The organism is Pseudodesulfovibrio profundus, from assembly GCF_900217235.1.
Taxonomy (GTDB): Bacteria; Desulfobacterota; Desulfovibrionia; order Desulfovibrionales; family Desulfovibrionaceae; genus Pseudodesulfovibrio; species Pseudodesulfovibrio profundus.
In genome coordinates this window covers 1,097,501-1,212,843 of the sequence record NZ_LT907975.1, presented here as the reverse complement: position 1 = coordinate 1,212,843, position 115,343 = coordinate 1,097,501, and the positions used below count along the sequence as shown (strand labels likewise).

The window sequence follows — 115,343 nt, the reverse complement described above, 5'->3', positions numbered from 1 at the left end:
GAAGAAGGTGGTAACCATGAGGCGTAAGGCGCTCAGGGGTGCTCGTTTATACGACATATTGTTTTTCGGCGTGATTTTCATTGTTCTGGCTGTGGGCGCTTTGGCGTTCTGGGGCGTGCGGGAAATCCGTCAGGACGCGGCTGTTGTAGCCGTGGAAAATTCGGCCAAGGGAATGGCCGGAGCCGTGACCGTTCTGGTCAATGCGATCACCACCTCCAATCAGGAGATGGAAGAAAAGACGCTGACCAGCCTGGAGCCGGATCGGTTGCGTGATATTCTGGCAAACAGGCTGAAAAACAACTCCAATCTTTTGTCGATCATGCTCTCTGATGCCAACGGGTTACGGTATATGTTGACCCGCAAGCCCGACGGTATGCTGGAAGGTGTGCCCTCGTCGGATGTTCCCGATAAGCTCCAGTGGGTCTTCATCGATGGCGATGGAGAGGTTCACGACAAGGGCCTCGATGCCACATTCGACCGACGGGCGGCTGACAAAGCCCTGACCGATGAGTTTCACCACCTTCAACCGGGCCAGATCAACTGGCGCAGCGCCTATCGTTTCCATGAGTTGGGAGAATCCCGGATAACTGCTTCAACATTGATTGATAAGGGTGGGGAGCAGTATATGCTCTCGTACGTTCTTCCAGTAAACGCACTGCTCAACCATCTGGAGGGAGCTGACCCCGGAGGGGCCGAGAAAGTCTTTTTGTATTGGGATTCCGGCAAGGTGCTCCCGGTGGGGGGCGAAGTGGCCAGCCTCAATGGGCAGGACCCTTCCCGAGCACAATCTGCCGGACAGGTTGTTGATCCCGTGGTGGCCGAAACGTTGGAACGCCTTGATGATTTGCGGGAAAAACTTGGGGATCCATTCCCGTTTAAAGTCGGAGAGGAAGTCTGGTGGGCGTATGTCCATCCGTTGTCTATCTTTGGCGATACCATGGCTCTTGGCGTAGCAGTTCCCAAGCGCAATATCGATTCGAGCCTGACCAGCGATACGTTTCTGCAAGTGGCAGGAGGGGTGTTGGTCCTGTGTGCCTTTGTTGCCTTGTACTTCATTCACCGCAATCGCGCCCGTATCATTGCCATGGGAAGTCGCCAGAAGGCGCCTGTCAATGAGTTGGAAGTGCTACAGCTTATTGCCGTGGGAGAAGGGCGGGAACTTGAGTTCAAGCAGACCCTTCGTTTCAATCTCAAGTCGGGAAAGAACGGCAAGGAAATCGAGCACGCGTGCATGAAATCCGTAGCAGGGTTCATGAATTCAGGTGGAGGCACACTGCTGGTCGGTGTGAATGATGAAGGTGATATCACCGGTTTTGAAGAAGATAACTTCAAGAGCGAAGACAAAGCGCTTCTTCATTTCAATAATCTGGTAAATCAGTATATTGGGACAGAATTTTCGCGATTTCTGGATACCGTGATCATTGAGGTGAACCAGAAGAAGATCCTGCGTGCGTACTGCCTGCCTGCCAACACCCCGGCTATCCTCAAGAATGGCAACAGCGAGGAAGTATATGTGCGCAGTGGGCCGGCCAGTCGGCAGCTTTCGTTCAGCCAGTTTTACGAGTGGCTGCAGGAGCGTTGATTTCGCAGTGGCGCGAACCCTGTGGTACGAGGTGTTCTCAGCTTGGGCATCGTCGTAAAAATCTTTACTTTCATATGATATTGGGACAAACTTCTCCTCTTTCGTAAGATATTGGCACTCGAAAAATGGAGAAACGCACGATGCTCAAACATTTTCTGACCATTCTGGACATCCCTAGGGATGAGGCTCGGCAGGTTCTCCTGCGCGCCAAGGAGATGAAGGACAACAATGTCCGCACTGATCTCCTGGACGGCAAGGTCCTGCTCATGATTTTCGACAAGGCTTCCACACGTACCCGTGTATCCTTTGAAGTTGGCGTGCGCCAGCTCGGTGGCGAACCGGTATTCATCGCCTCCAAGGATTCCCAGCTCGGCCGAAGCGAACCCCTCAAGGATGCTGCGCGCGTGCTAACGCGATATGCAGATGGTCTCATCGTGCGAACTTTCGGCCAGGACAAGCTCGAAACCCTGGTCGAATACGGTAATATCCCGGTGGTCAACGCGCTGACCGATGAATACCACCCCTGTCAGATCATGGCCGACGTACTGACCATGTACGAGCGGACTCCCAACCTCGAAGAGATCAAGGTCGCCTGGGTTGGTGATGGGAACAACATGGCCCATTCGTTCATCAACGGTGCTGCCACTTTCGGCTACGAGCTCGCTCTGGCGTGCCCCGAAGGGTATAAGCCCGACAATGCCATCCTCGAAAACGCCCGTTCCCTCGGCGCCAAGATCACGCTGACGGAAGATCCGGCCGAGGCCGTTGCCGGTGCTCACTATGTTCACACGGACGTGTGGGCATCCATGGGACAGGAGGAAGAGCAGAAGAAGCGTGAGGCCGCATTTGCCGGTTTCATGGTGGATGACGCGCTGATGGGCAAAGCTGCCCCTGATGCCAAATTCATGCACTGCCTCCCCGCACATCGTGGGGAAGAAGTTTCAGAATCCGTGTTTGAAGGTCCGGCTTCCATTGTCTGGGATCAGGCCGAGAACCGTCTGCACATGCAAAAAACCATTCTCGAATGGATATATAAAGATTAATTGAGAATTGAGGAATAGAGAGATGAGTAAGATAGATAAAGTCGTTCTCGCCTACTCCGGCGGGCTGGATACCTCCATTATTCTGAAGTGGCTCAAGAACCACTATGATTGTGAAGTCGTCTGCATGACCGCTGACCTTGGTCAGGGTGAAGAAATGGACGGCATTGAAGACAAGGCCCTCGCGACCGGCGCGGTCAAGGCGTATGTCGAAGACATGCGTGAGGAATTTGTTCGCGATTACGTTTTTCCGATGTTTCGTGCCAATGCCCTGTACGAGGGCCGTTACCTGCTCGGCACCGCAATCGCCCGTCCGCTGATCTCCAAGCGCATGGTTGAAATTGCGGAAATGGAAGGGGCGCAGGCTGTTTCCCACGGCGCAACCGGCAAGGGAAATGATCAGGTCCGTTTTGAGCTGGCCACCATGGCTCTCAATCCGAAGCTCAAGACCATTGCTCCCTGGCGTGAGTGGGAACTCAAGTCCCGCACCGATCTCATCAATTTTGCCAAGGATAACGGCATCCCCATTCCGGTTTCCCGCAAGAAGCCGTGGTCCATCGATGCCAACCTGCTGCACACCTCGTTCGAGGGCGGTGAGCTGGAAGATCCGTGGAACTCGCCGGGACCGGACTGCTACCGCAACATCACTCCGCCGGAAATGTGCCCGGACGAGGCTGAGGAAATCACCATCGATTTCGAAGCCGGTGATCCCATTGCCGTCAACTCCGTCAAGTATTCTCCGGCAGCACTGCTCGCCAAGCTGAATGAACTGGGCGGCAAGCACGGCATCGGCCGTGTCGACATGGTCGAGAACCGCTTTGTCGGCATGAAGTCCCGCGGCGTGTACGAAACTCCCGGCGGCACCATCCTGGCCCAGGCCCATCGCGACCTTGAAGGCGTCTGTATGGACCGCGAGATGATGCACCTGCGTGATTCCCTGATTCCCCGCTATGCCAAAATGGTGTACAATGGATACTGGTTCTCGCCGGAGCGCGAAGCTCTTCAGGCACTTATTGACAAATCTCAGGAGAAGGTCACCGGTACCGTCCGCGTGAAGCTCTACAAGGGCAACTGCACGCCGCTGGGCCGTAAGTCACCTTTCTCCATGTACAATCCGGAACTTGCCACGTTCGAAGAGGACTACATTTACGATCAGGCTGATGCCGAAGGGTTCATCAAGCTGGTCGGCCTGCGTCTTAAGGGGCGCATGCAGCAGTCCAAGTGGGGTGGCAAGGATACCGAAGACAGCTGCGAGTAATCAATGGCTGAAAAAAAAATGTGGGGCGGGCGGTTCTCTGAGGGAACCGCCGCGTCCATGGAAGCATATTCCGAGTCCGTGTCTTATGATTGGCAGCTTTATGCCGAGGACATCCGTGGTTCGCAGGCTCATGCCCGCGTACTGGCCAAACAGGGTTTCCTGACCGAAGAAGAAGCTCAGCGCATCTGCGACGGGTTGGATACGGTCAAAGCCGAAATAGAGGGCGGTGATTTCCGTTGGAAGACGGAGATGGAAGATGTTCACATGAACGTTGAGTCTCGTCTGACCGAGATCATCGGTCCCCTGGGTGGCAAGCTGCATACAGCGCGTAGCCGCAATGATCAGGTGGCCCTGGATTTCCGCCTGCACGTCGCAGCCCGTCTGGCAGCATGGCAGGAGTACCTTGCCACGCTCATCGATGTTTTCGTGGCCCGTGCCGAAGAGCACAAAGAGACTCTGTTGCCCGGTTGCACGCACTTTCAACCGGCCCAGCCCGTCAGTCTTGCCCATCATCTGCTGGCATACTGCCAGATGTTCAAGCGTGATTTCGAGCGCGTGACCGACTGCCTCAAACGTGTGCGCGTCATGCCCCTTGGAGCGGCTGCTCTGGCTGGAACCACGCACCCCGTCAATCCGCAGGCTGTAGCCGAGGACCTCGGGATCGAAGCCATTTTCGCAAACTCCATGGATGCGGTGTCCGACCGGGATTTTGCCCTTGAATCCGTTTTCGCGGGTAGCCTCATTATGACCCATCTCTCTCGTATGTGCGAAGAGATCATTATCTGGGCCAATCCCAATTTCGGGTACGTCAAGCTGCCGGATCAGTATGCTACCGGCTCTTCGATCATGCCGCAGAAAAAGAATCCCGACGCCTGTGAACTGATGCGCGGCAAAACCGGTCGTGTGGTCGGCTCGCTCATGAGCCTGCTTGTGGTCCTCAAGGGACTGCCGATGACCTACAACAGGGATTTGCAGGAAGATAAAGAGCCGTTTTTCGATGCGGACAAGACTGTTTCGGCATCCGTAAGTATCATGGCCGACATGATGCGTCAGATGGTATTCGTACCGGAAAAGATGCTTGGTACTGTCGAGCGTGGCTTCCTGAATGCCACGGAACTGGCCGATTACCTTGCTGCCAAGGGTGTACCTTTCAGGGAAGCGCACCACATAACGGGTGCGGCTGTCGCCTATGCCGAGGACAAGTCTGTCGGTCTCGAAGACCTGACCCTCGATGAATTGCGACAGTTCTCCGACAATATTGAAGAAGATGTTTTTTCTGTTCTGGACTACAGAGCCTGTGTGGAGCGTCGGACGTCGTCCGGTGGCACGGGACCCGAATCTGTCAAGCAGCAGATCAGTGACCTCAAGGCCTGGCTTGCTTCAGTGAAATAGAACTGTCCAAGCTGGAAAAGAATGAAATACAGGTTTTTTTCCTCGTATCTCTTGATTTTTCGTGCAAGGGCATTAATCTACAAACTCAACAAATCGATAAACAGCGGCCGTCAATATGTTGAGCGGCCCATTCAAGTTGGGCAGTGAATTGACCCTTCATGCGCCCGGAGGAAAGTCATTTGAATAACCATATGAAAAACCTGGTTATCTGGGCAGTCATCTTTATTTTGATGGTTGTCCTGTTCAATCTTTTCAACCAACCTCCCGTACCCAAGGACAATCCGTCCTACAGCCAGTTCCTGGCCATGGTTGACAGCGGCGGTGTCGCCGAAGTCAAAATCCAGGGACAGCGCATCAGCGGTACCAAGAGTTCTGGCGAAAAGTTCCAGGTGTTTGCACCGAATGATCCCAAACTGATTGATACGCTCATTCAAAAGGGTGTGGAAGTGAAGGCGGAGCCGCCGGATGAGTCCCCCTGGTACATGACGTTACTTCTCTCCTGGTTCCCCATGTTGCTCCTCATCGGCGTCTGGATTTTCTTCATGCGCCAGATGCAGGGAGGCGGCAGCGGTGGGCGTGGAGCCATGAGCTTTGGGCGTTCCAAGGCACGGCTTATCAATGAGGAGACCGCCAAAGTCACCTTTGAAGATGTGGCCGGTGTGGACGAAGCCAAGGAAGAACTTTCCGAGGTCGTCGACTTCCTGCGCGAACCCCGCAAGTTCACCCGTTTGGGTGGCCGCATCCCCAAGGGTGTGCTGCTCGTCGGTGGTCCCGGTACCGGTAAGACCCTGCTGGCCCGTGCCGTTGCAGGTGAAGCTGGTGTGCCATTTTACACCATCTCGGGCTCCGACTTTGTTGAAATGTTTGTTGGTGTGGGTGCTTCTCGTGTTCGTGACCTGTTCGCTCAGGGCAAGAAGAACGCTCCCTGCCTGATCTTTATTGACGAAATCGATGCCGTCGGCCGTCAGCGTGGTGCTGGCCTTGGCGGCGGTCATGATGAGCGCGAACAGACCTTGAACCAGTTGCTGGTCGAGATGGATGGCTTCGAGTCCAACGAAGGTGTTATCCTTGTTGCGGCGACAAACCGTCCCGATGTTCTTGATCCGGCTCTGCTGCGTCCCGGTCGATTTGACCGTCAGGTCGTCGTGCCTGCTCCTGATCTTCGTGGCCGTGAGCGTATCCTGAAGGTTCACAGTCGCAGAACGCCGCTGGCGTCCGAGGTTGATCTGGAAACCATTGCTCGCGGTACTCCCGGTTTTTCCGGTGCTGACCTGGAAAACCTCGTCAACGAAGCGGCTCTTCAGGCTGCCAAGATGGGCAAGGATCAGGTCTCCATGGAAGACTTCGAGGAAGCCAAGGACAAGCTGATGATGGGTGGACGTGAGCGTCGCTCGTTGATCCTTTCCGAGGATGAAAAGCGCACCACTGCCTACCACGAAGCCGGTCACGCACTGGTTGCCAAGCTGCTCAAGGGAACCGACCCTGTGCACAAGGTATCCATTATCCCTCGCGGACGGGCTCTTGGTGTGACCATGCAGCTTCCGGGTGAGGATCGTCACAACTACTCCAAGGAATTCCTTGTCAACAACATGGCTGTTCTCATGGGTGGTCGTGCTGCTGAAGAAATCGTCCTTGATCAAATGACGACCGGTGCTTCCAACGATATCGAACGTGCCACCAAGACCGCTCATTCCATGGTCTGCATGTGGGGTATGTCCGAAAAGCTGGGCCCCCTGAGCTTCGGCGATAATCAGGGAGAGGTCTTCCTTGGCAAGGAACTGATTCATAATAAGAATTATGGCGAAGAAACCGCCAAGATGATCGATAGCGAAGTCCGTCGATTCGTTGAAGAGGCCTATGACAAGGCTGTTCAACTGCTCAAGGACAACCGTGAGGCATTGGAAGCCATATCCATGGCCCTGCTTGATCGCGAAACCATTACTGGTGCGGATATCGATCTGCTGATGGATGGCAAGGAATTGCCTCCCATGGACAAGACTGGCGGGAATGGATCAAACTCCGGTTCTGGTGGCACTGCGCCTTCCGGTTACACTGCCGAAGGCAAGACAGCCTCTGGGCCTGGTTACAAGCCAGTATCTGAATCCAATGATGATGACGAGTTCATCATCGAGGAAGAAGAGAAGCCTGGTTCCGATGAAGGCAATGATCCCAAGGTACAGTAGTCTCTTGGTATTCAGAATAGAACCACAATGAAAAGCATAACGTGGACTTTAAAGGGGGGTACGGTTCTCGGACCGGCCCCCTTTTTTATAGCCGGAATCGTCAACGTGACGCCGGATTCCTTCTATGATGGTGGCAAGCACGAGAAGCCGGAATCGGGATTTGAACATGGCCTTGCGCTCTCGCGCCAGGGAGCGCACATCCTCGATATCGGAGGAGAGTCGACCCGCCCCTATGCCGAGAAGGTTTCCGTGGATCAGGAGATGGAGCGTGTCGTCCCTGTGATTCGTGCGCTCATGGCGCACGGTGTCCCCAGTGTCATCTCCGTTGATACGTACAAGGCCCCTGTCGCTGCTGCAGCAATGGATGCCGGAGCTGTTATTCTCAACGATGTTTCCGCTTTCGAATTTGATTCGGACATGCTGGACGTGATCGGGCAATACAAGCCGGGGTATGTTCTGATGCACAACAAGGGGCGTCCTGAAACCATGCAGGATGCACCAGAGTATGCAGACGTCATTGACGAGATGCTGGCATTCTTCGAGTCCAAACTGGAAGCGTTGGACAAGGTTGGATTGCCCAAGGAACATATTGTTCTTGACCCGGGGATCGGATTCGGGAAAACCCTTGATCACAATTTGACCATCCTCAGGGAAATTAAACGATTCGAGACTTTTGGACTGCCATTGTACATGGGGTTGTCCAATAAATCGATTTGGCAGGGGCTGTTGGGGCTTGAGGTAGGAGAACGACAGAATGCCACACAGGCGGCTACCGCGATACTGGCGGCCAAGGGTGTACCCATTCATCGCGTGCATGAAGTAAAAACTACCTGCCAAACATTGACCATTGTTCAGGAAATAGCATAGTCTAAAATATGTTTGAACTTTTCGGGATACAGATCACCTGGCGGGTCGTGCTTGATATCGGCCTCGTCGCATTCTTGTATTACAATATAATTTTACTGGTCAGAGGGACTCGGGCAGCCGCTGTTCTGTACGGAATGGTTGTTGTTCTGGTGATCTATTACATCTCGGATTTATTCAATCTTTATACACTCAACGCTCTTCTTGGCGAATTCCTGGCATCCATTTTTCTTGTCGTCATCATCTTGTTCAAGAACGATATCCGCATGGCCCTTGCCAGTGTGGGGACGAAGCGATTCTGGGCCAAATCAGTGGTCCGTGACGACACGCTTGATCAGTTGACCCAGGCTGTCATGAACATGTCGTACAGCCGTACCGGTGCGATCATCGTCATCGAAAAAAATATGCCCCTTGGCGATATTGTTGAACGTGGCATCGAGTTGGACGCCAAGGTCATAGAGCAGTTGATCGAGACAATTTTTGTCACTGACACGCCGCTCCATGATGGGGCGATCATCATTCGTCGAAACCGTATCGTCGCAGCAGCGTGCATACTTCCGCTTTCCAGCAAGTTGCGCGGGCAACCCAAGTACGGCACACGCCACCGGGCAGCCCTTGGGATCAGCGAAGGATCGGACGCCATTACAGTGGTTGTTTCCGAAGAGCGTGGCGAAGTGTCTGTGGCCATGAATGGCCGGTTGACAACCAGCCTGGATGAAACGCGGTTGCGCCGCGTGTTGAAGAATGCTCTGGGGCGCTGATATGTTCAAAAACTGGTCAACAATGGTACTGGCGATCGCCCTGGCGATATTCACCTGGTTTCTCGTCACTGGGCGGGAAGTTGTTGAAGCATGGCTCGAAATGCCGGTTGTCATGACCAATCCGCCAGAGGGAATGATCATTGAAGATGGCCTAGTGGACAAGATTCAGGTTCGTCTTCGTGGCCCCAAAGGGTTGGTTGATTCCTTGTCTTCCCAGCATCTCACATACTCCTTGGATGTCAGCAAACTCAAGATCGGCCAACAGGTCCTTGATATTGACGTTGATAGCCTTCCGCTGACAGCTTCCTATGAAATTATTGAGGTCAAGCCCAACCGTCTTAAGCTCATGGTCGACCGACGGGTGGCGAAGAAAATCCCACTCGAAGCTGCGTGGGCGGGAACATTGCCTCCTGACTACAAGTTGCTGGAGGTGTTGGCGTCACCGCCAATTGTAGAGTTGAAAGGGCCTGAAACCAAACTGCGAAAAATCAATAAAGCCCGCGTTGTGCTTGAAGAGAGCTTTGAAGAAGATGTCCCGGCAAGCTGGGCGGCCGATGTCGGCATAGATTTGGATGAAGACATTACCGCTTCCCCTGCACAGGTTCATGTTGAAGCCTTTTTCGGACCCAAAACTCGTGATATATGGGTTAAGCTGCCGCTCAAGGTCTCCGCTCCCAAAGGCGTTGATGCGTCCGTTGAGCAGAGTTTTGTGAGACTGCACATCGAAGGGCCGGTTTTCCTTTTCAGAAATAATGAATTTCGGAAAAGTATGGAGGCGATGCTCACGGTGGGTCCCAATGTCAAACCCGGTACATTTGAACTGGATTACGGCGTTGTGTTGCCCGAAGGGTGTCGTTTATTGAAGAAAAATCCTGAGATGGTTAGAACCATCATCAAAAAATAATTATTTGATTTCATCCCATTGTGGAGGGTGCAATGACACAACGACTGTTCGGTACCGACGGCTTGCGGGGGCAGGGAAATATCTACCCCATGACCCCGGAAATCGCCTTGAAGCTTGGTCTTGCCGCAGGGCAGTATTTCCGTAATGGAAGTAAAAAACACCGCGTGGTTATCGGTAAGGATACCCGTTTGTCCGGGTATGTTTTCGAGACCGCGCTGACCTCCGGGCTTTGCGCAAACGGTATGGACGTCTTTCTTGTGGGCCCCATGCCCACCCCTGCCATTTCATTTCTGACCCAATCCATGCGGGCTGATTTGGGCGTGGTTATTTCCGCTTCGCACAATCCGTTCATGGATAATGGTATCAAGTTCTTTGATCGAAACGGCTTCAAACTGCCCGATGCTGTCGAGGACGAAATCAGCGAACTCGTACTGGCTCAAGACCCACAGTGGGACTATCCGGCCCATGAATCCATCGGTCGCGCACATCGTATCGAGGATGCCCGTGGGCGATATATCGTCTACCTCAAGAACAGTTTTTCCAAGGATCTTACCCTGGATGGGGTCAAGATCGTGCTGGATTGTGCCAACGGAGCCGCATACGGTTGCGCTCCCTACGTTTTTGAAGAGTTGGGAGCTGAAGTCATCAAAGTGGGCATGAATCCCAACGGCTTGAATATCAATGAGAAATGCGGTTCGCTGTACCCGGAAGTCATTTCCAATATTGTTGTCGAGGAAGGTGCCGACATCGGTATCGCCCTGGATGGCGACGCCGACCGTTTGATCGTTTGTGACGAGAAAGGAAAGGTGCTCGACGGCGACCAGATCATGGCACTCTCCGCCCTGGAGCTGATGGAAAAGAATGCGCTGCCCAAGAACATGCTTGTGGCCACCGTCATGTCGAACATGGCGCTGGAAATTTTCATGAAAGAGCAGGGCGGGCAACTGCTGCGTACGGCTGTTGGCGATCGATATGTTGTAGAAGCCATGCGCCAGCATGGAGCCACCCTCGGCGGTGAACAGTCCGGTCATCTTATTTTCATGGACCACTCCACAACGGGTGATGGTCTGCTCGCGGCTTTGCAGTTGTTGCGTATCATGCGCGAAAAGGAGCGTCCGCTTTCCGAGTTGGCCGGTCTTTTGGAGCCGTTCCCGCAGGTGCTCAAGAATGTTCACGTCAAACGCAAAATCCCGTTTGAAGATGCGCCTGCCGTTCAGGATGCAGTGAGAAAAGTCGAGGAAGCCATGGCCGGAAAAGGGCGTGTTCTGCTTCGATACTCTGGTACTGAAGCCGTTTGTCGTGTTATGGTCGAAGGACCTGATCTCGATAAGGTTGAAATGTATACCAATGATATTGTTGAAGTGTGTGAAGAATATTTGAAATAAAAAGCGAAGGATAGGTTCATGCAAGTCAAGAAAGCTGTCATTCCCGTTGCCGGATGGGGTACTCGATCTTTACCGGCCACCAAGAACGTTCCCAAGGAAATGCTTCCCATCTTCCGCAAGCCCATTGTTCAGTACATTGTGGAAGAAGGCATCAAGGCCGGTTTGACTGATGTGGTGTTCGTCACCAACCAGAACAAGACTATCATCGAAGATCACTTCGACCGAAATTTCCTGCTTGAACAGCTTCTGGATAGAGCGGGCAAGGAGCAGATGCTCGAAGAAGTCCGCCGCGTAGCGGACATGGTCAATGTCATCGCTGTTCGTCAGAAAGAGCAGCTCGGACTCGGACATGCCGTGCTTACTGCCCGTGAAGTGTGTAAGAACGATCCGTTCGCCGTTATGCTTGGTGATGATCTGATGTTCGGCATTGATACGGGTATCGGCGCGTTGATCAAGGCTGCCGAAGAATCCGGCAAGGCCGTTGTCGGCGTTATTGAAGTCCCGGAAGAGAAGGTCTCGAAATACGGTGTGATCAAGGGCGAAGAGCTGGAAAACGGCACCTTCCGCGTTACCGATCTGGTGGAAAAGCCTGCGGTGGAAGATGCTCCTTCAAACCTCGCTATCATTGGTCGATATGTTCTGTTGCCGGAAATATTTGATATCCTTGATGGACAGAAGGCTGGTGTCGGCGGCGAAATTCAGTTGACTGACGCGCTCCAGGGCCTTGCCGATCAGGATAAGCTGATCGCGGTCAAGCTTGGTGGTCAGCGTTTCGATGCCGGTGATTGGGTCGAGTACCTGACAGCCAACATCTACTTTGCCCTTCAGGATGAAGAGTTGCGTGACGAATTGGTCAAGCGACTGCAAGAACTTCTGTCCTGTTCCGATTAATGGCTCATACGCGGTACGATAATACGAACATGGTTATGCGATCCTTCAGCGCTGTAGCGCTCTGTCTGGTCATTTGCTTAATGGCCCTTCCCGCTCTGGCTTTTTCTCCCGATGAGGAAACACTGGCGGAAGTTGTACGTCACAATTACGGCCCCTTTTCCTCCTGGGAAGTCGAGCTGACCTATCCTGAGTATCCCGACGTTTCCACGAGGCTGTGGTATGCCCGTGGGAAATGGAGGCAGGAATGGCGATATGGCGAGCAGGCCAAGGGTCTCGGTGTGGGCGGTTCCGTGGTTGCATCGTGTGCAACAGAAGGTTTCCCGCTGTCACCCATGTTGCTTTGGATGGTCCCGAATCCCGTTGAGGCGTGGCGGTCATGGGGCGTTGATATGGAAACGCGCAACTTTGGTTTCTGTAATGGGCAGCCCTGCTTGATGCTTGGAGCTGAACCTGGCGATGAAACCTCCCCGGCAGTCCGGTTAAACAATGAGTCCATGGCGCCGATACTTATTCGGTATACGGTCGACGAAACCTTGTACTCCGTCCATTTTGATGAATATAAGACCTTTGCCGGATATGAAGTGCCGCAATCCGTATCTGTGACCATTGGTGGTGATCAGGTGCTGCAGATGCAGGTGAAATGGATCGCAGCGAACAAGGCAGATGATCCTTCTCTTTATGCAATGGATGCTTTTGATGCGACGCCGTGTCTCTCCCCACCGCTGCCTTTTGTCCTGTTGCGGGATCATTTCCATTACCCGACAGCCCCGTAATCGCTTATGGCCGATCTTTGGCAGGTAACGCTCGTAAGTCCTCCGTATCAATCGTGGACCTACGAGCGACCTTCATTTTTCCCGGAGTTAAAACCCGGGCAGCGGGTCATCATTCCCTTTGGCAAGTCCCATCGAATGGGAGTTGTTACCGGCCGCGCCGAACAGGTGCCGGAAGGGGTGGAGATCAAATCCCTTATCTGGCCCCTTGAGGTTGAGCCGCTTCTGAATGCCGACTTTATCGAGATGGCAGACAGTCTTGCTGCACGCCAGATGACCAGCGTCGGCCGAATCCTCGAAGCCATTCTGCCCCGTGGACTGCGGACGGCAGCCGTGACTTTCCGTATCGACAAACATGTCGCCCGCCAGAAACTCCCCGGATCAATCCGACCATCCAAGCTCACAAAATGTTCACCGGATGAACTGACCGAACTCATGGAGTTGTGGCTGGCAGGGCGGATGCGTGTTCGCATCAATGCACAGCGTGAGGCCGAAGAGCGCTTCGTGTCATTGGTTTCTGATCCGCCGTGGGCCGTGCGTCCCAATGCAAAGCGACAGATACGCATTCTGGAATATCTCTTGGATAACGGGCCCCAATCCCTCTATTCCCTGCGACATGTGCTTGGTGACTGGGCACCGGATACTGCCGCCAAGATGGAAGGGCGTGATCTGGTCACGGTTGGCGAACTCACAGCCGATGCGCTGGACGAAGTTGATGGTACTGCTGCGTGCGGTGAAACTGAGCCTCTGCAGTATGAGCTTACCGAGGAACAGCAGAATGCCATGGATGACATGCGTGCTTCTCTTGCCAAAGGTGGCGGCGCGCATTTGGTGCATGGGGTGACAGGAAGCGGCAAGACCGTTCTGTATCTGGAGATGGCGCGATACTGCCTTGAGCAGGGGCGATCAGTCATCCTGCTGGCACCGGAAGTCGCACTGGCCTGTAAGCTTTATCGTAATGTCAAAGAGCATTTTTCGAATCTTAAGCCCGTGCTGTACCATGGCTATCAGTCCCCCAAGAAACGGGAAGCCATATTCACTGATCTGGTTCGTAACGCAGAGCCGAGGTTAGTGGTCGGAACCCGTTCAGCGCTGTTTTTGCCAGTGCATGATTTGGGAATGGTCGTCATGGATGAGGAGCATGACGAGTCCTTCAAGCAGGAGGAACGGCTGGCGTATCAGGCCAAAGAGGTCGGTTGGTATCGCGTGGAGCGGACCGGTGGCCTGTTGGTGCTCGGCTCGGCTACACCTGACATTAAAACTTTTCACGCCGCACAAAATGGGGCGATTCCTGTTTCAACGCTTAAGAAGCGGGTGGGAAAGAGCGTTCTGCCTGAAGTTGAACTTGTCGACATCGCGGACTTGTCCAACTCGAAACAGGTGTTTTCGCCAACGACCATCGATGCCTTGAAGGAGACCGTCAAGGAAGGGCGGCAGGCCATTGTCATGCTTAACCGCCGAGGGTACGCGCCCTTGATGTACTGCCTTGATTGCAGTGAGACCGTGCGATGCCCAGAGTGTGAAGTCGGCATGACGTATCACAAGGGCCGCGAGCGTGTGGTCTGCCACTATTGCGGGTTGTCCTATTCGTACCCGTTGCTGTGCTCCAAGTGTGGCGGCGGTAACTTCATTCCCATGGGCGAAGGTACGGAGCGGTTGGAAGAACATCTGGAAGAAATCCTTCCCGAAGGCACCAACGTGTTGCGACTAGACCGCGACGCCACCCGACGACAGGAGCGCATGGAAGAGATTCTTGGTGCGTTCAGCCGTGGCGAGGCGCAGGTGCTGGTCGGTACGCAAATGATCTCCAAGGGACACCATTTCCCCAAGGTCACGTTGGTTGTGGTTGCCGATGGCGACCTCGGGCTCAATCTTCCCGACTATCGATCTTCCGAGCGTACCTTTCAGTTGCTCGTCCAGGTGGCAGGTCGTGCCGGAAGAGGAGACATGCCGGGAAAAGTCCTTATCCAGACCCGCAATCCGCAGCATCCTTTATGGAATGAAGTGCTGAATAGCGACTATGAAGCGTTTTTCCAGCGGGAGATAGGGCGACGAAAGATGTTTGGCTATCCGCCATTTTCCAAACTGGCTCTGGTTCGCATCAGCTACCCTGCCGATTTCAAGCAGGGGGGGGCAGCCATTTCCCTGTTTGCCAAAACCCTCAAGCAGTACTCGCAGCCATTGGGCGTCAGTGTGCTGGGACCGGCACCCGCGCCGCTCTCCATGCTTCGCGGGCGGTTGCGCTTCAACTGTCTGTTCAAGGGGGCTGATTGGAAGAATCTGCGGATGCTGTTCGGACATATGGCACAGGCCAACCCAGACCCTTCGAAAGTTCGCATTTCCCTTGATCTCGACCCGCTGACAACGCTGTAGCTTTCTCGACAAGCGCGTGTTTTGCGTCTAGAGTACACAGCTATATTTCACCTAAAGAGAGTTATCTATATGAAAAAGATACATATTTCATTGGTATTTGCGATCTCGTGCCTGTTGTTCGCGGGTTCTGCTGCCGCCCAAACCTCCAAAGTCGGCTTCATCAATCCGCAACGAATTGTCAGTGAGTCCAAAGTAGGACGTGTTGCACAGGAAGATCTTGCCCGGCTGGGAGAGGAAAAGGACCGGCGTGTTCGAGAACAGCTCGCTGTGGTGCAGGCCCTCCAGGAACAGCTCGATAGCGGGCAGTTGCCCCTTGCCGAACAGCAGAGTGTAGAAAAGACGCTCCGCGTTGAAGTTCGCGAATACGAGGATCTGGTTCAGAACTCCAATTTGGATATTCAAGGGGAAGAACGGCGTCTGATCCAGTTTGTCATGCGCCAGGCCGACTCCATCCTGCAGCGCATTGCGCAGGAAGGGGGCTTCACCATGATCCTTACCGACCCTGAAATCATCGGCTTTGTTGTCGATTCCATGGATATTACGGATCGAGTCATCCGAGAACTCGATGCGTTGAACTAGGCGGTGTTCACATGAAAAGACTCGAACTGATTATACTTTCGTCTGTCTGTCTCATCCTGCTGGCTGCAAGTTCAGCCATGGCTTTTGGTGAAATCCGCTATCCGGATCGCCCTCTCAATCTTCGCGCCGGTCGTACGGCAAGTGATGCGTGGGTCGGTAGTCTCTATCCGGGCCAGAAGGTCCGTGTCGGATTTCTTCAGGATGGCTGGTACGCCATCTTTGAACCGGGAGAGACCAAGAACACCGAAGCCGCTGCCGTGGGATACTCCAACGCCAAGTTCCTCAAGAAGCAGCGAGAGCGTCATGAACCCAAAAAATGGGGTGAGCTCGTTCAGGCGACACAGAATCTGAATATCCGTTCCAAGCCTTCTCGCGGTGGTGCCAAGATCGGTATGCTGAGTGCCGGTGAGAAGTTGGTCATGGATTTTGTCAGTGATGAATGGGCCATGATCTTTTCCACTGATGCCACCATCCGCTCCAAGCTCAACCGTCGCGGATATGCCAACGTACAGTTCCTTGTCCCAACAGGATCAGTGCCGGTTCAGGCTGCCGCTCCAAAGGCCAAGGTTGCCCCTGCACCGGCTTCCACAACACAGCCCAAGCTCGGGACCACTGCCTGGGGCAAGGTCATTACGGTTCCCGGCAAGATCAATCTTCGCCAAAAGCGTACCTCGGGTTCAAAATTGGTCAGGACTCTGCAACCGGGTGAGACCGTGCGTGTGGATTTCCTGGAAAACGGTTGGTACGCAGTGTTTCAGGAGAATGAACCCCTTCGCAGAGAAAAACGTGCCATGGGGTATGCCCTGAAAACCTTGCTTGACAAGAAGTCTGCTCAAAATGTGAATTCCATTCGCGAGGTTGCGACTTCTGGCACAGGTGACGTCGCAGTGAAAGAGGGACCGCGTACAATCGTCATACCCAAGAAACATGCAAAGCCTGCATCGCGCCCGGACCCCCGAGCCGATAAAATTGCCCACGGCTATCAGTACAAGCTGCTTGAAACTGCCGAGACAAAAAAGTTCGGTGAGTCGTGGATAAGCCTTAAAGTCTTTCTCTCCACCAGCAAGCTTCCCTCCAGGGAAGCGTTGGAGGATTTCGCGACCACATTGTGGGAAGAGCATCGCCGAGCCAACAGAAATCTGGCTGTGCTGATCTATCTTCCGGGTATGAATACGGAAGACCTCGCCTATGGCGTAGTGCAGTTCTCGGATGAAGGCTTGCTGGAGACCTGGGTACGGCGGGTGACGCTGTTCGGAACCCCGTTTCAGCATTAATCAACGGACAAATCGATGGAGTGATGTTTCGCTATTGTCGAGACTTTCCCTGTTTGACAGTAGGGATCTGAATAAAATGAAAAACGCGGCTTTGGGCCGCGTTTTTTTGTCTATCCCATTTCTCGCTCAAGGAAGAGCGGGATGGTCTTTTTGAGCGTTGATCGAACGTTGCTCTTGGGCTTGCGCATGGGGTCCGCCTCCTGAGTTCTCAGGTAGAGTCCATGACAACTCTGGCATTCCCAGTGATTGTCGTGTTCCTGCAGGTGGACGAGCAAGCCATCTCTGTCATAGCAAACCTGGCAGAATGGCCCCTTCTGCTCCCCAGCGTCCATAAGCCAGTACTTCTGGCCATCAAATTGTACCTTCTCCGCCAGATCCAGTACGTCGGCCACTTCGGAAAGCTGATTTTTGAGTGCTTCATTTTCCTCGCAGACCGCCAGGAATTCATCCTGAAGGCTTTTGAGCAGGGCCTCGGCTTCTTCTACCTTTCCTTCCTGGCAAAGAATGATCGCACGTTTGAAACCGGTTGCTTGGTACATTGATGAAAACATGAAGCTTCCCCCGTTTATTTTCAGTTGCTACCTCACTATCGGTTCATATTGCAGATAACTTTAGGATTTACTGAATGTTGCATGTTAAAAAAGATATCACATCAATGGTTTTATCAGTAAAAAGTCCATTTTTTTAGTCGGTTATTGTTTAGAAAAAATATGTCGTTATTTGTCCTGTTTTCCGTTTCCACGACTTTACACGCACTTCGGATTAACATAGGGTCATCTCAGCTAGGGGTGCCCGAACGGGCTGAGATGGCAATGGCTGCCTGACCCTTTGAACCTGATGCGGGTAATCCTGCCGGAGGGAAGCTGCATAATACTGTGTATGTATTTTTTGCGCTTACCTGTCTGGTGAGCGTTTTTTTTTGCCTGTGCACCGAGGAGATACTGATGAAAATCGTATTGAATGGAAAGGAAACAGAGATCGGGGACGGCTTGACCGTTGCCGCATTCCTGAAATCCAGAGAGATCGCTGCAGAGAGTGTCGTGGTCGAGTTGAACAGGGAGATCGTTCCTTCCGAATCATTCGACAAGGTTACGTTGAATGACGGCGATCATCTCGAAGTGCTCAGATTCGTGGGCGGAGGATAAGGGGGACCAATGAGTGAAGATATTTTTGAAATTGGCGGCTTGAAACTTGAGAGTCGACTGTTCACCGGTACGGGAAAATATGCAGATGATGCAGTCATTCCCGGTGTGTGTGAAGCGTCGGGATCACAAGTGATAACCGTTGCCCTGCGGCGTGTTGATTTCCAGTCCTATACAGGCAATGTCATGGACTGTATTCCCAAGCACATGCAATTGCTGCCCAATACCTCGGGCGCACGAACTGCTGATGAAGCCGTCCGTATCGCCCGTCTTGCACGTGCCATGGGCTGCGGTGACTGGATCAAGATCGAAGTCATTTCGGACAACAAGTACCTGCTGCCCGATGGGTATGAGACAGCCAAGGCCACGGAGATACTGGCCGAAGAAGGGTTTGTCGTGCTGCCATACGTCAATGCCGATCTGTACGTGGCCCGCTCGCTGGTCGATGCCGGTGCTGCCGCGGTCATGCCGCTTGGCGCACCCATCGGTACCAATCGCGGCCTCAAGACCAAGGAGATGGTTCGTATTCTCATTGACGAGATCGACCTGCCGATCATCGTGGATGCCGGAATCGGTCGTCCATCCGAAGCGTGCGAGGCCATGGAGATGGGCGCGGACGCCGTGCTGGTCAATACGGCCATCGCCACAGCCAGCGATCCCGTGATGATGGCCCGGGCTTTTGGGCGAGCCGTCAAAGCTGGTCGTGAAGCATATCTTTCCGGGCCAGGAGCGCGGCATCGCCAGGCGTCGGCTTCTTCTCCATTAACCGGCTTTTTGAGCGAGGGATAACGTGAGTTTTTATCCCACATGCGAAGCGTACAGTAATATGGCGCTTGATGAACGCTTTGATGCGGTCACGCCCGATGACGTGCGAAGAGTGCTGGATGGCACAAGCTGCAACGAGGATGATTTCATCACTCTTATGAGCCCAGCGGCCAAGCCTCTGCTCGAAGAGATGGCGCAGAAGGCCAGCCAATTGACATTGCAGCACTTCGGACGGACCATTCACCTGTTCACTCCGCTGTATCTCTCGAACTACTGTGCCAACCATTGCGTCTATTGCGGCTTCAATGCCCGCAACAAGATTCCCCGCTCCCAGCTCGACTATGAGCAGTTGGAGGTCGAAGCCAAGGCCATTGCCAAAACAGGGTTGAAGCATCTGCTCATCCTCACTGGTGAATCACGAGCCAAGGCATCCCCCGACTATCTGGAAGGGTGTATGGATGTCCTGCGTAAATATTTCCCCTCTGTATCCATAGAGATATACGCCATGGAAGAGGCGGAGTATGCGCGAATGGTCGAGGCAGGTGCTGACGGCCTGACCATCTATCAGGAAACCTACGATGAAGCGCTCTATGAAACGCTGCACCCGCGTGGGCCGAAGAAGGACTTTCGGTTCCGTCTGGATGCGCCGGAGCGTGGATGCAAGGCCGGGATGCGCGTGGTCAATATCGGCGCACTTCTCGGGCTGGGTGACTGGCGCCGGGATGCCGTGATTACCGCCATGCATGCGGCCTACCTGATGAAGAAGTATCCGGAAACGGATATCTCCGCCTCCTTGCCGCGCATGCGTCCGCATGCCGGGGAGTTCCAGCCGACGACCATCGTGTCGGATAGCGACATGGTTCAGTTCATGGTGGCCCTGCGCATTTTTCTGCCTCGACTGGGGATCACGGTTTCCACTCGGGAGTCGGCAGAATTTCGCGATAATATCCTGCCGCTTGGCGTCACCAAGATGTCGGCTGGCGTGACCACGGAAGTCGGCGGCCATACGCAGGACGGCGACAAAGTCGGCCAGTTCGATATCAGTGATGATCGCACGGTCGAGCAAATGAGCACGGCCCTTCGCATGCGCGGCTATCAGCCGGTCTTCAAGGACTGGGAGCCGATCGCCCTGACGGAGGACGGTCAATGAACCGGACCGAGCAAGGCATAGCTCACTATCTAGGGGAAGAGCGTCTGCGCTATCTCCAGACGGTTACCGTCGGCATTGCCGGATGTGGCGGGCTGGGTTCCAACTGTGCCATGCACCTCGTGCGCAGCGGTTTCAGGCGCTTTGTACTTGTCGATGATGACAGTATCGAGCCGTCCAACCTGAATCGTCAGGCGTATGCAGCAGAACAGGTCGGTCGCCTCAAGGCCGAAGCCCTGCGCGACAACATGCGCTCCGTGAATCCTGACGTCGATATCAAGGTCCGCATCGAGCATGCGACAGGTGATTCCATGGTTGAGTTGTTCATCCAGTGCGACGTTATTGTCGAGGCGTTTGATGGAGTCGAAAGTAAAAAGGCTCTCGTGGAACAGTTTATCTCAACGGACAAGGTCATTGTGACTGCATCCGGCATCGGTGGATATGGAGATACTGACGCTTTGTGCTCGCGTCAGGTACGCGAGAATCTCTATATGATCGGGGACATGCAGACCGTCTGCAATGCGGAGCAGCCTCCGCTTTCTCCTCGGGTCGGCATCGCGGCGGCCAAGCAGGCTGATGCTGTGTTGAGTCACTATCTGCAACAATATGAGAATCAGGGAGGCGTGAAATGAGCGCTCGCGAAATAACCCGTCAGAACATTCTCGATACGGATATCTATTGCCTGACTGCGGAGAAGTTCTCTTTGGGACGGTCCAATGTCGATGTCGTCCGCACCATGCTCGAAAACGGCATCAAGCTGGTTCAGTACAGGGAAAAAGAGAAAAAGACCGGGATCATGTACGAGGAATGTCTGGCTATTCGGAAGATGACCCGAGAGGCCGGAGCAGCATTTATCGTCAACGATGACATCGACCTCGCCATGATGGTGGAAGCCGACGGCGTGCATATCGGGCAGGAGGATTATCCTGTCTCTGCCGTGCGTCGTTTGGTCGGTGAAAAAATGGCCATCGGGCTTTCCACCCATGCCCCGGAAGAGGCCAGAAAAGCCGTTGCAGATGGTGCCGATTACATTGGTGTCGGGCCGATCTTCAAGACCTTCACCAAGGAAGACGTCGTTGATCCGGTGGGATTTGAATATCTTGAGTATGTTGTCGGCAATCTCGATATCCCCTTTGTCGCCATCGGCGGTATCAAGGAACACAATGTGGCCGATGTTGTCTCTCGTGGAGCCAGGTGTGTGGCGCTGGTTACGGAAATAGTCGGAGCCGAGGACATCGGCGCCACCATTCGTCAAGTGCGCAATGCCATGGGCACGGCCAAATAACATAATAAATACCGGGCTGATCCGAGTCGAAGTGTTCAGCCCTCAAGGAGAAATCATGGAATATACCACTCAGATGGACGCGGCCCGCAAAGGCATCGTCACCCCGCAGATGGAAACCGTTGCCCGCAAGGAAAATATCCGTGTGGAAGACCTCATGGAACGTATGGCAAAAGGGACTGTCATTATCCCGGCCAACAAAAAGCATACGAGCCTCGATGCCGAAGCTGTGGGCGAAGGCATGCGTACCAAGCTCAACGTCAACCTTGGCATTTCCAAGGATTGTTGCAGCATTGAACCGGAAATGGCAAAAGTCCAGGCCGCTCTTGATCTCAAGGCCGAAGCCATCATGGACTTGAGCTGCTACGGAAAGACGCAGGAATTTCGCCAGCGTTTGGTGGAGATGTCTCCGGCCATGATCGGCACGGTACCCATTTACGATGCTGTAGGTTTTTACGACAAGAATCTGCAGGATATCACCGTGGATGAATTTTTCGACGTGGTTCAGAAGCATGTTGAAGACGGCGTCGACTTCCTGACCATTCACTGCGGCCTGAACAGGCACACCGCCGAGAAGGTCAAGCAGGGCGGACGTCTGACCAACATCGTTTCCCGTGGCGGTTCGCTGCTGTTCACCTGGATGGAAATCAACAATGCCGAGAATCCGTTCTACGAGCATTTCGATCGTCTGCTCGACATCTGCGAAGAGTACGATGTCACCCTCAGCCTCGGTGACGGCTGCCGTCCCGGTTGCCTGCACGACGCCACTGATGCGTGTCAAGTGGAAGAGCTGATCACCCTGGGCGAGCTGACCAAGCGCGCTTGGGAGCGCAACGTGCAGGTCATGATCGAAGGTCCGGGCCACATGGCCATGAACGAGATCGCCGGTAACATGATGATGGAAAAACGTCTGTGCCACGGCGCACCGTTCTACGTGCTCGGTCCGTTGGTCACTGATGTGGCTCCCGGTTACGATCACATCACTTCTGCCATTGGTGGCGCCATTGCGGCCATGAATGGGGCGGACTTCCTGTGCTACGTCACTCCGGCTGAACATCTTCGTCTGCCGACGCTGGAAGACATGAAGGAAGGCATCATCGCGACCCGTATCGCCGCTCATGCCGCCGATGTCGCTAAGGGCCTTCCCGGCGCTCGTGACTGGGATGACAAGATGTCCAAAGCCCGTGCCGCTCTCGACTGGGAAGAGATGTTTAATCTGGCCATGGATCCGGTCAAGCCCCGCGAGTACCGTGAATCCTCCAAGCCTGAGCATGAAGATTCCTGCACCATGTGCGGTAAAATGTGTGCTGTGCGCAACATGAACCGCGTTCTGGAAGGAAAGGATATCCAGCTGGACGATTAGTCCTCGCTGTTTATTGATAAAAAAAGCCCCGACGCTCTGTGCGCCGGGGCTTTTCTTTTTGGGGTTTTATTCTGGCTAATCCTTGTAACCACTGCCGATTGCTGAAAAGGGGAGATCAAGGTTCAACTCCGGTACCTGCTTGATAACCCACGCCGTGAATGTGTTGCTGTTTGGCCCGGGGAAGGCCTTGTACTTCATGGCCCACGGGTAGGAGCGTGCCGCAGCGTCGATCTTTGCAATCATTGAGTCCACCCCGGGACCGCGATGGTCTGCCAGAAGCTCAGGGGCCTCACCAAACCAGTAGCGGTCAGGAGCATCCCGCTCAATACGGACCAGAGGCAAGCCCTGTCGCTGACGCCAGCCGACCACTTCATAGACGGTGTAGCTGTCCTCGCCGGTCTCCTTGGCCGCTATCCATGTGTGCACGGCAAATATCCCACGCCAGCCCCAAGTAGACGCGGCATAGACTTGAACCACCGCTTCCGGCGTCGAGGCAGGGTCCGGTGCGATTCCGGCCGGCTCCCTGCTGGCCGTACGCCAGTCCCCGTTCGAGCACCCAGCCACGGCAAAAAAAGATGCCATTATCAGGCATAGTGCTTTTATAAATCTGTTTCTCATGATTGCTGTCTCTTGGAAAAATATTAAAGTGAATGAGACTCGTCCCAACATCCTGTCATGCGATGCTGCGATGGTATTTCTAAGACGATTTCGATCATATCGTAATTGTCTTTGCAGTGCCAGACACAGCACTTTGCTTACTGCTGAAATCAAAGAGGTCGTAACTATGGAGATGATGCTCTCTATGATTTTCTGGCAGGAAGAGCTTTCGATGAATAATATAAGTCGCGTTTTTTACCGAGGGAAGAGAGGCCAAAGTGATTTTCTGCGGCATAGACTCGGTTGTGCAAACTGATCTGATGGAGAGTGGGGGGAAAGGATAAAAGGGTGTGTTTGATCGGATGGAGGCAGACTGATCAGGTTGATGAGCCTACAAGCATCAAAAAAAAGGCTTACAGATTTATTCTGTAAGCCTTTGATTTTCTTGGTAGCGGGGATAGGACTTGAACCTATGGCCTTCGGGTTATGAGCCCGAAAGGTTCAAGTTGCATCACGTATTATTGAGTTGCTTTGTGCCTTATTTTGTTTGACAATTTTACATTGCTTGTTATTCTGTGTTTCGTCAAGTTGTACTGATTTAGCTCTCTGGTGAGTATCCGGTGAGTATCCATTTTTGAACTGCGAGAATCAGAGTGGCGAAAGAGAAGATAACAAAGCGAATGCTGACCAGTATCGAGCTTGGGAAGCGTAGGTATATTTATGACACTGAGCTTTCAGGCTTTGGTGTTCATGTTGGCGTAAAGGCCATTTCGTTTTTCATTCAGTACCGACATGGCTATGGCCGAAAGAGTAAGGTCAGGCGCACCAATATTGGGCGCTTTGGTCCTCTGACTGTTGAGCAAGCGAGGGATAAGGCGCAGCAGCTTTTAGCGAAGGTTGTCCAGGGTGAAGACGTTGCTCAAAAGCGGCAGAAGGAATTGCCAGTCCCTACATTCTCTTTACTGTGGAAAGCATATGTTGCAGCCCGCCCAGGGTTGAAAGGCCTTACCACTGATGAGAATAGGTTTAAAAAGCATCTCAAGCCTCGATTCGGTGAAATACTTCCCACTGAGCTCAAGCCAGTGCATGTTGATCGCTTATGTCTCTCAATGCAGGAAACTCATAAGCCTGGAACCGTAAAGAATGCCCTTGAGCTCCTGCGGCGACTCGTCAACTTCGGCGTTAAGCAACAGCTATTCCCTCCGCTTGGCTTCGTGATCCAGTTGCCACAGGTGGATAACGTCAAAACGGAAGATCTTACCTCAGCACAATTGAAGCGGCTGTGGAAGGCCATTGAAGAGTCGGAAGACATTCAGGCCGCAAATATGATGCGTTTGGTCTTGTATACTGGAATGCGGCGTGGTGAGCTCTTCCGGTTGAAGTGGGATCATATTGATGAAGATCGGGGCTTTATTCGCCTTGTTGATCCCAAGGGGGGGATTGAGAGCAAAATCCCTCTTAACAGTGCGGCAAGAGATTTGCTGGAGAACCATCCAAAGTTGGGGGATAGCGAGTACGTTTTTCCTGGGCGTGGTGGTAGGCAACGAGTTGATGTTACGAAACAGGTAAATAAGATCAAGAAAACGGCGAAGCTGCCCAAAGGTTTTAGGGCGTTGCACGGGTTGCGACATGTGTATGCTTCAATGTTGGCTTCATCTGGTTCTGTGGACATGTATACATTACAAAAACTGTTGACCCATAAGAGTCCTAACATGACTCAAAGGTATGCTCATTTACGGGATGATGCTCTTAAGGCGGCGTCTGAGGTTGCTAGTAATCTTGTCCAGAAAAGTAAAAGGTCGTAGTGGTTGGTGCTTTTAGATATGTGGTTGTTTGTTTTTTTAACATCGAGTATCAACTTTCATTGCGTTGTCAGTTTTTAGCTTGTTTTTGATTTTCAAGGATGCCTGATGATATCTCACCTTAAAAGCGGATTTAGAAATGCGATAGACGATGTTCAGTACCTGTGTGCTAACGAACAAACGACAGTCTATGGGTTAGGTCTTGCTGTTGCTGCTGTTGCTCTTGGAGGGCCAGTCGATTTTACTCCTCTCTTTGCTGGCGCTGGAGTTTCTACAGTTTTTAATCGTTTAGTCTGTCTTCAGTCTGGAAAAACAACCAGTGAAGAATTTGCTGCTAGTATTGACCGTGATTTTAACAATTTGGCCATAAAGAATGATTTCCTTTTTTTACTAGAAGCAATTAGCGGAGTAAAAGGTGCCCCTTTTACGCGAGGAGAACTGGCAAAACTTGTTAATGAGTATCTGGACAGTGCAGTTATTGAGGTTGAGCGGGCTGGGGATAGGGATCTGATTCTGAAGATAGCAGGCGAGGTTGCAGAGTTAAGGGTGGTCAATAATCAGTTGTTATTTGAGCTAAGCCTTTCCGAACAAACTGAAAAATATGGTAAGTTGGTTAATGACCTTATAGAGTATAATGGTCTTCCTCGTAGGCCGGGCTCTGGTCAAGTCATTCGAAATTTCGTTCAATCGTCAAATCTTTTAGAGAATCTTAGGAGCCTTTGAGGTGTAGCATGGGAAAAGACATTCGGACTATAACGAATCCATATGAGTACAATTCTCATAAGCTTGATAAGAATTCTTTTGTTGGTAGAAGTCAGAATATTAGAGATTTTTATGGATTGATTGATGATTTTAATGAAAACGGCAAAATCCCAAATGTAATCGTTACTGGTGAAAAGTCTATCGGAAAATCATCTCTTATTCACCAGTTCTCAAAATATATACAAAGCGCAAGATTTTTTGTTTTTAATAGAGAGTTGTCTGGAAATATATCAGAATATCAACTGGTAAAAGAAATTTTTGACAAAGTATATACTGAGGTGGCCCCTGTAGATAAAACGTGTCTCAGTTCTTATCAGCAAGAAATATGGTTTACATTAACAGAAGCGTTTGAGAACCATAAGTCATCTTTTATGGATCGGGAAATACGTTTCGCTACTAGTTATTGGAAGCATGCTGAAGGAAAGGGAGGGGATTTAGATTATAACACGCTCTTGGCAGATTTTCGTAAAATTGTTGGAGCGTTAAAAGAGGTGGGGTACAAAGGAGTAGCGATTTTTATTGATGAATTTCAAGAGTTGGCAAGTAATCCCCGTTTAATATCATTACTGCGTCAATTGACTGAAGATATGGATGATTTTTTAGTCGTGGGTGCGGGGCTTCCAGTTGTACTCTCAAATAATCATTTCGATAAGTTTCGTCGAACATCAAAAGTACAAAGTCTTGTAGGGCTTTCCCGAGAAGTGGCCTCGGAAAACTGGACCACTCGATAAGGTGGACATAAACTGCCCGAAGGAGGCAATTCATGTCCAAGACGAGAAAACGTTTCAGCGCGGAATTCAAAGCCCGAGTCGCCCTGGATGCCCTGTCCGGGGAACACACCCTGTCGGAACTCGCCAGCAAGTACGGCGTACACCCCAATCAGGTTTCCCAGTGGAAGAAGCAGGCCAAGGAAGGGATCGTGGCGTCCTTTTCAGGCAAGGCCGTCGGCCGTCAGGATAACGGGGCCCAGATCAAGGAGCTTCACGCCAAGATTGGCCAGCTCACGGTGGAGAAGGATTTTTTGCAACAAGCCTTCGCCAAAATTTGAGCTGTGAGCGAAGGCGAGAGGTGGTCGACAAGACTCACCCCGAGCTCAGTATCCGGCGGCAATGCCGAATTCTCAAGCTGTACCGATCGACGTACTACTACGAACCGATCGGCGAATCTCCGGCCAACCTGGCCCTTATGCGCCGAATCGATGAGTTGTTTATGGAGCTGCCGTTTTTCGGTTCCAGACAGATGCGTAATACCCTACGAGACGAAGGGCAAAGGGTCGGTCGTGAACGGGTACGACGTCTGATGCGTAAAATGGGCCTGATGGCGATTTACCAAAAGCCAAAGACAAGCCATCCGCATCCGCAACATAAGACGTATCCGTATTTGCTGCGGCACAAGGCGATTACGAAGCCCAATCAGGTTTGGTGTGCCGACATCACGTATATCCCCATGACACGCGGCTTCTTATACCTTGTGGCGGTCATGGACTGGCACAGTCGGGCCGTCCTGTCGTGGAGGCTCTCAAACACGATGGATGCTGATTTCTGCGTGTCTGCCTTGGAAGAAGCCCTGAATCGTTATGGGGTGCCGGAAATCTTCAACACCGACCAGGGATCACAGTTCACCAGCTACGAGTTCACACGGACGCTCAGAGAGGCTGGAATTCGTATCTCCATGGACGGTCGAGGCCGATGGATGGATAATGTGATGATCGAGCGTCTGTGGCGTTCGTTGAAATATGAATGTGCTTACCTGCGTGAGATGGGAACCGGAAGCGAACTGCGGCAAGCCTTGGCTTGGTGGTTCGATTTCTACAACAATCGACGTCCGCATTTTGCTTTTGACGGCAAGAAGCCGATGGAGATATATCAGAACCGTTCCAGGCCAGAGGGGGTACCCCCTCTGGCCTGGAACGAAAGAGCGGCGTAGCTCGTAAACGTGTCCACCTTAAAATCGTCGCTCAGTGGTCCGAAGAACCGAGGCCACTTCTAAGAACGTATTCGCCGTGCAGGTAAAAAAATCAAAAAAGAAAAAGGAGTTACCGCCACAGACCTAGACATCGGATTCCGTGTTCTCAAAATTGATTCAAGCAACATGGCGGACATTTACTACCGCCCAGATAAATTCACCCAAGATATGGTTGCCCAAATGCAGGGCAACATCAAAACTGACAGGTCACCCGAAGACCTCCTCTTCCAAGTCCTCCTTGATTGGGGCGTCGACCTAACCCTGCCTGTCGGCAGAGAGACCATCAAAGGCAACGAGGTCTTCTTCGTGGATGGGAATGCCCTTGCCGCTTGTTTCGCCAAGAATGGAGAAGTCACCGAAGATTTCTGCAAGGAGTTGGCAAAGCGTGAACCGCTCCGGATAGTCTTCCGTGATGCCGGGTTCAAAGATGACAGCGTCAAGATTAATATCCAACAGATATTCAAGCTCATGAGCCCGCACACCGAAGTGAAGACCATTTAAGGACGGCTCAAATGAAACTCCAATTCAAAAAACAGGCCTACCAAACCAGGGCCGTCGATGCAGTCGTGGACTGCTTCAAAGGACAGCCAGACACCTCGGGCATCCAATACCGCATTGATCCCGGATATTCGAAGAAAAAGGCGCCCCAACTTGAAAGTGCCGGTTTCAAGAACGCTGACATAGCCCTCACAGACGCACAAATTCTTAAAAATATCCAAGAGGTCCAGCGGCTCCAAAATCTTCCCCAGTCCAGTGCATTGATCCAAAATGCCATTTCCCCCCTGAACCTGGACATCGAGATGGAAACGGGTACTGGCAAGACCTACTGCTACATCAAAACAATCTTCGAGATGAACAAGCTGTACAGCTGGACAAAGTTCATCATCGTGGTGCCGAGCATCGCCATCCGTGAAGGTGTCGATAAATCCTTTGAAATCACAGCTGATCACTTCCAGGAAATATACGGGAAAAAGATCAAGTCTTTCATCTACAACTCCAAACAACTCCACAACCTGGAGAGCTTTTCATCTGACGCCGGTATCAACGTCATGATCATCAACGTCCAGGCCTTCAATGCCAGGGGCAAGGACAACCGTCGCATCTATGAAGAGCTGGACGATTTCCAGAGCCGCCGCCCCATCGACGTCATCAAGGCGAACAGGCCTATCCTGATTCTTGACGAGCCTCAAAAAATGGAAGGGAGAAACACCCTGAATTCCCTCAAGGAGTTCAACCCGCTTTTCATCCTCCGCTATTCGGCGACCCACAAGACCCAGCACAACAAGGTACATCGCCTGGACGCACTGGATGCCTACAACCAAAAGCTAGTTAAAAAAATAGCCGTCCGTGGAATTTCCGTAAAAGGGCTGACCGGGACTAACGCTTACCTGTATCTGGAAAGCATTGAAGTTTCTCGTCAGGCACCGGTGGCCCGAATCGAAATCGAGATACAGGAAACCAGTGGCATCAAGCGCAAAATCAAGAAGTTTGGTAAAGGCGATAACCTTTACGACCTATCCGGGGGACTGGACCAGTACAGAGGGTTCGTCATCGCTGATATCAACGCCATCACGGACACGGTGGAATTCACCAACGGCCATCAACTGACCGCAGGAGAAGCCACCGGCGACGTGAACGAAATGGCCTTGCGAAGAATCCAAATCCGGGAAGCCATCAAGGCCCACTTCGAAAAGGAACAACGACTTTTCCAGCAAGGCATCAAGGTCCTGACGCTCTTCTTCATCGACGAGGTGGCCAAGTACCGCCTCTACACCGAATTAGGTGAAGAGCGAGGTGAATACGCCATGATTTTCGAGGAGGAATACGAAGCCACTCTTGCCGAGTTGAAACGGGACCTCCTTCTGAACGAGAAATACAGAAAACACCTGGATAGCATCCCTGTCAGCAGAACGCACAACGGCTACTTCTCCATCGACAAGAAGGGAAGGATGGTCGACGCCCTTTCTACTACGCAAAGTGAGCGAATTGAAAGCACAGACCAAAGCGCCTACGACCTGATCCTCAAGGCCAAGGAACAACTCCTTTCATTCCAGGAACCGACCCGTTTTATCTTCTCGCACTCCGCACTGCGTGAAGGCTGGGACAACCCCAACGTCTTCGTCATCTGCACACTGAAACACAGCGACAACACCATATCCAGACGCCAGGAAGTCGGCCGTGGACTCCGCATCGCCGTCAACCAGCTTGGGGAACGCCAGGACAATCCGGCGACCGTCCATCAGACTAACGTCCTCACCGTTGTTGCCAGCGAGAGCTACAAGGACTTCGTAACCGCCCTGCAACGAGATATCAGCGAATCTCTTTCCGAACGCCCAAGGGTGGCGAATGCAGATTACTTCGAAGGCAAGATCCTGCCTGGTGATGGCGGAAACATCGAAGTTACGCCTAAAATGGCCAAGCAGATATACCGCTACCTAGTCAAAAATGATTACACCGATGACAATGACAACATCGCCCAGCCCTATTTCGAGGCTGTGAAGGATGGGACTTTGGCACCTCTCCCTGATGAGCTACAGCCATACAAGGGCCAAGTCTTTCAGCTGATCGACAGCGTATACAGTGATGCGAAACTGCCGCAGGTTGAGAACGACCGAGGCAACAAGTGCAACCCCCTGAATTCCAACTTCGAAAAGAAGGAATTCAAGGAACTCTGGAATCGAATTAATCGCAAAGCGGCATACACGGTACACTTCGACAGTGCGGAGTTGATCGAAAAGTGTGTGGCCACCCTCAACGCCGAGTTAAACGTCACCCCACTTCAATACACCATCCAGCACGGCATCCAGGCAGATGAAATCAACCACGATCAGATGAAATCCGGAGAAAGTTTCAAGGTTGTCGAAACATCGACGGAAAACAGCACCATATCTGTCCACTCCGCCGTGAAGTACGACCTGATAGGAAAAATCGTCGATAATGTTCAGCTGACCAGAAGGACGGTGGCCACCATCCTGGCCGACCTGAAGAAACCCGTTTTCGCCCTGTTTAGAACGAACCCTGAAAGCTTCATTTCCGAAGTCTCACGTCACATCCAGGAGCAAAAAGCCACAGTCATCATCGAGCACTTGAGCTACGATGCAACGGCAGAAACTCACGACATCGACATCTTCACTGATGCTCAATCCAAGCAGGACTTCAGCAAGGCCGGCCATCCGCTGAAGCGCCATATCTACGATTACGTCATCACCGACTCAAAGGTTGAACGAACCTTTGTCGGAGAACTCGACACCAGCTCCGAAGTTGTTGTCTACGCCAAGCTTCCGAAGGGCTTTTCCATCCCTACCCCCGTAGGCAACTACAACCCAGACTGGGCAATTTCCTTCAAGGAAGGCGTGGTCAAGCATGTATACTTCGTCGCCGAGACCAAAGGATCGATGTCCAGCATGGAATTGCGAGAAGTTGAAGCAGTCAAAATCAAATGCGCCCGTAAATTCTTCGATGAGATCAACAGCAAAATCAATTCTGACAACGTCAAGTTTGACGTGGTCAATAGCTACAGCAAGCTTATGGAGGTCGTTGGAGGGCCTCCCAGGACTGGATAATCTCATTTAATCGAGGCCTCGACATCTTTCAGCACGACGAGATGAACGATGCCTTCACTTTCACCAATCGCGTGCAGCAAGACCTCTCACGCAAGGCGTTCGAGGTGACATTTATTAAAACCACGGGAACTGACAATGGCCATTGAACTGATAAGCAAAATCAACAGCCAGTTACAACCTCGAAAAGCATAAAACGCACGAACAAGGATAGTGTCCAAATGAAAATATCACAGGTTAAAATTGCAAACTTTCGAGGCTACAAAGAAGAGATATCCATTGATTTGAACAACTTGACTGTGTTTGTTGGAAAAAATGATGTTGGTAAATCAACTGTCCTTGAGGTGCTTGATGTGTTCTTCAATGAAGGCAAGGGGGTCATAAAACTGGATAAGGAAGACATCAACAAACAGGGTCTTGCTGAGGGGAATAGTGCTATCTGCATTGCTGTTGTTTTTGAGGAATTGCCGACCAGTTTGGTAATTGACAGTACAAATGCAACAACGCTTCAAGATGAGTATTTGCTAAATAGACAAGGCAAACTGGAGATCCTAAAAACCTACCCTAATGCTGGAAAGGAAAAGGTATCTGTAAAGGCTTATCATCCCTCGAACCCAGATTGTGCTGATTTGCTACTCAAAAAGCAAAAAGATTTGCAAGCGATCATTAGGAAAGAATCGATTCCCTGTGATGATGAAAAGAAAAATGCCGTCATGCGCAAAGCCATTTGGTCGCATTATTCGGATGAACTCCAACTTAGCGATGTTGAAATAGATGTAACCAAAGAAGACGCAAAGAACATTTGGGATCAGCTAAAAAATTATATGCCTCTGTATTCTCTCTTTCAGTCTGATCGAAAGAATAGTGATGGCGACAGCGAAATTCAAGACCCCATGAAACTGGCTGTTCAAGAAATATTGAAGGGCACATCTATTCAAGATTCGCTCAATCAAATTGCAATGGAAGTTGACTCCAAACTTAAAGAAGTCGCTGGTCGAACGCTGGAAAAACTGAAAGAGATGAACCCAGAAATTGCAAACAGCCTGAATCCGGTCTTCCCTCCTGCGGAGGCTCTGAAATGGGCTGATGTTTTTAAAAATGTCTCTATTTCAGGCGATGAAGATATCCCTATCAACAAGCGTGGAAGCGGTGTGAAAAGGCTTATTTTACTAAATTTTTTCAGAGCTGAAGCCGAGAGAAGAAAAACTGAAAAAAATGTTCCTGACATCATATACGCAATTGAGGAACCAGAAACATCACAGCACCCTGATCATCAGAAAAAACTCATTGATGCTTTTATTGAGATGTCTAAAGGCCAATACACCCAGCTCATTTTGACGACTCATAGCCCTGCGATTGTCAAAATGTTGGATTTTGAACATTTGAAGTTAATCAAAGGTGAACAGATCAAAGAGGTTATCACTGTTGAAAGACATAATTTGCCTTACCCGTCACTCAACGAAGTAAACTTTCTTGCCTTCAATGAATCAGACGAAGGCTATCACAATGAGCTATATGGATACATTGAGAGCGAAGGATGGCTTTCTGATTTCAAAGATGGCAAGCTAACAAGGTCATATACACGACTTATGCGGACTGGGCAGACACAGCAAGAGCAAAAAATTCTCAGCGAGTATATCCGCCATCAGATCCATCACCCTGAAAACGCCCATAATCAGAGATTCACAACCGAAGAACTACGGCAATCCATAAGTGAAATGCGAACATTTATCGTTGGGAAACAAAATGCTTAGCATCTTTCTTCCGTGCAATTCCGTGTTTGCCTTGGTTCAAAACTCTGTGTCCATTGGTATGGATTCGTGGTTCCAAAATATTTTGTGTCTTTGGAGACCTCTGCACGGCAAATCCCACACTTTTACTCTTTAACTATTTGATTTATTATGCTATTATTTCTCCATCCAAAGGAGGAAGGCATGGCTATTCGGCAGAAAGGACCTCGGTTGGGTGATTACTTCCTGGGGCACCGCAGAACCAAGACCACATTTCTGGATGAGATCAACGAACTCATCGACTGGCAGCCCATCAACGCCTTTCTGTGCAAGAAGATCAGGCGCAAGGCCAACGCCGTGGGCAATCCCGCCTATCCGCCTCTGGCGATGTTCAAGATTCTGCTCTTGCAGCGTTGGTACAACCTGAGTGATCCGGGCGTGGAGCAGGCGCTGCTCGACCGGCTCTCCTTTGTCAGATTTACCGGTTTTTCCATCGAGGACGACGTGCCGGACGAGACCACCATATGCCGTTTCCGTAACGGTTTGATCCGCCTGAAGGTGCTGGACTCCTTGCTCGACATGCTTAACCGCCAGCTTGAAGGACAAGGGCTTCTTGTCCGTGAGGGAGCCGTGGTGGACGCCTCGGTAGTCGAGTCGCAGCGGCGGCCGCGCAAGGTTATCGACGTGATGCCTGAGGACCGTTCCGAGGACGCCGAAGAACAGGATGGGCCGGTGGACTGCCGGGTCAGCTATTCGGATGACGAGGAGGCGGCCTGGCTCCGCAAGAGAAATCGGGCCTATTACGGCTACAAGCTCCATGCCGCGACGGACAGTCGAGACGGGTTTCTGCTCTGTGGTCACATCACTCCCGCGAACCATTCGGACACGGGCGAATTCGAGCGGCTCGTGAATGGCGTCGGCCTTGATCCCGGCGCACGGGTTTATGCGGACAAGGGCTATTGCAGCGGGAAGAACCGGGACATTCTGTTTGATCGCGATTTGGAGGACGGAACCATGGACAAGACGCCTCGTGGCGGCAGGCTGACAGACTTCGAAAAGACCCGCAACCGTGACATCAGCAGCATTCGGCAAATAGTCGAGCGGGCCTTCGGCACACTCAAACGTGGCTACGCATTCTTTCGGTCCCGATACGTGGGTCGTGAGAAGGTGGAGGGAGAGTTCCACATCCTCGCCATGGCGTTCAATTTGAAAAAAGCTGTTCGACTGGCGCGAGCCTGAAGGGAGAGGTGCGTCCAAAATCCGGCATTTCGGCCAGAAATGGCAGGAAAAGGCCGGGAATGAGCCCAAGCTGGGGTGCGGTCAGAACATCAAATTGGGTGCGGAGCGCAAGGCACGGACGCGAAAAGGGGATGCGCAGAGGTCTCCTTTGGTGTTTTCCTGGCTAGAAAAGGAAGCTCAATGAAAATCCTCCACACATCCGATTGGCATATCGGCCGCACCCTTTACGGCAGAAAACGCTACGAGGAGTTCGAGGCTTTTCTAACCTGGCTGGCTGAGACCATTCAGCAGAATGAAATTGATGCCTTGCTGGTGGCAGGTGATGTCTTTGACACCAGCGCTCCGAGCAATCGCGCCCAGGAGCTCTATTACCGGTTCCTGTGCCGGGTGGCCGCCTCATCCTGTCGGCATGTTGTCGTCGTCGCGGGCAACCACGATTCCCCATCCTTCCTCAATGCTCCCAAGGAGCTGCTCAAGGCCCTTGATGTCCACGTGGTCGGTAATAGCACCGCATCCCCGGAAGACGAAGTGCTGGTGCTCTGTAATGAGCAGGACGCTCCGGAATTGATTGTCTGCGCCGTGCCCTACCTCCGCGACAGGGATATCCGCGTGGCGGAAGCGGGTGAGAGCGTCGAGGACAAGGAGCGAAAATTGATTGACGGCATCCGCACTCATTACGCCACCGTCGGCACCTTGGCCGAACAGAAGCGCGAGGAACTCGGGGCCGATATTCCCATCGTTAGCACGGGGCATCTGTTCACCGCTGGTGGACAAACCATCGATGGTGATGGCGTGCGCGAACTCTATGTCGGCTCTCTGGCTCACGTGACAGCCGGGATTTTTCCAGCCTGCGTCAACTACCTGGCGCTTGGGCACCTCCATGTCCCGCAAAAGGTAAACGGCTACGAAACCATTCGGTACAGCGGCTCTCCTCTACCCTTGGGGTTCGGAGAGGCAAAACAGCAGAAGAGCGTTTGCCAGGTTGAGTTCCACAGCACGGCTGCATCGGTCCAGCTGATCGACGTACCGGTGTTTCAAAAGCTCGAGCGCATCAAGGGAGACTGGAAAGGCATCTCAAACCGCATCATTGAATTGTCGGCAACCGACTCCCAAGGCTGGCTCGAAGTCATTTACGACGGCACTGAGGTCATCAGCGACCTGCGTGAACGCCTGGAGGCTGCGATTTCCAGCACCCAAATGGAAATTCTCCGGATAAAGAACAACCGCATCATCAACAGTGTGCTTGGACAAATTCATGAAGAGGAAACACTCGACGATCTGAACGTGGACGACGTGTTCGAACGATGCCTCGCCGTTCATAACGTGTCCGAAGAGCAACGGCCGGAGCTGCTTCGGGCCTACCAGGAAACAGTCACGTCTCTCTATGAAGACGATGTGCAGGCGGAATAGAGAGGCTGTCGATGAGAATACTGCAGGTACGCTTTAAGAATCTAAACTCACTGGTCGGCGAATGGCAAATCGACCTGATGCATCCGGCCTTCGCGTCTGACGGCATCTTCGCCATCACCGGTCCCACCGGCGCGGGGAAAACCACCATCCTCGATGCTATTTGCCTCGCCCTTTACGGGCGGACGCCGCGCTTGAACAAGGTCACCAAGAGCGGAAATGAAATCATGTCCCGCCAGACCGGCGAATGCTTTGCCGAGGCGACCTTCGAAACCCAGACCGGGCGTTACCGCTGTCACTGGAGCCAACACCGGGCACGCAAGAAGCCGGATGGCGAACTCCAAGCTCCAAAACACGAAATCGCCAATGCCGATTCCGGCGATATCTTTGAATCCAAGATCAGAGGTGTAGCCAACCAGATCGAGTCGGCTACCGGCATGGACTTTCATCGTTTCACCCGTTCCATGTTACTGGCCCAGGGTGGCTTCGCCGCATTCCTTCAAGCGGCACAGGATGATCGGGCTCCGATTCTGGAGCAGATAACGGGCACAGAAATCTACAGCAAGATATCCATCCGTGTCCATGAACGTCAGCGCGAGGAGCGGGACAAGCTGAACCTGCTCCTGGCTGATACTGCAGGCATCGTGATTCTTGAGCCGGAGCAGGAACAAGAGATTGGACAGGCACTCGAGACAAAGCAAAACGAAGAGACAGACCTTGCGGCTAAATCTTCTGAGACCGGGAAAGCCATTACTTGGCTCACCACCATCAATGGGTTGAAGAAGGAAATCGGCGACCTGGCTGACGAGGCGCGCAAGCTGCAAAGCGATATCGAGGCGTTCAAGCCGGATCGTGAAAAGCTGGGCCGGGCTTTGAATGCCGCCTCACTGGACGGCGCATACGCGACGCTCACCGCCACCCGTAAGCAGCAGACGGATGACAGAACTGCATTGAAAACCGAAGTAGATGCTCTTCCTGAAATCGAATCCTCCGCAAAGGAACAGGCCGGGATACTGAAATCGGCTGAGCAACAAACCGCCAGGGCAAAAGAAGAGCTGAAAGCGGCCGCGCTTACATTGCAGAAGGTTCGCTCCCTGGATCAGAAACTTGCCGATCAGAAAAAAGCTGTTTTGGAAGGTGATGAGGGCTGCAAGAAGGACGCTGCAAAGATTGATGCAGACAAAAAAGCCCGGCTCGAAGAGCAGGAAAAACGATCCAAGGCTCATGAGACGCTAGAGCTTGTGGGCGGCTACATCAAGGATCATGCACAGGATGAATGGTTGATTAGGGGTCTGACTGGGGTTGAAGAGCAGTTGAGCGGCCTGCTCTCCAAACAAAATGAAATCGTTCAAAAGGAGGCCGCTCAAGAAACGGCCAAGACGGCTCTGGAACTGGCGGCAACGTCACTCGGTGACCGTCAAAAACAATCAGGCATTCGGAAGCAGGAACTGGAGGGTGCCTCAAAACATCTTCAGCAGGGCAAGGATGCCTTGAGCCAACTGCTGGGAGACCGCTTATTGCGGGAATACCGCACCGAGAAGGAAACCCTGCTGCGTGAAATGGCCTTCTTGACAAAAATTGCGGAGCTTGAAGATCACCGGGCAAAGCTGGAAGACGGCAACCCCTGTCCTCTTTGCGGCGCAATCGAACACCCCTTCGCGGAAGGGAATGTCCCTGTCCCCGATGAAACCGAACAAAAGATCAACGCCCTGACCAGGCTGATCAGCAAAGCCGAGAATCAGGAAGCCTCCATCAAGAGACTCGAAGAAGCTGAAAGCCTGGCCCGAAAAAAACTGGCAGAGGCTGAAAATCTAGATTCAGCAGCAGTTAATGACAAGAAGGCTGCCGAGAAAGCTCTGGCCGAGGTGAAGGACGGCCTAGTGAAACTGCGTACCGATTTTGCGCAGCGCAGGCAAGCAGTCACTACGAAACTCCAGCCGCTTGGTATTGCGGACATCCCTGAAACGGACATTTCATCACTGATCGAATCACTTAAGAAGCGGCTGGAGGCGTGGCAGGCCCAGGTCAAGAACAAGGCGGACATCGAGAAACAGATTGCCGATATCGACAGCGAGGTGAAGCGGCAGGATGCGGTTATCGAAACTCAAAGCACCGCCCTGACCGAAAAGCTGGAACGCCTGGCGACCTTGAAAAAAGAACTCGCCACCGGAAGTGAAGAGCGTACTGCACTGTACAGCAACAAGAATCCTGACGATGAAGAGCGCCGTTTAAACAAGGCGATTTCTGATGCCGAAGGTGCCGAAAAGCAAGCCAGAGAACGGCACAATGAGCTCCAACAAAACTGGAATACCACGAAGGCCCACGTCGAATCTCTTAAGAAACGCATCGACCAACGAGAACCCGAACTGACAAGGCTGGAAAATGAATTCGCCACAGCACTCGCGCCCGTTGGCTTTTCAAATGAAGAACAGTTCCTGGCGGCCATATTGCCTTCTGAAGGTCGGACTGAGTTGACGGCCACGGCCAAGGGTCTGGATGAGCGTCAAGCAGACCTGAAAGCCAGACAGAAGGATCGGGATACGCGCCTGGCCACGGAACTGGCCCGCAAGATCACCGACAAGTCGCTGGAAGAGCTTGAGCCCCAACTCAAGGAACACGAGGAAGCCCTGAAAGAGCTGCGTGACATCATTGCCGGTCTCAAGCACAAGCTAAGTGAGAATACAGCTGCAAAAGAGCGGATAAAGGAAAAGCAGGTGTAAAGTCCCCTTTCATAGGGCCAGTTAACGGTAGAGACTCCCGGCAGTTTTCGGGGGGTTGCCCAGAGGGTAGGGGGTACCCCCTGCCCTTTGGGCAGCAAAATTTATCGGCGACATATTCCCCAGGGATTCATGAGGACGTTCCTCGTTGTACTCACGGATAAAGTCCTCCGTAATGGCCCGAACTTCGCTCAGGCTGTTGAACACGTACAAATCAAGCACTTCTTCTCTGTAGGTTCGGTTGAACCGCTCGATGTATGAGTTCTGGGTGGGTTTGCCAGGCTGAATGAACTCCAGATTCACGCCATGCGATTCGGCCCAGGCCGCCATGACAGTCCCCGAGAACTCTGGACCATTGTCCATTCGCAACCTCTCGGGATAGCCGCCACGCTCTTCGGCTACCCGATCCAGCACCCTTACCACTCGTCCTGCTGGCATATTGGTATCGATCTCCACGGCCAAGGCCTCACGGTTGTAATCATCTACAGCGTTGAAAGTCCTGAAGACGCGACCGCTGTAAAGCGTGTCCCGCATGAAATCTATCGACCAGCAATAGTTTGGCGCAAGCGGTTGGGCCACTGCCGTCCGAGAGGCTTGCGGAAGCCGCTTCTTGGCCTTGCGCTTCAGGTTCATTTTCAAGAGGCAGTAAACCCTCCAGACCTTCTTGTGGTTCCAGGGCTTGTCCTGCTGTCGAAGGACGTTGAAAAGCTTACTGAAGCCCCATGTAGGCTTTTTCTCGGCCAGTTCAGTCAAGGCTGCGATGACATCGCTGTCGTCCCGCGGATGCGGCTTGTAGGCGTAGTAGCTCCTACTGATGCCCATGGCCGCGCATGCCTTGCGCAAGCTCAACTCAAACGCGTTGACCATGTGCATGACAAATTCCTTGCGTTGAACTGGCCTCAGAGTTTTTTTTCGATCACATCCTTGAGCGCCATGTTTTCCAGGCTGAGGTCGGCGAACATCTGCTTGAGCTTACGGTTCTCCGTTTCGAGATCCTTCATCCGTTGGATATCGGATGCCTCCATGCCGCCATACTTTGACTTCCACTTGTAGTACGTGGCGCTGCTCACGCCGTGCTCGCGGCAGACATCGACGACAGTTCGTCCGCCTTCCACTGCCTTCAGGATCTTGACGATCTGGTACTCGCTGAACTTCGATTTACGCATGCAAAACTCCTGTCCCATTTTGGGCCAGAAGTCTCTACTTGGCAATGGACCTACTTTACGGGGACTTTACACAGGCAGCTATCGAGTCGCAGAACAAAGAGTGCCGCAGGTGGGAAAACCTGCACGAATTAATCGGCTCCGCCGACGGTAAGAAGTACCGCAATTTTGCCCAGGGTCTGACCTTCGAGATGATGATTGGTCACGCCAACCGGCAATTGCAGAAAATGACTGACCGCTACTTGCTGGCCCGGGACGACGCCCAGCCCCTGGAGATCAACGTGGTCGACAACTATCAGGCTGGGGAGATACGGTCCACGAAGAATCTTTCCGGCGGGGAGAGCTTTATCGTCAGCCTGTCCCTGGCACTTGGGTTGTCCCATATGGCCAGTAAAAATGTCCGAGTGGATTCGCTGTTTCTGGATGAAGGCTTCGGCACCCTGGACGAGGAAGCCCTCGATACCGCCCTGGAAACCCTCGCAGGCCTGCAGCAGGACGGCAAGCTGATCGGCGTAATTTCGCATGTGCCCGCCTTGAAGGAGCGGATCAGCACACAGATCCAGGTAACGCCTCAAACCGGTGGCCGAAGCCAGATATCCGGGCCTGGATGCGGCAAGTTAACCCCAGTTTAACATTGGCCTTATAATCATTAAAAACAACAAACCAAGTTTTCTCCATGAGTGACAGCAAAATCGAACTTGACGAGTTAATAATTAATTCTCGCCCCCTCAAACGAGTGGGACCGCCCGAAGGGAATAAAAACGCCCAAAAGGCCAAAAACAAAGATGACGGCGTCAAGGTTAAAAAGAAGAAGGCCAAGACGACTTCCGGCGGCAATAGCAGGGAATATTGGATCAGAAGGCTGAAAAGAGACGCTCCCGAACATTTGGAGCTGCTCGAAAAAGGCGTGTACAAAACAGTTGCAGAAGCCGCCAAAAAGGCTGGTCTGAAAAAAATGCCGTCCTTTGGTTTGAAGCAATTGTTTAATAAAGTTGAACTGATGGGGATATCAGACCTTGAACATATAGCTTATCTTGCTGAATCAAAGTTCTCAGCTTTTGAACAAGATTCTATACAATACAAGGTAGCCAAAGCTCTTCATGAAAAGTTCTCAAAAGAAGCAATTAACGTCCTCTACATTCTAAAACACATTAAACACGACCGACCAAAACACTTTAAAGACGAAAAATTATTGTTGTACACTTCGGTGCGAAAAAAATTTTATAATTTCGGGCGAAAATTCAATTTTGAAATTTTTAGAAGCATTCGAAATCGCAATTACAAGATACGTAAAGGCCTTGAACTGCAAGACATAGTAAATATATATTACTCACATCTAGCAGGTGGCTATATGCATAGTGAATATAAATATTTTTTAAAACAGTTTTCTCTTCCCTACATCGATAAAATAATATTTCCTATCAGACATAAAAACACATGTGAAAAATCTATTGACCCAAAGAATTTAAAATGCCTCGAATTTACTTTCAAAAGAATGCCGATCAACATTGAACGTTTATTCCGTGATGTAATTCAGCCTGTCATCCTTGACGACCAAGGTATCAATGATTGCATCGTTCGCGTTGATTTCCATTCAGAAGTATTTGAGGAAATGCTGCGTCCCTGAACTAAAAAATCATTTAGTCCTTCAGAACTAGGCGTCTTCACCTCCAAACCTTCTACACATACTCCCATGACAACGGACAAAAACAAACTTGACAAACTAATCATTAATTGCCCCCCCCTTGGGAATGTCGGAGCCCCTATGGGGAATCAAAACGCCACAAAACACAAAGATGAAGGCGTCAAGATTGATAAGGATAAAATTAAAAAGTCACCTACAGGAAATAGTAGGGAGTATTGGATTGGTCGACTTAAACGGGATGCCCCAGCTCACTTGACGCTTCTACAGCGAGGAAAATATAAATCTGTCACTGAAGCCGCCAGAAAGGCAGGACTTAGGGGAAAACCTCCATTCAACCCTGAGCAAATATTAAAGAAAATAGAAAAGTTGGATTTTTTTGAGCTGGATAGTTTGCTTTACCTCGTTGAAACACGAATCAAATCTCTTGAAAACAAATGTACTGCACATGGGATAGCGAAAGCGCTTCATTGCAGACTTTCTCAAAAAAATAAAAACATCCTTTATGTTCTACTATATGATTCAAAATCCGCATATCACTATATGTCACAAGGCACAAAACTCATCAATTACACTAAAAAATTTTTTGATAAATGGGAATATGTAACTATAAAAAATGACATCGGAAATTATGAAAAGTATAATATTGCTCATGCGAACATTTTACAATTCAAACTTTACATAACTGGAAAAATAGAAGAAATAGACTATGTAAATTTTGTGAATAAAAATAATCTGCCACGAATACATAGAGCAATCATGCCTTACAACTATAAAAAATATTCCGGAGAACTATTGAATCCAAGAACTATAAAACTTCATGATTTCAACGAAGAAGAAAGCCACACCAACTCCGACTCCCTCTATTTCAATACAATACAGGATTTTCTCGATAAATGACAATTCAGTCACAGTATTACCAGCAAACGATTGGCCTCCTCCTGACTACATTGCGGTCAAGTGATAAAACGAGAAGAGGCCCCGAAGGGCCTCAAATCAGATCACGCAACGGGTGATGTTCCCTAGTCAGTGGTGTTCCGACTTTTAGCGCGTTGGTTTGCTCCCAGTGCCGCCCCTGGTGACAGGCGGGGACTTCCCGCCGCATATCACGGAACCGGTTCAGTCGACGATTCGACACGGCCAACCACGGCTCCGACGTTCCAATCAATCCCATGGCGGGCCTCCATACACCGTCACGCCCCGTATTCCCCCGTTCCTCCACGGCACGGTCACGGCCGTGTACCCCATCAAATAATGCCTGGTTGCGCCCAGCCTCCCAGGGCTTTTCTCGCCACTTGCTACGCACGCAAGGGCGGTAGGTGTGGGAATCCCCCGTTCACACATGCGGGTATCAGCATGCTTTGAAAATGTCACATTGATACTGCCTCCTTTTGGACCACCGACTTACCGCAATCCGTTTCCACGAATATACCACCGCCGCCACACGGGCCGCCACTGTCCAGCCAGGAAAAGCCCAAAGGGACATGAAATGAAAAAAAGGAGGGGGCAAGTGCGCCTCCCCCCATCCTTTGGACCACTGATCGGTCTTTTTAAGGTGGAGCCCGGCGTCCGAGTTTGTGCCTCCGAGGAGGCGGGTCGCCATAGCCGTTGTGGAGCGTAGCCCGTCCCCGTAGGGGCGGCCCGAAGGGCCGAGGGCGGAGCGGAGCAACGGCTACGAGCCAAGTCAATGAACATTCAAGTTGCCCCTGTATACGTCAGCGGGAGTTCTTTTGTCCAACGACGAATGACCGCGCTCCTCGTTGTAGTACCGAAAATAGCGCGTAAGCCCATGGTATAGCTCGATCCCATCACAGTACGCCCTGGGGTAAATATCCTCATATTTCACCGTCCACCACAGCCGCTCAATGAAGACGTTGTCGATTGCGCGACCTTTGCCGTCCATGCTGATTGCAATTCCCTTGCTCTGCAGAACTCCGGTAAATTCACGACTCGTGAACTGCGCTCCCTGGTCCGTGTTGAACACCTCCGGCGTAGAGATGCGCAAAGCCTTGTTGAGCGCATCCACGCAGAAAGAACTATCCATCGAGTTCGATAGCTCCCAAGCCAGCACGAAGCGGCTCCACCAGTCTATCACTGCCACCAGGTACAGAAAGCCGCGCTGCATGGGGATGTAGGTGATATCAGCGCTCCAGACTTGATTTTTTCGTTCAATGGCAACTCCTTTCAGCAGATAAGGAAACACGGGATGCTCCGGGTTGGGGACACTCGTATGCGGCCCTGGAGTAATGGCCTGCAAGCCCATCATCTGCATCAGTCGCTCAACCCGCTTGTGGTTGACCTGATGCCCTTGTGTCCTCAGCCAATCTGTCATGCGCGGCGAGCCGTAATCAGGCTGACGCAGGTACTGCTCGTCGATCAGACGCATCAGGGCCAAATTTTCATCGGATTCGGCTACAGGCTTGTAGTAAAATCCCGAACGGGAAATGCCTGCCAACTTGCATTGCCGCCGGATGGAATACTCCCGATCTGGTTTGATCCACTGGCGGCGCACCTCAAGCGGCAGGCTTACAACTTTTTTTCAAGCCACTTGATGTCCATCTTGAGCCGACCGATCTCCTCAAATAACGGTGCGGTTATCTCCTCCTGGCTTTTGGCTTTCTTGCCACTGGAAAAGATGTCATCGACATTCTCAAGGAGCTGCCGCTTCCACGTGGAAATCTGATTGGGGTGCACTTTGTACTCCGCAGCCAGTTGCGCAAGCGTCTTCACGCCACGAATCGCCTCAAGTGCGACCTTGGCCTTAAACTTGTCCGAATGTTTCCGTCTTTTGCTGCTCTTTGTCATGCGTCCTTCCTTATCGGTTTAAGGACGCTGACTCCACCTTAACCGGTGGTCCGAATTTCGGGGGAAAGCGCAGAGCTTCCCTTTTGCCCGGCCAGTCCAGGCGGTAACGCTCCTGCGGTCCTTCCACAATGTTGGTGGACAGCTCTTGTCTCAATAGATCGAAGTCGATGACTTTTTTCAGGTCGCCGTTTTCTCCTTCCACTTCCGTCACGCAGTTGGGGAATAACGCCGCTAGCTTTTCAACATTTTCTTCAGCGAAGTTGGGGCTGTGCATTTTCATTTTGTCCATTTGAGCTCTCCGGTATATCTGTCCGCAACCTCTAGAGTTGCAACTCGTCAATTTCCTGGTTCAGAAGGTTAAGCGTCCTGTTCATCTCAACCTTCCTGTTGAACTGTTTTTCTTTTTTCATGCGGGCTTCAAGCTGTTGAGCCGTACGCTCCTTGGCTTTCAGTTCGTCCACACGTGTAGCCAGCTCACCGAGCGATTCGCCTTTCCTGAGCGGCAAGGGGGCAATCCTCTTCAAGAGGGATTGGTACAATCCGTCCATGTTCAAGGCAACAGGCAATTCCGTAGGGGCGGCCTCTTCATCCGTCCATTCGGATTCGAAATAGCTGCCGACAACCCACTTGGATTTGTCAGCCTCACTGGGACGCTTGTAAGCGGCTGCATAGCGAGTTTTGCCGTTGTATCCCAACACGAAGAACAGGGGGGAAGGGATGGCCTTATCGATGGTCTGCAACACGTTCTGGGACAATGTGTCTAGCTTGAGGGCAATCGTTATGACCTGAATTTCCCGGACAACGCCATTGGCGGGGATATTGATCGTTTCCGGCGACAGTTTGTAGGCCCAGGTGATCTTTTCAACCTCCTGGACGAAACGGTCCTTCACCTTCTTCCCTGGCTTGGCAAAATCGTAAATTTTGCTTTTGGGCAGGACCCGACCGAAAGTGGCAGCCTTTGGGAAGTGATATAGGACTTTCATGCTTACTGCTCTTGGACAACAAGGAACGAGATGAGCTCGAAGTCATCCAGTCCTTGGATGCTATCCACCAGGGCGGTCGTGCTTGTGCCGGTGAACAGGCTGGCTATGTCTTTGTCTTCCTTCACTTCGATCATCGAGTGTATCGCCTGGCCCAGGAGGTCGGAGTACTTGCCCATTTCCCGGCCATCTTGCGTTGACCTGTTAAACTCTTTGCAGAGCGAAGTTATTGGCGTTTCCTGTCCTTTGCAACTGGTTCTTGCCAGATCCAGGAGTGCCTTCACCTGGGTGTGGTCCACGATCAATTCGCCATCGTCGCCGATGTAGATCAGGTAATACGGATGGAGGCGGTTGTGCTGGTTGATGTTGACGCCCGAGTTGCGGTTGCGAAGGGTGAATATTGCTCCTGGCCGCAATCCGAGCTCCTCGTTGGCCGGGACGATCGCATGCAACCCGTTGGGCAGGTGACCAAGGTCTCCATGGGATTTGATGTAGTTCAGTAAATCCATGCGGAAGTCGTTCAGGCCCAGGTCCGTGATGTTCACGCCGGTCTTCAGGTCCTCAAGCTCGATGACCTCGTCCTGAAGTTTGCGGAGCTGTTCCTTCCGGTAGCTGACATCGTTGGCCTGCGCTGAAAGGACGTTGTCATCGCCCGTCGCCGTGACGTCGGCGATGACCATGCGGTTTTCTACCCGTTCCTTCAGGTTGATATATTCGTCCAGGGAGATGTCCGGCCAGTAGTTGACCAACTGGATGGATTCATTGGGGGAACCGATCCGATCAATGCGTCCGAAGCGCTGGATGATGCGCACCGGGTTCCAATGGATATCGTAATTGATCAGGTAATCGCAGTCCTGCAGGTTCTGACCTTCCGAGATGCAGTCCGTGCCGATCAGGAGATCGATTTCTCCTTTTTCCTTGGGAAGAACAAGTGCCTTTTCCTTGGACACGGGTGAAAACAGGGTCAGGATGGACTGAAAATCGAATCCTTTTTTCAGCGTGGTTTTCGGGGTGTCTTTGCCGGTGACTTTCCCGGAATGGATGCCTGACTTCAGCAAGCCCTCCGACAGGTGCTTGTAGAGATAGTTTGCCGTATCCGCAAAGGCGGTGAAGAGGAGAACCTTCTTGTTCCCCGGATTGATGGGGGCGCTGATCTTCTCATTGATGTGCTGCACGAGGTGCTGGAGTTTGGCGTCATCTTCAGGCCGGATTTTTCGCATCTCGGCAAGCAGGCCGGATATGACGGATAAGTCAGCCTTCAGGTCGTGTTCCCAAGAGGGAAGGTCCATGTCGGCCAGGCTGATCTGCACCTTGCCGCCGATCGTGGTGTCATCGATGTCCGGCAACTCGTCTTCTTCAGCTTCCAGGCGTTCAAGGATATCCGTCAGGTCGCTGACATCGCTTTCGCCGCCGGATTGCTTGAATGTTTCGATTTTGGCCAGCATGTTGTTGTGATTGTCTTCCAGGGAGCCAAGGGTAAGCCGGAAGGCCTCAATGGAGCTTTCGAGCCGTTTCAACAGATTTGTTGTCATCAGCGATTGCAGGCTTCTTTCTCGGTCGACCTGGCGCAGGGTGCCTCTGCCTCCTTCGACGGTTGTGTCGTACATATCCTCGTACTTCTTCATCCGACTTGGAAGGATGAAGCTGATTGGTGCGTAGACGGAGAGCTTCAACACCGATAACTGGGTATAGATGCCGTTGAAGTTCATAACGTCGTCACGGGTGGTCAGGCGGCAGCGGAAGGACAGCGGCTTCCTTCGGATGGGGAATTTGCCGATGTCAGTCGTGTCGTAGAAGGTCTCGATATGTTTTCGGGATCGGGCAATGGTTACGCTGTCGAGGAGTTCGAAGAAGTCGAAGTCCAAGGCGTCCAGAATGGTCTTGGCGGTACGGTCTTCCGGGGGCAGTTTGGACCACCAGTTGAAGACCTTTTGTGCGTTCCTGAAAATTTCATCAATGCTCTTGCCCGTCTTGAGCTTTTTACTCAGCTTTTCCGATTCGCCTTCGTAGGCGAGCGCCAGCTGGTTGCGCAGGTCCATAAAACGGTTATTGACCGGTGTTGCCGAGAGCATCAGGACTTTTGTCTTCACTCCGTCTCGGATGACTGCGTTCATGAGCCGCTTGTACCGGGTCTCCTTGTCCTTGAAGGCGTCGTTATTTCGGAAGTTGTGCGACTCATCGATGACGACCAGGTCATAGTTGCCCCAGTTGATCTTATTCAGGGGTGTCCCGAAGGATTCGCCGCTGGTGCGCTGAAGGTCGGTATGGCAGAGGACATCGTAATTCAGCCTATCCTTGGCCAAGATGTTGGTGATCAGGTTGCGGTTGTAGTTCAGCCAGTTGTCGGCCAGTTTTTTGGGGCAAAGGACCAGGACCGAACGGTTGCGAAGCTCGTAATACTTGATAACCGCAAGGGCGGTGAAAGTTTTGCCAAGACCAACGCTGTCGGCCAGGATGCAGCCGTTGTACTGCTCCAGCTTATTGATGATCCCGGTTGCCGCGTCTTGCTGAAAGTTGAAAAGCTTGTTCCAGACAATGGTATCCTTGTAACCGGTGCGATCATTAGGAAGGATGTCCTCATTCAAATCTTCAAGGAATTCATTGAAGATGTTGTACAGCATGAGGAAGTAGATTTTTTGCGGGGAGTTCTCCTGGTATACAGATTCGATATGAGCGCAGATGGCGTCGGTGACATCCTTGACCTTGGTCTCGTCGTCCCAAATTTGGTGGAAAAGGTTCAGCCAAGTAGTCGTGGAGGGGGCGTCACTGAACTTTGTAATGAAATTCGAGACAGCATCACCTCGTTGGTAGCCAAGATCGACAGCCGTGAAGCCATGGAGCGGCATGTAAATCGTTTCGTATTCTTTGAATTCGAGATGGGCGAACTGTTGCATGGGGGCCTTGGTGGAGTTGGAGCGGAATGAGGCTTTCTGTCTTATCCAGTCGGCGCACTCTCTGGCGATAGCCCGCTGGGTGAGCTTGTTTTTGAGCTGGATCTCGAATTCGTTTCCGTATAGGTCGCGTTCCCGTTGAAGTTTGGGAATATGGAATTCCTTCCGTTCACGGGAGACCTTGTCGGCGACTTCGTTGGGTACGAAAGTCGGGGCTGTAAAGATGAATTCAAGGGATTCGATTTTTTCAAGCTCTCTCTTCAGCGCTTCATATGCGAATATCGAGAAGCAGGAAGCCGCTATCTTGAGCCGGGTGCCGGGCTTGATTGTTGCCTTGAGATCGTCGCCCCACAGGACGTTTATGTTGTCTAGGATTTGCATGATGGGTTAGTTTTCTAAATATGCACCAAATCCGTCACACATACTGCAGGATTTGTTTATTCCTCGGCAAGTGCATGACACCCAGCGTTTCTGCGGGATTTGAATTTGGGTCACTGTTATGGGTTGGGGAAGCGTGATCCTTGTTAAATTCTCTTTCAAGAAGGATAGGCCATAGGCCACGTAAAGCCTTGGCCACCATCGGTCTTGGTGATCTTCTAGGGTCAGGTCTTCCGGTGTCCTAATCGATGCAATCTGGGGTAAGGTTCTATCTGGATGAAATTGCTTTTGGTAAGCCTTCATTACGCCTGATTTATAGGGGATATCTATGTGGCCCCCTCCTCCGAAGATGACTCGCGAATTGGCTCGGAGTGAACCAAGGGGAGTGACATTGGGGCCGGTATGTAGCTGTCTCTTAGTTTCCTCTAGGGATTGGTCTGTTGAGGCAGCTAATTGGTTTTCAATTTTTCCTTTCGCGCTTTGTATCTGTGGGGGATTGTCTCCATTTTCTTTCCTGACTCGCCAAGATTCCATTGTTTCAAGGGTGAGGTTCTTATCATGTTGTGCGGCAAAAAGTTCGATATGGCTAGGGTGTGTCGACAATCACTTCAGCCACAGCCACATTGCTCCTACGTACACGAAAGCAAGATAGGACGTCGCCAGCTTGTCGTATCGTGTTGCAATCCTTCGAAACTGTTTTAAATTTCCAAACATACACTCTATAGCACTTCGCTCCTTATAGAGATGTTTGTCATATGTTCGCCTTGTCTTTCTGTGAGAGCGAGGAGGGACAACCGGATTGGCATTCATGGCTTCAATTGCCATTACAATTTCATCTGAATCATAGCCCTTATCAGCAAGGACATGCTCGGCAGCCTGTCCTTCAATAAGCGGAATCGCCATACTGCAATCCGCTGTATTTCCAGGTGTTAATATGAATTTAGTTGGACATCCGAGAGCATCTGTGGCAGCATGGACTTTCGTTGAAAACCCTCCTCTAGATTTCCCCACCGACTGCTGGAGGTGCCCCCTTTCCGCCAGCCGAATGCTGATGAGCTCGCACTATTGTGCTGTCAATCATGAGCCATTCAGTATCAGCGTCTACCGCAAGCGTGTTGAAGATCATTTGCCATACACCTTTCTTGGCCCAGCGGATAAATCTCTTATGGACCGAAGACCACTTGCCATAGCTTTCTGGCAAATCTCGCCAAGGCGCCCCTGTCTTGCCAATCCACATGACTGCATCAATGAATAGCCTGTTATCTTTTGCAGTTACACCGCAGTCACTTTGTTTTCCTGGAAGATATTCTTTGATTTTATCCCACTGATCGTCGCGTAGAGCGTGTCTTTTTTGCACTGCCAACCTCCTGCCAAGAAGTATAGCAAATCTCAGAATGATTGTCGACACGCCCTAGAACCTATTGGCCAAACGTTGGCAGAGAAATAGTTCAACGTTGAATTATGTCGGGTGTAAGTGAATACACTTTGATCAACAGTGCCAGCCCCCGTGTCTGAAAAGAGGTAGATGGTCGTAACATGAGGGTTGGCTGCCGGTGAATTGATAAATGCTTGCACATTGGCACTGACCTCGGGGTAAACAAAGCAGTAATTGCTATCCCTTTTACAGGTATGCCTTAAATTTTCGAGGTCGGCTTGCCTTATTGAGGGCGCATGCTGAAGTTTTGGGGCTATAGCCCAAGCTTCTTCGAGGATTTCGGTATACAGCTTTTTTACATTAGGCCGTTCAATGTCGGCCACCGGAATTGCCATGTTAATGCGTATCAAGTCGCTAGGATGGGCTCCAATATCAGCAAATCGGGCTTTAATATCATCAAGTATTTCTTCGATAGAGGAAGCTAAGAAAAACACTGCGCTATTTTTGACGAAGTTTGTAAGGCTATCCTTGTTCCAGTCACCCAAGGATTTTTTATACCCATTTAAAACGCTGGCATTCCAGTCTTCAAGTGCAACTTTTTCAAGCGCAAATTTTAAATGATACAGCCCACCAGTAGGGTACTGATATCTCGAATCTTCATGTCTTTTGAATTTCTCTCCATCATAAACAATTGTGCTTGGGATCAGGAATGGTTGTTCTGGGGAGTGGTATCGATTCGATGTATAAACCCAGGCTTGGTTTTGTATGGCCTCTCGGTAAATGCACTTTGAGAAAGATGTACCAAAGTCAAAGCCTATCTGTACTAGATAGGGGGCTTTTCTTTCCTGTCGCGGTTTTGGGGTTGCCTCGACTTTTGGTTTTTGTTTTTCTGCCTCTTTCTTTTCATTGGATTTGCCAAATAGCTTGTCTTTGAGGGAGCCAAAAAAGCTTGAATGATCGGCCATAAATACACCTCACTATTCAACAGAGATAATTCCGGTTGCAATCCCCCCCCGTTCGGGGAGCAGTGTCGACTTGTCTTGAAGATTTTGAAGGATGCTAGCCATTGTTTCTTGGGTATTTCGTAAACGAGTTTCTGCCCCTTTGATATATCGCTCCTCTCGACCTCTTTGGATAAGAGTAGTGAGACGGTCTTCGTGAGCTTGTATACGCCGGGAATAGATATTTTCGACGCGAGTTGTTTTAATTTGATAAGAGCTGTCGTTTTCTGCTTTAAATTGAGAAAGGGCTTCCGCAAACCATTTACTCATTTCAGATTTCAATTGATCATATTTTTCGAGCATGTGGTTTGCGTCGTAAGATCGATAGCTCCAGTTTTCGCTTTCCATTAATATTTTTTGGAAAACCAGTTCAGCGTTGTCTTCAGACAGGGGATTACCGTTTTGTATTGGAATTATACCGTAGGCCAGCTTTTCAAAATTGGATAAGCCTTGCATCTTCCATCGTTCAATGCGGTAAAGATATTCTCCTATTGGGAGTGGGCCGGCTTTTAGTTTTAACGCTGAAAGCTTGTGGAATTCATGATCCCTATCCTGATTTACTTTGGTCATCCATCGAATGAGCGGAGAGAGATGGTTTATAAAGTGAACACTAGACCTTAGGGTACTTGGAAGGCGTTTTATTACTTCTCGGTCAAATGAAAATTTAATTTCTTTCTGTCTTAAAGGCCGAGCGCTGATAGACCTATCGTTGCTAATGAACCCAAGCAATGACATACGGGCTTCTTCTGACAGGCGTAGCCTGAAGCAATTCGGTTTTGGATCATTGTAGCCGATTTCCGACCCTTTAAAGTTCCTGTCAAAGAAATCGACCAAATAGCTTTCGAGCTCCTTCGCCTGGAGATATCTACCCATGTTTCTGTCTTCTTCGACCTTTTTTTGGACATAGTCGGAAAGAGCAACAAGAGCTGGTGCGTTGTTGATCAAATTTTGAATGGCGACAGAAGTGGCCTCGGAAAACTGGACCACTCGATAAGGTGGACATAAACTGCCCGAAGGAGGCAATTCATGTCCAAGACGAGAAAACGTTTCAGCGCGGAATTCAAAGCCCGAGTCGCCCTGGATGCCCTGTCCGGGGAACACACCCTGTCGGAACTCGCCAGCAAGTACGGCGTACACCCCAATCAGGTTTCCCAGTGGAAGAAGCAGGCCAAGGAAGGGATCGTGGCGTCCTTTTCAGGCAAGGCCGTCGGCCGTCAGGATAACGGGGCCCAGATCAAGGAGCTTCACGCCAAGATTGGCCAGCTCACGGTGGAGAAGGATTTTTTGCAACAAGCCTTCGCCAAAATTTGAGCTGTGAGCGAAGGCGAGAGGTGGTCGACAAGACTCACCCCGAGCTCAGTATCCGGCGGCAATGCCGAATTCTCAAGCTGTACCGATCGACGTACTACTACGAACCGATCGGCGAATCTCCGGCCAACCTGGCCCTTATGCGCCGAATCGATGAGTTGTTTATGGAGCTGCCGTTTTTCGGTTCCAGACAGATGCGTAATACCCTACGAGACGAAGGGCAAAGGGTCGGTCGTGAACGGGTACGACGTCTGATGCGTAAAATGGGCCTGATGGCGATTTACCAAAAGCCAAAGACAAGCCATCCGCATCCGCAACATAAGACGTATCCGTATTTGCTGCGGCACAAGGCGATTACGAAGCCCAATCAGGTTTGGTGTGCCGACATCACGTATATCCCCATGACACGCGGCTTCTTATACCTTGTGGCGGTCATGGACTGGCACAGTCGGGCCGTCCTGTCGTGGAGGCTCTCAAACACGATGGATGCTGATTTCTGCGTGTCTGCCTTGGAAGAAGCCCTGAATCGTTATGGGGTGCCGGAAATCTTCAACACCGACCAGGGATCACAGTTCACCAGCTACGAGTTCACACGGACGCTCAGAGAGGCTGGAATTCGTATCTCCATGGACGGTCGAGGCCGATGGATGGATAATGTGATGATCGAGCGTCTGTGGCGTTCGTTGAAATATGAATGTGCTTACCTGCGTGAGATGGGAACCGGAAGCGAACTGCGGCAAGCCTTGGCTTGGTGGTTCGATTTCTACAACAATCGACGTCCGCATTTTGCTTTTGACGGCAAGAAGCCGATGGAGATATATCAGAACCGTTCCAGGCCAGAGGGGGTACCCCCTCTGGCCTGGAACGAAAGAGCGGCGTAGCTCGTAAACGTGTCCACCTTAAAATCGTCGCTCAGTGGTCCGAAGAACCGAGGCCACTTCTGACAGCCTGATTTTCGATGACTTGGCCAGCTTGATCAATTCTAGCGACCTCTTGTTGTGGCGTCAGGTCATCGCTGAGTAAGTCGATGGTCAGTTTTTTAATTTCTTCACCAATGACGGCGTCCAGGTCCCCCAAGCTGTTACTGAATTGGTCTAACTTTTGGTACAGCTTTTCAAAAAGACGTTCTTCAATGGTTCCTTGTATTTTGAAATTGACAATGGATAATTGTTTTGCCTTTTGTCCTACGCGGTCAATCCTGCCGATTCGTTGCTCAACGCGCATTGGATTCCAAGGCAAATCATAGTTTACAACTACTCTGCAAAACTGAAGGTCTATGCCTTCACTACCAACTTCTGAGGCGAGAAGTATCCGAGGCCCGGCAGGATCTTTAAATCGATCGATTTCTTTCCATCGGTCCTCAGTCTTAATTCCGCCATGGATGCTCGTTACTCTTTCTCCGGCCGAACTGAGTCGATCTCGCAAGTAAGCGAGCGTCGATCTGTAAAAAGAAAAAATAATTATCTTTTCATCACGAAGCTTGCCATGGATTAGCTCAAGGAGTTTGTTGAATTTACTATCATGTTTTTTGAAGTCGTAATTGACAAGATGTCGAAGTCCCAAGATGTCATCTCTGGATATGGCTTGCTGGTTCTTTTCGGGTAGTTCTGTCCCCATGGCTTCTTGGAGCAGATTGTCATCCGCGTTTAGGTCTTCATGGAGAATTCTGTCAGCCAGCATAGGGAGGCAACTCGCAGCCATTAGCTGAAGGGTCATGACCTGAAAAACATGAAATGGTTGATTGTTGAGACGGCATTTTAATCTAACGAGTTTGAGAATAGCTTTATATAGAGCCTCTTCTTGGCTGGTATACTCAATCGATAAGACAATTGGAGTGCGAATTGGTCTGTTTTCTTGTACTTGTAACCGTCTTGTCCGATTGACGTAGTTTCCAAGCAAGTTTAGTTTTTCTGCCATGTCCTGGCATAAGGCCAGTTGCTTTTTATCTTTATAACTCGATTCGGACAGGTGGGAGAGGACATCTAGGGTGTGTCGACAATCACTTCAGCCACAGCCACATTGCTCCTACGTACACGAAAGCAAGATAGGACGTCGCCAGCTTGTCGTATCGTGTTGCAATCCTTCGAAACTGTTTTAAATTTCCAAACATACACTCTATAGCACTTCGCTCCTTATAGAGATGTTTGTCATATGTTCGCCTTGTCTTTCTGTGAGAGCGAGGAGGGACAACCGGATTGGCATTCATGGCTTCAATTGCCATTACAATTTCATCTGAATCATAGCCCTTATCAGCAAGGACATGCTCGGCAGCCTGTCCTTCAATAAGCGGAATCGCCATACTGCAATCCGCTGTATTTCCAGGTGTTAATATGAATTTAGTTGGACATCCGAGAGCATCTGTGGCAGCATGGACTTTCGTTGAAAACCCTCCTCTAGATTTCCCCACCGACTGCTGGAGGTGCCCCCTTTCCGCCAGCCGAATGCTGATGAGCTCGCACTATTGTGCTGTCAATCATGAGCCATTCAGTATCAGCGTCTACCGCAAGCGTGTTGAAGATCATTTGCCATACACCTTTCTTGGCCCAGCGGATAAATCTCTTATGGACCGAAGACCACTTGCCATAGCTTTCTGGCAAATCTCGCCAAGGCGCCCCTGTCTTGCCAATCCACATGACTGCATCAATGAATAGCCTGTTATCTTTTGCAGTTACACCGCAGTCACTTTGTTTTCCTGGAAGATATTCTTTGATTTTATCCCACTGATCGTCGCGTAGAGCGTGTCTTTTTTGCACTGCCAACCTCCTGCCAAGAAGTATAGCAAATCTCAGAATGATTGTCGACACGCCCTAGTAATTTTTCAAAAAGTGGGGATTTATTTATGTATTGGCTTTTGGCCATTTCGGAGACAGCCTGAGTAATGGCGGTCTCGTCTATGATGGATTGTGCGAGAGCATTTCCTAATTGTACAGTCGGTCTGTTTACATCGATTAATTCGTCGAACACACTTTGGGTTGCGAAAAATTCTTCATCGATAAGTCTAAGTAGGCTGTGAAGATCTATGTTGGTATTGTTGACTGGAGTTGCAGAAACACAAAGCACGGATCGTGCATTGGTGGATAGGCATTCTCCAAGATGAAAAGTTGTTGTTGCTTGATTACGCATGTAGTGCGCCTCATCAAAGATGACCATGTCAAATGGATAATGGTCTTCTGTCCAGTGTCGGAGTTCTCGGAGAAGTTGTGCCTTCTTCGATTTACTTGGTGTATCTTCCGGAGGGCGTTTGAGGTTGTTCCGTTCTTCTTTTGATGGACGAAGCCCAGTGTACGTCCCAATCAATACAAATGGATGTTGAGGGCCATTTTTTTTCAGTTCGTCAATTTCATCTCTAAAGGCATTGAAATCAACTATTTTTGCATCAAGAAGAAATTTGGTTTGGGGCTGTACCAGATAACTCCTTTGGGTTATCGGTATGGCAATGCGAAAAAGTCGTTTGAGCAAGGACAAGCAGCTTCGTTTAATCGAACATTTTGTGGCTGGCACGACAGCTCGTTGCGCTGCCGATCTGGTTGGTGTGAACGTCAAAACAGCCGCCTATTACTTTCACCGGCTCCGGGAAATCATAGCGGTAGAAGAGTCCTGTGAAGGGATGGATTTTGGCGAATTTGAGGTCGATGAGAGCTACTTCGGTGGCAAGCGAAAGGGCAAAAGAGGACGTGGGGCGGCTGGTAAGGTTCCTGTTTTTGGAATCCTTAAAAGGGGCGGGAAGGTCTATACACAGGTGATTCCTGATGCGAAAGGTAAAACCTTGCTTCCCATTATTCAGGAAAGAATCCAGCCAGACAGTGTGGTTTACTCGGACTGCTGGTATGGCTACAATGTCCTTGATGTGTCAGCGTTCAAACACTTCCGAATCAACCACTCGAAGCTGTTTGCAGATAGCCACAACCACATCAATGGAATCGAGAATTTTTGGAACCAGGCCAAACGCCATATGAGGAAATTCAACGGCATTCCAACCAAGCATTTTTCTCTGTTTTTAAAGGAATGCGAGTGGCGTTTTAATAACAGCAATCCGCGAAGCCAGTTTAAACAACTGAAACAGTGGGTTAGAAGACATATGGGCTAGTTATCTGGTACAGCCCCTTTGGTTTTTAGTTCGTCCTTCCACTTTTCGGCTAGTATTTTGGGGCAAACTACCAAGAGCCTATTGGATTGGTGGCGAGCCTGCATTTCCATCCAGATTAGGCCTGATTCAATAGTTTTGCCCAAGCCGACCTCGTCGGCCAAAACGAGTCGTTCTGTTGGAGAATTGATAAATTTTAGGACGGGCTTAAACTGATATGGATAGAAGTCGATTTGGGCTGCCTCCATTGAATAAATGACTTCATGGAGAGTCCCTTTCAGTTTTTCGTAAGTGATAAGTCTGCGTAGGTCGGTTTTACCCCCAAAATATTCGGCTTTCAGTTGTTCTTTAAGAGAAGATGTCGATGCCAAGTCGATAACTTCAACCGCATTTAGGGCTAGGGATTTTTTACTGCCATCATTAAATTGAATTTCTACGAGGGTAATGCCGGGAATTTCTTGATAGTTTCCCGTGTAATAGCCTCGTTCTGATGGATTGGCCTTGTTAAAAACTTGTTGGCCTTTTTGAAATGGAACCACGGGATTTGTTTGAGCTGGCATTGGAATCTTCCGTCGTTTTTTATAAACGATAGTAACCTATATGAGATGTGCTAAGAGTGCAATGGTAGGCCGTGGATAGAAGAAGTTGCCTCACAGGCTTTTTTTGAAATGCTTTTGGACTAAAAATCACCTGTAATGTCCACTCTTAGGCCCACTTGAAGGTAGAGACTTACTTGGTGGGTTTAATCTTTAACACGGCAAGATTGTTTTTGACGCGGCTTGGCCGTTCGCTAAAATTTTCATCCCTTCGTGCCCTTTTATGCTCCTTTTTTCGGTTCATCCGGCTAAAGCGTACTTTTGACAAAATGAAAGGACATGGCGTCCAACCGTTGGAAGCATCACCAACCAGCGGGAGGAGTAATCGCCATGTCCACGAGTTTGATCTACCACGCGTTCGGCCTGCGAGGCTACGACTACGTTCGGCAGGATTTCATCGCAGGCAACATTATCCTCAAGGTGCAGCCCCAGGACGACCTGATCCGTTGCCCGTGTTGCCGCTCCAGAAACATCATTCGACACGGTTTTGCTGAGCGCTGGGTCCAGACTGTGCCCATCGGCTTCAAGCCGGTCTGGTTGGTCATTCCCGTACAGCGAGTAGGATGCCGTAATTGCGGCGTTGTCCGTTTGATCGACATTCAGATTGCCGAACCCAGACGCTGGTACACCAGAGCTTTTGAGCGATATGCTCTCGCTTTGGCGAAGAAGATGACCATCCAGGATGTGGCTGACCTGCTCGGCGTTGGTTGGGACACCATCAAATCAATCTTCAAACGGTATCTGTTTCGCCGCTTCTCAAAACCGAAGCTGGGAAAACTCAGGTACATCGCCATCGACGAAATCAGCGTCAGGAAGGGCCAGAAATATCTGACGTTGGTTATGGACCTTGAAAGCGGCGCAGTCGTCTTTGTCGGCGAAGGCCGAAGTCGCGAAACACTTATTCCGTTCTGGGAACGTCTCAGGAAGACAAGAGCCAAGATTGCAGCCGTAGCAACGGACATGAACGCTGGCTACATCAGCGCCATTATGGAAAGTCTGCCGGAATCCGCCATCGTGTTCGACCGGTTTCATGTGGTCAAACTGATGAACGAGAAAATCACCCAGATACGCCGCCAACTCTTTCGGGAACTCACGTCTCCGCTTGAAAGGAAGGCGGTCAAAGGGACGCGATGGATTCTCCTGAAGAACCCGGAAAATCTGGATGAAACCCGCGATGAAAAAGAACGTTTGGACGAGGCGTTACGGCTGAACAAGCCCTTGGCAACAGCCTACTATCTCAAAGAGGATTTGCGGCAACTGTGGTCCCAGCCGGACAAAGCGACGGCGGAGAAGGTGATCGCGGACTGGATCGCTAGGGCTGAAGCCTCGGATATCCGTCCTTTGCAGGTCATGGCGAGGACACTCGCTTCACATCGATTCGGCATCCTCGCCTACTACGATCACCCCATCTCATCAGGTCCCATAGAGGGAACGAACAACAAGATCAAAACACTGAAACGGCAGGCCTATGGCTACCGGGATACCGAGTTGTTCAAGCTCAGAATCATGGGCATTCATGAAGCGAAGTACGCTTTAGCCGGATGAACTCTTTTTTCGTCCGAAAAGTGGCGGTCAGAGCGGCGGGGGTGATATATTCGTGGAAACGGATTGCGACAGGTCGGTAGACCGAAGGAGGCAGTATCAATGTGATATTCAGTAAGCATGCTCATGTCCGTATGCACGAACGCGGGATCCCCGCACCAACCGCCCTTGCGTGCATTGCAAGCGGCGAGGAAAGCCCGGGTAAGTTGGGCGCTACCCGGCATCATCTCTTGGGGTATACGGCTGTGACCGTGCCATGGGGGGATGGAGGAATGAAAATCTTGACGGTGTATGGAGGCCGTCTATGGGATTGACCAGAAACGTCGGAGTCGTGGTCTGCCGTGTCGCATGTCGACTGGCCAGGTTCCGTGATTTATATGGCGGGAAGTTTCCGCCTGTCTTCGGGGCGGCACCGGGGGCGAACCAACTGCTGAAAATCGGAACACGACCGATCAGGGAACACTACCCGTTGCGAGATTGCAAGGCCCCTCTGGGGCCTTTTCACTTGTCGGTGGTCTGAAACCCCCTGGCGCTTACGGGTTTTTACAACCCATCGAAAAATCTCTGCAAGTACATTTTTTCTCGGCCGAAAAACTTGACTTTCGAATATCTGGCGTGAAATATTCACGTTATGGGCGGGGCGCAATAGAAAACGACGGAGTGAAGAAGATGAAGAAGAAAATCAAGATCAACGAAGCAACGAAAGGGGCCGGTGAAAAGGTCTTCAAGATCAGTTTCCCGAAGGAACTCAAGGACAACTTCAAGTCGGTGTTCAAGTCCGCTCGGTGGAATGGATACGAAAAGGTGTGGGAGGTCGGTCCCCGGTCCGGAAAGAAAGCTGAACAGTGGCGTGAAGCCGTCATCTCTACCGGCATCATGGAGAAGATGGCCGCCGCTGAAGAAGCTGACATCGAAGCAGCCGAAGCCGAGAAGATCGTGTCCGAACTCAATTCCTTGGTGACAGATTATGATCGCAAGATCGCTGATGCCGAAAATGCGAAGCGTGAAGCCGAACGTCTCGCAGAGCAGATGCGTGATGACAAGGAGAAATTCAAGAAGATGGCCGCCATTCTTGTAGCCGCCGAAGATGCCTTGGCTGTCGCCGTTGCGGAGTCCGAACAAGCCAAGGCCGAATCCGCCGCAGAGGAAAACAAGATCGCCGACCTGTTCGGCATGTATGTCGATGTTGATGCTGTCGAGTCAGCGATCGACGACATGATCAACGCCATGCCGAACAAGTGGGGCAAGGGCGGAGACAAGGGTAAGTTCGACGAAGCGAAGTCGGTCATCCGCGCCGAGCGCGAGAAGCTGAACCGGGCAGGACTCGACTCCTGGGGTCTGACCGATGCGGCCTATGCGAACTACAATCGTCCGGACCGTGATATCCAGGCGCTTCGCAGGGCCACCCAGAACACGAGGTTGTTCGATCTGTACAGGGTCGAGTGGAACGCCGACACCGAGGAGTATGACAGGGTATACGAATAGCCTTACACAATGGCCCCTCCGGGGGCCTTGAATATCAAAAGGATATTGTGTCTGGTGTATCAGCTGAGCCTCCCGGCTTCCGCGTCGTAGACGATCTTCTCTTCGCGGAACGGCTGACGCTCAACCTTGTCGCCTTCGCCTGTGACCAGTCCCAGCACCGCCCTGACATGATCTTCGCCGAAGACCTGTACCTGGTGCCGCAGCTTGCTGACAAGGGCCGCATCCTCGGGCGACAGCTGCACGATGCCCTCGACCAGGATTTGAGCGTCGTTCGTCTTGATGCGGCTGGTGCCGACAGCCACGTTGTCCCTCCTGTGGTCCAGCCCACATTGTTCCGGGACGATGCCGACGCAGGCGGTCACGAACCGGCGGCCGCTCCGCATCTCGATCGTGATCCCAGCCTGGACGACAGTCCCGAACGGAAGCTCGATCGACTGTTCGTCGATCGGGTCATCGCCCTTTCCGTAGGTGTCGCAGTACACGACGTTGCTCCGCCCGTTGATGCCCCTGCTAATCACGACACCGTGCTTTGAAACCAGGGCCTCCCCACGCACTTCCGAGACCCATACCCGCACCGTATCCACAGCCTTGTTCCACCCAGCCTCGCCCCCGTGTGGGCTATGAAAGACCACGGAAGGCTTGACCGCTATCAGCCCGTTTGCCTCAGTCTTGCTGGCGGAGGCGGCCGGTCCAAAAATCTGTTCCAGTTGTTCTGCGTTCATCTTCTTGACTCCTGTTTTTTCTGTTTTTTGTTGCGGCCAACCTGCCTCCGGGGTGGCCTTGGGTTTTTAGCCGTTTCTGATTAAGTTGTTTCACACCTTTCCGAGTAATTTCAAATCTTTGTACAAACTTTTTTCTAGTCTGAAAACGCCTGACGCTCACGGCTTTTTCTTCCGGAGAACCACGCCCAATGCTCCGACACGAAAGTTTTTTTCGTGTTACTTTTGACAATGACTTGAAAAAAATGATGAAAGCGGAGGGAAAGGGGAGGGAAAAAGGGGGAAGGAAGAAGATATAGGGGGGGAGACTGTGAAAAAGAAAGGCCCCCGAAGGGGCCTAAGGGTGGGTGTTTAGCGGGACTTGCGCTTGTACTTTTCCGGGATCTTGACGTGTATGACGGCGAGATGCGGGATGCCGTCAAGGTCCTGGATGTCAAGCCGGACATGCTCGCATTGGGGGTACGTGCCGACGTTATATCGTGGTTCGCTGTCGAGCAGGTTGCCGGCAACGTCGATGACGCGGCCGCAGAACGGACAACGAGCGCGGACCTTGGCTTGGCCCTCGTCCGGGATCTTGCGCAGGATCACGGACCGGTCCGGCATGTTCTCCTCTCCGCAGAGAAGTACCCCAGACTTTGCGACGATTGCCGGGGTCATCGAATACGACCGGATGCGAGTCGCCGCTGTCTCTTCCCATGAGTTGATTTCTGCCAGAGTCGCAACCCGTCCGGTAAAAGCCGAGATCGATCGGCCGTGTATCGTATCGGCCAACAAGCAGGTGGTCGTGATGTCGGATGTCAGGACGGCAGGGTGACCACATTCGTACCCCGGCAAGTGCCACAAGTCCACGGTTCCGTGGCGCATCAGCTTCGCCAGTTTAGACGACAAAACCCGTGCGTCTTGTCCGTCCCACAAGAGGTCGCTGGGCCTGAGCGGGCCGGGGATCAGCCTCTGTTTCTTGAGTTCGTTGACCTTCTCCGCGAACTCCTGCAACCCCATGCCCGGTTCGGATATCCGCAGGTATCCGCCCGTCAGATTGATCTCCGCGGCAAGTGCCTCGGGGGCGTAAAAAAGTTCCGTCCAGGAACACCAGATATCCTGCTGGTAAGCGTCGACCGCATCGATTTCGCCGTTCTCGCGGCTTCCCGACCGCTTCGGCGTGAACACGCACTGTTTTTTCATTTTTCCTCCTTTTTGGCCTATTGGGCCGTCCTTTCGATCGCCTTGCCGGTGAAGATGTCGAACACGCCGCGAACAGGGGGCTTGGGCCTGATCGACTCGAGGACCTTTCGCGTCAGGTCGCCGGCGTTGTCACTGATCTCCCACTCGTGCGGCTGGAAAACGCGGAAGTCGAACAACTTCCCGCCGTCAAGTCGGCATTCGGCGACGATCGTCCCGTTCGCCTCCGCGAACAGCTCCAGTCCCATGACCACATCCGACAACGAAACGCCGTTGGCCGCCATGCCTCGGAGAAAGCTGTTCAGGGCGTGGACATCAAGGGTCACGTCCTGGCGGCGGATGCGGGTGCTGTCTTTGTCTTTCAGCATTCCAACTCCAACACCGCTTCGAAAACCATCGACGGGTCCTCGATCATCTCGATCGCACAAAGCGCTATCCCGAGTCCCAGGTCTGACACGACCGCCTCGTCGACAACAGCTTCGAGCGAAAACCCACGGTAGACGAATGCACTAAACCCTTGCTGTCCAACACGCTTCTCGACACGCAGATGGAACATTGTCGCCCCCTGCAGGAGCAGGTCGACGCTAACCGGCAATCCCTTTCTTGCGGCATCAATCATCTCCGCCTCCATAGCGGTCAAGCTCATCTCGGAATCTGCCTTCAATGCTTCGTCTTCAAGCCAGTCTTGCAACCTTTTTTCTATCCCCATTCACGTCCTCCTGTTTCCGGCAACGATAGCTCGATTTCTGTCGGCGTCAACAAGGATTTCCGAGACAAAACAAGAGGTTAACCTCTTCCTGTTTTCTCTGTGGCTTGGGGTTGTGGAGTGTAAGATGGTGCGGAGTCTTAGGACAGATTGTCCTCGGAATTAGCAAATCAAAAAAGTGTGGAACAAAGTGTGGAACGGGGCCATGCAGGAGGGTGCGTTTTTGCGCAGTTGTTCACACTTTGTTGCACAGAATATCAATAACTTACTGGAATAACTAGATTGTGATCACGCCTGCTAAGCGTGTAACGGGCGTAAAACTCGTTCGAGAGTTCAAATCTCTCCTTCTCCGCCATATTTCAAGGGCTTACGATGCAAATCGTAAGCCCTTTTTTGTGCCCTATATGGATTTTGTGCCCCCCATCTGTGCCCCTTTTGGATCAATTTTCGTTTGTTGTTAAATCCCTTCAAGGATATCGGTGAGGTTTCAATTCATCCAGTTGAGTGATCAGTAATTAATCAGATCAAGAATCAATTCCTTTCCATTGCTTGGTTTTTTCTCTTTCAGTGTTGGGGGGAGTGTTTTACCTTTATCTCGATAGAGAACTTGGTAGGAGTGACTATGAGGATTTTTATTGAAGATATCTGAGGGAGTGAGGATATGGTAGACCCGGAAACTACGAAAGATACGCTGGAAACCGTCAAGTCTGTTTCGGAAACCACATCAAAAGCCCTTGATGTGACAGAAAAACTTGGTGGCTTCATCGCTCAATATGTTGGTGGCTCATTAGAGCAAGCGATGGGGATAATCGAAGATAAATTGAAGTACCTTCGGTGGGAACGGCAGCTGAGGTTAATTGTCCGAGTACAAGAGCTTGCCAAGGAGCATGACGTGGAGGTTGTTACGAGGCCAATCCCCTTGAAAATGGCGATTCCTCTTTTCGAGGCAGCATCGCTAGAAGAGGAAGATTATCTTCAAGATTTATGGGCAAAGCTCTTGCTCAATGCCTCAAACGCTGAGAGCAAAGTTAATTTGCATAGATCATATATCAATATTCTTGAACAAATTACTTATCTTGAGGCAAGGATATTGAAAACCATTTATGACTTGGAATTTTCAGTTTCAGATGGAGTAGACATCGCTACGAGTAAGCTACCTGATGAAGCTTCTATAGAAGTAGATTTTGATTCTATTAATCCGAGTCCTGACAGCATCATCGACCCGACTGATGACGTCAAAGCTGCTCTTGCAAACTTGGCGCGTCTAAGATGTTTGGCCTTACCAACCTCATTTAATGGAAAAGAAATATTCCATCACGCTAATCCTACTCTCCTTGGCAGAAGGTTCGTGGATGCTTGTTCGGTCTGAATTATAACCAATAGGAGACCTCTGCGCATCCCCTTTTCGCGTCCGTGCCTTGCGCTCCGCACCCAATTTGATGTTCTGACCGCACCCCAGCTTGGGCTCATTCCCGGCCTTTTCCTGCCATTTCTGGCCGAAATGCCGGATTATTGTTTGGACGCACCTCTCCCTTCAGGCTCGCGCCAGTCGAACAGCTTTTTTCAAATTGAACGCCATGGCGAGGATGTGGAACTCTCCCTCCACCTTCTCACGACCCACGTATCGGGACCGAAAGAATGCGTAGCCACGTTTGAGTGTGCCGAAGGCCCGCTCGACTATTTGCCGAATGCTGCTGATGTCACGGTTGCGGGTCTTTTCGAAGTCTGTCAGCCTGCCGCCACGAGGCGTCTTGTCCATGGTTCCGTCCTCCAAATCGCGATCAAACAGAATGTCCCGGTTCTTCCCGCTGCAATAGCCCTTGTCCGCATAAACCCGTGCGCCGGGATCAAGGCCGACGCCATTCACGAGCCGCTCGAATTCGCCCGTGTCCGAATGGTTCGCGGGAGTGATGTGACCACAGAGCAGAAACCCGTCTCGACTGTCCGTCGCGGCATGGAGCTTGTAGCCGTAATAGGCCCGATTTCTCTTGCGGAGCCAGGCCGCCTCCTCGTCATCCGAATAGCTGACCCGGCAGTCCACCGGCCCATCCTGTTCTTCGGCGTCCTCGGAACGGTCCTCAGGCATCACGTCGATAACCTTGCGCGGCCGCCGCTGCGACTCGACTACCGAGGCGTCCACCACGGCTCCCTCACGGACAAGAAGCCCTTGTCCTTCAAGCTGGCGGTTAAGCATGTCGAGCAAGGAGTCCAGCACCTTCAGGCGGATCAAACCGTTACGGAAACGGCATATGGTGGTCTCGTCCGGCACGTCGTCCTCGATGGAAAAACCGGTAAATCTGACAAAGGAGAGCCGGTCGAGCAGCGCCTGCTCCACGCCCGGATCACTCAGGTTGTACCAACGCTGCAAGAGCAGAATCTTGAACATCGCCAGAGGCGGATAGGCGGGATTGCCCACGGCGTTGGCCTTGCGCCTGATCTTCTTGCACAGAAAGGCGTTGATGGGCTGCCAGTCGATGAGTTCGTTGATCTCATCCAGAAATGTGGTCTTGGTTCTGCGGTGCCCCAGGAAGTAATCACCCAACCGAGGTCCTTTCTGCCGAATAGCCATGCCTTCCTCCTTTGGATGGAGAAATAATAGCATAATAAATCAAATAGTTAAAGAGTAAAAGTGTGGGATTTGCCGTGCAGAGGTCTCTATTGGTTAGAAATAACACGATAGGAAATCCCATACCCCGTTGACGCAATACCGCTATGGCGATACATTGTGCCTGTTTCGGCATAGTGCTTTGAGGGTGAATGTGTCTTCAACCATCCGATATCATGCTGTAAATTTGTGCGTCTGTGATTATGCCTGTTTAGGCATAATTGTCGGCGGTCCCAATTCCCCAATCCGCTTGAGGTGGAGTATCCACTCAGGCTCATGGAGCTGACAGAATATGAAAACGGTCCCTGTCCAGGAAGCTGTCGGAATGGTTTTGTGCCACGATATGACACGTATAGTTCCGGGAGAATCCAAAGGTCCGGCATTCAGGAAAGGGCACATTATCGCTCTGGAAGATATTCCGACGTTACTGGAAATCGGCAAGGAGCATGTTTACGTTCTTAACCTTGAGAAAGGGCGCATTCACGAGAACGAGGCGGCTGAACGTATCGTTCGTGCAGCAGCCGGACCGGGTATCTCCTTATCTTCCGTTTCCGAGGGGCGCATCAATTTCGAGGCGGAACCGGGGCTCCTCCACATCAACATCGAAGCGCTGAGGCGTATCAATTCCATAGAAGAGGTTGTGCTGGCCACCATGCATGACGGGCAGCAGGTGACGAGCCCCCGAGCCGTGGCCGGGACCCGAGTCGTGCCGCTTGTCATCGATGAGAAGAAGATAGAGCAAGTGGAAGCCATCTGCGCCGAATACCCCTACGTGGTCGGCATCAAGCCGTTTGTGCACCACAACGTCGGCCTCGTGACTACAGGCAGCGAAGTCTTCCATGGTCGGATCAAAGATAAATTCGGTCCGGTCATCCGTAATAAATTTTCCAATCTCGGTTCAACAGTCATGGGTCAGCGGCTCTCTTCAGATGACCCATCAATGACCCGGGACGCCATCATGGCCTTCATCGCGGAGGGGGCCGAAATGGTGGTGGTGACTGGCGGTATGTCGGTGGACCCCGACGACCAGACACCCACGGCTATCCGGGCTACCGGGGCCGAAATCGTGACTTATGGTTCTCCTACCTTCCCAGGCGTCATGTTCATGGTCGCCGAGTTGGACGGCGTGCCCATTCTCGGCTTGCCCGGTTGCGTCATGTATTACCGGGCGTCGATTTTCGATCTTATCGTGCCGCGTCTGCTGGCCGGTGAACAAATCACCCGCGACGACATTGTGGATTTAGGACACGGCGGGTTCTGTGCGACGTGCGACGTCTGCCGTTACCCAGTCTGTCCCTTCGGGAAATAACAGTGCGCGCCCGTTATTGCGGGTGTGAACGTTCAACAGTCGCCTATATTAAGGAGGAAGACTTACATGATCAAATTGAATCTCATGGTGAACGGCGCTCCCAAGCAGGTCATCTGCGAATCTGACGAGTCCCTTGCCAACGTCCTGCGTGAGAACCTGGGGCTGACCAGTGTCAAGGTGGGTTGCGGCACCGGCCAATGCGGCAGTTGCTCGATCATTGTGGATGGCAAGCTGATCCGTTCCTGTTCCATGAAGATGAGTCGCGTTGCAGACGGAGCCGTGATTACCACTACCGAGGGTATCGGCACACCGGATCAGCTGCACCCCATCCAGGTGGCGTGGATCGCCCACGGCGGCGCGCAGTGCGGATTCTGTACCCCGGGCTTCATTGTTTCGACCAAGGCACTCATAGATTCCAATCCGAATCCGACACGAGAGGATGTCCGTGATTGGTTCCAGAAATACCGTAACGCCTGCCGTTGTACCGGGTACAAACAGTTGGTGGACGCCGTGCTGGACGCTGCAGCGGTCATGCGTGGTGACAAATCGATTGATGATCTCTCCTTCAAGATCCCTGAAGACGGCCGCATCTGGGGCACCAATTATCCGCGTCCCACCGGTGTTGCCAAAGTAACCGGCACACTGGATTACGGCGCTGATCTTGGCATCAAGATGCCGCAGGGTACCCTGAAGCTGGCCCTTGTCCAGGCAGAAGTGTCCCATGCCAAGATTCTGTCCATCGATACTGCCGAAGCCGAGAAAATGCCCGGCGTTGAAAAGATCGTTACCTACAAGGACATCAAAGGCAAAAACCGTATCACCGGCTTGATCACCTTCCCCACCAACAAGGGTGACGGTTGGGATCGTCCCATTCTGTGCGACGAGAAGGTCTTCCAGTACGGGGATGCCATTGCCATTGTTTGTGCTGATACCGACAAGAATGCTCAGGCCGCGGCTGCCAAGGTCAAGGTCGAGATGGAACGGTTGCCCGAATACATGAGCGCCCCGGCCGCCATGGCTGATGATGCCATTGAGATTCATCCGGGTACGCCCAATGTCTACTTTGAACAGCGCATCGCCAAAGGCGAGGAAACCGGTCCTGTTTTCGACAGCGCAGCCCATGTCATAGAAGACGATTTCTATGTTGGCCGTCAGCCGCACATGCCCATTGAGCCGGACGTAGGGTTTGCCTATCTGGACGACGAAGGCAAGCTGTGTATCCATTCCAAATCCATTGGGCTGCACCTGCATCTCTACATGATTGCCCCTGGCCTCGGCGTGGACCCCGAAAACATCGTCATGGTTCAGAACCCTGCTGGCGGAACCTTCGGCTACAAGTTCTCCCCGACCATGGAGGCCTTGGTGGGTGCTGCCTGCCTTGCAACCGGCAAGCCGGTTTTCCTGAACTATACCTGGAAGCAGCAACAGCAGTACACTGGCAAGCGTTCCCCGTTCTTCATGAATGTTCGCATGGCTTGCGACAACGATGGCAAAATGCTCGGCATGGAAACAGACTGGACTGTTGATCACGGGCCGTACTCCGAGTTCGGCGATCTGCTGACTCTGCGCGGTGCACAGTTCATTGGTGCTGGGTATGATATCGCCAATATTCGCGGCATGGGGCGCACCGTCGCCACCAACCACGCATGGGGCTCCGCTTTCCGTGGATATGGTTCTCCCCAGTCCGAGTTCGCTTCGGAAGTGCTCGTTGACATGCTCGCTGAAAAAATCGGTATGGACCCGTTGGAGTTCCGCTACAAGAACGCCTACCGTAAAGGCTCCACAACGCCCACTGGTCAGGACCCGGAAGTATACTCCCTGCCTGCCATTCTGGATGCCGTCCGTCCTAAATACGAGGAAGCCAAAAAGAAGGCTGCTGCGGGTTCCACTGCGGAAATCAAGCGCGGCGTCGGCATCTCCCTGGGTGTGTACGGTTGCGGTCTCGACGGGCCGGATACTGCTGAAATCGATGTGGAACTGAATGAAGATGGTACCGTTACTGTCTACGCCACATGGCATGATCATGGTCAGGGTGCGGATATTGGTACTCTTGGAACCGCCCATGAAGCGTTGCGTCCGCTTGGCCTTGCTCCCGAGCAGATCAGGCTGGTGCTCAACGATACGCGCACATGCCCCAATGCCGGTCCTGCCGGTGGTTCCCGCTCACAGGTGGTTGTCGGCCGCGCCATCAAGGCCGGTTGTGAACTGTTGCTGGGTGGCATGCGAAAGGCAGACGGTTCGTTCCGCTCGTATAAGGAAATGGTCGATGAGAACATTGCTGTCCGTTACAACGGCAAGTGGACGGCCCCGGCCACCGAGTGCGACGAAAATGGACAGGGCAGCCCGTTCGCAAGTTACATGTACGGCGTGTTCCTGGCCGAGGTTGCTGTGGAAATGGCAACCGGAAAGACGACGGTCGAGAAGATGACCTGTGTTGCAGATGTGGGCAAGATCAACAACAAGCTCGCTGTTGACGGCCAGATGTACGGTGGCTTGGCTCAGGCCATTGGTCTGGCGCTGACTGAAGATTATGAGGACATACAGAAGCACTCCACCATGAAGGGTGCAGGCTTCCCGTATATCAAGCAGATACCGGACGACATCGTCCTTGAGTACATCGAGAGCGATCGTCCGGAAGGTCCCTTCGGCGCTTCCGGTGTTGGCGAGCTGCCGCTGACCTGCCCGCATGCTGCGGTCATCAACGGCATCTACAATGCATGCGGCGTACGCATTAAGAAGCTGCCCGCGCTGCCGGAAAAGGTCCTCGCCGAACTCAAAGGCTAATACACAATTGATTAAACGACAGCGGCCCGACAAGTTTCGGGTCGCTGTCTCTTTCTTTTTAAGGAAATCGAATGGATCAGGCCGAACTGCGCGAATGGGAAAGAAAATGCATACAGGAAGAGGTGCCACGGTGTACGGCTGCCTGTCCGCTCCATGTTGACGTCAAACAGTTTTGTGCGCTCATGGCTCAACGTCGCTTTGACAAGGCGTGGCAGATTCTGGCTAAAACCCTGCCGTTACCCGGAGTGCTGGCCCGTATCTGCGACGGCCCTTGCAAAGAGGCATGTGTACGCACCGAAGTGGGGGGAGCCATTCAGGTGGAGTCCCTTGAGCGGGCCTGTGCCGAGTTGGGGGCTCCGGTGTCTCCGCCCAAACCTCTGCCGTCCAAGCATAAGAAAGTGGCTGTCTTCGGCGGTGGGTTGACCGGCCTCAGTGCGGCCTGGGAATTGGCCCGTCGCGGCTACGATGTGACATTGATTTGTTCGGTTCTTGGTGAGTCTCTCCCGGAATTGCCGGACGATGTTCTGGAACGGGAACTTTCCAGCCTGGAGCGTTTGGGCGTTCGTGTCGAATCAGGTCTTTCTGTCTCTAGGGAAAATATCGAATCGCAGCTTGAAACAGTTGACGCTGCCTTTGTTGATTCGGGTGTCCTGCCGGTTCAGGATTTCGGATACGGGTCGTCGGATCGACTGACCCTTGGTACTGAGCGCGCTGGACTGTTTGCCAGTATCCCCGGCGAAGTGTCCCCGGTTCTTCAGGCAGCAGCGGGTAGAAGGGCGGCAAATTCAATAGAACGGTATACCCAGGGGGTCTCGATGGTCTCCAATCGAGATCGTGAAGGAGCCTATGAAACCCGTCTTTACACAAGCCTCAAGGGAGTGGAGTCCGTAGCTCCTGTTATTTCAGCAGGAGATAGCTACTCCGAAGTCGAGGCCCGGGACGAGGCCAAACGATGCCTGCAATGCGAGTGTATGGAATGTGTCAAAGTCTGTGAATACATGCGTCACTACCAGCATTACCCCAAGGTCTATGCCCGCCGGATTTATAATAATGAATCGATCGTCATGGGTACCCGACAAGCCAATACCATGATCAATTCGTGCATGTTGTGCGGGCTGTGTGAGACCGTGTGCCCAGAAGATTTTTCCATGGCCGACCTCTGTCTTGAGGCACGTCGCAGCATGGTCAGACGGAACAAGATGCCGCCTTCGGCCCATGAATTTGCCCTGCGCGACATGGCCTTTGCCGATGGAGGCAAGGCTGCTCTTGTCAAGCACGCCCCTGGAACGGATCATAGTGATTACCTCTTTTTCCCGGGCTGCCAATTGCCTGCATCCGACCCTGAAGCGGTGGAAGCGGCTTACGCTGACCTGCGTGCGAAACTCGGTAGCGTTGGTTTGTTTCTGCGTTGCTGTGGTGCTCCAGCCGAATGGTCAGGGCGTGAGAGTTTGACGGCGGAATCTCTGGACGCGCTCAAGTCGGCTTGGGAAACCATGGGCAAACCGATTATGATCGTAGCATGTCCCACCTGCCTCAAGACGCTGCGCGCCGGACTGCCGGACGCTGAAATCACCTCGCACTGGTCCCTTCTGCGCAATCTGGGACTGCCTGATGGAGCGCGTGGGTCCTCAACTCGTTTGGCTATCAACGATCCTTGCTCTGCTCGGCACAACGCCATGCTCCGTGAGGATATACGCGCATTGCTTGAGAAGTGCGGTGTCGAAAGTGTCGAGCCAGAACTTTCCGGTGAACTGACACAGTGCTGCGGGTTCGGAGGTCTGCTTTCCGAGGCCAACCCCGACCTTGCAAGGGCTGTCACAGAAAAGCGGGCCGCTGTGGCGCAAGAGGATTTTGTCACCTATTGCGTCATGTGTCGTGACCGCATCGCCGGTACCGGGAAGCGGGCCTTGCATCTCTATGATCTGCTATATCCGCGAGAAGATGACCCGGCGTCACGCCCGGCACCCGGCTATTCCGAGCGACGCGAGAATCGGGCTCGCCTGAAAAGTCGATTGTTGCGCGATGTTTGGAATGATGGTGACTCGGGAGAGAGCGAGTCTTTCGAGGAAATATCTGTGGAATTTACCGACGAAGTCACCGCTCTCATGGAGGAACGTCGGATTCTGAAAAGCGATGTGCAGAAAGTACTGCTCAACGCCCGGGAGACCGGAAAACAGTTCAAGCATGAAGAAACCGGAAGATTGCTCGTGTCATACCGGCCCGTCGTCGTGACCTATTGGGTGGAGTTCGAACCGACGAATGGCGGTTACCTTGTCCACAATGTCTGGTCTCATCGCATGCAGGTAAAAGGAGTGCAGTCGTGAGTGTCATCAAGGTGCCCGAAGCGAACGCGGCCGGTTGGCAATGCGCCCCGTGCGGCGAGGCCATGGTTTTAAGACCGGTGGAGTTGGAATATCTCGGATCACTTTTCAATGTGGAACTGCCTGCCTGTCCAAAGTGCGGCATGGTGTTCATCCCTGAGGAACTGGCTATTGGCAAGATGAAGCAGGTGGAGCAATTGTTGGAGGATAAGTAATCGTGCTGGATTCCCGTCCTTTGTGGGAGCGTCCGACCTTGCAGGCCGCGGCTGGGGACACGTTACGCCCCGGTGGTTTTGCATTGACCGACCGGGCTGCCGAGGTCATGGGCATGAATCCCCGCTGGCGCGTGCTCGATGTGGGGTGTGGCCTGGGGGCAACGGTGGGGCGATTGCGTTCGCGGTTCGGGGCAAAGGCATATGGTGTGGAAGCGTCGCATTCTCAGATTAGTCGATCTGGCCGGTCAGGTCTCATTCGAGCCTCGGGAGATGTGCTTCCATTCACAGGGGATTCATTTAATGCGGTGTTTTGCGAGTGTGTTCTGTCGCTTCTGTCTGATCCATGCGCTGGACTGGCGGAATTCTCACGCGTCCTCGAACCCGGAGGTTTTCTCGCTCTCTCGGATCTGTGTGGTCCGGGGGGAAAGGGTGGCGCGTCATGCGCAGATCGAGCCGTGCCTCTTGAAGTGACAAGAACCATGGTAGAGGACGCCGGTTTTAGTGTGGTCGTGCTTGAGGATCACTCTAGTTTGCTCAAGGACCTGACTGCCCGCCTGATGTTCGCCGGGGAGAACGGCCTGGCGTGCGGATGTGGGCAGAGCCAGCTTGGATATTTTTTGATGATTGCGGAGAAAAAAGGATCAAGACATGTTTGATGAGATGGGATTGCGCATGATGGAGCTTGCAGGCAAGGGGTTCTGCTGTAGTCAGATCATGGTCCTGCTTGCTCTGGAAGAGATGGGGCGCGAGAGTCCCGATACGGTTCGTGCGGCAGCAGGGTTGTGCGATGGGCTGGGTGATTGTTCCGGTCTGTGTGGTGTTTTCACTGGAGCATCCCTCGTGTTCGGATTGTACGCGGGCAAGGGAGAGGATGTGGAGGATAAGGACGAGCGGTTGCCGCTGATGCTGGAACAGCTACGCGACTGGTTCGTGGCTACCACCCGGGAATACGGTGGTATGACCTGTGGCGATATCCTCGATGGTCAATGTGGTCAGCCGGATGCACAGCGATGTAGCAGTTTGCTCTCAACCACGTATGCGCAGGTTCGGGAGATACTGGTAGACAACGGATTTGATCCGGCAGAAGGGCGCGGCTAGGGATGAGTACCGTTCCCCGAAGTCTTTGCCCGGTCTGTTTGCGACCTGTTTCGGCTCATCATGAAACCATTGGTGATGAGACTTTTTTGATAAAACAATGCCTGCAACACGGGGAGTTTCGCGTGATCGTCTGGCGAGGCCAGCCGGATTTTCACCAATGGAAACGACCCAAGGTTCCATCTATGCCACGTCAACCGCTCACTGCTGTGGATCAGGGGTGTCCGCTTGATTGTGGCCTGTGTGATGCCCATAGGCAGCATACCTGTACTGCTGTCATGGAGGTGACATGGCGCTGCAATTTTGGCTGTCCTGTCTGTTTCGCCTCTTCGGGCAAGACCGCTCCGCCTGATCCGACGCAAGAGGAAATTGGTCGACTGTTCGATCGGGTCAGGGATGTTTCCGGCTTCTGCAATGTCCAGCTTTCCGGGGGAGAGCCCACCGTACGGGACGACTTGTTTGATCTGATCCGAATAGGAAAGGCCAAGGGTTTTCCCTTCATTCAATTGAATACCAACGGTCTGCGTATTGCCCGAGAGCCGGATTATGCCGCCGGTCTGGCCGAGGCCGGGCTTGATTCTGTGTTTCTTCAATTCGACGGAACCGATGACGTCATACACTCTGCGTTGCGGGGGCAGGCGCTGTTTGAGAGCAAGCTTGCGGCAATCGATGCTTTGGCGGCAACGGGAATTGGTGTGGTGCTGGTGCCTACTGTTGTTCCCGGTGTCAATGATCACGATCTCGGAGCCATCATCCGGTTGGCTGCCGAGCTGTCTCCCGGCGTGCGCGGGGTGCACTTTCAACCCGTCAGTTATTTCGGTCGCTATCCCGAGCCGCCTGCAGACGAGCAGCGGGTGACACTGCCGGAACTCATGCGGCATCTTGAAGATCAGACAGATGGTGCCATTAAAGCTCAGGATTTCCAGCCGCCGGGGTGTGAGCATTCCCATTGCTCCTTTCACGCCAATTACATGGTGACCGAGTCCGGCAGCCTGCAAAAGCTCTCCGCCGGTACGGATTGCGGTTGCCTTCCGCGACCTGCATCCGAAGGCGCGGACAAGGCCAAGTCGTTCGTCAAGCGCCAGTGGTCCGCTCCGAAAACAACGCTGCCCATGGCTGACGCGCCCGATGCCCTTGATTGCTTCATCGAACGGGCGGGTACTCATACGCTGGCTGTTTCTGCCATGGCGTTTCAGGATGCCTGGACCCTGGATATCGAGCGCTTGAAAGGATGTTGCATTCACATTGTGTCGCCCGACGGGCGGCTGGTGCCGTTTTGCGCTTACAACCTGACGTCCATGGACGGCGAAACTCTCTACAGGAATAAGACTCATGGCGCAGTCTCATCTTGATCACTGGCTTGTCCGTCGAATGGGCTGGAGCGGGAGTCGCCGCCCCTCGTCAGGCGAGGTGCGCTGTTGGCAGATGGAACAACTACGGGCAGTTATTGAGCACGCTCGCGCCAACAGCCCCTTTTATGGTCGGACACTTGCCGGTTTTGATGTCGAGGCCATTCGGACAGCCGAAGACTTTTCGCGATTACCCATGATGACGGCAGGCGATCTTCGGGAATATCCTGAGCAACTCCTGTGCGTGTCGCAGGATGACATTGCACGGGTTGTCACCCTGCACAGCTCGGGCACGACAGGCAAGCCCAAGCGGGTTTTTCATACGCAGGACGACCTGGAAGCCACCATCAACTTTTTCGATTGGGGCATGCGCATCATGATTGGCCCCGGCCAGACCGCCCTTGTGTTGATGCCCGGAGAGCGGACCGGAGGGGTGGGGATGCTACTGGCAGAGGCGCTGACTCGGTTCGGAGCGCGCTGTGTTCCTCATGGCATTCTGGAAGACGGTAAAGCTGCGCTGGATCAAATCATGGCTGAAAATGCATCTTGTATCGTTGGTCCGGCGGCCCATGTGAACCTGATTGCATACTGGTGGGAGCGGCTGGGGATGCCAAAAGGCAGAGTCCAGTCGGTACTGTTATGCTGGGACGCGGCTCCTGAAGCGGTGGTGCGGAATTTGGAGCGGATATTTGGCTGTCGAGTGTTCCGCCATTGGGGAATGATTGAAACAGGCCTTGGCGGGGCGGTTGAATGTGAGCCGGGAAGCGGCATGCATCTGCGTGAGGCCGATGTCTACCTTGAGATTGTTGATCCCGATACGGGAAAGCTTGTCCCAGACGGTGACGTTGGGGAGATAGTCGTATCCACACCGCTTCGGCGGGGTATGCCGCTCATCCGCTACCGTACAGGAGACAGCGGAAGAATCCTGCCTGATCAATGCGTTTGTGGGAGTCCCATGCGTCGACTTGATCCGCATGTAAGCCGGATATCTGATGGCGTTCCGGTTGGTTCCAATCGTCTTAGGCTGGCCGATTTAAACGAAACGCTTTACCCTATTTCGGGCCTTGCTGATTTCGCAGTCGCTTTGAGCAAGGACACTCTTTTTGTGCGTGTTTGTGGAAGTGCAGAGTCTGGCAGGCGTGCGCATGATGCGCTTGCATCCATGCCTGTTGTAGCAGAGGCAAATCTGGCAATTGAAATCGAAATGAATAATGACGCTGCTCCGGCTGTGCCCGGCCTTGGCAAGCGGCAGATACTGGATACGGAGTGGTGATATGCGGGAGTTTGTGCGTGCCATCTGCGGTCTTATAGAAAACAACGAGCCATTTGGACTTGTCACAGTTGTCGAGAGTTCCGGTTCAACGCCTCGCAGCTCAGGGGCCAAGATGGCTGTTCGGCGTGACGGCTCCATTGTCGGGACCGTGGGGGGAGGACTGGCCGAGGCGATGGCCTGTCGCGAGGCCGTTTCTTTGCTTGATGTCGGTGACGGTGCCGCCAAGCTTCTTTTCGTAGACATGACTCAGGAACTGGCCGCTGATTCTGACATGATTTGCGGCGGTGGTTTGTCTCTTCTGCTGGAAACCGTAAGCCCCGGTGGTTCATGTGCAGGTGTTTTTCTCGAATTGAATACGCTGTTGCGCAAGGGGTTACATTCGGTCCTGAGCACTCATTTTCAGCAGGTGGGCGAGCAACTGGGGGCTGTGAAGCATCGTCTGATTGAAGGGCAGGGTGATGGCGTTCCCCGGTTTGAGAAGCAGGGCATGGAGATGGTATTGCACGAGCCGTTTTCTCCTCCGCCTTCTTTGTACATTTTTGGTGCCGGACATGTTTCACAGTTCACGGCGCGTGTCGGTTCCATGGTCGGTTTCCGTACCGTAGTACTTGACGACAGGGCCGATTTTGCCAACCGGGAACGATTTCCCGAGGCCGATGAAGTGGTTGTGCTGTCGTCGTTTGAAAACTGTTGTTCCGGTCTCGTCATTGGCCCTGATGCTTTTATTGTCATCGTCACACGTGGGCATCTGCATGACCGAAACGTCCTGGCCGAAGCTCTGCGTACCGATGCAGGGTATGTTGGCATGATCGGAAGCAGTAAGAAACGAGACAAGATCTATGCATCCCTGCTGGCGGAAGGAGTGACTCAGGCGGATATCGACCGCTGTCATTGCCCCATCGGTTTGGGGATCGGCGCACAGACCCCGGAGGAGATTGCTGTTTCCATAGGCGCAGAGCTGATCAAGTCCCGGTCGGAGATGGGCGGATGATCCGGTTGGCGGCGGTCATCCCGGCGGCAGGCCTTTCCTCGCGCATGGGTTCTTTCAAGCCCCTGCTGCCCCTTGGAGATCGGACGGTTGTCGAGCAGGTCGTGAGGCTGTTTACAGCAGAAGGTGTCGACCCTGTGATTGCGGTGACAGGAAAACGATCTGACGAAGTCGCTGATGCCGCTCGTCGAGCTGGGGGGGATGTCGTGCATAATCCCGGTTTCGAGCAGGGGATGTTCTCATCGGTGCTGGCCGGGGTAGAATCATTGCCGGAGTTGGTGGAAGCTTTTTTCTTGCTACCAGCCGACATGCCTCTGATTAGACAGGAGACTGTTCAGCTACTCGTTGAAGAGTTGAGACCTCTGCACGGCAAATCCCACACTTTTACTCTTTAACTATTTGATTTATTATGCTATTATTTCTCCATCCAAAGGAGGAAGGCATGGCTATTCGGCAGAAAGGACCTCGGTTGGGTGATTACTTCCTGGGGCACCGCAGAACCAAGACCACATTTCTGGATGAGATCAACGAACTCATCGACTGGCAGCCCATCAACGCCTTTCTGTGCAAGAAGATCAGGCGCAAGGCCAACGCCGTGGGCAATCCCGCCTATCCGCCTCTGGCGATGTTCAAGATTCTGCTCTTGCAGCGTTGGTACAACCTGAGTGATCCGGGCGTGGAGCAGGCGCTGCTCGACCGGCTCTCCTTTGTCAGATTTACCGGTTTTTCCATCGAGGACGACGTGCCGGACGAGACCACCATATGCCGTTTCCGTAACGGTTTGATCCGCCTGAAGGTGCTGGACTCCTTGCTCGACATGCTTAACCGCCAGCTTGAAGGACAAGGGCTTCTTGTCCGTGAGGGAGCCGTGGTGGACGCCTCGGTAGTCGAGTCGCAGCGGCGGCCGCGCAAGGTTATCGACGTGATGCCTGAGGACCGTTCCGAGGACGCCGAAGAACAGGATGGGCCGGTGGACTGCCGGGTCAGCTATTCGGATGACGAGGAGGCGGCCTGGCTCCGCAAGAGAAATCGGGCCTATTACGGCTACAAGCTCCATGCCGCGACGGACAGTCGAGACGGGTTTCTGCTCTGTGGTCACATCACTCCCGCGAACCATTCGGACACGGGCGAATTCGAGCGGCTCGTGAATGGCGTCGGCCTTGATCCCGGCGCACGGGTTTATGCGGACAAGGGCTATTGCAGCGGGAAGAACCGGGACATTCTGTTTGATCGCGATTTGGAGGACGGAACCATGGACAAGACGCCTCGTGGCGGCAGGCTGACAGACTTCGAAAAGACCCGCAACCGTGACATCAGCAGCATTCGGCAAATAGTCGAGCGGGCCTTCGGCACACTCAAACGTGGCTACGCATTCTTTCGGTCCCGATACGTGGGTCGTGAGAAGGTGGAGGGAGAGTTCCACATCCTCGCCATGGCGTTCAATTTGAAAAAAGCTGTTCGACTGGCGCGAGCCTGAAGGGAGAGGTGCGTCCAAAATCCGGCATTTCGGCCAGAAATGGCAGGAAAAGGCCGGGAATGAGCCCAAGCTGGGGTGCGGTCAGAACATCAAATTGGGTGCGGAGCGCAAGGCACGGACGCGAAAAGGGGATGCGCAGAGGTCTCGAGTTCGATAGAACCCGTCCATCGATACTTTATCCTAAGTTCCTGGGAGACCGGGGCCATCCACCGATCATTAGCAGAAGCCTTATTCCGGAGATACTCGCACATGACGGCGAGGGCGGCTTGCGGAGCGTTCTGGAGAGGCATGATGCTGAAGCTCTGGACCTTGAGGTTGCTGATAGCGGTACGCTCCTTGATCTTGATCATTCCGATGATTATGAGCTCGCCTTGAGTTTGTACGGGCGCGGCCATCCCACGCCGGGCGAATGTGAACAATTATGGCTGATGGCGGGTGGAACCAGACATGTCATGGAGCACTGCCAGGCAGTATCGCGAGTGGCTAGGGCGTTGTGCGAGGCCTTTAACGAGCAGTGCAAGGCAACCCCGCTCGATGTTGGGCTTGTATTGGGAGCGGCTCTGACACACGACATAGGTAAAGGCACGAAACGTCATGAGGAAGCTGGAGCAGAGCTTCTGAAAAGGCATGGCTTTCATGCTGCGGCAGATGTAGTTCGCATTCATTTTGATACTGCGCTGGGACCGGATGATGCCTTGTTGGAGAAGGATATCGTCTTTTTGGCTGACAAGCTGGTTCGTTGTCACAGACCGGTCCCTCTGGAAGAACGATACCTGGAGAAGGTCAAGCAATACGCCCATGAACCCGGAGCAAAGCAAGCCATCCTTGGTCGTTTGGAGAGAGCCAGAGCGCTTATGGCTCGGTTCGAAGATGAGGCCGGCGACAGCGCCGAACGGTTGGCGCGGGAGGCGCTTTCGTGATTGTTCTCATGCGGCATGTACATACAGACGGGGGCAGCGGGCGGTGCATCGGCAGAACGGAAGTCCCGTTATCTGCACAAGGAGTTCAGCAGGCCGTTGAAGCAAGCGCTGTGTTGCGAGAATGTGGATTCCTTCGTCTTTGCACAAGTCCGGCAACTCGGGCCATCAGGACAATCGAGCCGCTGGCGGCCGAACTTGGTGTTCAAGCGGAGATTGTCCCTGAATTGAATGAAATTAATATGGGGGCGTGGGATGGACAGACCTTTGATGCGATCCGTACGCAATATCCTGCCGAGTACGTTCGTCGTGGCGAAAATTTCAGCGATTTCAAACCGCCGCGAGGCGAGTCGTTCAATGATGTTGCTGACCGGGCTATGCCGATTCTGAATCGATTGGCGTCAGGACCGCAACATGTGCTGGCGGTTACCCATGCCGGGGTTATTCGTTCTGTCCTGTGTCGAATTACCGGACATACAATGGACGATCCGTTTCACTATAGCCCTGGCTATGCTCAGTGCACGGTTTTTACTGCGGTAAATGGGGGTGTTGAATTGATTCAAACTACTGTCGACGTATCGAGTTTGCCATCCTTTCTGGTGTAGCAATATATGGTGTTTTGCAGTTTGGATCGGCTCGTCTTTAATTGTGGGCCAAGAATTTCTGTCTCAACTCTTCAACACGTTTTCTGTTAGCGTTGAAATCATAATATCCCACCCGTGATGCCGAGCGGATGTGTATGACGCCGGATTCCTGGTCATAGTAACACTCCACATCATCCACAAAACGGAAGACTTTTGAGGTGAATTCCGCCCAAAGGTATGGCCCCTCAATTGAGACAACCTTGCCTCCCATGGCGTTGATGGATTTGGTGAGCAGAGTTGTCACTCTCTTACTAGCACCAGTTGCTTCAATGGGGGCTATCGAATGAGCCTCATCCCCTGCTTGGGATGATACGCAGTTCTTTGCCTCCGTGCACTGGGCAAGTTTTCCATTTGTCACGCCAAGTGTCTTAGGCGGCTTGCTGAAGAAACCAAGCAGAAACAACAGCGCTATCGAGCCAAGTATGAGAGTGACGAGTATTTTCATTCTTTGAGGGATAGCACCCGTTCAAGTGTGGGGCAAGTTGGTGGGCGTTCTCATCAGATTAGCGGTACCCATAAATCAAAATGCAACGTGCAGCCCTCTGAGTTCGTTTTCCTACCTGCTGAGGATGGATTTTGTTTTGCATGCTGCTTGTTTTATTTGATTTGTAATAGAGTGTAAAAAAACCTGAAACTTGTCGGTATTTTTTACATGATTTGGGAATTTCCTAATGTGGTAAAATAAAAAGATCAGTATTTAAAGGTGGTTGCGTGTGGCATGTTGTGTGCATATTCTTCCCAACTTTTATAAGGAGAATCTGCAATGATAACCAATGTTTCTAAAGTCTTTATGATACTCTGCCTGACTATACTTTTTTCAACTCCAGCCCTTGCTGCTCAAATCACTCAGTGGGAATATTCGGTTTCTTATGAGTTTAATGACTATTGGAATCAGGACAATACCCAGACCGGGTTAACGCCAGAAAGCTACGTCAATGGAGCCGGGGAAACTGTTAATTCGTTGAGCTGGGGCGATGGTGATCAAAGCTCGATTGGATTCATTACCAAGAGTGGTACCGTTGATACCGGGACCACTGTGGATATCATCGACCACATGTTTCATGATAATCAGCCTGTTACCGGCAACTATTCCCTTCATGGTGCCATGATGGCTGCCAACCTGACGTTGAAGGGTATTGATCCTGTCACGGGTGCCGTGAATTCTTTCGATACAGTGCTAGAGTTCATGTTCTTTGAGACTGACAATACGCATATCTTCAATCCATCACGCAACAATGATGTGTTTCTGCTCGTCAATCCCGAGGCTTCCATCGAACAGTTCGATTACATGGGCTACAACTACACATTCTCCTTTACCAGTGGGCTTGGACAACTGGATATGGATTCCCTGGCGGGCATGGACCACAACGGTACCACCGTTCTCCAGACCCTTGAAGACTTGGGCTATGGGGATGTCACTTACGACACCTTCTTTATTTGGGCCTTTGAAAATGGTTGGGTCGACGATCCCGAGTACAATCTTTTTGGTTGGACCACGGTCGAGGGTGATACGACATATGCCAGCTCGCAACTGACTGTTGTTTCCAATGGTCCGATTCCGACACCGGAGCCTTCCACTTTCGCCATTTTCGGACTGGGCCTTGTTGGCTTGTTCTTCGCTGGTCGCAGAATTCGTCAGTAGCGGTTAACGCCATACAATCAATGAGCCCGCGGTTTTACTGCGGGCTTTTTTGTTGCCAATTTTATATTGTGAGTTGAGATGGTAATGGAATCGGGCTGAGAAGATGGAAGTGAAGGGGGCAGAGTCCATGGTTAAGCGGTATGGGGTGCTTGCAGTCTTCATTTTTACTCATATCATGGCAGGCTCTTTGGTAGGCTCGTTCTTTCCTCCCGGGCCTTGGGTCGAGCAGTTGGTTAAGCCGCCGTTTTACCCTCCGGCCATTGTTTTCCCAGTCGTGTGGACACTCCTTTATGCATCAATGGGTGTTTCGCTGTGGGTGTTCTGGCTTGCAGATGGCTCAGCCAAAGGGCAAGGATACCTGTGGTACTCGGCTCAGTTGGTTGTAAACCTACTATTCACACCATTGATGTTCGGTCTGCAAAGTACCATGTTGGGCAGTCTCGATACCCTCATCCTGGTTTTGTTTTTGGGAAAAACAATCACGCTTTTTTACCGTTTCTCACCAAAGGCAGCCTGCATTCTCCTTCCATATTTTTTGTGGACTTGCTTCGCTTCGGTACTCGCTATCAGTCTTTGGGTGCTGAATGGATGATCTGTACACCATTGATTAAGCAGTTGGTCAAAGCACTCGGCCATCATTTTGCAATACTCCATGCCTCACTCATTTCAAAAAAGGTTCAATATACTGACATGATGTGATAGTAGTATGTGTTACTGTTAGCGAGTGAGCGTATTGAAATGCGCTGATCGTCAAGATTAGTAATACACAAAAAAAGGAAGCTACTATGTCTGAATTGAGAGAATATTTCGACAACACCAAGGGATTTGGCGTATTATCTACTGCTGATGCCAATGGAGAAGTGAATGCAGCCGTGTATTCAAGACCACACGTTATGGATGACGGGTCGCTTGCGATTGTCATGAATGATCGTCTGAGTCACAGTAATGTTGTCGCCACGCAAAAGGCCCACTTCCTATTCAGGGAGAATTCCTCGGGATACAAGGGAAAGCGGTTGTCTTTGACAATGTTGCGCGAAGAGGAAGATACAGAGTTGCTGTTCGAACTGTGTCGACGTTGCAAGATTGACGAAGAGCAGCCCACCAAGCGACGGTTTTTGGTCTTTTTCAGGGTGGATAAGGAACTTCCTTTGATCGGTTCTTAGCTCTGGAAGGTGAAAGACTCTTTTCTTAAAGGTCTGTTCAACTATGTGACATGATCTGCGATTAGTATGCATTGAGGTAGACAGTAAGGGATTCTTCCCCTTAGTTATAATGAAAGATAGATTCCGGGCAGAAGGTGTTGCTTCTGCCCGGATTCCTTTACATCATGCCATGAAATGAGGTGAGTGATGGTATATGCAGGATCGTGTCTGTGCGGAAAGGTCGCCTATGAAGTGACTGGTGAGTTTGAGAATTTCTTTCTGTGCCACTGTGAACGTTGTCGAAAAGATACCGGCTCTGCCCATGCGGCCAATCTGTTTTCAAAAACAGCAGAACTGCGTTGGCTTAAGGGAGAGGAGCTTGTTCGGACCCATGATTTTGAATCCAGCGGTCATATCAAAAGTTTCTGCACTCAATGCGGTTCCGCGCTTCCCAACCTTCAGATGGATGGAACGCTGCTGGTCGTGCCTGCCGGTAGTCTTGATTGCGATGTTCCGATACAGCCGGATGGTCATATCTTTTACGAGAGAAGGGCGAACTGGGATGAACATTTGGAGTTGGTTGAGCGATTTGATCGGCTCCCCGGAGAAGAGGGCGATTCCTGATTGCACAGTCTGCTGCACGGATGTGTCCTCTTATGAAGAAAAAGTGCTCCGTAGTTCAATCGAATCTGCTCGCCAGTATTCGTAATCGACCTGCACGATGCGTCCCTGTTGCGAGTTTTTGATGCGTCGGAAAAATATCCCTGGGGAGTGTGTGGGCAACCCAATGTGGCTGGCGGTTTCCTCCTCCATGTTGATGGGACGGATCAGTAAATCCTTTTGGTACAGATGGATGGAATAATCCTCCCGTAGAACATCTGTCATGGGACGTGAGACAATTTTCGGCAGAAATCCCGGACAGATTTCAGCCAGAAAAAAGTATTCCGAATAATATACCTGATGCCCGTCCAGGCTGCCTGTTTCAAAGACGTGAAACAGCTCCGTTCCTTCCTCTACATTGAATAGCTCTTGCAGTTCGCCGGTCGCCTGCATGGTTCCGCTTTCCAGCACCTGCCAGGCTGGGGTGAACCCTTGTTTGCGAGCCAGTTTATCAAAGTTCACGTGTTCCTTGCTTGGGTCAAATACCAATCGCTGACCGCTGGCAAACCATCCCTTGCGCCCTGATCGATAAATTTTCCCCTCTCGTTCGAGGATGCCAAGCGCATGACGCACAGTGTTTCTGTTGAGGGCGAACTGCTTGGTTAAATCGCGTTCACTGGGGAGTTTTTCATGAGGGGAGAGCTTCCCTTTGCGTAAAAGTTCCAAAATGAACCTTTTCAACGTAAGGTACTGTGGTTTTTCTTTTCTTTCTCCCATGATGTACTGATATTATATATATTTATGATATATGGCAACTGGTCAAATCGTTGCCGCATTGACAAGTAGTCGCCACAAAAATGTCAAGAATTACCAGTTCATGTTGCATATGTTGGTCGAGTTGGGTTAACCCAATCTGATAGGTTTGATGGAACTTTTATCCTTTCATCCGTCGTGAAACGGCGTATGATGAGTCCCATTCTTATCCGGGTATCCTTCGTTACGTTGATTAAAATGGTGGCAAGTGTCTTGTGTCAGTTTTTGTTCACAAAATGATGGAGTTTGATCATGAAGAAAATTGTTGTATTCGCTCTACTGTCCCTGTTCGTCATGACTGGTGCGGCCCAGGCGGAAACGTTGAAACTGTTAACCTGGAAGGGGTATGCTCCTCAGAAATTGATCGATGCATTTGAAAAGGAAACCGGCATCGATGTGGAAGTCACGTTTTCCAATAACGAGGAGATGATCGCCAAGCTCCGGGCTACCCGCGGTGCCGGGTTCGACTTGGCTCAACCATCCCAGGACAGGATCGCTTCTGTTCAAAAGAAATTCAATCTCTATCAACCCCTGGACTACTCCAAAATAGACAGCTCCCTGTTCATCCCGTCCATGCTTGAGGCGGTCAAAAAGAATACTCGCGTGGGCAGTGATTCCTATGCGGTACCGTTCTGCTGGGGAACCTCCGGCCTCATCGTCAATAGCGACAAGGCTGCCGAAGCTGATTCCTTCAAGGCGCTGATTGATCCCAAATACAAAGGTCGTGTGAGCTACCGTCTGAAACGGCCCACGCTGATCGCCATGGGCTTTGCTCTGGGGTATGACCCGTTCGCACTGTATGACGACCCTAAAGCCTACAAAGAGATGCTCGACAAGATTGCGGATGCAATGATCGAAGCCAAGCCTGTGGTGAAGAATTACTGGGCTAACGGCGATTCGCTGCTGGAATCCATGCGCTCGGAAGAGGTTTACGTTGCCATGGCATGGGATGCCGGTGGATGGAAGCTGCATGGCGATAACAAGGCAATTGACTTCAAGGCTCCCAAAGAGGGTGCTCTCGGCTGGATCGATACGTTCACCATTCCCTCCAAGGCCAAGAATGTGGATGCCGCCTACAAGTGGATCAACTTCATCATGAAGCCTGAAAACGCCGGGTATTTCTCTTCTCAGGAAAAGTACGCCACGGCATCCCAGGGCGCTCTGAAGTACACGGATGAAGCTGTGGCCGCCAACTTCGATCGATCCTTCCCGCAGGCCACCATCGATAATATCAAATGGTATCCGCCGGTTCCTGCCAAGCTGGAAAGCATGGAAGGTAAAATCCTGGATAAGATCAAGGCCGCCCAATAGCGGAATAGTCTGAATACCTGTAAGTAGAGGCGGGGAGTTGTTTGACTCCCCGCCTTGTTCAATCCTCAACCGAACAATACTATGACCAACGATCTATCCGTACGAAATATGGTGAAGCGATTCGGCGACTTCCTCGCTGTCGACAATGTGAGCTTTGATGTTCCAACTGGTTCATTCTTTTCGATTCTCGGCCCCTCCGGCTGTGGCAAGACGACCTTGCTGCGGATGATTGCCGGTTTCGAGGCACCAACATCAGGGAGCATTGAAATTCGCGGGGAGGATATGCTTGGCGTTCCTCCGAACAAGCGTCCCGTCAATCTGGTTTTTCAGCATCTGGCTTTGTTTCCGATGATGAATGTCGCCGATAATATTGCCTTCGGGTTGAAGCGGCGGGGTGTTGATGCACCGACGACCAGCAAAAAAGTCGAAGCCATGCTCGAACGAGTGGGGCTGCCAGGGTACGGCTCCAAGCAGATCAATCAGTTATCAGGTGGGCAGAAGCAGCGAGTCGCAATTGCTCGCTGTCTCGTACTGGAACCATCTGTTCTGTTGCTGGATGAACCTCTGGGAGCGTTGGATCTCAAGCTGCGTGAACAGATGAAGGTGGAGTTGAAAAAGCTCCAGAACAAGGTGGGGACCACATTCATCTATATTACGCATGATCAGTCCGAGGCTTTGGTCATGTCTGATCGGGTGGCTGTCATGAATAATGGCCGTTTCGAGCAGGTTGGAACCCCACAGGAATTGTACGGTGAACCCGATACGCCTTTTGTGGCGCAGTTCGTTGGGGATACCAACAAGTGGAGCGGTGTCGTGACGCAGGGACTGTCCGGTGACGTCTTGGTGACAACTGACGAAGGGTATTCGTTTCGGGCCAGGTCGCATACGCCGTGTCATCAAGGGGCGCGGGTTGATCTTTTTCTGCGACCTGAAGCGATGGTCATCGAACCCCGTGACAAAGAGGGCTTGAATGTCTTTGATGTGACAGTGAAAAGTATTCTGTTTGATGGAGCCAACAGTCGTCTGTTGACCCTGACTGAACAGGAGCACGAACTCATTGTGACACTGCCGCAGAATCGGCGGTTCGACCATATTGAGCCGGGCAATGTGATCACAGTGGGGTGGCATCCCGAATCGGGTGTCTGTTTTGAGGCGGAGGGGTGATATGCCGCGTTCACGTCTTGCATTCTGGATATTTTTTGCGCCGGTGATCTCCTGGCTGCTGCTTCTGATCATTCTCCCGCATCTTGATCTGTTAACCATGAGTTTTCGTGGGGAGAATGATTACGGTGATGTAGTCTGGACACTTCAGAATTACAGGAATTTCTTTACCGAACCTATCTACTGGCTGACGTTTGTTCGCACGGCTCTGTACGCTGTCATCACGACGTTCATCTGCTTTTTGATCGCCATGCCGGTCTCCTTCTATATCGCCAAACTGGCCAGATCAAAGGTGCAGGGGGCCTTGATGATCCTCCTGCTGCTCCCATTCTGGGTCAGTGAACTGGTCCGTATCTACGGATGGATGATTCTGCTACGCGAGTCCGGCGTGCTCAACTTCTTCATGCTGAAGTTGGGGCTCATCGATAGGCCCATCGAAATGCTGTACAATGACGCCACCATGATCATGGGGTTGGTCTATACTTCCATGCTGTTCATGGTCGTGCCGCTTGTTTCCGTCATGGAGAGTCTTGATGACAGCCTCATCGAAGCGGCCCATGACCTGGGGGCCGGGCAACTGACCATCTGGCGAACCATCATCATACCGCATTGCAAGCCCGGTATTACTTCCGGCTCCATCGTGGTGTTCATGTTGGCACTGGGGAATTACCTGACTCCCAATCTCATGGGCGGAAAGAATTCGCTCTGGTTCACGGAACAGATTTACAACCAGTTCATTGCCAGCTTCAATTGGAATCAAGGCTCAGCCTTCGGATTCCTGCTGCTTCTGCTCAGTTCCCTCATTATCTGGATTGGGCTTAAAATCACCCGTCAGAAACTTGGGGAGGTCGCATCATGATTCGCTCTCTGCCACGTAGCAAAACATACGACTTTTCATTCAACTGTTTTATTGTATTGTATTTTATATTCCTTTTTGCACCGCTTGTCGTCACCTGTGTGCTGGCGTTCAATGATTCCAATTTTCCGTCCTTGCCATGGCAGGGATTTAGCCTCGACTGGTTTGTGGCTGATGGACCGGATCGGGTCGGTCTTTTCCATGACGACCAGAATCTGCGTGCCATTATGACGAGTTTCAAGACGGCCTTTTTCGTTTCCATCCTGAGTGTTGTCGTGGGGACGTGCGCCAGCTTCCTGTTCGAGCAGGAAGAGTTTCGCTTCAAGGGGGTACTGTATTTTCTGATGCTCGCGCCGCTGGTTATTCCAGGCGTTATTCTGGGTATCTCGCTGCTCCTGGCTGCCAATACGGCTGGGACGTATTTTGATATGAACTTCGGTATCGATGTGGAATTGTTTCGCCCCAGCTTCTGGCTGGTTGTCGTAGGTCAGTTCTCTTTCATCACGACGTTCGTCACTCTTGTGGTTTCCGCACGGCTTCGCAAATTCGACCATTCTTTGGAGGAGGCTGCGCTGAACCTCGGAGCCACACAGCTTGGTGTTATTTGGCACATCACATTGAAGTTCCTGCGTCCGGCCATAATCGGCGCCGGAGCCGTGGCCTTTTTGATGAGTTTTGAAAACTTCAACACCACGTTGTTCCTCGTCGGATCGGAACCGACACTCCCCATTAATCTGTACTTGCAGGTTCGGGACGGAAGTACCCCGGTTATCAATGCGGTTTCCCTGTTGTTGATTGTCGGCACATCGTTGATGGCATTGGCCAATTTCTATTTCACCAAACGAGGTGAGTAGTGTTTTTCGACCATCTGCCACAATCCGGATATGTATGTGCTCACCGTGGCGCTCGGGCCCATGCTCCGGAGAACACAATGCTGGCTGCACAGCGAGGTCTTGAGTTTGGTGCCGATTACTGGGAGCTTGATGTTCACAAAGTCGCTGACGGCACGCTGGTGGTATTCCATGATGATGTCCTTGACCGCACCACGGATATCTCCACCCATCCGGATTTCTCTGACCGACGCTCAAGGCGAATACGTGACTATACTTGGGATGAACTCCAGAAGCTCGATGCCGGATCATGGTTCATAACAAGCGATCCCTTTGGCACTATTGCGGCTGGAGAGATGTCGGCTAACGATTTGGACTTGATGCGTGGGCAGCGTATCCCTTCATTGAAAGAGGCCCTTGCCTTCTCGCGAAAACATAACCTGCCAGTAAACGTTGAAATCAAAAATCAGGCCGGTGCCGCGGATGATCTGTCTATCGTTGGTGATGTTGTCGACATCGTGCATGAATTGAACGTCCAGGACCTTGTTCTCATTTCTTCATTCAATCACGACTACCTGGCTGAAATGAAAGCCAGATACCCTGAAATTCCATTAGCTGTTCTGGTGGAAAATAAACATCCGGAAGATATTGTTGCCTACCTTCAGCGATTTGGATGCACCTGCTATCATCCCGATTATCAAATGATTGATGTGGCGCTGGTTAGTAGATTGATGGAGCACGGGATTCGGGTGGCACCCTATACGGTGAACGACATGGATAGGGCGGTCAGTCTTGCCAGTGGCGGCTGCTTCGGGATCATAACCGATTACCCTCTTTCACTCAGACAGCGACTTTCCAGGTAGCTCCTCCAGTTCCTTCAAAATAGCTGATTGCACGAGTACAACAGGCGACTTGTTGTGCAAGGAGTCGTTTTGCCTTTACTTTCCCCCGTTTTATGTGAGTATGGGAGTAAATATGCAATGATTGGACTGTGACCATGAAGTCACTGCCTGGAGATACATCCACACCAACGGAGGTCCCAATTGAAGAAAGAAGAATATGATGTCGTCGTTATCGGGTCAGGTGCTGCCGGAGGCGGAGTAGCAAGAAAATGCAATAGTGCCGGACTGCGAGTTGCCGTTGTGGAAAGAGATGGATGGGGCGGTGTCTGTCCGCTTCGAGGGTGTGAGCCAAAAAAAATTTTTGCCGATACTGCCCATGCCGTAACGCGCGTTCGTTCCATGCAGAAGCAGGGCATCGTGGGCGATACGCGGATAGATTGGGATACGCTGTGGAATTACAAACACACATCGACGGAACCCATTTCCGATGCGGTTCGCGATTCATTGGAAAAAGCGGGCATAGCGGTCATTGCGGGGGACGCTCGTTTTGATGATAACGGCGATGTCGAGGTCCCGGGGTACGGAGTTTTGCAGGCGCGCAATGTCGTGATTGGAGTGGGTGCCAGCCCAAAGATTCCAGATATCCCCGGGAATGACCTGCTGTTGACAAGCGACGACTTCCTGAATCTCAAGACCATGCCGGATTCCTTGATATTTATCGGTGGTGGTTTCATCTCGTTCGAGTTTGCGTCAGTAGCCGCTGCTGTCGGGGCCAAGGCGACCATATTGAACCGGAGTGATCGTGTTTTGCGGGGATTCGACCCGGATTTGGCTGGCCGACTGGTCAAGGCAATGGAATCACACGGTGTGAGCGTTTTGTTGAACCACTCCATTGATGAGGTTGAGAAGTCCAAGTCAGGAGTTTCGATTGTTACATCCGGGGAGAACGGCAAAGAATCGTTCAGTGCTTCAATGGCAGTTGTTGCGGTAGGCCGTACTCCCAATATTGAATCGCTACAGCTTGACAAGGTTGGCGTTGAAAAATCCTCAGAAGGCATCAAGGTCAATGGCCGACTCCAGAGTACCAATCCACGGATTTACGCTGCCGGTGATTGCGTCGAACCAGGACTTGCCTTGACCCCGGTCGCGGCGTTGCAGGCGGATACGATCGCCGCAAATATTATCGATGACGCAGGCGAGGAATCTGATTTGCGCGGAACCGGATCAACTGTTTTCACCGACCCCCCGCTTATGGCTGTGGGGTTGCTGGAAGAAGAGGCCCGGGAACGCGGCGAGTCCTTCACGGTGTATTCCGGTGATGCGGCCAAATGGTCGGAGCACAAACGCATCGGCATGGATTATGCCGAATACAAAGTGCTTGTAGAGAAGCAAACAGGTACAATTTTGGGAGCCCACTATCTGGGCCAGCACGCGGAAGAGGTGGCGAACATCTTCGGGTTGGCCATCCGTTATGGTCTGACGCGGAAGGAATTGCTTGCCCATCCGTGGGCGTATCCTTCTTTTGGCTATGCTCTGCGCTATATGCTTTCCTGATCGGGATACGAGAGCATGTACAAGGATATTGGCGAGTATGGGATCATAGGTAATCTGCGAACTGTTGCGCTGGTGGCAGTTGACGGGAGTATCGACTGGTTCTGCTATCCCCACCTCGACTCTCCATCCGTTTTTGCCGCCATACTTGATGCAGATAAAGGTGGCAGTTTTGCGGTCGGGCCTGATGTGCCAATCGATAAGTTGCAGTGTTCTCAGCGGTATGAGGAGAAAACCAATATCCTTGTTTCCCGCATGGAGACCGGAGCTGGTGTGCTTCGTGTGACCGACTTCATGCCTGTGACCAAAGATCAATCCAATGATTCAGATTCAGAAGAGGCAGAAGGGACGCGCATTTTTCGCCGGGTGACGGTGGAGAAAGGACAGGTGTCGGTTCGCGTTCGTTTTGCCCCTGCCTATGATTATGCGCGTGAGAAGACTTCATTCTCCAAACTGGACGGTGGAGCAGTGGCTGTGGGGGGTGACATGGAGTTGGCTCTGACTGCCACCAGACCTCTGGAAATCCATGATGATGCAGTGGTCGGCACGTGGAGCATGAGTGAAGGAGAAGAGGCGTGGCTCCGCCTGGGGGCCAGTGCTCCCGATGGGAGATGCAGCAGAGAGGATAAGGCGTGCGTAACCGCGGATTCCGGGCTTCAGGCGCTGGAGTATACTACTGAGTATTGGCGGGAGTGGATGGAGAGAAGCGAGACCGAGTGTAATTATCGTTTCGATGAGTACACTGAAATGATTGAACGATCTGCGCTGGTTCTCAAACTGCTTCAGTACCGTCCGACAGGTGTTCTGGCAGCCGCTCCGACGACTTCCTTGCCTGAAGAAATCGGGGGAACCCGTAATTGGGATTACCGATTTACATGGATACGTGACGCTTCATTCACGTTGCAGGCATTTTATGAACTGGGTCATATCGCTGAAGCCGAAAAGTTTCTTGATTGGCTGCGATCAGTTCTGGACCGAAGCAGAAAGAGTGAACTACAAATCATGTATGGTCTTCGAGAGGATAGTCAGCTTGAAGAGCAGGAGTTGACGCATCTTGATGGGCATAAGGATTCTCGGCCAGTCAGAATTGGTAACGCGGCTGCCGGGCAGGTTCAGATGGATATCTACGGTGAGCTGATGGGTGTTGTCTCGCGTCTTATCAGTCATGCCGGGAGTATCAGTGAGGAGCATTGGGAGGTGCTCAGAGATATTTGTGAATATGTCCATGCGCATTGGCAGGACCCGGATGCAGGTATTTGGGAAGTCAGGTGTGAACCACAACATTTTATCTTTTCCAAGGTCATGTGCTGGGTCGCGTTGCAACGGGGCGTGGACATGGCCGAGCAGCATGGCTTCGATTGTGATGTTGAGCGTTGGGAAGAGGCGATGTCGGCGATTCGTCAGGAAGTCCTGGAACAGGGGTTTGACGCCCAGCGCAGTACCTTTGTTCAACATTACGACACCACGGAGCTGGACGCTTCCTGCCTGTTGATTCCGATCATGGGATTTCTCCCGTTTGATGATCCAAGGGTTATCGGGACTGTTGAAGCAATACAGCAGGAACTGCAGGATGGAGGGCTGATCCGTCGGTATACCAGCGAAGATGGCTGCGCCTCCCCCCATCCTTTGGACCACTGATCGGTCTTTTTAAGGTGGAGCCCGGCGTCCGAGTTTGTGCCTCCGAGGAGGCGGGTCGCCATAGCCGTTGTGGAGCGTAGCCCGTCCCCGTAGGGGCGGCCCGAAGGGCCGAGGGCGGAGCGGAGCAACGGCTACGAGCCAAGTCAATGAACATTCAAGTTGCCCCTGTATACGTCAGCGGGAGTTCTTTTGTCCAACGACGAATGACCGCGCTCCTCGTTGTAGTACCGAAAATAGCGCGTAAGCCCATGGTATAGCTCGATCCCATCACAGTACGCCCTGGGGTAAATATCCTCATATTTCACCGTCCACCACAGCCGCTCAATGAAGACGTTGTCGATTGCGCGACCTTTGCCGTCCATGCTGATTGCAATTCCCTTGCTCTGCAGAACTCCGGTAAATTCACGACTCGTGAACTGCGCTCCCTGGTCCGTGTTGAACACCTCCGGCGTAGAGATGCGCAAAGCCTTGTTGAGCGCATCCACGCAGAAAGAACTATCCATCGAGTTCGATAGCTCCCAAGCCAGCACGAAGCGGCTCCACCAGTCTATCACTGCCACCAGGTACAGAAAGCCGCGCTGCATGGGGATGTAGGTGATATCAGCGCTCCAGACTTGATTTTTTCGTTCAATGGCAACTCCTTTCAGCAGATAAGGAAACACGGGATGCTCCGGGTTGGGGACACTCGTATGCGGCCCTGGAGTAATGGCCTGCAAGCCCATCATCTGCATCAGTCGCTCAACCCGCTTGTGGTTGACCTGATGCCCTTGTGTCCTCAGCCAATCTGTCATGCGCGGCGAGCCGTAATCAGGCTGACGCAGGTACTGCTCGTCGATCAGACGCATCAGGGCCAAATTTTCATCGGATTCGGCTACAGGCTTGTAGTAAAATCCCGAACGGGAAATGCCTGCCAACTTGCATTGCCGCCGGATGGAATACTCCCGATCTGGTTTGATCCACTGGCGGCGCACCTCAAGCGGCAGGCTTACAACTTTTTTTCAAGCCACTTGATGTCCATCTTGAGCCGACCGATCTCCTCAAATAACGGTGCGGTTATCTCCTCCTGGCTTTTGGCTTTCTTGCCACTGGAAAAGATGTCATCGACATTCTCAAGGAGCTGCCGCTTCCACGTGGAAATCTGATTGGGGTGCACTTTGTACTCCGCAGCCAGTTGCGCAAGCGTCTTCACGCCACGAATCGCCTCAAGTGCGACCTTGGCCTTAAACTTGTCCGAATGTTTCCGTCTTTTGCTGCTCTTTGTCATGCGTCCTTCCTTATCGGTTTAAGGACGCTGACTCCACCTTAACCGGTGGTCCGAATTTCGGGGGAAAGCGCAGGCATCGAGGGAGGCGAGGGTGTTTTCCTCATCTGCAATTGCTGGCTCGCTCAGTGCATGGCGGAAATGGGGCGTCTGGAAGAGGCGCAAACATTGCTCAAACGCATTGAAGAAACCGCCAACCCGCTAGGCCTTTTTGCCGAAGAGTATGATCCCAAAAAAGGGATGCTTCTGGGGAACTATCCGCAGGCATTTACTCACCTGGGATACGTCCTTGCTGTTATGCGGGTGTTGGAGCAACAAGGACCACCTGAGAAATAGCGGAACACTGGCTGTTGAACCAACTCAGCGAGTTTGATTTCTCCGATTGATCTGCATTGAATTCAATCAGCGTTTGAGGCGCTCTCTTGAGTTATGTCCACGGTTGCTACTAGCGGAAGATGGTCCGACGCTTTTTTCGTCTTGTCGGTTCGAATTGGCGTGACTTCTTCAAGTCGGCTCGTTGGTCTGACATGTACTTTATCCAGTGCAAGTATAGGGAAAATGCTTGGAAAGGTTCGTGGTTGTGGTTGTGGTCCGAAAAGTCCTCGTATGCGTCGACGCACTGCGCTCCAGGCGTACCAATCGTTAAAGTCTCCAAGGAACAGGGTTATGTCAGCATCTTTGGCAGCCAGTAGCGGGAAAAGTCTGTCCATTTGGTATGCCCGCTCTTTGGGATTCAGCCCCAAGTGGGTTGCAACAGCTTTTACGGTTACCCCATCATACGAGAATATGGTTTCCAGTGCTCCTCGGGGTTCTCGCTCGGGGAAGCTGAGGTCATGTCGCAGCACGCGGACAGGCTCTTTCCTGCTCAGCAGCGCATTGCCGTAGTGGGAGTCCTGGCGAAGTAACGTGTGGCCGTAGGTTACATGATACCCTTGTCTGGACGCCATTTCCCGGAGTGGGCAGGCGGCTGATGTGTCTTGTGGAGATATTACCTCCTGAAGAGCCAGTAGGTCGGCATCCAGGTGGGCAACAGCCTCGAAAATACGATCAGGGTCTCGTTTTCCATCCATGCCTTGCCAACTGTGTATGTTGTAGGTCGCAACACGAAGATGCTGCGCTGGCAGGGGACGGGTCACGATTGGGACTCCTCCGTTGAATCGGAATCATCCCTCATTCGCTTGAGTCGGCGTCTGACCAACGTCCCAGCTACCACGACAAGCAGTACGATGCCGATGAGTATGGCAAGGGTACCGGGACCCGGGTTGCGTAACGTATTGATCAACTGTGCTCCGAACAACGTCATGGCAACAATACCGGGGCCCATGCCCAGAACCGTGCCGAGCAGAAATGTACTCAGCTTGATGTGTGAGGCACCGGCCACAAGGTTGATAACGGAATAGGGAGCAACCGGTACCACTCGTGTCACGACGATGGATGCCAGTCCATGCTTGCCCAAACGTTCACTGATTTCCTTTACTTTTGATCCGGCAAGCCGCTTGATCTGCTTGTGTCCGAGCAACTCGCCCACATAATATACGGAAAGAGCCGAAGCCAGACAGCCTGCCAGTGATATGAAGAAAGCCATCACAGGGGAGAAAATACTGGCGGTCAGCACGATAAGCAAAGTGACCGGGAACAGTATGAAGCCGCCAACCACAAAACACAGGATGGCGAGAACCGGAGACATGGGCATTTTTTGGACCTGTTCGGCCCAGTGTAGCAGTGCATCAGGCGTGGCGTACTCTGACAATGGAGTGAAACGCCAAAGCAGTGCCAGAATGATGAACCCCGCCAAAATGGCGCCGAATCCCATGAAGCTAAGGTAACTTCGCTCGGAATTCTCAGAGCTCGAATAGTCGTCCATGATGGTGTCATATTCTCCTGGGTGCGATGTGTCGAATTCCCGGATGAGCTCCGGGTCAACAGGGAGCGGATTTTCGTTTCGGGTTTTGGGCTCGATGACGAGCCTGCCAGTGGGGCGGCTCAGTTCTTCGACCGTTCCCAGCATGCCTTTTTCAGGCTCCATGTCTGTGACCTGATCCATGGGAATCCCTATGTGATGTGCCATCAGGCGGTGGCGGAAATGAGCAAGTGTATTGGTGATCTCCTTTGATCCAAAAGCGAGATTACACTCGGAATCCAAGCCCATGGATCGATCGTTGAGATTCGCCGATCCCACGGTGATAAACTCATCGTCAATTATCATGATCTTTGAGTGCACCTTGATGGCAATGCAGGAATCCTCGTCACCGAACGGGCAATAGACTGCCAGCTTGTTGTGTTTGTCCTGTTCAGCCAAGGTGTCGAGCACTTCGGACTGGAGTGGTTCCATGACAAGCTGCTCGAGTAATCCGGTTGTCATCTGAGGGAGGATGATCAGTATTTCCGGGCAGTCGTGGCTTTGCAGCCGTTCTATCAGTGCATCGCGTATGCTTGTAGAGGTGAAATACTGATTCTCAATGTAGATGGTTTTTTTTGCTCGGGCGATTTGGTGCAGGTAGAGCGACTCCACCTCACGCCGCGCCTGTCTGCCTCGAAAAGCAGGCAAGGTCATGGCGGTAACGACATTTTCGTTCTCCATGTCCGGATCTACAGAGGCGGGCCACGGGGTGCCTTCGGTTTTTTGGGGTGGCGACAGCTCTTCGTCGGTTGCCCACTCCCAGCGTTTACGAACAATGTCTCCGATCCGAGCCACGGGTTCACCTTCAATGAGCATCTGAATGTCATGATAGGGCAGGTAGTGGCTGCCATCGGGTTTGACCCTGTGCTCTTCGAAGGGAGGATGACCGGGCCGATCCCATCTTCCTGCGGTGAGGTCGATACCTCCGACAAAGGCTATCTTGTCATCAATGACGACAATCTTCTGGTGGTGGGATGACCCAAGCGGCAGTGCCGAGTCGGCCTGATAATGGATGTTTTCATGCGTTTTGAGCGGGAAATTCAGTTGCTGCATGGGTTCCCGGTCCAAGCTGTAGGCAAGCGGGTAATCCCATATGAGAACATGTATATGCAGGTCCGGTCGTTCTTCTACGCATTTGTTCAGCAATTCGTAGAGCTTCTCGTCGCTATTGACTGGATCCAGCTTGATGCGTGAGTCAATATCCCATCCGGCAATCAGGATGCTTCTTTCAGCGTTCCTGATTGCTTCGGACAGGGCGCTAAAATATGCGCAGGCATCAACAAGAAATGCGGCACGGCTTGCTTCTGCCATTGTTGCCCCTTCCGGGGTGAAGAGAATATCGTCTTTATCTTCCATTATGTCGTCCTTGATGAACTGTGATTGATTGTACTTACTAGAGTAAACTAGTACATATTATCACAAAGGGTAAGCAACACCAAATCATGTAGGTGTGTGAAAATCGTAAAGATGCAATTTGAACCGTGTCATATGCAGTTTCTTATTGCATAGCTGTCTGATTCATTGGCGTAAAGGGTTGGGGTAAATACATCTGATAGTGCTTTTGATACAAAGGCGCATTCCTAAAAATATAGGGGCTGTACCAGATAACTCCTTTGGGTTATCGGTATGGCAATGCGAAAAAGTCGTTTGAGCAAGGACAAGCAGCTTCGTTTAATCGAACATTTTGTGGCTGGCACGACAGCTCGTTGCGCTGCCGATCTGGTTGGTGTGAACGTCAAAACAGCCGCCTATTACTTTCACCGGCTCCGGGAAATCATAGCGGTAGAAGAGTCCTGTGAAGGGATGGATTTTGGCGAATTTGAGGTCGATGAGAGCTACTTCGGTGGCAAGCGAAAGGGCAAAAGAGGACGTGGGGCGGCTGGTAAGGTTCCTGTTTTTGGAATCCTTAAAAGGGGCGGGAAGGTCTATACACAGGTGATTCCTGATGCGAAAGGTAAAACCTTGCTTCCCATTATTCAGGAAAGAATCCAGCCAGACAGTGTGGTTTACTCGGACTGCTGGTATGGCTACAATGTCCTTGATGTGTCAGCGTTCAAACACTTCCGAATCAACCACTCGAAGCTGTTTGCAGATAGCCACAACCACATCAATGGAATCGAGAATTTTTGGAACCAGGCCAAACGCCATATGAGGAAATTCAACGGCATTCCAACCAAGCATTTTTCTCTGTTTTTAAAGGAATGCGAGTGGCGTTTTAATAACAGCAATCCGCGAAGCCAGTTTAAACAACTGAAACAGTGGGTTAGAAGACATATGGGCTAGTTATCTGGTACAGCCCCAAAATATATTGATTCTTCATCTCTTATATAGCAAATGATGAATGTGAATGCATAACATAAACTGGTAATGTATCAACAATCATTGTTTGAAGTTGGCGTTACTTGTTCGGTAAACATGAGAGATAGATTGTAGGTGATATGAGACCTCTGCGCATCCCCTTTTCGCGTCCGTGCCTTGCGCTCCGCACCCAATTTGATGTTCTGACCGCACCCCAGCTTGGGCTCATTCCCGGCCTTTTCCTGCCATTTCTGGCCGAAATGCCGGATTTTGGACGCACCTCTCCCTTCAGGCTCGCGCCAGTCGAACAGCTTTTTTCAAATTGAACGCCATGGCGAGGATGTGGAACTCTCCCTCCACCTTCTCACGACCCACGTATCGGGACCGAAAGAATGCGTAGCCACGTTTGAGTGTGCCGAAGGCCCGCTCGACTATTTGCCGAATGCTGCTGATGTCACGGTTGCGGGTCTTTTCGAAGTCTGTCAGCCTGCCGCCACGAGGCGTCTTGTCCATGGTTCCGTCCTCCAAATCGCGATCAAACAGAATGTCCCGGTTCTTCCCGCTGCAATAGCCCTTGTCCGCATAAACCCGTGCGCCGGGATCAAGGCCGACGCCATTCACGAGCCGCTCGAATTCGCCCGTGTCCGAATGGTTCGCGGGAGTGATGTGACCACAGAGCAGAAACCCGTCTCGACTGTCCGTCGCGGCATGGAGCTTGTAGCCGTAATAGGCCCGATTTCTCTTGCGGAGCCAGGCCGCCTCCTCGTCATCCGAATAGCTGACCCGGCAGTCCACCGGCCCATCCTGTTCTTCGGCGTCCTCGGAACGGTCCTCAGGCATCACGTCGATAACCTTGCGCGGCCGCCGCTGCGACTCGACTACCGAGGCGTCCACCACGGCTCCCTCACGGACAAGAAGCCCTTGTCCTTCAAGCTGGCGGTTAAGCATGTCGAGCAAGGAGTCCAGCACCTTCAGGCGGATCAAACCGTTACGGAAACGGCATATGGTGGTCTCGTCCGGCACGTCGTCCTCGATGGAAAAACCGGTAAATCTGACAAAGGAGAGCCGGTCGAGCAGCGCCTGCTCCACGCCCGGATCACTCAGGTTGTACCAACGCTGCAAGAGCAGAATCTTGAACATCGCCAGAGGCGGATAGGCGGGATTGCCCACGGCGTTGGCCTTGCGCCTGATCTTCTTGCACAGAAAGGCGTTGATGGGCTGCCAGTCGATGAGTTCGTTGATCTCATCCAGAAATGTGGTCTTGGTTCTGCGGTGCCCCAGGAAGTAATCACCCAACCGAGGTCCTTTCTGCCGAATAGCCATGCCTTCCTCCTTTGGATGGAGAAATAATAGCATAATAAATCAAATAGTTAAAGAGTAAAAGTGTGGGATTTGCCGTGCAGAGGTCTCGATATAATGACTGACAATTGGCTTGGCTGGAGTGTGCGAGTACTACTGGCACTGACTGTCATAGGAATGATGGTTGCCTTTCTGAAATGGCTGAAAGGTGGCAAGGGAAACTGGCGTGATTTGTGGGAGGCCATCGGCGGCCCATTGCGAAAGCAAACTGTTGGCATTGTTATCATTACGTCTTTCATCTTTTTAGTGACGGTATTGCTGCCTCTGGTCCATTTTGAAGTTTCGACGACCAAAACCATATTGGCCATTTTGGGTGCTGTCTGGGTTCTCATTACCGCCTGGATTTTGAGCATGGTCTCCTACATGGCCGTCAACATCGTGCAGTGGAAGTATGACATTGAAACGGATGACAATCTTCGGGCGCGTAAAGTGCATACCCGGGTACGAGTCCTGCAGCGAATAGTTGTCGTACTCATCTGGCTTGGGGCTCTGGCTGGAATTCTTCTTCAGTTTGAACGATTCCGAACCGTTGGAACAACGATGCTTGCATCTGCCGGTGTTCTCAGTGTTGTCCTTGGTATTTCGGCTCAAAAGACCTTTGGTGCCATTATAGCAGGTATTCAGGTCGCCTTGTCCAATCCCATCAACCTGGAAGATGTGGTGATTGTAGAGGGAGAGTGGGGCCGGATTGAGGAAATTACCTTCACCTATGTGGTGGTCAGGGTATGGGATCAGCGGCGTTTGATTGTTCCCGTGACATACTTTTTGGAAAAACCGTTCCAGAACTGGACGCGAAAAACTGCGGAAATCATGGGAACGGTCTTTTTGCATGTGGATTACACAACTCCCATTGAACCTTTGCGCGAGCACCTGCGTCAGTTATGTGAAGAAGCTCGACCTTTGTGGGATGGCAAGACATGCGGTCTGCAAGTTACGGATTCGGGGTCCCATGACATAACCGTTCGAGCCTTGGTGAGTGCATCAAATGCTTCAAAGGCATGGGACCTGCGGTGTTTGGTGCGTGAAGGCCTCATTGGGTTCATGCAGGAAAACTACCCGGAATGTCTTCCCAAGCGTCGGTTTATCATGGATCAGGAAGAGCCTGTGGATTTATAGTTTTCATTACATATCATCGAAAATGAAAAGGGAGATGCCGTCCGGCACCTCCCTTTTTTTTGAGCAGTTCGGAAAACGAGGTTACACGTTCTTGTCGAGGTATGCCTTTATAGCTGGGGCAGCGGGCTTGCCGTCAACCGTGGTGACATCCTTCGTCCATGCTTCGTACATTTCCGGGTTCTCTTTCAGCCACTTGAGACCGGCTTTGCCGAGGCTCAGGGACTTGTCCTTATGAACGGAGGTCATGATCTGGTTCATCATGGAAACCGGGAAGGTCATGTTCTTGAAGAGCTTGGCAACATTGGGGTTGTCCTTTTCCAGATCCTTGCGGACATTGGTCCAGACAGTGGCTGTACCGTTGTTGCCGCCAAAGGTCTGATCGGTGCTGCCGGTCAGGTAGGTCATGTCGATGCGTTCGTTCATGCTGTGCGGTGCCCAGCCGAGGAAGACGATCCACTTGTCGTTCTTGGCATATGCCTGGACCTGAGAAAGCATGGCAACTTCACTGGACTGAACCAGCTCGAACTTGCCGAGACCGAACATGTCTTTGTCGATCATGTTCTGAATGATCATGTTACCGTCGTTACCGGGTTCGATACCATAGATCTTCCAATCCAATTGTTCGCCGAATTTGGCGATGTCACTGAAGTCCTTGAGGCCCGCTTCAGCGCAGAAAGTCGGAACAGCCAGGGTGTATTTGGCACCGGGCATGTTGGCAACGTACTTGATGACCTTGCCACTTTCGAAGAATTTGTTGGCGACGCTGGCCATGGAGGGCATCCAGTTGCCGAAGAAGACATCGGCATCGCCGGTGGAAAGAGCGGAGTACGTGATGGGAACGGAGAAAACCTTGTTTTCGGCCTTGTAGCCCAGGCTTTCGAGTACGGAGACTGCCACTTCGGATTTGATGGTGACACCGGTCCAGGAAACACTGGCGACGGTGATTTTGTCAGCGGCGGTGGCTGTGATGGCAGAGGTGCAAAGGGTTGCGATCAAGAAGAAGACGAATGCGATTCGTCTAAGGCCAGAAGACATTAAACCTCCTCGGTTGAAATTACTTGGACAGGGCGCCAGAGAAGACGCCCTGTCCATGCGCACGACATGCGCGCAGCGATACGTATCTTACACGCCGAACCAGTTTATGGGTTCTGTCGCGTGATTGCGATATATGTGCTTGACCTCGGTGTATTCTTCGAGGCCGATCTTGCCCAGTTCACGCCCAAGGCCGGACTGCTTGTAGCCGCCCCAGGGTGCCTGAACAAAGTATACGTTGAAGTCGTTGATCCATACGGTGCCGAATCTAAGGGCCTTTGAGACACGCTCCATGCGGTCGGCATCCGATGTCCAGAATCCGGCAGACAGGCCGTAGATGGTGTCGTTGGCCCGTTTGACAGCTTCCTCTTCGGTGGTGAAGCGTTCGACGGTGATGACCGGTCCGAATACTTCCTCCTGTACGATGCGCATGTCATTTTCGCAGTCGGTAAAGAGGGTCGGAAGATAGAAATAGCCGTCTGCCAGCTTCGGATCGTCAGGGCGTTTGCCGCCGAGGATCAGATTGGCGCCTTCTTTCCGGGCTATATCTATATACTCTTCCACCTTCGACAGGTGCTCAGCAGAGATGAGCGGACCCATCTGGGTTGCTTCATCGAACCCGCTGCCGACGACGATCTTTTCCATGCGTTGGCGCAGGGCTTCCACAAACTTGTCGTAGATGCCGTCCTGAACCATGACGCGTGCTCCGGCAGAGCAAATCTGTCCGGCGTGGAAGAAGACGCCGTTCAGGGCGTAATCCACGGCAAGGTCGAAATCAGCATCGTCAAAGATGATGTTGGGATTCTTCCCGCCAAGCTCAAGGGCCACCTTTTTCACGTTGCCAGTGGCAGCGCGCATGATGGTCTTGCCTGTGGCGATACCTCCGGTGAAGGAGATCAGATCCACATCGTGGCTTTCGGCCATCTCTGCTCCGACCTCGACGCCGGGGCCGAGAACCGTATTGATCACGCCCGCCGGGAACCCGGCTTCATCGGCCAGTTCCGTGACCTTGAGTGTGGTCAGCGGCGTGATTTCACTGGGTTTCATGACGATGGTGCAACCGGCCGCAAGGGCTGGTGCCATTTTCCATGAAGCCTGCAACAGCGGGTAGTTCCAGGGCGAAATCTGCCCGCAGACACCCACCGGCTCACGAACCACGTTACTGGTTGTATTCGGATTGGGGGAGGCAATTACCTCGCCTCCATCCTTATCAGCCAATCCTGCAAAGTATCGGAAGATACCTGCGATATCGTCCATGTCCCAACGGCTTTCCTCAACGGTCTTGCCGGTATCAAGGCTTTCCAGTTCAGCAAGTTCTTCGCGATCGCGTTCGATGAGGTCCGCAAGACGGAAGAGGAGTCGTGCTCGTTCCGAGGCTGGCGTTTGAGGCCAGCCGTCATGGTCGAAGGCGCGTCTGGCCGCTGCAATAGCGGACTTGGCTTCCTCTCGGCCACCTTCAACCACTGTTGTAATGACAGAGGCATCGAAGGGGTTGAGAACTTCACGTTTCTTGCCGGTAGAGCCGTTAACCCATTGACCGTCGATGTAATGTTGCCCTTTGGTCATGTTGTTTCTCGCTCGTTATTTTTCGTGCTTGTAATAGGGGACATCTTCCGGGGCGAGGGGGGTGTTGCCCAGGATGGCGTCCGCTGCTTTTTCCGCAATCATCATGACCGGTGCGTAAATGTTACCGTTGGTCACGTATGGCATGACAGAGGCATCAACTACGCGGAGTCCTTCCACGCCGTGGACGCGGAGATCGGCGTCGGTGACGGCCATGTCATGGGTGCCCATGGCACAGGTGCAGCTCGGGTGGTACGCTGACTCACCTTCGCGAGCGACGAAATCGAGAATCTCTTCGTCGGTCTGTGCATGGCTGCCCGGTGCCAGTTCCTTTCCGCGGAACTCGTCGAATGCGGGCTGGGTCATGATCTCGCGGGTCTTGCGGATGGCTTCGACCCATTCCCTGCGCTCCTGCTCTGTGGAGAGGTAGTTGAACAGGATGCTCGGATGCTCATTGGCATCGGAGGACTTGATCTTGACGTGACCGCGAACATCGGTGTTCATGGGGCCGACGTGAACCTGGTATCCATGTCCCTCGTTCGGTGCGGAGCCGTCGTAGCGGATTGCGATGGGCAGGAAATGGTACTGGATGTTGGGATATTTCACCTGATCGTTGCCGCGGATGAATCCACCGGCTTCGAAGTGGTTGGTCGCTGCTTCGCCCTTTCCGGCAAAGAGCCATTTCAGGCCGATCCACGGCTGATTGTACCACTTGAGTGAAGGGAACATGGAGACGGGCTTCTTGCAGGCGTACTGAACGTAGAGTTCGAGGTGATCCTGCAGGTTCTCGCCGACGCCCGGGAGGTCCTGGACCACGTCGATACCAAGGGAGGACAGTTCTGCGCCGTTACCGACACCGGAGAGCTGGAGCAACTGCGGGGAGTTGATTGCGCCACCGCAGGAAATGATCTCACCGCCGTATGCCTTGAAAGAGCGTTTGCCTCGGGTGTACTCGACACCGACTGCGCGCTTGCCTTCAAAGAGGATGCGGGAAGCTTTTGCCAGGCACTTGACTGTCAGGTTCGGGCGATTCTTGACCGGGTGGACGTAGGCGCGTGCTGCGTTCCAGCGGCGTCCTCGATGGGTATTACGGTCAAACTTGCTGAAACCTTCCTGCTGGTAACCGTTGACATTTTTGGTGAGCGGGTATCCAGCCTGCTGAACCGCGTTGAAGAATGCATTGAACAGCGGGTTGTCGCATTCCGGTTCAGTCAGATAGAGGGGGCCGACAGCACCGTGGTATTCATCGGCACCGGCTGTGCGGCACTCAAAGCGTTTGAAGTAGGGCAGGCAGTGGGAGTAGGACCAGTTGTCGAGTCCGTCCTCTTTGGCCCACTTGTCGTAGTCCATGGCGTTACCACGGATGTAGATCATGCCGTTGATGCAGCTGGAACCACCCAGAACCTTTCCTCGCGGCTGGTAGATGCGGCGGTTGTTCATGTACGGTTCCGGATCGGACTCGTACCACCAGTTATATGTTTTACCGGCCAGCGGATAGGTCAGTGCCGCAGGCATATGAATGCGGAAGTCGAATTTGAAATCCGGCAGGCCAGCCTCAAGCACAAGCACCTTGTTCTTCGGGTTGGCGCTCAGACGGTTGGCCAGGACGGAACCAGCGGATCCGCCACCGACGATTATGTAATCGTAATGTTTCATTTCGGCTATCTCTCTTGATGCTATTGGTTTTCTTCTTGAAGGAACTGAGCGTCCGGTGTGTTTGTCCGTCCACTTCTTTCGTCAATACACTGCCGTAACAGGACATAGTGGTGTCCGATGAATCCGAGCGCCCGCATCAATTCGCCACGGGCAATGGCTTGTGCGGTGTCACTCCAGTTTGTTGCGGCTTTTTCGCGGTAGACCGTATCCTCATACAGGGCGTAGTCATGGGAGCTGAAACCCATCTGGATGGCATGCATCACCCATTCGAAAAGGGGATTTCGAGCCATGCGCGCCAGCATGATGTTCAATCGTCGGTCGAGCTCGCTGGTGACGATGAGATCAGGCTGATCTTCCATGAGGAGGTGTTCAAGACGTAGCGCTTCCTTGAGGAGGGCTTTTTTCTCGTCTTCAGTCGCATGGGCAATGGCAAGTTGGGTAATGGTGCGATCCATTGTTTCGCGAAATTCTATCAGCTTTTCAGGTTCCACCGGGTGCTGCTTGAGGAATAGTGCCAATGATTCGGAAACATTCCCGACATCAAGTTGGCGAACATATGCGCCGCCCTTGGCGCCTTTCTTTACTTCCAACAGCCCTTTTTGCTTCAATATCTTGATGGCTTCACGAACAACACCACGCCCGGTGCCGAACTGGGATTGCATATCCCGTTCGCTTGGGAGTCGTTCGCCGGGAGACATTCTTCCATCCACGATGGCGGCTTCGATTTGCAAAGCCACTTCTTCACTGGCACGCCCTGCCTGGACAGGGATAAACAGCGGGTTTGTAGAGTTTGAAGCAGTCAATGGTAGTACCTATAGTGCTCTTTTTGGGGTTGAATACGGTTTGTTCAGCTTTTTACGCCCGTTTGGTAGGACCATTAAATACTGTTTTGCTTTGTTCGTCAAGTGGGTCTAACACACTGAATAAATGTGATTTTTTTGATGCGACGTAAAATTACCATAAAAATGGACCATGAGAGTGGAGATGAGTTGGAGTGAAACGAGAATGTGGCTGTGTATTTGTAATTATTTGTAATCTATTAGTTTATTGTAGTTTTTTGATGTGTAAGGGAATGCAAGGGCTGTGTTGGGTGGTTGTATTTGGTTGCCAACGAAAAAGAGACTCTTCTTGCTTTGCTGCACCCGCCTCGGGGGTGACGTAGGGAAGGGAGTTCCTATCAACTGTTTCAATTGATGACCGGTTGAAGCGAAAAATCAAAAGTAGGACCAATAAAGAGCAGTCTTGTTTTGAACGCGTGTCTTAGGGGTGGGGTGGAATGTGTTATTCAGGCATTCTCATTTTGAACGCATCGAATGGATCAGTTTCTTGCCATGGTTTTAATCTGTTCTGGCTGGGATTAACAAGAAACCCCGCCCTTCGTTGCCGAGGGGCGGGGTTGCCAGGGTGGCGTTATCTCCTGTTCATCAGATCATTGTGTTGACGATACTGCCCTTGGCATAAGCGCCCAGGACACTCGTTTGGAAGTCATAGCTTTGGGCCATCCCGGTAGAGTCACCGGACGAGGCCCCTTGGTTCATGTAGTCCAATGTCTTGGATACGAGCGATGCTTCTGCAGACGCCTTGTCTACGGGAGCCAGGCTCGATCCGCCGCCTGAATCATTCATGATGTCAAGGGTCTCGGAAACCACGGCAGCACCAAACGTTTCTCGATCGAATGGGGCCGGGCTTCCAAACCCTCCGATTGCCATGGTCATAGTCTACCCTCCCTGCCGATGGTCGGAAATAACGCCTTCCCACCCAAAGGATGGGATGAAGACAGGAAAAGACTAAAACAATCCATTATCTGCTTGTTCGGCATTTATCGGCATATCTTTAGGGTCCTGCATGAAAAATAATTGGTGTGTTCGCACCGCAGTGCGACCTGGAGTTCAATACAGGGTGCTGAATGCCAAATAAGATGGTATGATGAGGCATGATAGTATGGGGTGTGATAATCGAAATAGAACTGCTTTTGGTAGCGTCCCTGATTGGGTTTGCCATTGGAGTCATGGTCTACTGGCTACAGCATCGCACGTTGACTGTACCCAAGGTCATAGCCTTCGCAGTTTTTGTGACGTTATCGTTGTATTATATACTCAATGTTGTCTGGGGGAGTGGGCGAACCGGATGGCCTTAAGGAGGAGCGGTGGAAATACTGGGTTATGTTCTCAGCATTTTGGCAGGAGTGACTGCGGCTGTGGTTTATTTCAAGAAAGCAGGGAAGGATAACTGTGCTCCTTGACTTGTATTGTATGTAGCCCTAGGTGTGGGGCTTGCCGTGTTCTTTGTGTATCGAATGATCCTGCTATAAAAGAAAGCCATGCGTCGATGTGACGCATGGCTTTTATGATTTAGGAATAACAATCTGATTTAATTGTTATGTTTTACCTGATCCCACAACTCGTTCATTTGTTCCAGGTTCATGGAGTCCAAGTCCGTGCCTTGCTTTCGAGCCAGTGATTCCATCGCGGCAAAACGTCGAAGAAATTTCTGATTAGTGTAATCAAGGGCGCTGTTTGCCTTGATTCCATGTCGCCTGCCCAGTTCCACAAGAGTGAAGAGATAGTCGCCAAACTCCTTTTCCGATGCCTCGCTGTCGCCTTGCTGGAGTGCATCCTGCCATTCATTCCACTCTTCGGTTAGCTGCTCTTGAACACCTTCTGTCGAATCCCATGTAAAGCCGTTTCGGGCAGCCTTGGAGTTGATTCGGTAGGCCTTGAGAAGGGGAGGGAGTCCTTTGGGAAGCGAGTCGAAGACCCCTTTTTTTCCTGTTTCCTTGTTCTCGACTTTTTTTGTGGCTTCCCAGTTGTCCAGAAGCGCCTGCTGATTGTCGAACTGCTTGTCAGAAAAAACATGTGGGTGTCGGCGAATCATTTTGGCGGCGCTTGATTTGAGGGCATCTCCCAAAGAGAACTTGCCGTCTTTTTCAAACAAAACGCCCATGAACAGGAGGATAAACAACACATCTCCCAATTCTTCCTGGGCTTCCTGTGTGTCCTTTGCTCGGATAGCCTCGATCAGTTCAAAGGATTCCTCGGCAAGATAATCGCACATGCTTTCCGGTGTCTGTTCCTTGTCCCACGGGCAACCATCGGGGCCAAGCAGTGCTTCAATAACTTCCAGCAACTCCTCCATGGCAGAGGAGTGGGCGTCAAATGGTTTATCGCTCATGACGTCCTACCTTATTTAAACGGGATTAATTGTAATGAAAGGGATTACTGACCGGAGTCATTCAGGCCCATGGCGTCTTTGGCCGAATCAAAAGCCTCTTCGGCAGACGGGAACTGGAACCCTCGGGATTCAAGGGTTTTTTTCATGGATTCCGGGGCGTAGTTTGCCAACAGTTTCACCATGTGTTGAGCACGGGGGGCGATTTTCGACTCTGTCAGCCACGCGGAATCGGCAGCAAATGACTGCATGAAGATGATAAGGATCAGCCCCACAAGCACACCCTCGGCAGCACCGAAAAGACATCCGGCCACGCGATCCATCCAGCCGAGAAGGGCTATATCAAGAAATGTTTTTATCAGTTTGGCCAAAAGCCAGAAGACGATGAGGGTTCCGAAGAATATGATGACATACGCGAGAGCGTTGATTGTCACGGAATTCTCGAAGTAGATTTCCAGATGTGGTGTGAGCAGATGCTGGTATTCCGAGGCCAGGAATATGGCGAGAACAATGGCTATCAGGGACATGACTTCCTGAATCAGGCCTCGGTAAATGCCCCGAATGGCAAAAACAGCGACAATGCAAATGAGAATTATATCTAAAAAATTCATGACGGAACCTTATTGATTGTATGAAACATGTGTTCTGACGAAGGAACTAGCAGACCATGGCATAAATGTGAACAGGACAATCTTTTTTTTACATTCTTTATTGTTCGGCAAGGGTTGTACAGGTTGAGGAACTCGGATAACTGTAGCCAAGCTGTTGCAATCAATCTTCAGGAGGCGCAATGCTGGTTCATGATACGGGGTTTCCCGGTTTGCTTGTCTTGGAGCCGAGGGTGTTTCAGGACGAACGAGGATTTTTTTTGGAAAGCTACAACCGAGAATCGTTCAAACGTCTGGGTATTGACTGCGAGTTCGTGCAGGATAACCATGCGTATTCGCGAGAAATCGGTGTGCTGCGCGGCTTTCATTTTCAGGCGCCGCCAATGGCTCAGGCAAAGTTGGTCTGGGTTACTCGTGGGGCAGTCCTTGATGTTGCCGTGGACTTGCGAAAGGGCTCTCCCACCTATGGCAAGTGGCGTCATGTCATATTGAGTGCCGCAAATTTCAAGCGAATGTTCATTCCCCGCGGGTTCGGGCATGCCTATGTGACCATTATGCCGGACACTGAGTTCCAATATAAGGTCGATGCGCCGTATTCTCCGGAACATGAAGGCGGCGTGGCGTGGGATGATCCTGATATAGCCATGGACTGGGCTGCTGCGCTCAAAGGGAATACGCCTATCATGTCTGAAAAAGACAAGCGCCTCGTGAAGTTGGCTGATTTTGATTCACCCTTTGTATACGAGGGGTGATGATGTCTGATCTACAAAATTCTCCAGCAGTATTCGCCGAAGAGTGCCACGCTATTATCCTTGCCGGTGGTTCCGGGACACGCTTGTGGCCTCTGAGCCGGAATCTCCTTCCCAAGCAGTTGCTGGTCCTTGGAGGCGATCGCACGTTGTTGCAGCAAACTGTTGCGCGTGTTTTGGAGGCTTTTACTTCGGATAAAATCTGGATCGTGACCAATGAAGAGCATGCTTTCGAGGTTCGCAAGCAGGTGTCTCAGATCGACCATGAACTGGAAAGCCGTGTCGTGGCGGAGCCTGTGAGCCGAAACACACTGCCAGCCATCATGCTCGGGCTGGACAAAGTGGTTGGGCCGAATACTCAGGCTCTGGCTGCGGTTTTTCCTTCTGATCATCTTATTAGTAATAGCCTGGAGTGGAAACAGGCCTTGGAAGAGGCTTCAGCTCTCGCCGCCAAACGTCGATTCGTCACATTTGGTGTTGAACCGGATCACCCTGAGACCGGATACGGATATATTGCGCTGGGTGAGTCTCTTGGCGATAACGCATTCGCAGTGGACGGTTTCGTCGAAAAACCCGATCTCAATACGGCCAAGTCCTTTGTCAGAGATGGGAACCATCTGTGGAACAGCGGTATGTTTTTGTTCAGGGTTAAGGACTTTCTGAAACAGGTAGCCCGCTGTCAGCCTCGGTTGTGGGATTGGTGGTTGGCTCGCGAGAGAAAGCCGTTGATTGAGAGTTACGGGCAGTTGTCGGATATTTCCGTGGATTATGGTGTTGTCGAAAAGATAGACAATATTGTCGCGGTCAAGGCCGGATTCCAGTGGGATGATTTGGGAAGCTGGGAAGCCATGTATCGGCTGGGCGAGAAGGATGAGGACGGCAATGTCATTCAGGGTGATGTGCTCGCCATGGATTGTAAAAACTCGCTGCTTATCAGTGAGGGCGGCAAGCTTGCTGCGGTTGGCGTTGAAGATATGATCATGGTCCAGACGCGTGATGCCACCTTGAGTTGCCCCATGCCCCATGTGCAAAGGGTTCGTGATGTAGTCCAGGCGTTGAAGTCGCAGGGTAGCCAGTTGGTCGAAAGTCATCCGACCGTCGTTCGGCCATGGGGCAGTTATTCTGTTTTGGAAGAAGGCCCTCACTACAAGATAAAGCGTATTCAGGTGAACTCAGGGGCCAGACTCAGTTCACAAATGCATCACCATCGAAGCGAGCATTGGGTTGTTGTCGATGGCACCGCTGAGGTTGAAGTCAATAATGAGCCGCGGATTCTTGTGGAAAATCAGTCCATTGATATCCCCAAGGCGGCCCAGCACCGACTGGCCAATCCGGGCAAGGTTCCTCTTAATATAATTGAAATACAAAGCGGCCCATATCTGGAAGAAGATGACATTGTCAGATTTGAAGATGTGTACGGTCGAGTTAAGAAATAAAGTATATTTAGGTTAACATCTCGTATGATAAGGAAATTCTTTGCAATATGGCATTGAGGGAGATCGTGAAATTTTTCATATTCTCTTGACACGAAATCATTCTGTGCCGTATGGGAACGTAGTTCAATTGGTGTGATTTTCACATAAACTTTAGAGTGATGGGGCGAGGTTATGGAGGAAAGAAAAGCATCGAAACGGTGTGGAGGGGCGATCCCCTTTATCATCGGCTTCCTAGCCACCTGCGTTTTGGGTTGGGCTGTGATCCCCGGTATGTTCTACGAAGACGTTGAACAGCCGATTTGGTTCAGTCACGCTATTCACGTGGAAGGCGAAGGAATGGATTGCGAAAGCTGTCATTATTTCCGGGATGACGGTTCGTACACCGGTTTCCCTACAAATGAAGTCTGCGCTGAATGTCACGCGGTAGATCCTGAAGAAGCAATGGAGTCCATTGTTGAAGAAGGTATCGATCCGAATGACTACGAGGCTATCATGCAGGCCGAGCTGGGTGCCATTGAAGACAACCTGCTTTCGGCTGACGAAGATGCGCTTCAGGCTGAGCGTGAATACGTGGTCAAGTATCTGATTCAGGGCAAAGAAGTCCCTTGGCTTACTTACCAGTACCAGCCTGACAACGTCTACTTCTCCCACAAGGCCCACGAGAATCTGGATATCGCAGAACTGGCCGAAATGAAGAAGGAACTTTCCGACGTTGTTGATGTGTCCATCTTTGATGAGCCTGCGGAACAGAACTGTAACCTGTGTCACTTGAAGGACATTGGGGTTAATGATCAACCTCCGGCTGTTGAGCGCAACATCCTGTCCGGCTACAGCAAGATGACAATGAAGATGTGGAAGTGTGAGCGCTGTCATGCCCTTAAGGGTCAGTCTAACGCATGTTTCACTTGCCATAAGTAAAGGGGTACTGAAATGAGCGTAGCACGCAGAGCTTTTATTCAGATGAGTGTGGGCGCCACCGTCGGTATCCTTTTTACGCCGACGGTTTGGACCGCCCTTGATGATGTGTCCATCTGGACGCAGAACTGGCCTTGGATTCCCACCCTTAAATATGGTGAGATCAACAACAAGCCAACTGTGTCCAAACTGTGCGAATCCGGCTGTGCCGTTAAGGTTCGGACAGTAGCAAACGAAGCCTTTGGTACCGAAGGTAATACCGATCACCCGCTTTCCGGCGGCGGTATCTGCCCCTTGTGTGCCAATGGTGTTCAGGTCATGAACAATCCCAATCGAATCAACGCTCCTATGCTGAATGGCGAGGAGATTTCGTGGGATAAGGCCAAAGAAATCGTTGCTGAGAAACTGGAAGCTGCCGGCAGCAAAGTCGCAGTCATTTCCGGTGATCAGACTGGCACTACCAATGAAGTGTTTTCCGCATTGCTGGCCGCACAGGGCAGCGATGCTTTTTACACTATGCCTTGCGACATGCAGGCTGCCGACAAGGCCTGGACTGGCCTGATGGGTGGCTCCGGTCAGGTTGGATACGACCTGGAAAACGCCGATGTCGTTCTGTTGGCAGGCGCCGACGCCCTGGAATCCTGGGGGCCGACCGTTGCCAACCTGAAGGCCTTTGCTGCAAATGAGAACGGTAAATTCATTTTTGCCGGTCCCATGCAGACCAAGACCGCTTCCGTAACCAGCAAGTGGGTACCGGTCCCGGCTGAGGGTATGGCTGCATTTACCTTGGGTATTTGCTACTATGTACTCCAGGCTGGCAAAACCGTGGATACAGCAGACTTCGGTCAGTTCAAATCCATGGTCATGAACGGCTTCTCTCCTGCCAAGGTTGAGGCTGCAACCGGCGTAACCGCCGACCAGATGGCTGGAATCGCCAAGCAGTTGCTGGCCGCTTCCAATCCTGTGGTCGTTCCGGGTGGCTCCGTTGCTGCCAACGCAGCTGCTTTTGCACTGAACCTGCTGCTGGATGGCGGCATGAAAGTCCTTCCCGAGTTCGGGAATGTAATTGAAACAGCCATGTCTCGTAGCGACATGCTCAAGCAGGACATCCTGCAGGGTGTTAACGCCGATGTGCTGTTCATTTACGAAGCTAATCCGACATACGCACTGCCCGAGCAAGTCAAAGCCGGCTTCACCATCGCGTTTGACTCCCTTAACACGGAGACTACTGCAGTGGCCGACCTTGTGTTGCCCACGCCGCATTCTTACGAGCGCTTCGACGACCTGGCTAGCCCGTACGGTTTGGCTGCTGCGACATATTCCATGGGTGCTCCGGTTTCCAAGCCGACCCGCAATGTCATGAACGCTGCTGATTTCGTCCTCGGTCTTGTTGATCTCGGATTTGAATCGTACGAAGAAGTTCTTGCTGCCAAAGCTGAAGCAATCGGTGCTGATATGGATGAGTTGGTCGAAGGTGGAGCATTCGTAATGGACGGTGGCCAAGCCATCGCTACTTCGCTTGCCGCTTCGGTTCTGGGTAAGGCTGCTGTTCCTGTCAAGGGAACCGGCGCTGTTGGCCTAGCCCCGTACACCTTGCTGAACGTTGGTACTGCCAACTTGGCAACCACTCCCAATGCTCCTTGCACTATCAGCAATAATCAGCTCGTTGGCGACTACATGGTCGTTATGATGGATTCTGCCACAGCCAAGCAGCTTGGTGTTGATGTGGGTTCCAAGGTCAAACTCTCCGGTGGAAACGGTGAGTGTGAAGCTTTGGTCCAGATATTCGAAGGCGTACTCCCTGGCGTTGTCGCTGCTCCTCTCGGAATGGGGCACACGGTGGGTGACGAGTTCTCGAAAGGCAAGGGCGATAATGTCTACAAGATCCTCACGGTGAGCTCTGAAGCAGCCATTGGCGCTTCTACTTGGGCCGGTTCCACTGTGAACGTCGCCAAAATCTAGGGGGAACCGACATGCAAATGAAAGAATTCAAAATCAAATGGGGCATGGTCATTGATATTGACAAATGCACCGGCTGCGGAGCCTGTATGGTTGGCTGCCAGGTGGAGAACAATATCGCACCCATGACCAAAAAGGACCCCTATAACTACGTCCAAGCCTTGACCAAGGATCGCGACGATGCGTCCAACAAGCTCAAGACCTTAACTTGGATGAATGTGTACGAACTGTCTAATGGCAAGACATTCCCGGAGCACGAGACAGCATATCTGCCTCGTCCTTGCATGCAGTGTGGAACTCCCGCATGTGTGCCTGTATGTCCGGTTGTCGCCACTGACAAAAACGAAGAAGGCGGCATTGTCTCTCAGATCTACCCCCGTTGTATCGGTTGTAGATATTGTATGGCTGCCTGTCCTTACCATGCACGTTACTTCAACTGGTGGGATCCGCTTTGGCCTGAAGGAATGGATAAGGGCTTGTCCCCGAATGCTTCCGTTCGTCCTCGTGGCGTTGTTGAGAAGTGTAGCTTCTGCCACTCCCGCTACCTGGATGCCAAAGACAAGGCTCGTCAGAATGGTGAAGATCCCATGGATCTCCCTGAGGATGCATACATCCCGGCTTGTGCCGAGATTTGTCCGACAAAGGCTATCACCTTTGGCGATTTGAATAATCCGGAACACACCGTGCACCAGCTGGCAAAAGGCCCTCACGCGTTCCGTTTGGTTGAAAAGCTCGGCCTTGATCCGCAGGTTTACTACACCAGTGAACGCGAGTGGGTCCGCTTACAGGGTGATAACTACAACGCCGATGGCGGCGGTCACTAAGGGAGGCTGAAAATGGATAGCAAACTCTTCCCGGAAGGGGTGCAGCGCTGCGGCTTCGGTCAGTACGCTCTTTGGATGGCCGTTATTACCGGTGTCTTCCTTTGGGGGCTCTACGCCGCAATTCTGGTTCTGTACAATGGAATCGGTACCACCGGTCTCGATAACTACTTCGGGTTCGGTGCCTGGATTACTTTTGACCTTGCTGTTATTGCTTTGGGTGCTGGTGCATTCTTCACCGGACTCCTCAAGTACATCCTCAAGATCAAACAACTTGAAAAAATCATTAACCTGACGGTTGTTGTTGGGTTTATCTGCTACTCTGGTGCCATGCTGGTTCTGACCCTCGATATTGGTCAACCTGGCCGTGCTTGGTTCGGCTACTGGCACCCGAACGTTCACTCCATGTTGACAGAAGTTATCTTCTGTATCACCTGCTACTGCACCGTTCTGATCATTGAGTTCATTCCTCTGGTCCTCGAGCAGAAGCAGTTGAACAAGATTCCTTTCATTCATGCTCTTGCTCACAATATGCATGTTAACATGGCTCTGTTCGCTGGTATTGGTGCTTTCTTGTCTACCTTCCACCAGGGGTCCCTGGGTGGTATGTACGGTGTCCTCATCGGGCGTCCGTTCGCATTCCGCGAAGGATTCTTCATCTGGCCGTGGACATTCTTCCTGTTTGTCTTATCGGCTGTTGGCTCAGGTCCCGTTTTCACGGTTCTTGTAGCCACCTTCATGGAGAAGCTCACTGGCAAAAAGCTTGTAGACTATAAGACCAAAGCTTTGATGGCTAAAATTGCTGGTACCATGCTGTGCGTTTACATGTTCTTCAAGATTCTCGACACTTGGGCCTGGGCTTATGGCTACCTGCCTTCCGTCGGTCTTACATTTGAAGAAATGTTCTACGGCGTAGCATATGGACAGTGGTTGTTGTGGACTGAAATCATCCTGTGTGGTGTCGTCCCTGCAATTATGCTGATTACTCCAGCTATTCGGAATCGTCCGGCTCTTATGTACACTGCAGCTATTTTGGACTGCATCGGTGTTTCACTCAACCGTTACATCTTTACCGTCCAGACTATTGCTTTCCCGTCCATGCCGTTTGATGATTGGGTAGTGTATTACCCGAACTGGGTTGAGTATGCTTCTTCGATCATGATTGTAGCTTACGGCTTCCTCGTACTGAGTCTGGTATACCGTTACCTGCCTCTGTTCCCGCAGGAACGTCAGTTGAACTACCAGTCTGGCGAATAGTATAATCTACTATTGAATTGAGAAGGGTCTGCTCATGATGAGCAGGCCCTTTTTTTTATGTAGACTGCTACAAATGCCATTGCGCTCTTTACTACTGTATAAGATGCTTACTAATAGAATCTATGCATCAGTCTTGTTTGATCACTCCCTTACCAATTGTTGACCCATTACATATACTATAAAAAAATGAAGTGGGGTGTAAATTCATGATATTTTCACTGTTGGAATTTGAGCGTTTTCATACAGAACAGGTCTTTTTGCTAGAGGGACTAGTTGTTGCCATCCACAAAAATT

The 115,343-nt window shown here is 51.9% G+C and carries 105 protein-coding genes, 1 pseudogene and 1 riboswitch (1 of these 107 cut by a window edge); of the genes and pseudogenes, 74 read left to right on the top strand and 32 right to left on the bottom strand.

The window, feature by feature from the left end; genetic code table 11:
• The 15 genes from ybeY to DPRO_RS05800 all read left to right on the top strand — a co-directional run.
• Positions 1–27 carry the end of an rRNA maturation RNase YbeY gene (gene ybeY, locus DPRO_RS05870; protein WP_097011213.1) on the top strand. 477 nt of this gene lie to the left of the window's left edge, so 27 of the gene's 504 nt are visible here — the last part of the coding sequence; the start codon falls outside the window, past its left edge; its stop codon occupies positions 25–27.
• Positions 17–1,582, top strand: coding sequence for an AlbA family DNA-binding domain-containing protein (locus DPRO_RS05865; protein ID WP_157917377.1), 1,566 nt, complete (start codon positions 17–19; stop codon positions 1,580–1,582). The genes ybeY and DPRO_RS05865 overlap by 11 nt, the downstream gene beginning before the upstream one ends.
• A gap of 140 nt (positions 1,583–1,722) precedes the next feature.
• Positions 1,723–2,625: an ornithine carbamoyltransferase gene (gene argF, locus DPRO_RS05860; protein WP_097011211.1), complete on the top strand. Its 903-nt coding sequence runs from the start codon at positions 1,723–1,725 to the stop codon at positions 2,623–2,625.
• Between the two features lie 22 nt (positions 2,626–2,647).
• Complete coding sequence (locus DPRO_RS05855; protein ID WP_097011210.1) at positions 2,648–3,880, top strand: argininosuccinate synthase; 1,233 nt, start codon at positions 2,648–2,650, stop codon at positions 3,878–3,880.
• 3 nt (positions 3,881–3,883) lie between these two features.
• Positions 3,884–5,272, top strand: coding sequence for an argininosuccinate lyase (argH, locus tag DPRO_RS05850; RefSeq protein WP_097011209.1), 1,389 nt, complete (start codon positions 3,884–3,886; stop codon positions 5,270–5,272).
• Positions 5,273–5,451: 179 nt separating this feature from the next.
• Positions 5,452–7,455: an ATP-dependent zinc metalloprotease FtsH gene (ftsH, locus tag DPRO_RS05845; protein WP_097011208.1), complete on the top strand. Its 2,004-nt coding sequence runs from the start codon at positions 5,452–5,454 to the stop codon at positions 7,453–7,455.
• 27 nt (positions 7,456–7,482) lie between these two features.
• Entirely contained in the window at positions 7,483–8,322 is an 840-nt protein-coding gene (folP, locus tag DPRO_RS05840; protein WP_097011207.1) for a dihydropteroate synthase, read from the top strand.
• 8 nt (positions 8,323–8,330) lie between these two features.
• Positions 8,331–9,080 carry a diadenylate cyclase CdaA gene (gene cdaA / locus DPRO_RS05835; RefSeq protein ID WP_097011206.1) on the top strand — a complete coding sequence of 250 codons (750 nt, stop codon included), beginning with the start codon at positions 8,331–8,333 and terminating at the stop codon, positions 9,078–9,080.
• A 1-nt stretch (position 9,081) separates the two neighbouring features.
• Positions 9,082–9,984, top strand: coding sequence for a CdaR family protein (locus DPRO_RS05830; protein WP_097011205.1), 903 nt, complete (start codon positions 9,082–9,084; stop codon positions 9,982–9,984).
• A gap of 32 nt (positions 9,985–10,016) precedes the next feature.
• Positions 10,017–11,369 carry a phosphoglucosamine mutase gene (gene glmM / locus DPRO_RS05825; RefSeq protein WP_097011204.1) on the top strand — a complete coding sequence of 451 codons (1,353 nt, stop codon included), beginning with the start codon at positions 10,017–10,019 and terminating at the stop codon, positions 11,367–11,369.
• Between the two features lie 18 nt (positions 11,370–11,387).
• Complete coding sequence (gene galU, locus DPRO_RS05820) at positions 11,388–12,260, top strand: UTP--glucose-1-phosphate uridylyltransferase GalU (RefSeq protein WP_097011203.1); 873 nt, start codon at positions 11,388–11,390, stop codon at positions 12,258–12,260.
• 29 nt (positions 12,261–12,289) lie between these two features.
• Entirely contained in the window at positions 12,290–13,033 is a 744-nt protein-coding gene (locus DPRO_RS05815) for a hypothetical protein (protein WP_232005716.1), read from the top strand.
• Between the two features lie 6 nt (positions 13,034–13,039).
• Positions 13,040–15,403, top strand: a complete 2,364-nt coding sequence (priA, locus tag DPRO_RS05810) for a replication restart helicase PriA (RefSeq protein ID WP_097011202.1) — start codon at positions 13,040–13,042, stop codon at positions 15,401–15,403.
• 69 nt (positions 15,404–15,472) lie between these two features.
• Complete coding sequence (locus DPRO_RS05805; protein WP_097011201.1) at positions 15,473–15,982, top strand: OmpH family outer membrane protein; 510 nt, start codon at positions 15,473–15,475, stop codon at positions 15,980–15,982.
• An 11-nt stretch (positions 15,983–15,993) separates the two neighbouring features.
• On the top strand, positions 15,994–17,256 hold the full coding sequence (locus DPRO_RS05800; RefSeq protein WP_097011200.1) for an SH3 domain-containing protein: 1,263 nt from the start codon (positions 15,994–15,996) through the stop codon (positions 17,254–17,256).
• Between the two features lie 110 nt (positions 17,257–17,366).
• On the opposite strand, the gene DPRO_RS05795 is transcribed toward DPRO_RS05800, so the two are convergent.
• Positions 17,367–17,807, bottom strand: a complete 441-nt coding sequence (locus DPRO_RS05795; RefSeq protein ID WP_097011199.1) for a hypothetical protein — start codon at positions 17,805–17,807, stop codon at positions 17,367–17,369.
• 223 nt (positions 17,808–18,030) lie between these two features.
• Positions 18,031–18,134: riboswitch (TPP riboswitch) on the top strand.
• Positions 18,135–18,200: 66 nt separating this feature from the next.
• On the opposite strand from DPRO_RS05795, the gene thiS reads away from it, so the two are divergent.
• Genes thiS through thiC form a run of 6 tightly spaced genes read left to right on the top strand, consistent with a single transcriptional unit; the run spans position 18,201 to position 22,955 of the window.
• On the top strand, positions 18,201–18,401 hold the full coding sequence (thiS, locus tag DPRO_RS05790) for a sulfur carrier protein ThiS (RefSeq protein WP_097011198.1): 201 nt from the start codon (positions 18,201–18,203) through the stop codon (positions 18,399–18,401).
• Positions 18,402–18,410: 9 nt separating this feature from the next.
• Positions 18,411–19,187, top strand: coding sequence for a thiazole synthase (locus DPRO_RS05785; protein WP_097011197.1), 777 nt, complete (start codon positions 18,411–18,413; stop codon positions 19,185–19,187).
• A 1-nt stretch (position 19,188) separates the two neighbouring features.
• Positions 19,189–20,313, top strand: a complete 1,125-nt coding sequence (gene thiH / locus DPRO_RS05780) for a 2-iminoacetate synthase ThiH (protein WP_097011196.1) — start codon at positions 19,189–19,191, stop codon at positions 20,311–20,313.
• Positions 20,310–20,942: a sulfur carrier protein ThiS adenylyltransferase ThiF gene (gene thiF / locus DPRO_RS05775; RefSeq protein WP_097011195.1), complete on the top strand. Its 633-nt coding sequence runs from the start codon at positions 20,310–20,312 to the stop codon at positions 20,940–20,942. Before thiH ends, thiF begins: the two co-directional genes overlap by 4 nt.
• Positions 20,939–21,595 carry a thiamine phosphate synthase gene (gene thiE, locus DPRO_RS05770; RefSeq protein WP_097011194.1) on the top strand — a complete coding sequence of 219 codons (657 nt, stop codon included), beginning with the start codon at positions 20,939–20,941 and terminating at the stop codon, positions 21,593–21,595. The genes thiF and thiE overlap by 4 nt, the downstream gene beginning before the upstream one ends.
• 55 nt (positions 21,596–21,650) lie before the next feature.
• Positions 21,651–22,955, top strand: coding sequence for a phosphomethylpyrimidine synthase ThiC (gene thiC / locus DPRO_RS05765; RefSeq protein ID WP_097011193.1), 1,305 nt, complete (start codon positions 21,651–21,653; stop codon positions 22,953–22,955).
• 75 nt (positions 22,956–23,030) lie between these two features.
• Here thiC and DPRO_RS05760 read toward each other — a convergent pair whose 3' ends face one another.
• A complete protein-coding gene (locus tag DPRO_RS05760; RefSeq protein ID WP_232005714.1) occupies positions 23,031–23,537 on the bottom strand; it encodes a DUF3750 domain-containing protein in 507 nt (168 codons plus the stop codon).
• A gap of 668 nt (positions 23,538–24,205) precedes the next feature.
• On the opposite strand from DPRO_RS05760, the gene DPRO_RS05755 reads away from it, so the two are divergent.
• The 10 genes from DPRO_RS05755 to DPRO_RS05710 all read left to right on the top strand — a co-directional run bounded on the left by DPRO_RS05755 (position 24,206) and on the right by DPRO_RS05710 (position 38,737).
• Positions 24,206–25,357, top strand: a complete 1,152-nt coding sequence (locus tag DPRO_RS05755) for a site-specific integrase (protein WP_197706496.1) — start codon at positions 24,206–24,208, stop codon at positions 25,355–25,357.
• 105 nt (positions 25,358–25,462) lie between these two features.
• On the top strand, positions 25,463–26,077 hold the full coding sequence (locus tag DPRO_RS05750) for a hypothetical protein (protein ID WP_097011191.1): 615 nt from the start codon (positions 25,463–25,465) through the stop codon (positions 26,075–26,077).
• 8 nt (positions 26,078–26,085) lie between these two features.
• Entirely contained in the window at positions 26,086–26,847 is a 762-nt protein-coding gene (locus DPRO_RS05745) for an ATP-binding protein (protein ID WP_097011190.1), read from the top strand.
• A gap of 32 nt (positions 26,848–26,879) precedes the next feature.
• Positions 26,880–28,042 (top strand): IS3 family transposase gene (locus DPRO_RS05740; RefSeq protein ID WP_097010279.1). Its coding sequence is split into 2 segments (ribosomal slippage): positions 26,880–27,152 and positions 27,155–28,042, totalling 1,161 coding nucleotides; the frame shifts between segments, so codons are not numbered across the junction.
• A 165-nt stretch (positions 28,043–28,207) separates the two neighbouring features.
• On the top strand, positions 28,208–28,582 hold the full coding sequence (locus tag DPRO_RS05735) for a hypothetical protein (RefSeq protein WP_197706495.1): 375 nt from the start codon (positions 28,208–28,210) through the stop codon (positions 28,580–28,582).
• An 11-nt stretch (positions 28,583–28,593) separates the two neighbouring features.
• On the top strand, positions 28,594–31,644 hold the full coding sequence (locus DPRO_RS05730; RefSeq protein WP_097011188.1) for a type III restriction-modification system endonuclease: 3,051 nt from the start codon (positions 28,594–28,596) through the stop codon (positions 31,642–31,644).
• 218 nt (positions 31,645–31,862) lie between these two features.
• A complete protein-coding gene (locus tag DPRO_RS05725) occupies positions 31,863–33,395 on the top strand; it encodes an ATP-binding protein (RefSeq protein ID WP_097011187.1) in 1,533 nt (510 codons plus the stop codon).
• 147 nt (positions 33,396–33,542) lie between these two features.
• The gene (locus DPRO_RS05720; protein WP_097010253.1) at positions 33,543–34,610 is read left to right on the top strand and encodes an IS5 family transposase; all 1,068 of its coding nucleotides are present in this window, start codon (positions 33,543–33,545) and stop codon (positions 34,608–34,610) included.
• Positions 34,611–34,790: 180 nt separating this feature from the next.
• Entirely contained in the window at positions 34,791–36,020 is a 1,230-nt protein-coding gene (locus tag DPRO_RS05715) for an exonuclease SbcCD subunit D C-terminal domain-containing protein (RefSeq protein ID WP_097011186.1), read from the top strand.
• Between the two features lie 11 nt (positions 36,021–36,031).
• On the top strand, positions 36,032–38,737 hold the full coding sequence (locus DPRO_RS05710; protein WP_097011185.1) for an AAA family ATPase: 2,706 nt from the start codon (positions 36,032–36,034) through the stop codon (positions 38,735–38,737).
• Between the two features lie 21 nt (positions 38,738–38,758).
• Here DPRO_RS05710 and DPRO_RS05705 read toward each other — a convergent pair.
• Positions 38,759–39,900 (bottom strand): IS3 family transposase gene (locus DPRO_RS05705; RefSeq protein ID WP_097010305.1). Its coding sequence is split into 2 segments (ribosomal slippage): positions 38,759–39,639 and positions 39,639–39,900, totalling 1,143 coding nucleotides; the frame shifts between segments, so codons are not numbered across the junction.
• A 44-nt stretch (positions 39,901–39,944) separates the two neighbouring features.
• Between DPRO_RS05705 and DPRO_RS05700 the strand changes: the two genes are divergently transcribed.
• From DPRO_RS05700 to DPRO_RS05690, 3 genes are all read left to right on the top strand, one after another.
• On the top strand, positions 39,945–40,529 hold the full coding sequence (locus DPRO_RS05700; RefSeq protein ID WP_097011184.1) for an SbcC/MukB-like Walker B domain-containing protein: 585 nt from the start codon (positions 39,945–39,947) through the stop codon (positions 40,527–40,529).
• 44 nt (positions 40,530–40,573) lie between these two features.
• Positions 40,574–41,524 (top strand): hypothetical protein, encoded by a 951-nt coding sequence (locus DPRO_RS05695; protein WP_097011183.1) that lies wholly within the window; start codon positions 40,574–40,576, stop codon positions 41,522–41,524.
• A gap of 66 nt (positions 41,525–41,590) precedes the next feature.
• Entirely contained in the window at positions 41,591–42,439 is an 849-nt protein-coding gene (locus tag DPRO_RS05690) for a hypothetical protein (RefSeq protein WP_097011182.1), read from the top strand.
• A 91-nt stretch (positions 42,440–42,530) separates the two neighbouring features.
• On the opposite strand, the gene DPRO_RS19950 is transcribed toward DPRO_RS05690, so the two are convergent.
• The 8 genes and pseudogenes from DPRO_RS19950 to DPRO_RS05650 all read right to left on the bottom strand — a co-directional run bounded on the left by DPRO_RS19950 (position 42,531) and on the right by DPRO_RS05650 (position 51,914).
• Positions 42,531–42,845 (bottom strand): hypothetical protein, encoded by a 315-nt coding sequence (locus tag DPRO_RS19950; protein ID WP_157917376.1) that lies wholly within the window; start codon positions 42,843–42,845, stop codon positions 42,531–42,533.
• Between the two features lie 378 nt (positions 42,846–43,223).
• A protein-coding gene (locus DPRO_RS05685; RefSeq protein WP_407681385.1) for an IS3 family transposase occupies positions 43,224–44,344 on the bottom strand; the annotation gives its coding sequence in 2 pieces (ribosomal slippage) (positions 43,224–44,066 and positions 44,069–44,344; 1,119 coding nt in all).
• A 10-nt stretch (positions 44,345–44,354) separates the two neighbouring features.
• The gene (locus DPRO_RS05680) at positions 44,355–44,633 is read right to left on the bottom strand and encodes a hypothetical protein (RefSeq protein WP_197706494.1); all 279 of its coding nucleotides are present in this window, start codon (positions 44,631–44,633) and stop codon (positions 44,355–44,357) included.
• A gap of 31 nt (positions 44,634–44,664) precedes the next feature.
• Positions 44,665–45,327 (bottom strand): DUF4391 domain-containing protein, encoded by a 663-nt coding sequence (locus tag DPRO_RS05675; protein WP_097011181.1) that lies wholly within the window; start codon positions 45,325–45,327, stop codon positions 44,665–44,667.
• 779 nt (positions 45,328–46,106) lie between these two features.
• Positions 46,107–47,945 (bottom strand): annotated as a pseudogene (locus DPRO_RS20710) (SNF2-related protein); the annotation flags it as partial.
• 1,251 nt (positions 47,946–49,196) lie between these two features.
• Positions 49,197–49,950, bottom strand: a protein-coding gene (locus DPRO_RS05660) for an IS5 family transposase (RefSeq protein ID WP_097010290.1) whose coding sequence is annotated in 2 segments (ribosomal slippage) — positions 49,197–49,614 and positions 49,613–49,950 — 756 coding nt in all. Because the reading frame shifts where the segments join, the coding sequence is not laid out codon by codon here.
• 32 nt (positions 49,951–49,982) lie between these two features.
• Complete coding sequence (locus tag DPRO_RS05655) at positions 49,983–50,933, bottom strand: hypothetical protein (protein ID WP_097011178.1); 951 nt, start codon at positions 50,931–50,933, stop codon at positions 49,983–49,985.
• A 12-nt stretch (positions 50,934–50,945) separates the two neighbouring features.
• Complete coding sequence (locus DPRO_RS05650; protein WP_162291148.1) at positions 50,946–51,914, bottom strand: hypothetical protein; 969 nt, start codon at positions 51,912–51,914, stop codon at positions 50,946–50,948.
• A gap of 81 nt (positions 51,915–51,995) precedes the next feature.
• On the opposite strand from DPRO_RS05650, the gene DPRO_RS05645 reads away from it, so the two are divergent.
• Positions 51,996–53,158 (top strand): IS3 family transposase gene (locus tag DPRO_RS05645; RefSeq protein WP_097010279.1). Its coding sequence is split into 2 segments (ribosomal slippage): positions 51,996–52,268 and positions 52,271–53,158, totalling 1,161 coding nucleotides; the frame shifts between segments, so codons are not numbered across the junction.
• A 31-nt stretch (positions 53,159–53,189) separates the two neighbouring features.
• On the opposite strand, the gene DPRO_RS05640 is transcribed toward DPRO_RS05645, so the two are convergent.
• From DPRO_RS05640 to DPRO_RS05630, 3 genes are all read right to left on the bottom strand, one after another.
• The gene (locus DPRO_RS05640) at positions 53,190–54,194 is read right to left on the bottom strand and encodes a helicase-related protein (protein WP_097011176.1); all 1,005 of its coding nucleotides are present in this window, start codon (positions 54,192–54,194) and stop codon (positions 53,190–53,192) included.
• Between the two features lie 82 nt (positions 54,195–54,276).
• Positions 54,277–55,030, bottom strand: a protein-coding gene (locus DPRO_RS05635) for an IS5 family transposase (protein WP_097010290.1) whose coding sequence is annotated in 2 segments (ribosomal slippage) — positions 54,277–54,694 and positions 54,693–55,030 — 756 coding nt in all. Because the reading frame shifts where the segments join, the coding sequence is not laid out codon by codon here.
• Entirely contained in the window at positions 54,990–55,736 is a 747-nt protein-coding gene (locus DPRO_RS05630; RefSeq protein ID WP_157917375.1) for an SNF2-related protein, read from the bottom strand. Before DPRO_RS05630 ends, DPRO_RS05635 begins: the two co-directional genes overlap by 41 nt.
• On the opposite strand from DPRO_RS05630, the gene DPRO_RS05625 reads away from it, so the two are divergent.
• A complete protein-coding gene (locus DPRO_RS05625) occupies positions 55,714–56,364 on the top strand; it encodes an IS1595 family transposase (protein WP_097012874.1) in 651 nt (216 codons plus the stop codon). The two genes, DPRO_RS05630 and DPRO_RS05625, sit on opposite strands and share 23 nt — an antisense overlap.
• Here DPRO_RS05625 and DPRO_RS05620 read toward each other — a convergent pair.
• Complete coding sequence (locus DPRO_RS05620) at positions 56,361–56,921, bottom strand: SNF2-related protein (protein ID WP_097011175.1); 561 nt, start codon at positions 56,919–56,921, stop codon at positions 56,361–56,363. The two genes, DPRO_RS05625 and DPRO_RS05620, sit on opposite strands and share 4 nt — an antisense overlap.
• Before the next feature lie 366 nt (positions 56,922–57,287).
• On the opposite strand from DPRO_RS05620, the gene DPRO_RS05615 reads away from it, so the two are divergent.
• The 4 genes from DPRO_RS05615 to DPRO_RS19945 all read left to right on the top strand — a co-directional run bounded on the left by DPRO_RS05615 (position 57,288) and on the right by DPRO_RS19945 (position 60,517).
• Entirely contained in the window at positions 57,288–58,502 is a 1,215-nt protein-coding gene (locus DPRO_RS05615) for an ISL3 family transposase (protein WP_097011174.1), read from the top strand.
• 301 nt (positions 58,503–58,803) lie between these two features.
• Positions 58,804–59,019 carry a hypothetical protein gene (locus tag DPRO_RS05610; protein ID WP_097011173.1) on the top strand — a complete coding sequence of 72 codons (216 nt, stop codon included), beginning with the start codon at positions 58,804–58,806 and terminating at the stop codon, positions 59,017–59,019.
• A gap of 149 nt (positions 59,020–59,168) precedes the next feature.
• On the top strand, positions 59,169–59,984 hold the full coding sequence (locus DPRO_RS05605; RefSeq protein ID WP_097011172.1) for a hypothetical protein: 816 nt from the start codon (positions 59,169–59,171) through the stop codon (positions 59,982–59,984).
• Between the two features lie 47 nt (positions 59,985–60,031).
• Positions 60,032–60,517, top strand: coding sequence for a hypothetical protein (locus DPRO_RS19945; protein ID WP_157917374.1), 486 nt, complete (start codon positions 60,032–60,034; stop codon positions 60,515–60,517).
• A gap of 537 nt (positions 60,518–61,054) precedes the next feature.
• On the opposite strand, the gene DPRO_RS05595 is transcribed toward DPRO_RS19945, so the two are convergent.
• From DPRO_RS05595 to DPRO_RS05585, 3 genes are read right to left on the bottom strand one after another with little or no spacing between them, the layout of a single operon-like run.
• Entirely contained in the window at positions 61,055–61,885 is an 831-nt protein-coding gene (locus DPRO_RS05595; RefSeq protein ID WP_097011170.1) for a hypothetical protein, read from the bottom strand.
• A gap of 17 nt (positions 61,886–61,902) precedes the next feature.
• Positions 61,903–62,250 carry a hypothetical protein gene (locus DPRO_RS05590; protein ID WP_097011169.1) on the bottom strand — a complete coding sequence of 116 codons (348 nt, stop codon included), beginning with the start codon at positions 62,248–62,250 and terminating at the stop codon, positions 61,903–61,905.
• Entirely contained in the window at positions 62,244–62,591 is a 348-nt protein-coding gene (locus tag DPRO_RS05585; RefSeq protein ID WP_097011168.1) for a hypothetical protein, read from the bottom strand. The genes DPRO_RS05590 and DPRO_RS05585 overlap by 7 nt, the downstream gene beginning before the upstream one ends.
• 658 nt (positions 62,592–63,249) lie before the next feature.
• On the opposite strand from DPRO_RS05585, the gene DPRO_RS05580 reads away from it, so the two are divergent.
• Positions 63,250–63,957, top strand: coding sequence for an Abi-alpha family protein (locus DPRO_RS05580; RefSeq protein ID WP_097011167.1), 708 nt, complete (start codon positions 63,250–63,252; stop codon positions 63,955–63,957).
• A 165-nt stretch (positions 63,958–64,122) separates the two neighbouring features.
• Here the strand turns inward: DPRO_RS05580 and DPRO_RS05575 are convergent, their stop codons facing one another.
• Positions 64,123–65,190 (bottom strand): IS5 family transposase, encoded by a 1,068-nt coding sequence (locus DPRO_RS05575; RefSeq protein ID WP_097010253.1) that lies wholly within the window; start codon positions 65,188–65,190, stop codon positions 64,123–64,125.
• Between the two features lie 295 nt (positions 65,191–65,485).
• Here DPRO_RS05575 and DPRO_RS05570 point away from each other — a divergent pair, with 295 nt between their 5' ends.
• The 13 genes from DPRO_RS05570 (at position 65,486) to DPRO_RS05510 (ending at position 79,526) form a co-directional block, all read left to right on the top strand.
• Positions 65,486–66,502 (top strand): molybdopterin-binding protein, encoded by a 1,017-nt coding sequence (locus DPRO_RS05570; RefSeq protein ID WP_097011166.1) that lies wholly within the window; start codon positions 65,486–65,488, stop codon positions 66,500–66,502.
• 66 nt (positions 66,503–66,568) lie between these two features.
• On the top strand, positions 66,569–69,286 hold the full coding sequence (locus tag DPRO_RS05565; protein WP_097011165.1) for a molybdopterin-dependent aldehyde oxidoreductase: 2,718 nt from the start codon (positions 66,569–66,571) through the stop codon (positions 69,284–69,286).
• Between the two features lie 71 nt (positions 69,287–69,357).
• Positions 69,358–71,610 (top strand): pyridine nucleotide-disulfide oxidoreductase/dicluster-binding protein, encoded by a 2,253-nt coding sequence (locus tag DPRO_RS05560; protein ID WP_097011164.1) that lies wholly within the window; start codon positions 69,358–69,360, stop codon positions 71,608–71,610.
• Positions 71,607–71,822, top strand: a complete 216-nt coding sequence (locus DPRO_RS05555; RefSeq protein WP_097011163.1) for a DVU_1557 family redox protein — start codon at positions 71,607–71,609, stop codon at positions 71,820–71,822. Before DPRO_RS05560 ends, DPRO_RS05555 begins: the two co-directional genes overlap by 4 nt.
• A 2-nt stretch (positions 71,823–71,824) precedes the next feature.
• On the top strand, positions 71,825–72,478 hold the full coding sequence (gene trsM / locus DPRO_RS05550) for a DVU_1556 family methyltransferase (RefSeq protein ID WP_097011162.1): 654 nt from the start codon (positions 71,825–71,827) through the stop codon (positions 72,476–72,478).
• Entirely contained in the window at positions 72,471–72,920 is a 450-nt protein-coding gene (locus tag DPRO_RS05545) for a DVU_1555 family C-GCAxxG-C-C protein (RefSeq protein WP_097011161.1), read from the top strand. The genes trsM and DPRO_RS05545 overlap by 8 nt, the downstream gene beginning before the upstream one ends.
• Before the next feature lie 2 nt (positions 72,921–72,922).
• Positions 72,923–74,269: a radical SAM (seleno)protein TrsS gene (gene trsS / locus DPRO_RS05540; protein WP_097011160.1), complete on the top strand. Its 1,347-nt coding sequence runs from the start codon at positions 72,923–72,925 to the stop codon at positions 74,267–74,269.
• Positions 74,250–75,539 (top strand): DVU_1553 family AMP-dependent CoA ligase, encoded by a 1,290-nt coding sequence (locus DPRO_RS05535; RefSeq protein WP_097011159.1) that lies wholly within the window; start codon positions 74,250–74,252, stop codon positions 75,537–75,539. The genes trsS and DPRO_RS05535 overlap by 20 nt, the downstream gene beginning before the upstream one ends.
• 1 nt (position 75,540) lies before the next feature.
• Positions 75,541–76,530 (top strand): XdhC family aldehyde oxidoreductase maturation factor, encoded by a 990-nt coding sequence (locus DPRO_RS05530; protein ID WP_097011158.1) that lies wholly within the window; start codon positions 75,541–75,543, stop codon positions 76,528–76,530.
• Entirely contained in the window at positions 76,527–76,922 is a 396-nt protein-coding gene (locus DPRO_RS05525) for a nucleotidyltransferase family protein (protein ID WP_097011157.1), read from the top strand. Before DPRO_RS05530 ends, DPRO_RS05525 begins: the two co-directional genes overlap by 4 nt.
• 14 nt (positions 76,923–76,936) lie before the next feature.
• Positions 76,937–78,004 carry an IS5 family transposase gene (locus tag DPRO_RS05520; RefSeq protein WP_097010253.1) on the top strand — a complete coding sequence of 356 codons (1,068 nt, stop codon included), beginning with the start codon at positions 76,937–76,939 and terminating at the stop codon, positions 78,002–78,004.
• A 266-nt stretch (positions 78,005–78,270) separates the two neighbouring features.
• Positions 78,271–78,924, top strand: a complete 654-nt coding sequence (locus tag DPRO_RS05515; protein WP_232005713.1) for an HD domain-containing protein — start codon at positions 78,271–78,273, stop codon at positions 78,922–78,924.
• Positions 78,921–79,526, top strand: a complete 606-nt coding sequence (locus DPRO_RS05510) for a histidine phosphatase family protein (RefSeq protein WP_097011155.1) — start codon at positions 78,921–78,923, stop codon at positions 79,524–79,526. Before DPRO_RS05515 ends, DPRO_RS05510 begins: the two co-directional genes overlap by 4 nt.
• Positions 79,527–79,563: 37 nt before the next feature.
• Here the strand turns inward: DPRO_RS05510 and DPRO_RS05505 are convergent, their stop codons facing one another.
• A complete protein-coding gene (locus DPRO_RS05505) occupies positions 79,564–80,010 on the bottom strand; it encodes a DUF1499 domain-containing protein (protein WP_232005712.1) in 447 nt (148 codons plus the stop codon).
• 318 nt (positions 80,011–80,328) lie between these two features.
• Between DPRO_RS05505 and DPRO_RS05500 the strand changes: the two genes are divergently transcribed.
• From DPRO_RS05500 to DPRO_RS05485, 4 genes are all read left to right on the top strand, one after another.
• Entirely contained in the window at positions 80,329–81,207 is an 879-nt protein-coding gene (locus tag DPRO_RS05500; RefSeq protein WP_097011153.1) for a THxN family PEP-CTERM protein, read from the top strand.
• A gap of 127 nt (positions 81,208–81,334) precedes the next feature.
• Positions 81,335–81,799, top strand: a complete 465-nt coding sequence (locus tag DPRO_RS05495) for a TspO/MBR family protein (RefSeq protein ID WP_157917373.1) — start codon at positions 81,335–81,337, stop codon at positions 81,797–81,799.
• Positions 81,800–81,992: 193 nt separating this feature from the next.
• Positions 81,993–82,370 (top strand): pyridoxamine 5'-phosphate oxidase family protein, encoded by a 378-nt coding sequence (locus DPRO_RS05490; RefSeq protein WP_097011151.1) that lies wholly within the window; start codon positions 81,993–81,995, stop codon positions 82,368–82,370.
• Positions 82,371–82,556: 186 nt separating this feature from the next.
• Complete coding sequence (locus DPRO_RS05485; RefSeq protein WP_097011150.1) at positions 82,557–82,973, top strand: GFA family protein; 417 nt, start codon at positions 82,557–82,559, stop codon at positions 82,971–82,973.
• A gap of 30 nt (positions 82,974–83,003) precedes the next feature.
• Here DPRO_RS05485 and DPRO_RS05480 read toward each other — a convergent pair whose 3' ends face one another.
• Positions 83,004–83,726, bottom strand: a complete 723-nt coding sequence (locus DPRO_RS05480) for a UTRA domain-containing protein (protein ID WP_097011149.1) — start codon at positions 83,724–83,726, stop codon at positions 83,004–83,006.
• Between the two features lie 288 nt (positions 83,727–84,014).
• Between DPRO_RS05480 and DPRO_RS05475 the strand changes: the two genes are divergently transcribed.
• From DPRO_RS05475 to DPRO_RS05445, 7 genes are all read left to right on the top strand, one after another.
• Positions 84,015–85,073: an extracellular solute-binding protein gene (locus tag DPRO_RS05475; protein WP_097011148.1), complete on the top strand. Its 1,059-nt coding sequence runs from the start codon at positions 84,015–84,017 to the stop codon at positions 85,071–85,073.
• Positions 85,074–85,154: 81 nt separating this feature from the next.
• The gene (locus DPRO_RS05470) at positions 85,155–86,237 is read left to right on the top strand and encodes an ABC transporter ATP-binding protein (RefSeq protein ID WP_097011147.1); all 1,083 of its coding nucleotides are present in this window, start codon (positions 85,155–85,157) and stop codon (positions 86,235–86,237) included.
• 1 nt (position 86,238) lies between these two features.
• Positions 86,239–87,093 carry an ABC transporter permease gene (locus DPRO_RS05465; protein ID WP_097011146.1) on the top strand — a complete coding sequence of 285 codons (855 nt, stop codon included), beginning with the start codon at positions 86,239–86,241 and terminating at the stop codon, positions 87,091–87,093.
• On the top strand, positions 87,090–87,944 hold the full coding sequence (locus DPRO_RS05460) for an ABC transporter permease (RefSeq protein ID WP_097011145.1): 855 nt from the start codon (positions 87,090–87,092) through the stop codon (positions 87,942–87,944). Before DPRO_RS05465 ends, DPRO_RS05460 begins: the two co-directional genes overlap by 4 nt.
• Positions 87,944–88,783, top strand: a complete 840-nt coding sequence (locus DPRO_RS05455) for a glycerophosphodiester phosphodiesterase (RefSeq protein WP_097011144.1) — start codon at positions 87,944–87,946, stop codon at positions 88,781–88,783. Before DPRO_RS05460 ends, DPRO_RS05455 begins: the two co-directional genes overlap by 1 nt.
• 180 nt (positions 88,784–88,963) lie before the next feature.
• Positions 88,964–90,316, top strand: a complete 1,353-nt coding sequence (locus DPRO_RS05450; RefSeq protein ID WP_097011143.1) for a dihydrolipoyl dehydrogenase family protein — start codon at positions 88,964–88,966, stop codon at positions 90,314–90,316.
• Between the two features lie 15 nt (positions 90,317–90,331).
• A complete protein-coding gene (locus DPRO_RS05445) occupies positions 90,332–91,951 on the top strand; it encodes a glycoside hydrolase family 15 protein (RefSeq protein WP_097011142.1) in 1,620 nt (539 codons plus the stop codon).
• A gap of 143 nt (positions 91,952–92,094) precedes the next feature.
• Here the strand turns inward: DPRO_RS05445 and DPRO_RS05440 are convergent.
• A protein-coding gene (locus DPRO_RS05440) for an IS3 family transposase (RefSeq protein ID WP_407681385.1) occupies positions 92,095–93,215 on the bottom strand; the annotation gives its coding sequence in 2 pieces (ribosomal slippage) (positions 92,095–92,937 and positions 92,940–93,215; 1,119 coding nt in all).
• Between the two features lie 45 nt (positions 93,216–93,260).
• Here DPRO_RS05440 and DPRO_RS05435 point away from each other — a divergent pair.
• Positions 93,261–93,548, top strand: a complete 288-nt coding sequence (locus DPRO_RS05435) for a glycoside hydrolase family 15 protein (RefSeq protein ID WP_097011141.1) — start codon at positions 93,261–93,263, stop codon at positions 93,546–93,548.
• Between the two features lie 62 nt (positions 93,549–93,610).
• On the opposite strand, the gene DPRO_RS05430 is transcribed toward DPRO_RS05435, so the two are convergent.
• Together DPRO_RS05430 and DPRO_RS05425 are read right to left on the bottom strand one after the other, a co-directional pair.
• A complete protein-coding gene (locus DPRO_RS05430) occupies positions 93,611–94,348 on the bottom strand; it encodes an endonuclease/exonuclease/phosphatase family protein (RefSeq protein WP_097011140.1) in 738 nt (245 codons plus the stop codon).
• Complete coding sequence (locus DPRO_RS05425; RefSeq protein WP_097011139.1) at positions 94,345–96,468, bottom strand: VTT domain-containing protein; 2,124 nt, start codon at positions 96,466–96,468, stop codon at positions 94,345–94,347. Before DPRO_RS05425 ends, DPRO_RS05430 begins: the two co-directional genes overlap by 4 nt.
• 276 nt (positions 96,469–96,744) lie before the next feature.
• On the opposite strand from DPRO_RS05425, the gene DPRO_RS05420 reads away from it, so the two are divergent.
• Positions 96,745–97,395 carry an IS1595 family transposase gene (locus DPRO_RS05420; protein ID WP_097012874.1) on the top strand — a complete coding sequence of 217 codons (651 nt, stop codon included), beginning with the start codon at positions 96,745–96,747 and terminating at the stop codon, positions 97,393–97,395.
• A gap of 303 nt (positions 97,396–97,698) precedes the next feature.
• Here DPRO_RS05420 and DPRO_RS05415 read toward each other — a convergent pair whose 3' ends face one another.
• Positions 97,699–98,766 carry an IS5 family transposase gene (locus tag DPRO_RS05415; RefSeq protein WP_097010253.1) on the bottom strand — a complete coding sequence of 356 codons (1,068 nt, stop codon included), beginning with the start codon at positions 98,764–98,766 and terminating at the stop codon, positions 97,699–97,701.
• 60 nt (positions 98,767–98,826) lie between these two features.
• On the opposite strand from DPRO_RS05415, the gene DPRO_RS05410 reads away from it, so the two are divergent.
• Positions 98,827–99,885, top strand: a complete 1,059-nt coding sequence (locus DPRO_RS05410) for a mechanosensitive ion channel family protein (RefSeq protein WP_097011138.1) — start codon at positions 98,827–98,829, stop codon at positions 99,883–99,885.
• Positions 99,886–99,966: 81 nt separating this feature from the next.
• Here the strand turns inward: DPRO_RS05410 and DPRO_RS05405 are convergent, their stop codons facing one another.
• From DPRO_RS05405 to DPRO_RS05370, 7 genes are all read right to left on the bottom strand, one after another.
• Complete coding sequence (locus DPRO_RS05405) at positions 99,967–100,920, bottom strand: ABC transporter substrate-binding protein (RefSeq protein WP_097011137.1); 954 nt, start codon at positions 100,918–100,920, stop codon at positions 99,967–99,969.
• Positions 100,921–101,007: 87 nt separating this feature from the next.
• Positions 101,008–102,483: a betaine-aldehyde dehydrogenase gene (gene betB, locus DPRO_RS05400; protein ID WP_097011136.1), complete on the bottom strand. Its 1,476-nt coding sequence runs from the start codon at positions 102,481–102,483 to the stop codon at positions 101,008–101,010.
• A gap of 15 nt (positions 102,484–102,498) precedes the next feature.
• Entirely contained in the window at positions 102,499–104,136 is a 1,638-nt protein-coding gene (gene betA, locus DPRO_RS05395) for a choline dehydrogenase (protein WP_097011135.1), read from the bottom strand.
• Positions 104,137–104,156: 20 nt separating this feature from the next.
• Complete coding sequence (locus tag DPRO_RS05390) at positions 104,157–104,939, bottom strand: FadR/GntR family transcriptional regulator (RefSeq protein WP_097011134.1); 783 nt, start codon at positions 104,937–104,939, stop codon at positions 104,157–104,159.
• A gap of 621 nt (positions 104,940–105,560) precedes the next feature.
• The gene (locus DPRO_RS05385; protein WP_097011133.1) at positions 105,561–105,851 is read right to left on the bottom strand and encodes a hypothetical protein; all 291 of its coding nucleotides are present in this window, start codon (positions 105,849–105,851) and stop codon (positions 105,561–105,563) included.
• 655 nt (positions 105,852–106,506) lie between these two features.
• On the bottom strand, positions 106,507–107,307 hold the full coding sequence (gene mazG, locus DPRO_RS05375) for a nucleoside triphosphate pyrophosphohydrolase (protein WP_097011131.1): 801 nt from the start codon (positions 107,305–107,307) through the stop codon (positions 106,507–106,509).
• 44 nt (positions 107,308–107,351) lie between these two features.
• Positions 107,352–107,915 (bottom strand): CvpA family protein, encoded by a 564-nt coding sequence (locus DPRO_RS05370; protein WP_097011130.1) that lies wholly within the window; start codon positions 107,913–107,915, stop codon positions 107,352–107,354.
• 179 nt (positions 107,916–108,094) lie between these two features.
• Between DPRO_RS05370 and rfbC the strand changes: the two genes are divergently transcribed.
• The 6 genes from rfbC (at position 108,095) to qrcD (ending at position 115,049) form a co-directional block, all read left to right on the top strand.
• A complete protein-coding gene (gene rfbC, locus DPRO_RS05365; protein ID WP_097011129.1) occupies positions 108,095–108,664 on the top strand; it encodes a dTDP-4-dehydrorhamnose 3,5-epimerase in 570 nt (189 codons plus the stop codon).
• Positions 108,664–110,097 (top strand): mannose-1-phosphate guanylyltransferase/mannose-6-phosphate isomerase, encoded by a 1,434-nt coding sequence (locus DPRO_RS05360; protein ID WP_407681396.1) that lies wholly within the window; start codon positions 108,664–108,666, stop codon positions 110,095–110,097. The genes rfbC and DPRO_RS05360 overlap by 1 nt, the downstream gene beginning before the upstream one ends.
• A gap of 171 nt (positions 110,098–110,268) precedes the next feature.
• Positions 110,269–111,015, top strand: coding sequence for a cytochrome c3 family protein (locus DPRO_RS05355; protein WP_097011127.1), 747 nt, complete (start codon positions 110,269–110,271; stop codon positions 111,013–111,015).
• Positions 111,016–111,027: 12 nt separating this feature from the next.
• Positions 111,028–112,974: a menaquinone reductase molybdopterin-binding-like subunit QrcB gene (gene qrcB, locus DPRO_RS05350; RefSeq protein WP_097011126.1), complete on the top strand. Its 1,947-nt coding sequence runs from the start codon at positions 111,028–111,030 to the stop codon at positions 112,972–112,974.
• Positions 112,975–112,985: 11 nt separating this feature from the next.
• Positions 112,986–113,795, top strand: coding sequence for a menaquinone reductase iron-sulfur cluster-binding subunit QrcC (gene qrcC / locus DPRO_RS05345; RefSeq protein ID WP_097011125.1), 810 nt, complete (start codon positions 112,986–112,988; stop codon positions 113,793–113,795).
• A gap of 12 nt (positions 113,796–113,807) precedes the next feature.
• Positions 113,808–115,049: a menaquinone reductase integral membrane subunit QrcD gene (qrcD, locus tag DPRO_RS05340; RefSeq protein WP_097011124.1), complete on the top strand. Its 1,242-nt coding sequence runs from the start codon at positions 113,808–113,810 to the stop codon at positions 115,047–115,049.
• Positions 115,050–115,343: the final 294 nt, after the last annotated feature.

Coding starts and splice junctions, on each gene's coding strand:
- DPRO_RS05865 (WP_157917377.1), top strand. CDS start 17: ATGAGGCGTAAGGCGCTCAGGGGTGCTCGTTTATACGACATATTGTTT.
- argF (WP_097011211.1), top strand. CDS start 1,723: ATGCTCAAACATTTTCTGACCATTCTGGACATCCCTAGGGATGAGGCT.
- DPRO_RS05855 (WP_097011210.1), top strand. CDS start 2,648: ATGAGTAAGATAGATAAAGTCGTTCTCGCCTACTCCGGCGGGCTGGAT.
- argH (WP_097011209.1), top strand. CDS start 3,884: ATGGCTGAAAAAAAAATGTGGGGCGGGCGGTTCTCTGAGGGAACCGCC.
- folP (WP_097011207.1), top strand. CDS start 7,483: ATGAAAAGCATAACGTGGACTTTAAAGGGGGGTACGGTTCTCGGACCG.
- cdaA (WP_097011206.1), top strand. CDS start 8,331: ATGTTTGAACTTTTCGGGATACAGATCACCTGGCGGGTCGTGCTTGAT.
- DPRO_RS05830 (WP_097011205.1), top strand. CDS start 9,082: ATGTTCAAAAACTGGTCAACAATGGTACTGGCGATCGCCCTGGCGATA.
- glmM (WP_097011204.1), top strand. CDS start 10,017: ATGACACAACGACTGTTCGGTACCGACGGCTTGCGGGGGCAGGGAAAT.
- galU (WP_097011203.1), top strand. CDS start 11,388: ATGCAAGTCAAGAAAGCTGTCATTCCCGTTGCCGGATGGGGTACTCGA.
- DPRO_RS05815 (WP_232005716.1), top strand. CDS start 12,290: ATGGTTATGCGATCCTTCAGCGCTGTAGCGCTCTGTCTGGTCATTTGC.
- priA (WP_097011202.1), top strand. CDS start 13,040: ATGGCCGATCTTTGGCAGGTAACGCTCGTAAGTCCTCCGTATCAATCG.
- DPRO_RS05805 (WP_097011201.1), top strand. CDS start 15,473: ATGAAAAAGATACATATTTCATTGGTATTTGCGATCTCGTGCCTGTTG.
- DPRO_RS05800 (WP_097011200.1), top strand. CDS start 15,994: ATGAAAAGACTCGAACTGATTATACTTTCGTCTGTCTGTCTCATCCTG.
- DPRO_RS05795 (WP_097011199.1), bottom strand. CDS start 17,807: ATGTTTTCATCAATGTACCAAGCAACCGGTTTCAAACGTGCGATCATT.
- thiS (WP_097011198.1), top strand. CDS start 18,201: ATGAAAATCGTATTGAATGGAAAGGAAACAGAGATCGGGGACGGCTTG.
- DPRO_RS05785 (WP_097011197.1), top strand. CDS start 18,411: ATGAGTGAAGATATTTTTGAAATTGGCGGCTTGAAACTTGAGAGTCGA.
- thiF (WP_097011195.1), top strand. CDS start 20,310: ATGAACCGGACCGAGCAAGGCATAGCTCACTATCTAGGGGAAGAGCGT.
- thiE (WP_097011194.1), top strand. CDS start 20,939: ATGAGCGCTCGCGAAATAACCCGTCAGAACATTCTCGATACGGATATC.
- thiC (WP_097011193.1), top strand. CDS start 21,651: ATGGAATATACCACTCAGATGGACGCGGCCCGCAAAGGCATCGTCACC.
- DPRO_RS05760 (WP_232005714.1), bottom strand. CDS start 23,537: ATGGCATCTTTTTTTGCCGTGGCTGGGTGCTCGAACGGGGACTGGCGT.
- DPRO_RS05750 (WP_097011191.1), top strand. CDS start 25,463: ATGATATCTCACCTTAAAAGCGGATTTAGAAATGCGATAGACGATGTT.
- DPRO_RS05745 (WP_097011190.1), top strand. CDS start 26,086: ATGGGAAAAGACATTCGGACTATAACGAATCCATATGAGTACAATTCT.
- DPRO_RS05735 (WP_197706495.1), top strand. CDS start 28,208: ATGGCGGACATTTACTACCGCCCAGATAAATTCACCCAAGATATGGTT.
- DPRO_RS05730 (WP_097011188.1), top strand. CDS start 28,594: ATGAAACTCCAATTCAAAAAACAGGCCTACCAAACCAGGGCCGTCGAT.
- DPRO_RS05725 (WP_097011187.1), top strand. CDS start 31,863: ATGAAAATATCACAGGTTAAAATTGCAAACTTTCGAGGCTACAAAGAA.
- DPRO_RS05720 (WP_097010253.1), top strand. CDS start 33,543: ATGCTATTATTTCTCCATCCAAAGGAGGAAGGCATGGCTATTCGGCAG.
- DPRO_RS05715 (WP_097011186.1), top strand. CDS start 34,791: ATGAAAATCCTCCACACATCCGATTGGCATATCGGCCGCACCCTTTAC.
- DPRO_RS05710 (WP_097011185.1), top strand. CDS start 36,032: ATGAGAATACTGCAGGTACGCTTTAAGAATCTAAACTCACTGGTCGGC.
- DPRO_RS05700 (WP_097011184.1), top strand. CDS start 39,945: ATGGACCTACTTTACGGGGACTTTACACAGGCAGCTATCGAGTCGCAG.
- DPRO_RS05695 (WP_097011183.1), top strand. CDS start 40,574: ATGAGTGACAGCAAAATCGAACTTGACGAGTTAATAATTAATTCTCGC.
- DPRO_RS05690 (WP_097011182.1), top strand. CDS start 41,591: ATGACAACGGACAAAAACAAACTTGACAAACTAATCATTAATTGCCCC.
- DPRO_RS05680 (WP_197706494.1), bottom strand. CDS start 44,633: ATGGACAAAATGAAAATGCACAGCCCCAACTTCGCTGAAGAAAATGTT.
- DPRO_RS05675 (WP_097011181.1), bottom strand. CDS start 45,327: ATGAAAGTCCTATATCACTTCCCAAAGGCTGCCACTTTCGGTCGGGTC.
- DPRO_RS05655 (WP_097011178.1), bottom strand. CDS start 50,933: ATGGCCGATCATTCAAGCTTTTTTGGCTCCCTCAAAGACAAGCTATTT.
- DPRO_RS05640 (WP_097011176.1), bottom strand. CDS start 54,194: ATGGCAGAAAAACTAAACTTGCTTGGAAACTACGTCAATCGGACAAGA.
- DPRO_RS05625 (WP_097012874.1), top strand. CDS start 55,714: ATGCGAAAAAGTCGTTTGAGCAAGGACAAGCAGCTTCGTTTAATCGAA.
- DPRO_RS05620 (WP_097011175.1), bottom strand. CDS start 56,921: ATGCCAGCTCAAACAAATCCCGTGGTTCCATTTCAAAAAGGCCAACAA.
- DPRO_RS05615 (WP_097011174.1), top strand. CDS start 57,288: ATGTCCACGAGTTTGATCTACCACGCGTTCGGCCTGCGAGGCTACGAC.
- DPRO_RS05610 (WP_097011173.1), top strand. CDS start 58,804: ATGGGATTGACCAGAAACGTCGGAGTCGTGGTCTGCCGTGTCGCATGT.
- DPRO_RS05605 (WP_097011172.1), top strand. CDS start 59,169: ATGAAGAAGAAAATCAAGATCAACGAAGCAACGAAAGGGGCCGGTGAA.
- DPRO_RS05595 (WP_097011170.1), bottom strand. CDS start 61,885: ATGAAAAAACAGTGCGTGTTCACGCCGAAGCGGTCGGGAAGCCGCGAG.
- DPRO_RS05590 (WP_097011169.1), bottom strand. CDS start 62,250: ATGCTGAAAGACAAAGACAGCACCCGCATCCGCCGCCAGGACGTGACC.
- DPRO_RS05585 (WP_097011168.1), bottom strand. CDS start 62,591: ATGGGGATAGAAAAAAGGTTGCAAGACTGGCTTGAAGACGAAGCATTG.
- DPRO_RS05580 (WP_097011167.1), top strand. CDS start 63,250: ATGGTAGACCCGGAAACTACGAAAGATACGCTGGAAACCGTCAAGTCT.
- DPRO_RS05575 (WP_097010253.1), bottom strand. CDS start 65,190: ATGCTATTATTTCTCCATCCAAAGGAGGAAGGCATGGCTATTCGGCAG.
- DPRO_RS05570 (WP_097011166.1), top strand. CDS start 65,486: ATGAAAACGGTCCCTGTCCAGGAAGCTGTCGGAATGGTTTTGTGCCAC.
- DPRO_RS05565 (WP_097011165.1), top strand. CDS start 66,569: ATGATCAAATTGAATCTCATGGTGAACGGCGCTCCCAAGCAGGTCATC.
- DPRO_RS05560 (WP_097011164.1), top strand. CDS start 69,358: ATGGATCAGGCCGAACTGCGCGAATGGGAAAGAAAATGCATACAGGAA.
- DPRO_RS05545 (WP_097011161.1), top strand. CDS start 72,471: ATGTTTGATGAGATGGGATTGCGCATGATGGAGCTTGCAGGCAAGGGG.
- trsS (WP_097011160.1), top strand. CDS start 72,923: ATGAGTACCGTTCCCCGAAGTCTTTGCCCGGTCTGTTTGCGACCTGTT.
- DPRO_RS05535 (WP_097011159.1), top strand. CDS start 74,250: ATGGCGCAGTCTCATCTTGATCACTGGCTTGTCCGTCGAATGGGCTGG.
- DPRO_RS05530 (WP_097011158.1), top strand. CDS start 75,541: ATGCGGGAGTTTGTGCGTGCCATCTGCGGTCTTATAGAAAACAACGAG.
- DPRO_RS05525 (WP_097011157.1), top strand. CDS start 76,527: ATGATCCGGTTGGCGGCGGTCATCCCGGCGGCAGGCCTTTCCTCGCGC.
- DPRO_RS05520 (WP_097010253.1), top strand. CDS start 76,937: ATGCTATTATTTCTCCATCCAAAGGAGGAAGGCATGGCTATTCGGCAG.
- DPRO_RS05505 (WP_232005712.1), bottom strand. CDS start 80,010: ATGAAAATACTCGTCACTCTCATACTTGGCTCGATAGCGCTGTTGTTT.
- DPRO_RS05500 (WP_097011153.1), top strand. CDS start 80,329: ATGATAACCAATGTTTCTAAAGTCTTTATGATACTCTGCCTGACTATA.
- DPRO_RS05495 (WP_157917373.1), top strand. CDS start 81,335: ATGGTTAAGCGGTATGGGGTGCTTGCAGTCTTCATTTTTACTCATATC.
- DPRO_RS05490 (WP_097011151.1), top strand. CDS start 81,993: ATGTCTGAATTGAGAGAATATTTCGACAACACCAAGGGATTTGGCGTA.
- DPRO_RS05485 (WP_097011150.1), top strand. CDS start 82,557: ATGGTATATGCAGGATCGTGTCTGTGCGGAAAGGTCGCCTATGAAGTG.
- DPRO_RS05480 (WP_097011149.1), bottom strand. CDS start 83,726: ATGGGAGAAAGAAAAGAAAAACCACAGTACCTTACGTTGAAAAGGTTC.
- DPRO_RS05475 (WP_097011148.1), top strand. CDS start 84,015: ATGAAGAAAATTGTTGTATTCGCTCTACTGTCCCTGTTCGTCATGACT.
- DPRO_RS05470 (WP_097011147.1), top strand. CDS start 85,155: ATGACCAACGATCTATCCGTACGAAATATGGTGAAGCGATTCGGCGAC.
- DPRO_RS05465 (WP_097011146.1), top strand. CDS start 86,239: ATGCCGCGTTCACGTCTTGCATTCTGGATATTTTTTGCGCCGGTGATC.
- DPRO_RS05460 (WP_097011145.1), top strand. CDS start 87,090: ATGATTCGCTCTCTGCCACGTAGCAAAACATACGACTTTTCATTCAAC.
- DPRO_RS05445 (WP_097011142.1), top strand. CDS start 90,332: ATGTACAAGGATATTGGCGAGTATGGGATCATAGGTAATCTGCGAACT.
- DPRO_RS05425 (WP_097011139.1), bottom strand. CDS start 96,468: ATGGAAGATAAAGACGATATTCTCTTCACCCCGGAAGGGGCAACAATG.
- DPRO_RS05420 (WP_097012874.1), top strand. CDS start 96,745: ATGCGAAAAAGTCGTTTGAGCAAGGACAAGCAGCTTCGTTTAATCGAA.
- DPRO_RS05415 (WP_097010253.1), bottom strand. CDS start 98,766: ATGCTATTATTTCTCCATCCAAAGGAGGAAGGCATGGCTATTCGGCAG.
- DPRO_RS05410 (WP_097011138.1), top strand. CDS start 98,827: ATGACTGACAATTGGCTTGGCTGGAGTGTGCGAGTACTACTGGCACTG.
- DPRO_RS05405 (WP_097011137.1), bottom strand. CDS start 100,920: ATGTCTTCTGGCCTTAGACGAATCGCATTCGTCTTCTTCTTGATCGCA.
- betB (WP_097011136.1), bottom strand. CDS start 102,483: ATGACCAAAGGGCAACATTACATCGACGGTCAATGGGTTAACGGCTCT.
- betA (WP_097011135.1), bottom strand. CDS start 104,136: ATGAAACATTACGATTACATAATCGTCGGTGGCGGATCCGCTGGTTCC.
- DPRO_RS05385 (WP_097011133.1), bottom strand. CDS start 105,851: ATGACCATGGCAATCGGAGGGTTTGGAAGCCCGGCCCCATTCGATCGA.
- mazG (WP_097011131.1), bottom strand. CDS start 107,307: ATGAGCGATAAACCATTTGACGCCCACTCCTCTGCCATGGAGGAGTTG.
- DPRO_RS05370 (WP_097011130.1), bottom strand. CDS start 107,915: ATGAATTTTTTAGATATAATTCTCATTTGCATTGTCGCTGTTTTTGCC.
- rfbC (WP_097011129.1), top strand. CDS start 108,095: ATGCTGGTTCATGATACGGGGTTTCCCGGTTTGCTTGTCTTGGAGCCG.
- DPRO_RS05360 (WP_407681396.1), top strand. CDS start 108,664: ATGATGTCTGATCTACAAAATTCTCCAGCAGTATTCGCCGAAGAGTGC.
- DPRO_RS05355 (WP_097011127.1), top strand. CDS start 110,269: ATGGAGGAAAGAAAAGCATCGAAACGGTGTGGAGGGGCGATCCCCTTT.
- qrcB (WP_097011126.1), top strand. CDS start 111,028: ATGAGCGTAGCACGCAGAGCTTTTATTCAGATGAGTGTGGGCGCCACC.
- qrcC (WP_097011125.1), top strand. CDS start 112,986: ATGCAAATGAAAGAATTCAAAATCAAATGGGGCATGGTCATTGATATT.
- qrcD (WP_097011124.1), top strand. CDS start 113,808: ATGGATAGCAAACTCTTCCCGGAAGGGGTGCAGCGCTGCGGCTTCGGT.